Origin of the sequence: Plantactinospora mayteni (assembly GCF_016862935.1) — a bacterium.
Classification (GTDB): Bacteria; Actinomycetota; Actinomycetes; order Mycobacteriales; family Micromonosporaceae; genus Plantactinospora; species Plantactinospora mayteni.
The window spans coordinates 346,029-430,916 of record NZ_BONX01000002.1; the positions used below are offsets into that span (position 1 = coordinate 346,029).

General features: G+C 72.0%; 67 protein-coding genes and 1 riboswitch (1 of these 68 cut by a window edge). Of the genes, 25 read left to right on the forward strand and 42 right to left on the reverse strand.

Going from position 1 to position 84,888, the window contains the following annotated elements; all coding sequences use genetic code 11:
* From Pma05_RS01860 to Pma05_RS01895, 8 genes are all read right to left on the reverse strand, one after another.
* Positions 1–8,109, reverse strand: the 5' portion of a protein-coding gene (locus Pma05_RS01860) for a non-ribosomal peptide synthetase (RefSeq protein ID WP_203855456.1). Its footprint begins 2,940 nt before the window's first position; 8,109 of the gene's 11,049 nt are visible here — the first part of the coding sequence; its start codon is at positions 8,107–8,109; its stop codon lies off the left edge, out of view.
* Positions 8,106–13,232, reverse strand: a complete 5,127-nt coding sequence (locus Pma05_RS01865) for a non-ribosomal peptide synthetase (RefSeq protein ID WP_203855457.1) — start codon at positions 13,230–13,232, stop codon at positions 8,106–8,108. The genes Pma05_RS01860 and Pma05_RS01865 overlap by 4 nt, the downstream gene beginning before the upstream one ends.
* A gap of 29 nt (positions 13,233–13,261) precedes the next feature.
* On the reverse strand, positions 13,262–13,477 hold the full coding sequence (locus Pma05_RS01870) for an MbtH family protein (RefSeq protein WP_203855458.1): 216 nt from the start codon (positions 13,475–13,477) through the stop codon (positions 13,262–13,264).
* Positions 13,478–13,555: 78 nt separating this feature from the next.
* Positions 13,556–14,569: a 2,3-diaminopropionate biosynthesis protein SbnB gene (gene sbnB, locus Pma05_RS01875; RefSeq protein WP_203855459.1), complete on the reverse strand. Its 1,014-nt coding sequence runs from the start codon at positions 14,567–14,569 to the stop codon at positions 13,556–13,558.
* Entirely contained in the window at positions 14,569–15,552 is a 984-nt protein-coding gene (sbnA, locus tag Pma05_RS01880; RefSeq protein WP_239311533.1) for a 2,3-diaminopropionate biosynthesis protein SbnA, read from the reverse strand. Before sbnA ends, sbnB begins: the two co-directional genes overlap by 1 nt.
* A gap of 330 nt (positions 15,553–15,882) precedes the next feature.
* Entirely contained in the window at positions 15,883–18,375 is a 2,493-nt protein-coding gene (locus Pma05_RS01885) for an FtsX-like permease family protein (RefSeq protein WP_203855461.1), read from the reverse strand.
* Entirely contained in the window at positions 18,369–19,103 is a 735-nt protein-coding gene (locus Pma05_RS01890; RefSeq protein ID WP_239311535.1) for an ABC transporter ATP-binding protein, read from the reverse strand. Before Pma05_RS01890 ends, Pma05_RS01885 begins: the two co-directional genes overlap by 7 nt.
* Positions 19,104–19,286: 183 nt before the next feature.
* A complete protein-coding gene (locus Pma05_RS01895; protein WP_203855463.1) occupies positions 19,287–20,783 on the reverse strand; it encodes a condensation domain-containing protein in 1,497 nt (498 codons plus the stop codon).
* A 134-nt stretch (positions 20,784–20,917) separates the two neighbouring features.
* Here Pma05_RS01895 and Pma05_RS01900 point away from each other — a divergent pair, with 134 nt between their 5' ends.
* Positions 20,918–22,111 carry an RNA-guided endonuclease InsQ/TnpB family protein gene (locus Pma05_RS01900; RefSeq protein WP_203855464.1) on the forward strand — a complete coding sequence of 398 codons (1,194 nt, stop codon included), beginning with the start codon at positions 20,918–20,920 and terminating at the stop codon, positions 22,109–22,111.
* On the opposite strand, the gene Pma05_RS01905 is transcribed toward Pma05_RS01900, so the two are convergent.
* The 22 genes from Pma05_RS01905 to Pma05_RS02010 all read right to left on the reverse strand — a co-directional run bounded on the left by Pma05_RS01905 (position 22,108) and on the right by Pma05_RS02010 (position 44,177).
* Entirely contained in the window at positions 22,108–22,377 is a 270-nt protein-coding gene (locus tag Pma05_RS01905; protein WP_203855465.1) for an acyl carrier protein, read from the reverse strand. The two genes, Pma05_RS01900 and Pma05_RS01905, sit on opposite strands and share 4 nt — an antisense overlap.
* Positions 22,378–22,409: 32 nt before the next feature.
* Entirely contained in the window at positions 22,410–24,131 is a 1,722-nt protein-coding gene (locus Pma05_RS01910; protein ID WP_203855466.1) for an acyl-CoA dehydrogenase family protein, read from the reverse strand.
* Positions 24,128–25,987: an acyl-CoA dehydrogenase family protein gene (locus tag Pma05_RS01915; RefSeq protein WP_203855467.1), complete on the reverse strand. Its 1,860-nt coding sequence runs from the start codon at positions 25,985–25,987 to the stop codon at positions 24,128–24,130. The genes Pma05_RS01910 and Pma05_RS01915 overlap by 4 nt, the downstream gene beginning before the upstream one ends.
* 5 nt (positions 25,988–25,992) lie before the next feature.
* Entirely contained in the window at positions 25,993–27,834 is a 1,842-nt protein-coding gene (locus tag Pma05_RS01920) for a fatty acyl-AMP ligase (protein WP_203855468.1), read from the reverse strand.
* 101 nt (positions 27,835–27,935) lie between these two features.
* Positions 27,936–28,661 (reverse strand): 2-hydroxychromene-2-carboxylate isomerase, encoded by a 726-nt coding sequence (locus tag Pma05_RS01925; RefSeq protein WP_203855469.1) that lies wholly within the window; start codon positions 28,659–28,661, stop codon positions 27,936–27,938.
* A 32-nt stretch (positions 28,662–28,693) separates the two neighbouring features.
* Positions 28,694–29,449, reverse strand: coding sequence for a 3-oxoacyl-[acyl-carrier-protein] reductase (gene fabG / locus Pma05_RS01930; protein ID WP_203855470.1), 756 nt, complete (start codon positions 29,447–29,449; stop codon positions 28,694–28,696).
* Between the two features lie 11 nt (positions 29,450–29,460).
* A complete protein-coding gene (locus Pma05_RS01935; protein ID WP_203855471.1) occupies positions 29,461–29,952 on the reverse strand; it encodes a 3-hydroxyacyl-ACP dehydratase FabZ family protein in 492 nt (163 codons plus the stop codon).
* Positions 29,952–30,332, reverse strand: a complete 381-nt coding sequence (locus Pma05_RS01940; RefSeq protein ID WP_203855472.1) for a 3-hydroxyacyl-ACP dehydratase FabZ family protein — start codon at positions 30,330–30,332, stop codon at positions 29,952–29,954. The genes Pma05_RS01935 and Pma05_RS01940 overlap by 1 nt, the downstream gene beginning before the upstream one ends.
* On the reverse strand, positions 30,329–30,592 hold the full coding sequence (locus Pma05_RS01945) for an acyl carrier protein (RefSeq protein WP_203855473.1): 264 nt from the start codon (positions 30,590–30,592) through the stop codon (positions 30,329–30,331). Before Pma05_RS01945 ends, Pma05_RS01940 begins: the two co-directional genes overlap by 4 nt.
* Positions 30,585–31,997 carry an acetyl-CoA carboxylase biotin carboxylase subunit gene (locus Pma05_RS01950; protein WP_203855474.1) on the reverse strand — a complete coding sequence of 471 codons (1,413 nt, stop codon included), beginning with the start codon at positions 31,995–31,997 and terminating at the stop codon, positions 30,585–30,587. Before Pma05_RS01950 ends, Pma05_RS01945 begins: the two co-directional genes overlap by 8 nt.
* Positions 31,998–32,007: 10 nt before the next feature.
* Positions 32,008–32,715, reverse strand: coding sequence for an acetyl-CoA carboxylase biotin carboxyl carrier protein (locus Pma05_RS01955; RefSeq protein ID WP_203855475.1), 708 nt, complete (start codon positions 32,713–32,715; stop codon positions 32,008–32,010).
* Positions 32,708–34,450: an acetyl-CoA carboxylase, carboxyltransferase subunit beta gene (accD, locus tag Pma05_RS01960; RefSeq protein WP_239311512.1), complete on the reverse strand. Its 1,743-nt coding sequence runs from the start codon at positions 34,448–34,450 to the stop codon at positions 32,708–32,710. The genes Pma05_RS01955 and accD overlap by 8 nt, the downstream gene beginning before the upstream one ends.
* 3 nt (positions 34,451–34,453) lie before the next feature.
* Positions 34,454–35,566 (reverse strand): beta-ketoacyl synthase N-terminal-like domain-containing protein, encoded by a 1,113-nt coding sequence (locus Pma05_RS01965; protein WP_203855476.1) that lies wholly within the window; start codon positions 35,564–35,566, stop codon positions 34,454–34,456.
* A gap of 13 nt (positions 35,567–35,579) precedes the next feature.
* Positions 35,580–36,479 carry an SDR family oxidoreductase gene (locus Pma05_RS01970; protein WP_203855477.1) on the reverse strand — a complete coding sequence of 300 codons (900 nt, stop codon included), beginning with the start codon at positions 36,477–36,479 and terminating at the stop codon, positions 35,580–35,582.
* Complete coding sequence (locus Pma05_RS01975) at positions 36,473–37,429, reverse strand: beta-ketoacyl synthase N-terminal-like domain-containing protein (protein WP_203855478.1); 957 nt, start codon at positions 37,427–37,429, stop codon at positions 36,473–36,475. The genes Pma05_RS01970 and Pma05_RS01975 overlap by 7 nt, the downstream gene beginning before the upstream one ends.
* Positions 37,426–38,601, reverse strand: coding sequence for a beta-ketoacyl-[acyl-carrier-protein] synthase family protein (locus tag Pma05_RS01980; RefSeq protein ID WP_203855479.1), 1,176 nt, complete (start codon positions 38,599–38,601; stop codon positions 37,426–37,428). The genes Pma05_RS01975 and Pma05_RS01980 overlap by 4 nt, the downstream gene beginning before the upstream one ends.
* Entirely contained in the window at positions 38,598–39,587 is a 990-nt protein-coding gene (locus Pma05_RS01985) for an acyl-CoA thioesterase family protein (RefSeq protein WP_203855480.1), read from the reverse strand. Before Pma05_RS01985 ends, Pma05_RS01980 begins: the two co-directional genes overlap by 4 nt.
* Positions 39,584–40,498, reverse strand: a complete 915-nt coding sequence (locus Pma05_RS01990) for an alpha/beta fold hydrolase (protein ID WP_203855481.1) — start codon at positions 40,496–40,498, stop codon at positions 39,584–39,586. Before Pma05_RS01990 ends, Pma05_RS01985 begins: the two co-directional genes overlap by 4 nt.
* A complete protein-coding gene (locus Pma05_RS01995; RefSeq protein ID WP_203855482.1) occupies positions 40,498–41,466 on the reverse strand; it encodes a beta-ketoacyl synthase N-terminal-like domain-containing protein in 969 nt (322 codons plus the stop codon). The genes Pma05_RS01990 and Pma05_RS01995 overlap by 1 nt, the downstream gene beginning before the upstream one ends.
* A complete protein-coding gene (locus Pma05_RS02000) occupies positions 41,466–42,608 on the reverse strand; it encodes a beta-ketoacyl-[acyl-carrier-protein] synthase family protein (protein ID WP_203855483.1) in 1,143 nt (380 codons plus the stop codon). Before Pma05_RS02000 ends, Pma05_RS01995 begins: the two co-directional genes overlap by 1 nt.
* Complete coding sequence (locus Pma05_RS02005) at positions 42,605–43,852, reverse strand: beta-ketoacyl-[acyl-carrier-protein] synthase family protein (RefSeq protein ID WP_203855484.1); 1,248 nt, start codon at positions 43,850–43,852, stop codon at positions 42,605–42,607. Before Pma05_RS02005 ends, Pma05_RS02000 begins: the two co-directional genes overlap by 4 nt.
* 58 nt (positions 43,853–43,910) lie before the next feature.
* Entirely contained in the window at positions 43,911–44,177 is a 267-nt protein-coding gene (locus Pma05_RS02010; RefSeq protein WP_203855485.1) for an acyl carrier protein, read from the reverse strand.
* Between the two features lie 246 nt (positions 44,178–44,423).
* Between Pma05_RS02010 and Pma05_RS02015 the strand changes: the two genes are divergently transcribed.
* From Pma05_RS02015 to Pma05_RS02050, 8 genes are all read left to right on the forward strand, one after another.
* Positions 44,424–45,029 (forward strand): histidine phosphatase family protein, encoded by a 606-nt coding sequence (locus Pma05_RS02015; protein ID WP_203855486.1) that lies wholly within the window; start codon positions 44,424–44,426, stop codon positions 45,027–45,029.
* An 88-nt stretch (positions 45,030–45,117) separates the two neighbouring features.
* The gene (gene hrpA, locus Pma05_RS02020) at positions 45,118–49,194 is read left to right on the forward strand and encodes an ATP-dependent RNA helicase HrpA (RefSeq protein ID WP_203855487.1); all 4,077 of its coding nucleotides are present in this window, start codon (positions 45,118–45,120) and stop codon (positions 49,192–49,194) included.
* 120 nt (positions 49,195–49,314) lie between these two features.
* The gene (locus Pma05_RS02025; protein WP_203855488.1) at positions 49,315–52,761 is read left to right on the forward strand and encodes a ThuA domain-containing protein; all 3,447 of its coding nucleotides are present in this window, start codon (positions 49,315–49,317) and stop codon (positions 52,759–52,761) included.
* Positions 52,762–52,901: 140 nt separating this feature from the next.
* Positions 52,902–52,993, forward strand: a riboswitch (SAM riboswitch).
* A gap of 270 nt (positions 52,994–53,263) precedes the next feature.
* Entirely contained in the window at positions 53,264–54,148 is an 885-nt protein-coding gene (locus Pma05_RS02030; RefSeq protein WP_203855489.1) for an ABC transporter substrate-binding protein, read from the forward strand.
* 33 nt (positions 54,149–54,181) lie between these two features.
* Positions 54,182–54,982: an amino acid ABC transporter permease gene (locus tag Pma05_RS02035; RefSeq protein WP_203855490.1), complete on the forward strand. Its 801-nt coding sequence runs from the start codon at positions 54,182–54,184 to the stop codon at positions 54,980–54,982.
* 136 nt (positions 54,983–55,118) lie between these two features.
* Positions 55,119–55,838 (forward strand): amino acid ABC transporter ATP-binding protein, encoded by a 720-nt coding sequence (locus Pma05_RS02040; protein ID WP_239311515.1) that lies wholly within the window; start codon positions 55,119–55,121, stop codon positions 55,836–55,838.
* Positions 55,839–56,222: 384 nt separating this feature from the next.
* Positions 56,223–56,543 carry a hypothetical protein gene (locus tag Pma05_RS02045; protein WP_203855492.1) on the forward strand — a complete coding sequence of 107 codons (321 nt, stop codon included), beginning with the start codon at positions 56,223–56,225 and terminating at the stop codon, positions 56,541–56,543.
* The gene (locus tag Pma05_RS02050; protein ID WP_203855493.1) at positions 56,540–57,418 is read left to right on the forward strand and encodes a hypothetical protein; all 879 of its coding nucleotides are present in this window, start codon (positions 56,540–56,542) and stop codon (positions 57,416–57,418) included. Before Pma05_RS02045 ends, Pma05_RS02050 begins: the two co-directional genes overlap by 4 nt.
* 74 nt (positions 57,419–57,492) lie before the next feature.
* On the opposite strand, the gene Pma05_RS02055 is transcribed toward Pma05_RS02050, so the two are convergent.
* Positions 57,493–58,686: a cytochrome P450 family protein gene (locus tag Pma05_RS02055; protein ID WP_203855494.1), complete on the reverse strand. Its 1,194-nt coding sequence runs from the start codon at positions 58,684–58,686 to the stop codon at positions 57,493–57,495.
* A 283-nt stretch (positions 58,687–58,969) separates the two neighbouring features.
* On the opposite strand from Pma05_RS02055, the gene Pma05_RS02060 reads away from it, so the two are divergent.
* The 3 genes from Pma05_RS02060 to Pma05_RS02070 are packed head-to-tail and all read left to right on the forward strand — an operon-like array spanning position 58,970 to position 60,839.
* Entirely contained in the window at positions 58,970–59,608 is a 639-nt protein-coding gene (locus Pma05_RS02060) for a CG0192-related protein (RefSeq protein WP_203855495.1), read from the forward strand.
* A gap of 43 nt (positions 59,609–59,651) precedes the next feature.
* On the forward strand, positions 59,652–60,290 hold the full coding sequence (locus Pma05_RS02065) for a TetR/AcrR family transcriptional regulator (RefSeq protein ID WP_203855496.1): 639 nt from the start codon (positions 59,652–59,654) through the stop codon (positions 60,288–60,290).
* Positions 60,291–60,326: 36 nt separating this feature from the next.
* Entirely contained in the window at positions 60,327–60,839 is a 513-nt protein-coding gene (locus Pma05_RS02070; RefSeq protein WP_203855497.1) for a dihydrofolate reductase family protein, read from the forward strand.
* A 51-nt stretch (positions 60,840–60,890) separates the two neighbouring features.
* Here the strand turns inward: Pma05_RS02070 and Pma05_RS02075 are convergent, their stop codons facing one another.
* Both Pma05_RS02075 and Pma05_RS02080 read right to left on the reverse strand, forming a co-directional pair.
* The gene (locus Pma05_RS02075; RefSeq protein ID WP_203855498.1) at positions 60,891–61,310 is read right to left on the reverse strand and encodes a nuclear transport factor 2 family protein; all 420 of its coding nucleotides are present in this window, start codon (positions 61,308–61,310) and stop codon (positions 60,891–60,893) included.
* A gap of 95 nt (positions 61,311–61,405) precedes the next feature.
* Positions 61,406–62,293 (reverse strand): NAD(P)-dependent oxidoreductase, encoded by an 888-nt coding sequence (locus tag Pma05_RS02080; RefSeq protein WP_203855499.1) that lies wholly within the window; start codon positions 62,291–62,293, stop codon positions 61,406–61,408.
* 45 nt (positions 62,294–62,338) lie between these two features.
* Here Pma05_RS02080 and Pma05_RS02085 point away from each other — a divergent pair, with 45 nt between their 5' ends.
* On the forward strand, positions 62,339–62,680 hold the full coding sequence (locus Pma05_RS02085; RefSeq protein WP_203855500.1) for a winged helix-turn-helix transcriptional regulator: 342 nt from the start codon (positions 62,339–62,341) through the stop codon (positions 62,678–62,680).
* 282 nt (positions 62,681–62,962) lie between these two features.
* Here the strand turns inward: Pma05_RS02085 and Pma05_RS02090 are convergent, their stop codons facing one another.
* Both Pma05_RS02090 and Pma05_RS02095 read right to left on the reverse strand, forming a co-directional pair.
* Positions 62,963–63,166, reverse strand: a complete 204-nt coding sequence (locus tag Pma05_RS02090) for a DUF397 domain-containing protein (protein ID WP_203855501.1) — start codon at positions 63,164–63,166, stop codon at positions 62,963–62,965.
* A gap of 18 nt (positions 63,167–63,184) precedes the next feature.
* Entirely contained in the window at positions 63,185–64,051 is an 867-nt protein-coding gene (locus Pma05_RS02095) for a helix-turn-helix domain-containing protein (RefSeq protein WP_203855547.1), read from the reverse strand.
* 137 nt (positions 64,052–64,188) lie between these two features.
* Here Pma05_RS02095 and Pma05_RS02100 point away from each other — a divergent pair, with 137 nt between their 5' ends.
* From Pma05_RS02100 to Pma05_RS02115, 4 genes are all read left to right on the forward strand, one after another.
* The gene (locus tag Pma05_RS02100) at positions 64,189–64,509 is read left to right on the forward strand and encodes a hypothetical protein (RefSeq protein ID WP_203855502.1); all 321 of its coding nucleotides are present in this window, start codon (positions 64,189–64,191) and stop codon (positions 64,507–64,509) included.
* A gap of 47 nt (positions 64,510–64,556) precedes the next feature.
* Positions 64,557–64,745 carry a hypothetical protein gene (locus tag Pma05_RS02105; RefSeq protein ID WP_203855503.1) on the forward strand — a complete coding sequence of 63 codons (189 nt, stop codon included), beginning with the start codon at positions 64,557–64,559 and terminating at the stop codon, positions 64,743–64,745.
* A 47-nt stretch (positions 64,746–64,792) separates the two neighbouring features.
* Positions 64,793–65,377 (forward strand): DUF1707 SHOCT-like domain-containing protein, encoded by a 585-nt coding sequence (locus Pma05_RS02110; RefSeq protein ID WP_203855504.1) that lies wholly within the window; start codon positions 64,793–64,795, stop codon positions 65,375–65,377.
* 172 nt (positions 65,378–65,549) lie between these two features.
* On the forward strand, positions 65,550–66,074 hold the full coding sequence (locus tag Pma05_RS02115) for a tetratricopeptide repeat protein (protein ID WP_203855505.1): 525 nt from the start codon (positions 65,550–65,552) through the stop codon (positions 66,072–66,074).
* Between the two features lie 59 nt (positions 66,075–66,133).
* On the opposite strand, the gene Pma05_RS02120 is transcribed toward Pma05_RS02115, so the two are convergent.
* Positions 66,134–67,069 carry a LysR family transcriptional regulator gene (locus tag Pma05_RS02120; protein ID WP_203855548.1) on the reverse strand — a complete coding sequence of 312 codons (936 nt, stop codon included), beginning with the start codon at positions 67,067–67,069 and terminating at the stop codon, positions 66,134–66,136.
* Positions 67,070–67,140: 71 nt separating this feature from the next.
* Here Pma05_RS02120 and Pma05_RS02125 point away from each other — a divergent pair, with 71 nt between their 5' ends.
* The 4 genes from Pma05_RS02125 to Pma05_RS02140 all read left to right on the forward strand — a co-directional run bounded on the left by Pma05_RS02125 (position 67,141) and on the right by Pma05_RS02140 (position 71,825).
* Positions 67,141–67,830, forward strand: a complete 690-nt coding sequence (locus tag Pma05_RS02125) for a succinate dehydrogenase cytochrome b subunit (protein WP_372441419.1) — start codon at positions 67,141–67,143, stop codon at positions 67,828–67,830.
* A 20-nt stretch (positions 67,831–67,850) separates the two neighbouring features.
* A complete protein-coding gene (locus tag Pma05_RS02130) occupies positions 67,851–69,788 on the forward strand; it encodes a fumarate reductase/succinate dehydrogenase flavoprotein subunit (RefSeq protein WP_203855507.1) in 1,938 nt (645 codons plus the stop codon).
* Complete coding sequence (locus Pma05_RS02135; RefSeq protein ID WP_203855508.1) at positions 69,785–70,546, forward strand: succinate dehydrogenase/fumarate reductase iron-sulfur subunit; 762 nt, start codon at positions 69,785–69,787, stop codon at positions 70,544–70,546. The genes Pma05_RS02130 and Pma05_RS02135 overlap by 4 nt, the downstream gene beginning before the upstream one ends.
* A gap of 271 nt (positions 70,547–70,817) precedes the next feature.
* Complete coding sequence (locus Pma05_RS02140; protein WP_239311517.1) at positions 70,818–71,825, forward strand: serine hydrolase; 1,008 nt, start codon at positions 70,818–70,820, stop codon at positions 71,823–71,825.
* A 149-nt stretch (positions 71,826–71,974) separates the two neighbouring features.
* Here the strand turns inward: Pma05_RS02140 and Pma05_RS02145 are convergent, their stop codons facing one another.
* The gene (locus Pma05_RS02145) at positions 71,975–73,462 is read right to left on the reverse strand and encodes an APC family permease (RefSeq protein ID WP_203855510.1); all 1,488 of its coding nucleotides are present in this window, start codon (positions 73,460–73,462) and stop codon (positions 71,975–71,977) included.
* A gap of 312 nt (positions 73,463–73,774) precedes the next feature.
* Here Pma05_RS02145 and Pma05_RS02150 point away from each other — a divergent pair, with 312 nt between their 5' ends.
* Positions 73,775–74,434 carry a GOLPH3/VPS74 family protein gene (locus Pma05_RS02150; RefSeq protein WP_203855511.1) on the forward strand — a complete coding sequence of 220 codons (660 nt, stop codon included), beginning with the start codon at positions 73,775–73,777 and terminating at the stop codon, positions 74,432–74,434.
* A gap of 12 nt (positions 74,435–74,446) precedes the next feature.
* Here Pma05_RS02150 and Pma05_RS02155 read toward each other — a convergent pair whose 3' ends face one another.
* On the reverse strand, positions 74,447–76,432 hold the full coding sequence (locus Pma05_RS02155) for a primary-amine oxidase (protein WP_203855512.1): 1,986 nt from the start codon (positions 76,430–76,432) through the stop codon (positions 74,447–74,449).
* A gap of 225 nt (positions 76,433–76,657) precedes the next feature.
* Between Pma05_RS02155 and Pma05_RS02160 the strand changes: the two genes are divergently transcribed.
* Positions 76,658–79,066, forward strand: coding sequence for a Tex family protein (locus Pma05_RS02160; RefSeq protein ID WP_275414630.1), 2,409 nt, complete (start codon positions 76,658–76,660; stop codon positions 79,064–79,066).
* Between the two features lie 216 nt (positions 79,067–79,282).
* On the opposite strand, the gene Pma05_RS02165 is transcribed toward Pma05_RS02160, so the two are convergent.
* Together Pma05_RS02165 and Pma05_RS43360 are read right to left on the reverse strand one after the other, a co-directional pair.
* Entirely contained in the window at positions 79,283–80,311 is a 1,029-nt protein-coding gene (locus Pma05_RS02165) for a DUF389 domain-containing protein (protein ID WP_203855514.1), read from the reverse strand.
* Between the two features lie 118 nt (positions 80,312–80,429).
* The gene (locus Pma05_RS43360; protein ID WP_275414631.1) at positions 80,430–80,564 is read right to left on the reverse strand and encodes a hypothetical protein; all 135 of its coding nucleotides are present in this window, start codon (positions 80,562–80,564) and stop codon (positions 80,430–80,432) included.
* A 299-nt stretch (positions 80,565–80,863) separates the two neighbouring features.
* Between Pma05_RS43360 and Pma05_RS02170 the strand changes: the two genes are divergently transcribed.
* Positions 80,864–81,604 carry a response regulator transcription factor gene (locus tag Pma05_RS02170; RefSeq protein ID WP_203855515.1) on the forward strand — a complete coding sequence of 247 codons (741 nt, stop codon included), beginning with the start codon at positions 80,864–80,866 and terminating at the stop codon, positions 81,602–81,604.
* Entirely contained in the window at positions 81,601–83,244 is a 1,644-nt protein-coding gene (locus Pma05_RS02175; RefSeq protein WP_239311519.1) for a sensor histidine kinase, read from the forward strand. The genes Pma05_RS02170 and Pma05_RS02175 overlap by 4 nt, the downstream gene beginning before the upstream one ends.
* 77 nt (positions 83,245–83,321) lie before the next feature.
* Here the strand turns inward: Pma05_RS02175 and wecB are convergent, their stop codons facing one another.
* Both wecB and Pma05_RS02185 read right to left on the reverse strand, forming a co-directional pair.
* Positions 83,322–84,446, reverse strand: a complete 1,125-nt coding sequence (gene wecB / locus Pma05_RS02180) for a non-hydrolyzing UDP-N-acetylglucosamine 2-epimerase (RefSeq protein WP_203855516.1) — start codon at positions 84,444–84,446, stop codon at positions 83,322–83,324.
* Positions 84,443–84,888, reverse strand: a 446-nt coding sequence (locus tag Pma05_RS02185; RefSeq protein ID WP_203855517.1) for a glycosyltransferase, incomplete at its 5' end; no start/stop codon positions are given. The genes Pma05_RS02185 and wecB, both read right to left, overlap by 4 nt.

Consider the following 84,888-nt stretch of genomic DNA (forward strand, 5'->3'; position numbering starts at 1 on the left):
GGTCTTCCAGACCGCCAGGAAGGTGGCGATCAGGTCCGGGCTCCGGTCCAGCAGCACCCCGACGAGGGACTCCGGGCCCACTCCCCGGGACCGCAGGTGCCGGGCCAGCCGGTTCGCCCGGGCGTCCAGCTCCGCGTAGTCGAGTTCCAGCTCGCCGAGCGCCACCGCGGTCCGGTCCGGGTGCGCGGCGGCCACGTCGGCGACCAGCTCCGGCACGGTACGCGTCGGCGCCGCGGTGGGGTTGACGGCGTACTCGCCGAGCAGCCGCTCCCGCTCGTCCGCCGGCAGGTGGTTGTCCCGGGCGTCGCCGTCGGCTCCGGTCGCCGCCATCGCCGCCAGCACCGCCCGGTACATCGCGCCCAGTCGGGTCGCGTCCGGCCGGCTCAGCATGTGCGTGTCGGCGGTCAGCACCAGGCTGCCGGTCATCGCGGCGACGGCCAGGCCGAACTCGGTGGCTCCCTCGCCGAGGCCGGACTCCACGTCGACCAGTTCGGTGTCGACCGCGTCGAAGTCCTGGTAGCTGAACCGCACGTCGAGCAGGCGCTGGCCGTCGGCCAGGTCCCGCTGGATCGCCGGCATCGGGTAGCGCCGGTGCGGCCAGAGTTCGACCTCGCGGTCGAAGACCTGCCGGACCAGCTCACCCCAGGTCGCCGCGCCCCGCCGGTGGGCGAAGGGCAGGGTGTTGAGGTACATCCCGTAGACCCGGTCTGCGCCGTCGACCTCGGGCCGGGCGCTGCACACCAGGCCGGTGAAGAAGTCCGACTCGTCGGTGAGCTGGCTCATCACCTTCAGGTGCGCCGCGTGCAGCACCGCCTTCAGGGAGGTACGGGTCGACGTCGCCAGCGCCCGCAGCTCGGGCTCCAGGTCGCGGACCGGCACGGTGACCGAGTACGGCTCCCGGGGCGTCGACGGGTCGGCGGCCCAGCCGGTCGGCAGCGACAGCTTGGTGTAGCCGTCGACGATCCCGCGCCAGTAGTCGCGGTCCTCCGTCGACTCCAGCGAGTCGAGTTCGGCGGCGATGAAGTCCGCGTACCGGACCGCCGGGCGGGTCGCCGGAGTCGGGGTGCCGCCGGCCCGGAGCTGCTGGTACAGCTCCAGCAGCTCGGTCAGCATCGCGCGGTGGCTCCAGCCCTCGGTGATCGGGTGGGAGACCGTGACGGACATCCACCACGCCTCGTCGCTCTCCTCGTGCACGGTGAACCGCAGCAGCGGGGCCACCCCGAGGTCGAACAGCTCGGCCCGTTCCGCACCGGTGAACTCCCGGATCGCCTGCTTCCGCCCGGCCTCGTCGAGCTGCCGGATGTCGCGTACGCCGATCGGGATCTCGGCGGTGCCGTGCACGAGCTGCATCGGCACCGCGTACGTGGTCAGGTCGAACGAGGTACGCAGCAGTTCGTGCCGCTCGACCACGATCCGGGCCGCCTCGCGCAGCGCGTCCAGCCCGAACGGCTGCTCGGTACGCAGCCGGAACGAGGTGACGTTGTGGTAGGCGTGCAGGTCGGTGTCGGCCAGCATCTCGACGACCATGCCGAGCTGGACCTGCGACAGCGGGTACGCGTCGACCACCCCGGCCGGCACCTTGGCCCGGTCCTCGTCGGAGACCAGCGCGAACGGCGCGACGGTCGGCCCGTCGACGGTGGTTGCCCCGACGGTCGCCTCCGGCTCCGGGCCGGCCAGCCGCTCGGCGAGTTCGGCGACGGTGCGGTACTGGAACACGTCCCGAACCGCCACCTCGAACCCGGCCGCCCGCAACTTCCCGACCAACGCCACCGCCCGGATCGAATGCCCACCCAGATCGAAGAAACTCTCCGTCACCCCAACCCGGTCAAGCCCGAGCACCTCCCGCCACACCGCCGCAATCCGCTCCTCCACCTCGGTACGCGGCCCCACAAAAACAGGCCCGGCGTCCACGGCGGCGGTATCCGGATCCGGCAGCGCCCGACGATCCACCTTCCCGTTCGCGTTCAACGGCAGCGCATCCAGCGACACGAACGCCGCCGGCACCATGTACTCCGGCAACCGGACACCACAGTGCTCAACCAACACACCGACCGGAAGCTCACCGTCAGCCGGCACACAGTAGGCGACCAGGCGCTTGTCCGACGCCGCACCCACCGCGACCACCACCACATCGCGAACCGCATCGTGCTCCAGCAACACCGACCGGATCTCACCCAACTCGATCCGATACCCGTGCACCTTCACCTGGTCATCCACCCGACCGACGAACTCCACATCGCCACCGGGCAGCACCCGCACCTGGTCGCCGCTGCGGTAGAGCCGAGCACCCGGAACCGAGCCGAACGGGTCCGGCACGAACCGCTCCGCCGTCAACTCCGGCCGGTTCACATACCCCCGAGCAACCCCGACCCCACCGACGTACAACTCACCCAACACACCCACCGGGACCGGCGACAGGTCGGCGTCCAGGACGTACATCGACATCCCGGGCAGCGGGCGGCCGATCGGCAGCACGTCGGCGGTCTGCGCGCCCTGCACCGGGTAGATGCAGGTGCCGACGGACGCCTCGGTCGGGCCGTACTCGTTGACCAGTTCCGCGTCGGGGGCGCACTCCCGCCAGCGCTCCAGGGTGTGCCGGGTAAACGCCTCGCCGGCCACCACCGTGATCTCGGCGAGCCCGCTCGCCTCGCCCGGCGCGAGCTGGTGGGCGAGCACCTCCAGGTGGCCGGGGGTCAGCTTCAGGAAGCTGAACGGACCGGCGGCCAGCAGCTCAGGACCGAGGTCCGCCATGTCCAGATCCGGACCCGCCAACCACACCCGCTGACCCGACACCAACGGCGCCCACACATTCGGCACCACCAGATCGAACGCCACCGACGAGAACAACGCCGAACCACCCACACCACGACCAGCCAACTCCCGCGCCGCCCACGACACATGGTTGACCAACCCACGATGCGACACCGCCACACCCTTGGGCCGACCCGTCGACCCCGACGTGAAGATCACGTACGCCAACCGGTCCAACTCGACCGGGACGGTGAGCGGCGTCGCGGGCTGTTCCGCGATGGTCGCCGCGTCCCGGTCGACCAGGACCCGGACCGGGACGTCCGGGAACCGGTCGGCGTAGCCGGAGCCGGTCACCACCACCCGGGCACCGGCGTCGGCCAGCATGTCGGCGATCCGGTCGGCCGGGTGGGCCGGGTCCAGCGGCACGTACGCGCCACCGGCCTTCCAGACCGCCAGGAAGGTGGCGATCAGATCCGGACCCCGGTCCAGCAACACCCCGACGACCGACTCCGGCACCACCCCGCAGGCGCGCAGGTGCCGGGAGAGCCGGTTCGCCCGGGCGTCCAGCTCGGCGTACGTGAGATGCTGGCCGGTGGACTCGACCGCCGCCGCGTGCGGGTTGGCCATCATCTGCGCGACGAACCGCTCCAGCACGGCCGGGCCGGTCGGCTCGGCGGTGGTGCGGTTCCACTCGACCACCAGCCGCTGCCGCTCCTCGTCGGCGAGGAAGGTGCCCCGGGCGTCGCCGTGCGGGTCCGCCGCCATCGCCTCCAGCACGGCCCGGTACATCGCGCCCATCCGGTCACCGTTGGCCCGGCTCAGCACCCGGGGGTTGACCGCCATGGTCACGTAGCCGAGCCGGACCGCCACGGCGAGCGGGAACTCGGTCGGGCTGTCGTCGATGCTGGCCATGTAGTCGACCAGTTCCTTGTCGACCTGGTCGAAGTCGTGGTAGCTGAACCGGACGTCCATCAGCCGCTGGCCGTCGCCGAACTCGCGCTGGATCTCCGGCATCGGGAACCGGCGGCGCGGCCAGATCTCCATCTCCCGGGCGTACGTCCGCTGGACCAGTTCCAGCCAGGTCCGGGCGCCCCGGTCGTAGCCGAACGGCAGGCTGTTCAGGTACATCCCGTAGACCTGGTCGGCGCCGACCACCTCGGGGCGGCCGTGCAGCACCAGGCCGGTCAGGAACGACTCCTCGGCGGTGAGCTGGCTCATCACCTTCAGGTGCGCGGCGAGCAGCACCGTCTTCAGCGACGCCTTCGCCCGGCTGGCCAGCTTCCGCAGGTCGGACTCCAGGTCGTGGAACGGCACCCCGAGCATCAGCGACTCGCGCGGCGCGTCCTCGTCACCCCAGCCGGTCGGCAGGGAGAACCGGGCGTACCGGCCGACGATGTCCCGCCAGTAGTCCCGGTCCTCCGCCGAGTCCAGCGAGCGCAGCTCGGCGCCGATGAAGTCGGCGAACCGCAGCGGCGGTGCCTCGACCGTGGCCGGGGTGCCGCCGTCCCGGATCTCCCGGTAGAGGTCGAGCACCTCCATCAGCAGCGAGTGGTGGCTCCAGCCCTCGATGATCGCGTGGCACTCGGTGACCGACAGCCACCAGGTCTTGTCGTCGCAGACGTGCGCGTAGAGCCGCATCAGGGCCGGCTGGGCCAGGTCGAAGACGTCGGCCCGCTCCACCGCGGTGAACTCCCGCAGCGACCGGTCCAGCTCGGCGGCGTCCAGGTGCCGCAGGTCCCGCTCCCCGACCGGCATCTCGGCGGTCGGGTACACCACCTGCATCGGCACCGAGTACGTGGTCAGGTCGATCGCGGTACGCAGCACCTCGTGCCGGGCCACCACGATCCGGGCCGCCTCGCGGAGCGCGTCCAGCGCGAACGGCCGCTCGTCCCGGATCCGGAACGACGTCACGTTGTGGTACGCGTGCAGCTCCCCGTCGGAGAGCATCTCCACGACCATGCCGGCCTGGACCCGGGACAGCGGGTACGCGTCGCTCGCCCCGGCCGGCACCTTCGCCCGGTCCTCGGCGGAGATCAGCTCGAACGGCGCCACCGGGCGCTCCTGCTCAGCCGGTGCCGACCGGCCGTCGAGGATGCCGCACAGCTCGGCGACGGTACGGTGCGCGAAGACGTCCCGGACCGACACGTCCAGCCCGATCGCCCGCAGCTCGCCGACCAGGGCCACCGCCCGGATCGAGTGTCCACCGAGGTCGAAGAAGCTGTCGTGCACGCCGACCCGCTCCACCCCGAGCACGTCCCGCCAGATCGCCGCGACCCGCTCCTCGTCCGGGGTACGCGGGGCCACGTAGACCTGCTCCCCGGAGAGCGCGGCGCGGTCCGGTGCGGGCAGCGCGCGACGGTCGAGCTTGCCGTTGGCGGTCAGCGGGATCTTCTCCAGCGGCACGAACGCGGCCGGCACCATGTATTCCGGCAGGCTGCGGCCGAGGAACTCGCGCAGCTCGGCCGGGCTCGGCACCTGGTCGCCCTCGGCCACCAGGTAGCCGGCCAGCCGCTTGTCGCCGGGGATGTCCTCCCGGACCACCACCACGGCGTCCCGGACACCTGGGTACGCGGCGAGCACCGACTCGATCTCGCCCAGCTCGACCCGGTAGCCCCGGATCTGCACCTGGTCGTCGATCCGACCCAGGAAGTCCAACCCACCGTCGGGCCGACGCCTCGCCAGGTCACCACTGCGGTACATCCGAGCACCCGGCTCGACCGCGAACGGGTCCGGCACGAACCGCTGCGCGGTCAGCTCCGGCCGCTTGAGATAGCCCCGGGCCACGCCGGGACCACCCACGTGGATCTCCCCCGGCACCCCGACCGGGACCAGGTTGCCGTACTGGTCGAGGAGGTAGATCCGCAGGTCGCCGAGGGGGTAGCCGACCGGGTTGCCGGGGTCGGTGATGTCCTCCGGGCGTACCTGGTGGAAGCTGGAGTGCACCGTCGTCTCGGTGATGCCGTACATGTTGAGCAGGGCCGGGCGGTCCAGGCCGAACCGGTCGGTCCAGGGGGCCAGCTCGGCCATCTCCAGCTTCTCGCCGGCGAAGACCACCGCCCGCAACTCCAGGGCGGCGAGCCGGGGGTCCTCGTCCCGGGCGAACCCGACCAGGCTGCGGAACGCCGTCGGAGTCTGGTTGAGCACGGTGACCCGCTCCCGGACCAGCAGCTCCAGGAACTCGTCCGGTACCCGGGTCACCTCGCGCGGCACCACCACCAGCCGGCCGCCGTAGAGCAGCGCGCCCCAGAGTTCCCAGACGGAGACGTCGAAGGCGTACGAGTGGAACAGCGGCCACACGTCGTCGGCGGAGAACCGGTAGTGGGTCTCGCCGACGGTCAGCAGCCGGAGCACGTTGGCGTGGGTCAGGCAGACGCCCTTCGGCCGCCCCGTCGACCCCGACGTGTAGATGACGTAGATCAGGTTCTCCGGGCCGGAGAGCGGGGCCGGATCCTCGACCGGCTGCCCCGACAGGTCCTCCTCGTCCAGGTTGACCACGGCGCCGTCGGAGAAGCCGGCGACCATCCCGGCCAGCGACGACTGCGTCACGATCACCGCCGCGCCCGCGTCACCGACCATGAAGCCCAGCCGGTCCACCGGCTGGGCGGGATCCAGCGGCAGGTACGCCGCCCCGGACTTCAGTACGCCGAGCAGGGTCGGCACCAGGTCGATGCCCCGCTCCAGGCAGACCCCGACCAGGGACTCCGGCCCGGCACCGAGCGCCCGGAGCCGGTGCGCCAGCCGGTTCGCCCGGGCGTTCACCTCGGCGTACGTCAGCTCGGTGCCCTCGAAGACCACCGCGACGGCGTCCGGCGCGGTCGCCACCCGCTCCTCGAAGACCTGGTGCACGGTCCGGGCCGGCGGCACCGCGTCGACCCGGAACGGGTCGGCGACCCCGGTAACCTCGGCCCGCTCAGCGTCGTCGAGCAGGTCGACCGCGGAGAGCGCCCGGCCCGGGTCCGCGACGACGGCCTGGAGCAGCCGCACCAGGTGCCCGCCCATCCGCCGCATCGTGGACTCGTCGAAGAGCGCGGTCGCGTACTCCAGGTGGGCCCGCAGCCCGCCGTCGGCGGCCTCCTGGATCTGGAGCGTCAGGTCGAAGCGGGAGACCTGGGAGAGCGCGTCCAGCGCCGAGACCGCCAGCCCCGGCATCGCGTACCCGGCACCGCCCGCCTCGTGCATGGTGAAGGCGACCTGGAACAGCGGGGTACGGGACATGTCCCGCTCCGGCTGTAGCTCGTCGACGAGCTGCCCGAACGGCACCTCCTGGTGGTCGAAGGCGGCCAGTACGGTCTGCCGGTTGGCGGCCAGCAGCTCGTCGAAGGTGATGTCGGAATCCCAGCGGGCCCGCATCACCAGGCTGTTGATGCCGTAGCCGATCAGCCGGGACAGCTCGGGCCGGTTGCGCCCGGAGACCACCGTGCCGACCGGGATGTCGGTGCCGCCGGTGTACCGGGACAGCAGCGCCTGGTAGCCGGTGAGCAGCACCATGAACAGGGTCGCGTCGTGCCGCTGGGCGAGGTCGCGGAGCTGCCCGCCGAGCCCGGCCGGCAGCTCCAGCTCGACCACCGCACCGGCCCAGTCCCGGGTCGCCGGGCGCGGCCGGTCCGCCGGCAGGTCCAGCGGTGGCACCCCGGCGAGCTGCCGGCGCCAGTAGTCCAGGTGCCGCTGGTGCTCCGCCTGCGAGCGGTTCCGCTCCCAGGAGGCGTAGTCGGCGTACTGCACCGGCAGCGGGGCGAGGGTGCTGGTGCGGCCGGTGAGCGCGGCGGCGTACAGCTCGCTGAGTTCCTCGGCGAAGACCCCGACCGACCAGGCGTCGCAGGCGACGTGGTGGAAGACCACGACCAGCAGGTGGTCGTCGTCGGCCAGCCGGATCAGCCGGGCCCGGACCGGCCACTGGGTGGCCAGGTCGAACGGGATCGCGGGCTCCTCGGCGGCCCGCTCGAAGCCCCGCCGCTCCCGCTCCGACTCGGGCAGGTCGGTCAGGTCCGACACCGCCAGCCGTACCGGACCGGCCGGGTCGATCACCTGGATCGGCTCGCCGCCGACCAGCGCGTACCGGGTACGCAGGATCTCGTGCCGGCCGACCAGCTCGGTCAGCGCCCGGCGCAGCGCGACGGAGTCCAGCGTGCCGCGCAGCCGCAGCGCGAGCGGCACCAGGTATTCCCAGCTACCCGGGTCCAGCCGGCTCAGGAACCACATCTGCTGCTGCCCGAAGGAGAGCGGCAGCGGGCCGTTCCGGTCCACCCGGGTCAGCGCCGCGCGGCGAGCGCCGCGCACCCGCCCGGCGAGCCGGGCCCGCAGCAGTTCCTCCCGGGCCGCCTCGACGCTGCGCTCGATCGTGCCCTCGCCCGTGCTCATCCCTTTTGCTCCTTCAGCAACGCCAGGCCGGCCAGCAGGTCGGAATCGGAAAGCTCGTCGATCTCCGCGCGGATCCGCTCCTCGACCGCCTCGGCGATCCGCGCGATCGTGGGCCGCTCGAAGACGGTCCGGACCGGAAGGTCGATCTCGAACTCCTCCTGGATCCGGGAGGCCAGCCGGACCGCGAGGATCGAATGGCCGCCGACGGTGAAGAAGTTCGTCCGGGTACCGGCGTCGACGTCGAGCAGCTCGGCCCAGATCTCGGCGATCCGCTCCTCGACCGGGCCCTGCGGCGCGACGTACTCCGCGGCGTCCACCTCGGCGACCGTCCGGCCCGGTGCGGGCAGGGCGCGACGGTCGAGCTTGCCGTTGGCGGTCAGCGGGATCTTCTCCAGCGGCACGAAGACGCCCGGCACCATGTAGTCGGGCAACCGGCCGCCGCAGTGCCCGACCAGCTCGGCGACGCTCGGCGGGTTGTCGGCGTCGGACACGTAGTAGGCGACGATCCGCGGCTGGCCCGGCTCCGGCTCGTCGGTCAGCACCACCGCGTCCCGGATTCCCGGGTACTCGGCCAGCACCGACTCGATCTCGCCCAGCTCGACCCGGTAGCCCCGGATCTGCACCTGGTCGTCGATCCGGCCCAGGAAGTCCAACCCACCGTCGGGCCGACGCCTCGCCAGGTCACCACTGCGGTACATCCGAGCACCCGGCTCGACCGCGAACGGGTCCGGCACGAACCGCTGCGCGGTCAGCTCCGGCCGGTTCAGGTAGCCCCGGGCCACGCCGGGACCGCCGACGTGGATCTCGCCGGGTACCCCGATCGGCGCCAGGTTGCCGTAGCCGTCCAGGAGGTAGATCCGCAGATCGCTGAGCGGATAGCCGACCGGGTTGCCGGGTGCGGTGATGTCCTGCGACCGCACCAGGTGATAGCTGGAGTGCACCGTCGTCTCGGTGATGCCGTACATGTTCACCAGGGCGGGGCGGTCACCGAACCGGGCCACCCAGGGCGCCAGCTCGGCCATCTCCAGTTTCTCGCCGCCGAAGACCACCGTACGCAGCGCCAACCGGTCCAGCCGGGAGTCGCCGTCCCGGGCGAACCCGACCAGGGCGCGGAACGCCGACGGGGTCTGGTTGAGCACCGTCACCCGCTCCCGGACCAGCAGTTCCAGGAACTCGTCCGGCAGCCGGGTCACCTCGCGCGGCACCACCACCAGCCGACCGCCGTAGACCAGCGCGCCCCAGAACTCCCAGACCGAGAAGTCGAAGGCGTACGAGTGGAACAGCGTCCACACGTCGTCGGTGGTGAAGCCGAACCGCGGATGGGTGGTGCCGAACAGCCGCAGCACGTTGGCGTGGGTCAGGCAGACCCCCTTCGGCCGGCCCGTCGACCCCGACGTGTAGATCACGTAGATCAGGTCCTCGGGGTGCGACACCGACGCCGGGTTCTCCGCCGACTGCCCCGACAGGTCCTCCTGGTCCAGCACCAGCAGCTCACCGTCGAAGAACCCGGAGACCGTCCCGACCAGCGACGCCTGCGTGACGATCACCGGCGTACCCGCGTCGCCGACCATGAAGCCCAGCCGGTCCACCGGCTGCGCCGGATCCAGCGGCAGGTACGCCGCCCCGGACTTCAGCACGCCCACCAGGGCCGGGACGAGGTCGATGCCCCGCTCCAGGCAGACCCCGACCAGCGAGCCGGAGCCGATCCCGGAGGCGCGCAGCCGGTGCGCCAGCCGGTTCGCCCGGACGTTCACCTCGGCATACGTCAGCGAGACGCCCTCGAAGGTCACCGCCACCGCGTCCGGGGCGAGCAGTACCCGCTCCTCGAAGACCTGGTGCAGGCAGCGGTCCGGGGTACCGGTGCGGAACGGATCGGCCCGGCCGGTGCCGATCAGCTCGTCGACCGGGTCGAGGAAGTCGACCGTGCCGAGCCGCAGCTCCGGATCGGCGGTGACCGCCTGGAGCAGCCGGACCAGATGCCCGCCCATCCGGTCCACGGTGGAGCGGTCGAAGAGCGCGGTCGCGTACTCCAGGGCGCCGAGCATCGTGCCGTCTTCCTGGACCCGGACGAAGAGCGTCAGGTCGGTCTTGGCGATCTGCCACGCCTCGGTGAACGCGGCCAGGTCGTCCGCCTGTACCGCACCGCCGGTCAGTCCCTCGTCGTGCAGGTCGAAGGCGACCTGGAACAGCGGGGTCCGGGACAGGTCCCGGTCCGGCTGGAGGTCGTCGACGAGCTGCTCGAACGGCAGCGTCTGGTGGGCGAACGCGCCCCGGCAGACCTCCCGGGTCGCCTCCAGCGCCTCGCCGAAGCGCATTCCGGCGCTCAGGTTCGGCCGCAGCACCAGGGAGTTGAGGAAGAACCCGACCATGTCCTCCAGCTCGGGCCGGTTACGGCCGGCCACCGGAGTGCCGACGGCGACGTCCCAGCGGCCGGCGTACCGGGCGAGCAGGGTGCTGAACGCGGTCAGCATCGTCATGTACGGCGAGGCGCCGTACCGCCGGCCCAGGTCGCGGATCGCGCCGGCCAGCGCGGTCGGGATGGTGAACGGGGCGAGCGCACCCTTGGGGTCGCGGCGGGCCGGTCGGGGCCGGTCGGTCGGCAGGTCCAGCGGCCCGAGCCCGTCGAGGGTCTTCCGCCAGTACGCCAGCTCGGCCGCCAGCACCTCCTGGGTCAGCCAGCCCTGCTGCCAACTCGCGAAGTCCGGGTACTGGACCGGCTGCGCCGGCAGTTCCGGGGTACGTCCGGCCGCCACCGCCGCGCAGAGTTCCCGCAGCTCCCGCTCCAGCACCACCGACGACCAGCCGTCGCAGGCGATGTGGTGCAGGGTGAGCAGCAGTACCGACTCGCCCGCCGGGGCCCGGCCGGCGGTGGCCGGAATCCGCACCGAGGTCGGCGGGGTGGGCGTCGGCACGCCCGGGAAGCGGACCAGCAGCGCCCGCCAGACCGGGCCGGTGGCCAGGTTGAAGCCGCGCTCGAACTCGCCCCGGAACACCGTCTCCAGGTCGGCGGAGTCGGCCTCGACCACCCGCAGCTCGACCGGGCCCGGCGCGTCGATCACCTGGCGGGGCTCGCCGGCCTCCTCGACGTAGCGGGTGCGGAGGATCTCGTGCCGCTCGGCCAGCGCGTCCAACGCCTGCCGGACCGTGCGCTGGTCGACCTCCGGTCCGAGCCGGACGAAGAGCGGGGCGACCCACTCGGTGTTGCCCGGCTCCAGCCGGTCCAGGAACCAGAGCCGGCGCTGCCCGAAGGAGAGCGGCAGCGGCCCGGTCCGGGACACCGGGACCAACGGCGGGCCGTCGTCCTCCGGTACCGCGATCAGCTTCGCCTGCTGCTCCACGGTGGGCGCGGCGAAGAGGCCGCGCAGCGCGACCTTGCTGCCGGAGGCCGCCCGGAGCTGGTTGGCGAGCCGGGTGAGCAGCAACGAGGAGCCGCCGAGCGAGAAGAAGTCATCGTGCGCGCCGACCCGGTCCGCCTTGAGCAGTTCCGCCCAGGAACGGGCGACCATCCGCTCGGCGGCGGTACGCGGCGCCACGTACGGCGGGCGGCCGTCCTCGGCTGCGGACTCCGGCGCCGGCAGCGCGGCCCGGTCCACCTTGCCGCTGCTGTTCAGCGGGAACTCCGGCATCGCCACGAAGGCGGCCGGGATCATCGGGTCGGGCAGCCGGTCCCGGAGGAAGGTACGCAGCCGGTCGGCGCTCGGCACCCGCTCGCCGGTGACGTACCCGACGAGCCGCTTGCCGCCCTCGGCGGTCTCCACCGCGAGTACCACCGCGGCGCTGACGTCCGGGTGGGCGACCAGCGCGGACTCCACCTCGCCGGGCTCGATCCGGACGCCGTTCACCTTCACCTGGTGGTCGAGCCGCCCGATGTACTCCAGGGTCGCGTCGGCCCGCCACCGCACCAGGTCACCGGTGCGGTAGAGCCGGGACCCCGGCGGCCCGTACGGGTCCGGGACGAACTTCTCGGCGGTCAGGTCCGGCCGGCCGAGGTAGCCCCGGGCCACTCCGACCCCGCCGGCGTGCAGTTCACCGGCGACCCCGACCGGCACCGGGTCACCGTTCGGGTCGAGTACCAGCACCCGCAGGTTGGCCAGCGGCCGGCCGATCGGCACCGGGCCGGTCGGCAGCGCCGGGTCGTACGGGTGCGCGGTCACGTCGATGGCGCACTCGGTCGGCCCGTACGTGTTCCAGAGGCTGACCTTGAGCCCGTCGGTGAGCCGCCGGCACAGCTCGGCGTGCAGCGGCTCGCCGGCCGAGAAGAGCAGTCGCAGCGAGGTGCAGTCCCGCCAGCCCGGATCGTCGGCGACCAGCCGGAGCACCGACGGTACGCCCTGGAAGACGGTGACGCCGTACCGGCTGATCGCCCGGACCAGCGCCGCCGGGTCGTGCTCGGCGCCGACCGGGGCGAGTACCACCGCACCGCCGCTGACCAGCGGGGCGAAGAACTCCCAGCAGGCCGCGTCGAAGGTGAGCGCGGTCTTCTGCAACACCCGGTCGGCCGGGCCGAGGCCGTGCTGCCGGACCGCCCAGTCGACCCGGTTGGCGATCGCCGCGTGGCTGATCATGACGCCCTTGGGCCGGCCGGTGGAACCGGAGGTGTAGATCGCGTAGGCGAGGTCGTCCCCGGTCGCCGGGTTGACCGGCGCCTCGTCGGACAGCCCGGCGAGTTCGGCCGAGACGTCGTCGAGGCAGACCATCCGGGCGCCGGTACCGGCCACCAGCTCGGCGTGGGCCGATCCGGTGAGCACGATCCCGGCGCCGGTGTCGGTGAGTACCCAGGTCGCCCAGTCCCGCGGGTGGTCCGGGCTGAGCGGAACGTAGCCGGCACCCACCTTCCAGACGCCGAGCAGCGCGACGACCAGGTCCACGCCGCGCGGCAGGCAGACCCCGACCAGCGCGTCGGGCCCGGCACCGAGGCCGCGCAGGTACCGGGCCAGCCGGTTGGCCCGGCGGTCCAGTTCGGCGTACGTCACCTCGACGTCGCCGGCCAGCACGGCGACCGCGTCGGGCGTGGCCGCCACCTGGCGGGCGACCAGCGCCGGCAGGGTGTTGGCGGACCCGGCGACGCCGGCCGGCCCGCTGGAGTCGTCGACCAGGTCAGTCCGGCTTCGATCGGGGTTCATGGGTGCTCCTCACCTCGTCGCGGGGGCGGTCAGCTCTGCGCCGCCGCCATCCGCTGGCGCAGGCTCAGCGGGCGCATGTCGGTCCAGACCTCGCCGATCCGGGCGAGGCAGTCGGCACGCGGGCCCTCGGTGCCCTCGGCGTGCCAGCCCGCCGGCAGATCCCGGTCGGCGGGCCAGATGGAGTACTGCTCCTCGTCGTTGCGGACCACCCGGTACACCCGGTCGTCGTTCTGCTCGTCAGCCATCGGAACTCCTCATGATTGGTCTGGGCTCCGGCCGGGGCCGGATCACCTGGGACGCAGTGCCGCCCGGAGCGGGCCGGATCACCTGGGATTCGCGGTGCCGCCCGAAACGGGCAGGAACTCGTCGACGCGGATGCCGAGGCCACGCTCGACGGCGGCGGCCCGGACGAACTCCGCGAGGGCGATGTCCAGGGCGCCGAGGCCGAACGGCGAGTAGACCACCGTCCGGTCGGGATCGCGGCGGAAGCCGCCGGTGCCGCGCAGGATCTGGCCGATCGGCGCGTCGATGAAGTCCCGGTGCCCCACCTGCAACTCGGTGAGGTGCAGCGAGGTCCGCTCCCGGCACACGTGGTCGGCGTCGTCGACCACGTTCTGGCTGGCCAGGATCGTCGCCGGGGCCAGGTCGCGCAGCGAGACGTGCAGCACCGTGCCGGGCCGGGCCGGGCCGAGGTCGAGGTGCGGCTCGGCCGCCGTGGTGGCGATCGAGACCAGGTCATGCGCCGCGACGGCCCGGCCGACGTCGGCGGCCAGCGTCACGTGCAGGGTCGGCGAGAGGTCGGCGCAGTCCCGGGCGAACGCCGCCGCCCGGGTGCAGTCGCTGTCGAAGAGGGTCACCTCGGTCAGCGTGGGCAGCGCGGCGAGCAGGAAGCGCAGTACCTCCAGGTTGATCACGCCGCAGCCGATCAGCGTCACCCCGCTCGGGCCCGGCTCGCGGACCAGCAGCCGGGCCGCGAGCGCGGCACTGGCCGCGGTCCGCTTGGCCGAGATCACCGAGCCTTCGAGCAGTGCCGTCGGCTGCCCGGTCTCCAGATCGTTGATCACGATCGAGGCGCTGGCCCGGGCCAGCCCGGCGGTGATGTTCCCCGGCCAGGAGGCGATCCACTTCATCCCGGCGGCCGGCGACTTCCCGCCGACGTACGCGGGCAGCCCGATGATCCGGTTGCGGGGCTGGTCGGGAAAACGGAGGAACGTCGAGTGCGGCACCGCGGTGGCGCCCTCGTCGTGCAACTTGTACGCCTCGCCGACCAGCTCGATCAGCGCGAGTTCGCGCTCGGCGAGGATCTGTTGCACGTCGTCATGTCGAAGGATCAGCATCAGGCCTGATCACCACCGGCAGCTTCCTTCCAGAGGTGCGAAACTTCACCGAAGCGGCTCCGTACCCAGTCGTCGGAATAGATCGTGCCGAGGTAGCGGTCGCCACCGTCGGGGAAGATGAGCACGCATTTCGCGCCCTCGGGAATGGTCGGGCTGCGCCGTTCCAGGGCGGCGACGGTGGCCCCGGAGGAACCGCCGGCCAGGATCGCCTCCCGGGCGGTGAGCCGGCGGCAGGCGGCGACGCACTCGAGGTCGGTCACGTGGATGACCTCGTCGGCGGCGTCCGGGTCGAAGAGTCCCGGCCGCAGCGACGCACCGTGTCCGGGCAGTAGCCGCTCGATCGGCTGCTGCCCGTCGAAGATCATGCTGCCGACGGCGTCGACCGCGACGATCTTCGTCTTCAGCCCGTGCTCGCGGACGTAGTCCGCGCAGCCGCGCAGGGTGCCGCAGGAACTGACCGCACAGAACAGGTAGTCGACGGAACCGTCGAGCGCCTCGACGATCTCGCCCATGGTCTGCCGGTGCGCGATCGGGTTGAGCGGGTTCGCGTACTGGTTGGGCCAGAACGCGTGCGGGGTGTTCGCCACCAGTTCGCGGACCCGGCGTACCCGCACCGGCAGGTACTCGCCGCTGTCCGGGTCGGGCCGGTTCACCACCTCGACCGACGCCTGGTACGCCCGCAGTATCGCGATGTTCTGTTCGGTCGTCTTGGCGTCCACGACACAGACGAACCGGAGCCCGAAATACCGGCAGATCTGGGCGAGCCCGACCGCCAGGTTTCCCGAGCTGGACTCGACCACCACCGATCGGCCCGGCTGTAGCTCGCCGCTGCGGATTTTGTCCAGCAGCATGCTCAGTGCGGTCCGATCCTTGACGCTGCCGCCGGGATTGAACCGCTCCAGTTTCGCGAACACCTTAATTCGTGAATCCGGTATCAGACGTTCGAGTTCCACCAGAGGCGTGTTCCCGACGGCCGAGAGGATGCCCTTCAGCGCGTGCGGTGAACCTTTTTCAACCTCCCCTTGCGGTTGGTCGTGGCCGCCGGTGGAGGACGGCGTGCAGGCGCCGCGCTCTCCAGGTTGTAAGAGGTCCATTGGCACGGCTTTCCCTTCGCGGGTCAGTTACTGTCCCGGAAAACGTCACCGTCAGGTGGCGTTCCCACGGTTGGTGCCGGCCTGCTTTCTCGGCTCCTTGTCATCCTGCGACCCGCGGCTATACCAGCCCCATATCGAAACTATCTTCCAAAACGAACCGGGCTCCGCCACCGACGAAATGTCGGGATGGCGGAGCCCGGACAGGTCCGATGTGGGCGGTTACTCGCGTACGCCGGCCAGCTCGACCGCGCGGGACCGGAACGCCAGCCGGACCGGCACCACGGCACCGAGTACGGCCAGTCCGGCGCTGATCACCGTGATCACCGCGACGGTGCCCCACGGCACGCTGACCGGGGTGGCCCCGACGAGCTGCCCCAGGGCGAGCCGTACCCCGGCCAGGTTCACCGCCGACGCCCCCACCGCGAGCAGTACGCCGACGCCGGCCACCAGCAGCGACTCGGCGGCGAAGACCCGCAGCACCTGTGGCGGGGTGGCCCCGGCCAGCCGCAGGATCGCCAGGTCCCGGAGCCGGTCCGAGGTCGCCATCACCAGCGTGTTGACGATGGCGATGAAACAGAAGACGATCGCGATGCCGAGCACCAGCAGCATGCCCAGCGAGGTCGTCTCGCTGTTCTCGCTGCTCTCCTCGCCGAGCCAGTCCTCGGCCGCGATCGCCCGGGCACCCTGCCCGGCGGTGGCGGACTCCAGGGCGGCCCGGACGGTCGCCGGGTCGGTGCCGTCGCGCAGCGAGACGTAGACCCGGCGGGCCAGCCCGGTGAAGGCGTACTTGGCGGTGCCGGCGTACTTGGTGCTCAGGTAGGCGACGTCGTTGCTGCCGGAGGTGGTGTTCAGCACCGCCACCACTCGCAGCGGCACGGTACTGCCGTCGGCCATGAAGACCTCGACGGTCTCGCCGACCCCGACCCCCCAGTCGTCGTTGACGACGATGCTGTCGTCGCGCAGGTCGGCCGGGTTGCCCTCGTCGACCGGCAGGGTCAGGGTGCTGGACAGGGCCGCCGGGTCGACGGCCAGCGCCTCGTAGTCGGCGAGTCGGGCGTCGTCCCGGGCGTACACCATGGTCGGCAGCGCGGCGACCACGTCGACGCCGGGGATCGCCCGGACCCGTTCGGTGACCGCCTCGTTGACTCCGGGCGTACCGTCCGGGGTGACCACGAAGTCGGCGGTGACCTGGTTGCGCCGGCCGCTGTCCTTGGCCCGGTCGATGGTCGCGGCGGCACCGAGCAGCGAGATGGAGAGCCCGACGGTGAGCAGCACCGGCGCGGCGGTGGCCGCGGTACGCCGCACCGCGGTCAGCGCGCTCTCCCGGACCAGCATCCCGGCGGCACCGCCGAGCCGGCCGAGCGGCCAGGTGATCAGCCGGGCGATCGGCTTGACCACCACCGGGGCGAGCAGCGCGAAGGCGAGGATCGGGAACATCAGCACCCCGATGTACCGGGTCGGCACCATCACCATGCCCGGGTTCACCAGCGCCACCCAGCCGATGGTGACCAGGCCGAAGGCCAACGCCATCAGCCCGTAGAGCCACCGGCCGGAGGTCATGGTGCGGGTGTCCACGGCGGCGTCCCGGAGCGCCTCGATCGGGCGTACGTCGCCGGCCCGGCGGGACGCCGCCCAGACCCCGGCCAGCGCCACGCCCATTCCCATGCAGAACGCGATCAGCAGCGGCACCCAGACCGCCGGACCGGTGGAGAACTCGACGGTGAACCACGGCGGTGCGAGCCCCAGGTCGACCATCCAGCCGGCCAGCAGCGGCGCGGTACCCAGTCCGAGGGCGCAGCCGGCGACCGCGGAGCCGAGCCCGACCACGAACGCCTCGGTCAGCACCATCCGGCGTACCTGCCGGGGTGTCGCGCCGACCGTGCGAAGCAGCGCGATCTCCCGGCGCCGCTGGGCGACCGCGAAGGCGAACGTCGAGGCGACCAGGAAGATCGAGACGAAGCCGGCGACCACGGCGGTGATCGGCAGCAGCGTCTGGGTGTTGTCGATCGCCTCCCGGTCGGCGTTGTAGCTCGGGTCCAGCACGTTGCGCCGGTCTCCGGTGAGCACCTCGGCGTCGCCGCCGACGGCCTGCCGTACCGCCTCCGGCGCCCCGTAGGCGACCAGCGCCTCGACCCGGGGCGAGAGCCGGGCCGCCTCGGCCTCGGTGAAGAAGACCGCGGACTCGAAGTCGGCCGGCGCGGTCACCCCGGCGACGGTGTAGTCCTGTGGCCCGCCGGTGGTGAAGACGGTGACCCGCTCGCCCGGTCCGGCACCGCCGCTCGGCACCACGACCTCGGAGTCGGCCTGCGGTGCCCGGCCGGCGGCCAGCGCGTACGGCGCGAACTCGGCGCTGGACCAGCCGTGTCCGACCTGGTCGTCGGGGCCGCCGGAGAGCTGGGCGTAGAAGGAGCGGACCGGTACGGTGCGGCCCAACGCGCCCACCTCGGCGGCCAGCGTCTCCGAGATGCCCCGGGCCTGGATCAGCGAGCGGCTGCCCGGGTCGTGCCGGGCCGGATCCCACTCCGGGTCGAGCGCGGCGACCACCACCGGGGCGGCGGCGAACCGCTGCGGCGCCCGTTCCGGCAGCCCCAGGGTGGCGCCGATCTCCAGCCCCATGGCGGCGATCATCGCGGCGCCCAGGGTCAGCGCGACGAACGTACCGACGAAGGCGGCCCAGCGCACCCGCAGCGTCTGCAAGGCGATACTCAGCACGCGCCGACCTCCATGCGCGTCATCCGGGCGGCGATCGCCTCCGCCGTCGGGTTGACCAGTTCACCGGCGAGCACCCCGTCGGCGAGGAAGACCACCCGGTCCGCGTTGGCGGCGGTCACCGGGTCGTGCGTGACCATCACGATGGTCTGCCCGTGCCGGTCGACCAGGCCGCGCAGCAGCGCCAGCACCTCCCGGCTGGTGCTGGTGTCCAGCGCGCCGGTCGGCTCGTCCGCGAAGAGCACCGCCGGCTTCGTCACCAGGGCGCGGGCGATCGCGACCCGCTGCTGCTGGCCGCCGGAGAGCTGCGCCGGGCGATGCCCGCCCCGGTTGCCGAGGCCCACCTCGGCGAGTACCTCCGCCACCTGGGACCGGCTCGGCTTGCGGCCGGCCAGCCGCAGCGGCAGCGCCACGTTCTGCTCGGCGGTCAGCGACGGCAGCAGGTTGAACGCCTGGAAGACGAAGCCGATCTTGTCTCGCCGGAGCAGGGTCAGCGCGGTCTCGCTCAACCCGGTCAGGTCGGTGCCGCCGATCACCACCCGGCCACCGGTCGGCCGGTCCAGCCCTGCCGCGCACTGCAACAGGGTCGACTTGCCCGAGCCGGACGGCCCCATGATCGCGGTGAAGCTTCCGGCCCGGAGATCGAGCGACACGTCTCTCAGGGCGGTCACCGCGTTCTGACCCGAACCGTACGTCTTGCTCAGCGACTCCAGCCGCACAGCCTGCTCCATAGCGAGCATCCAATCACTGTTCGTTAGATCGACACATGAGATACCACCCTGAGAACCCCCGGACCGGCGACCCTGAGCTATCCCGGGTTTCGGACGGTTCCCTGCGTGTCACCGACCTTTCTCGACCTTCCCTTGCGGTCGGACGCGGTGTGCGAGCGCCACGCGGTTCAGGTTGAGAAAGGTTCACTGCCCGGGCGAGACCCCGCCGGTTCCCAAAGCGAGCAGTTGTTCCAGTTGTGCGCTGTCGACAAGGGAGACCCGGTCGATCCGGCGCGTCGGGTCGGCGGTGGCCGCCTCCAGCAGCCGGCGGTAGTGCCCGGTAAGCCGCTCTATGGTCGCACCGTCGAACAAATCCGTGTTGTACCGGAAGACTCCGGTGAGTGAATCCTCCGCCTGCCGCAGCTCCACGTTGAGGTCGAACTGCCCCTCCATCTGCGGGACGTCGAACGCGGCCAGCCGCAGCCCGGCGTAGGAGATCTCCGGGCCGACGACGGCGCCCTCCGGCAGCAGCGGCAGCGGCGGGTCGAGCCGGTCCGCCGCCACCATCGTGAAGGCGATCCGGAACAGCGGTGACCGGCTGGTGCCCCGGGCTCCGCCGAGCATCCGGTCCAGCAGCGGGAACGGGTAGCCGGCGTGGGCCAGTCCGGAGAGGAGTTCCCGGTGTGCCGCCGCCACCGCGTCGGCGAAGGTGGCCCCGGGGGCGAAGGACGAACGCAACACCAGCGTGTTGACCAGGTAGCCGACCACGTCCCGCAGCCCCCGGCCGTGCCGGGTCGCCACCGGGCAGCCGACCGCGAAGTCGTCCTGGCCGCCGTACCGGAACAGGGTGGCCTGGAAGACCCCGAGCATGAAGGCGAACGGGGTGACCCGGGCCGCCGTGGCCGCCGCCCGGACCCGGGCCGCCAGCTCGTCGGGCAGCCGCCAGTGCTGGGTCGCCCCGTCGAACGTCTGCCGCTCCGGCCGGGGCCGGTCGACCGGGATCGCCCCGGCCGCCACCCCGGTGCAGCGGTCCCGCCAGTACCGCTCCAGCCGGTCGCGGCGGGGCGAGTCGAGGAGTACCCGCTCCGCCTCGACGTGGTCCAGGAAGCTCGCGGTCAGCGGCGCCCAGTCCGGCTCGGCACCGGCCGCGATCCCCCGGTAGCCGGCCAGCAGGTCGCGCAGCAGCAGCCACTGCGACATGGCGTCGCTGATGATGTGGTGGGTGACCAGTACCAGGGCGGCGTCGTCGGCGGACCGGCGCAGCAGCACCACCCGGAAGACGTCTGCGGCACCGAGCCGGAACGGCACCTCGCCGACCGACCGGGCCAGCCCGAGCAGCGCCTCGTCGGTACGGCCGGGAACGTCCCGGATCTCCAGCCACCGGGAGGCGGTCGTCCCGGCCCCGGCCACCGGAGCGGCCGGCGGCAGGAACTGCCGGGGTACCCCGTCGACCTCGGCGAAGGCCGCGCCGAGCACCGGATGCCGGGCCACCAGCGCGTCGACCGCCCGGGCCAGCGCCGCCCCGTCCAGCGCGGTCCGGACCCGGACCGCGAGCGCGATGTTGTACGCCGGGCTCTCCGGCGCGAGCTGGTGGAGGAACCAGAGCGCCTCCTGCCCGACCGAGAGCGGATGGCCGGGGCCGGGCCGCGACTCCTCCGGCCCGGCCGACGGCTGGCCCGACCCGGTCGACTGAACCGCCATCAGCAGCCGCCTAAGAAACCGCTGGCTTGAGCCATGGGGAGGACAGGGCGGTCAGGCGTGGTGTTAGTTCTCGGCATGGCGGCGGCTCCTCTGTGGGGCAAAACCTGTCGGATGCGGCTGGGATGCTTCCGGGTGTGGACGAGACGGTGCGGTACACCTACCGGTTGCGCCCCGGCGCGACCGCGCGGGCCGCGCTGTTGGCCGAATGGGGACGCTGCCGCTGGCTGTGGAACGAGGCCGTCCACCAGTACAAGACCGGGCGTAGGCCAACCCTCGGCAAGCTGTCGAAGCTGCTGACCGAGGCGCGAGCCCGCTCGTCGTGGCTGCGGGACGGGTCCCAGGTCGCGCAGCAGCAGACGTTGCGTACCTACGCTCTCGCCCTTCAGCACTCCTTCAGGGTGAAGGGACGCGGCCGGCCGAGGGTCAAGCGGCTGAAAGGCACGCTGCCCAGCCTCGAATACACCAGGCGTGGGTTCTCGATCCGCGACCAGCGGCTTCGACTGCCCGGCGGCGTCACCATTCCGGTCGTCTGGTCCCGTGAGCTGCCGCCCGATCCGACCAGCGTCCGCGTCTACCAGGACAGCCTCGGGCACTGGTACGCCTCTTTCGTCGTCCGCCGCCAAGCCACACCCGCGCCCGATGTCGCGGGGGCGATCGGTATCGACTGGGGCGTCACCACGACCGCGACGACCACCGACCCCACCTACGACCTGCCGTACCTCGGCCACCGAAAACGGTGCGCCGCCGAACTCGCCAAACTCCAGCGCCGGATGGCCCGCCGCCGGCGCCTGAGGGGTGTCACACCGTCGAAGGGCTACCTGCGGGCCAAACGGCAGGCAGCGAAGGTCGCGAAGAAGGCGGCCCGGCAGAACACCCACGACGCCCGCGTCTGGGCGAAGAAGATCGTCGACAACCACGCGACGATCGCGATCGAGGACTTCAAGCCAAAGTTCCTCGCCAAGTCCCGGATGGCGCGTAAGGCCGCTGATGCGGCGATTGGGGCGGCGAAGCGGGAACTTGTCGACCGTGGCCGGCGGGCGGGCCGGAAGGTGGTGTTGGTGCCGCCCGCCTACACCACGATGACCTGCTCGCAGTGCGGTACGAGAGCCAAGCACCGCCTCGGGCTGGGTGTCAGAGTCTTCCGGTGCGACACCTGCGGGTACACCGCGGGTCGGGACCGGAACGCCGCGAGGACGATCCTCGCCACGGCAGAACGCGGCCGTGCTGGTGCCGACGACGTGAGACATGCGATCACCTCCTTCCGGAATGGTGGTCGGGTGCGGTCCGAGCCAGAAATCCCCCGGCTTCCAGCCATGGGGAGGCGTTAACCCCGGGACCCCAGGAGGCCGTGCAGGTAGCCGGCGAGGGCGTTCACGGTCGGGTGGTCCCAGGCCATCGTCGGCTCCACCTCGAGGTCGAACCGCTCCTCCACGTCCCCGCTCAGGGTCATCGCGTAGACCGAGTCGAGGCCGATCTCGACCAGCGGCGCGTCGGCGTCGATCTCCTCGGCCGACCGTTGCAGGTAGAAGGCGATCCGGCCGACCAGCCAGGTACGGATGGCCTCGACGGACGTGTCTTGGATGGTTCCGGACATGGTGCACTCCTTCGACGTACGGACGGGGTTGGTCAGCCGGCGAGGTGCCGGTTGACGAGATCGAAGCCGCGGTTCTCCTCGTGACGCTCCAGCAGCTCGATGAAGAGGTGTCGCTCCAGCCCGTCCGGTGCCGCGCCCGGGTCGAGGCCCAGCCGTCCGGCCAGCCGGGACAGCGCGGCGAGCAGCCACGGGGTGTCCCGCAGGAACGGGTCGTCCTGGTTGTGCCACCACACCCCGAGGCAGGCGGCGGCGGCCAGCACGGTCGCGTACCGGTCGGTCAGGTCGAAGCTGCGCCGGCCGGCGATCACCGTACGGTCCCGGGGCGGCAGCTCGGCGCAGACCTCGGCGAGCCGGTCGAGTTCGGCGGTGAAGAGCCCGCAGAGCCGGGCGACCGCCGGATCGTTGCCCGGTCCGGCGAGGTACTCCCGGAGCGTGGCGGTCAGGCTGTCCATCCCCCGGGCGGAGAGCCCAAGGCCGGCGAAGTCCAGCGGGGGCAACGGGTCGGCGAGCCGGAACAGTGCCGGCGGCGGAGGCGGGCTGGACCGCCAGCCCTGCTGGGCCAGCCGGGGCAGTTGCGGGATGATCGTCGCCTGGCAGACCGCCGCGCTGGCGTGGGTGAGCGTCGCGGCGAGCAGGTCCCGCAGGTTCTTCTGGAAGATCGCGTACGGGCCGTCCCGCAGGTACGACCGCGCGCCGAGTACCACCGAGAGCCGGTGCGCCGCCTCCTGCAACAGCTTCGGCACCAGGTATTTCACGGCCGCGCTGTACACACTGGTCTGCTCCGGCAGCACGTGCAGGGCCCGGGCGACCACGGTGGCCAGGCAGTCGCTGATCAGCAGGTCCAGGAAGCCGTCGACCAGGGTGGCCCGGGCGTGCGGCAGCTCGGCCACCGGCATCCCGTACAGCCGGCGGTCGAGGGCGAACCGCAGCACCGTACGCAGTTGGGTGTCGACGATCCCGACCGCCATCCCGGGCAGTACGCCCCGGGTCACCTGGAACGCCCGCAGCACCGTCTCCATCGCACTGCCGAGGTCGCCGACGACGGCGTCGGCCGGTACCGGGCAGTCGGTGAACTCCAGCCCGCCGAGCAGTACCCCGCGGACACCGGCGGTGTGGTAGCGGCGGAGGTGCCGGCGGTGCGCCGCCGGCAGCGCGGCCATGTCCAGTAACAGGTGTGAGTGGCTGCGGCTGCCCAGCCGGTCGTCGGTGCGGGCGAAGAGGGTCACCGCGTCCGCCCGGCTCAGGTTGCCGACCATCTCCTTGCGACCGGTCACCACGAAGTGGTCGCCGTCGAGCCGGGCCTGCAGCGCGGCCCGGCCGAAGTCGGTGCCGTGCGCCAGCTCGTTGTAGCCGGCCGACGCCTTGCCGTGCCGCAGCAGCAGGTCGGCCATCCAGCGCCGCTGCTCGGCGGTGCCACTGGTCCAGACCGGGGTGGCGGCGATGAAGGTGGTGACCCCGTAGCCGACCCCGAGGGTGGTGTCCCGGCGGAACACCGCGCGCAGCACCTGGGCCAGCCGGTCGGCCCGGTCGAACCGGCCGCCGAGGGCCCGGGGCACGAACTCGGCGTTCAGCCCGTACCCGTCGAGCGCCCGCTCGCCCTCGGCGAGCAGTTCGCCGCGCTCGTCGGCGGCGAGCACCGCCGGATAGCCGACCGGGTTCGCCGGGTCGTGCGGATCCCCGAGGTACGCCTCCAGGTCCGGCTCGGAGCCGAGGGCCGGGGCCGTGCCGGGCACGGGAGCGGTGTCGACGGTCATCGGGCCACCTCGGAAAGCTGTGCGGCCGTTCCGGCGGACCGCGCCGGAGACTCGGACGCCTGCGGGGCCGGTTCGGCGAGCCGGGACGGCGACTCGGAGTGCTGGGCGCCCGCCTCGGCGAGCCGGGCCGGCAGCAGGGAGAAGAGCCGACCCTCGTGGTGCTGGGCCCGCAGGTCCGGCAGCAGCCGGTCGTAGTCCTCGCCGTCGTCGGAGCCGGACCCGGTCGCGGTGGCCGGGCGGAGCTGCCCGATCAGCCGGTGCAGGCAGGCGCGCAGCCAGCGGGCGTCCGCCCAGAGCGGCGCGGTCGGCCCGTCGGAGAGCCAGTGCCGGTTGCGCAGCCACAGGTGCAGGCAGGCGGCGGCGGCGAAGGCGAGCGCGTACTCGCCGGCCATGCCGAACGCCTCGGCCGGCACCTGCCGGGGCTGCGGCCGGTACGCCGCCATCCGCTCGTGCAGCCCGTCAACCAGCCCGGCCAGCGTCTCGGCCTGTACGGCCAGGGCCGGCGGGGCGATGCCGGCGTCGACCAGCTCCAGTACCTCGGCGACGGCGGCCGGCAGGTGCTGGACCACGCTGCACCCGGTCCGGGAGAGCAGGGCGAGGCGGCTCCGGTCGAAGTCCGGCAGCGGCCGGGCCAACTCGACGGTGTCGACCAGCCCCGGGTCGACCACGCCCCGCCGGTAGCCCCGGACCAGGCCGGGGAACTGGTTGACCAGGGTGTTCAGGTTGACCAGGGTGTTGCCGTCGAAGATCCCGACGATCCGGTGGTCGCGTTCGATCTTCTGGAACAGCCCGTCGGCGTGGTCCTCGGTGAGCAGGGCGCGGGCCCCGAGCACCTGGCCGAGCCGCGGGATGGTCCGGTCCATCATCGTCGGCACCAGGTATTTGGCGACCGCCGAGGTGACGCTCAGCTCGCCGGGCGTGGCGTGGATGCCGCGCGCGGTCAGCACGCTGGTCGCCTCGCCGATCAGCAGGTCGACGTACGCCTCGGTCAGGGTGCGGTTCGCGTGCGGCAGGTCGACCAGCGGTCGGTCGTACAGCCGGTGCCCGGTGGCGAAGTCGAGGACCAGCCGCAGCGCCTGGTCGGCCAGGCCCAGCGACATCGCCGCGCACATGGTGCGGGTGAGCTGGACACTCTTCAGCACGATCTCCGGGCCGGCGCCGGTCGCACCGAGCAGCGCCTCGGCCGGCACCTCGGCGCCGGTGAAGGCGATCCCGCTGATGTCGGCGCCGCGTACCCCGTGGGTCCGCTCCTTCGGCAGACAGCGGAAGGTACCGGGGGCGAGCCGTCGCTTGTCCACCAGCAGCAGGCTGAAGCCCCGGGTGCCGCCGGCCGGTTCGGTCCGGGCCAGTACGCAGACCAGGTCACCCCGGCTGGCGTTGTTGATCAGCCACTTCTCGCCGTCGACCCGGTAGCCGTCCCCGGTCGGCACCGCCGACACCTCACCGGCGAGCAGATCGCTGCCGTGCTCCCGCTCGGTCAGCGCCAGCGAGATGACGCTGCCGGCCAGCACCTCGGCACCGACCCTCCGAGCCTGCTCCGGAGTGGCGCCCACCCAGGCGGAGACCGCGCCGAGGTACGTCTTGCCGTGTCCGATCGCGACGGTCAGGTCCCGGCGGGCCAGGATCCGTACCGCGTGCAGCAGTTCCTCGTAGCTGCGCAGCTCGCCACCGTACTCGGCCGGTACGTAGAAGCGGGGCAGCCCGAGCCGGTCCAGTTCGGCGCAGATCTCCGCCGGGAACTCCTCCCGGCTGTCCAGCGCGACGCAGCGGGCGAACGAGGCCGGCCGGGCCGGGTCGCGCGGGTCGCCGAGGCCGTGGTCGAGGTGTTCGGCGAGGGCGAAGGCGGGATAGCGCATCCCGGTCACCCCCGCCCGGCCGGCACCGGCAGCGCGGCACGCTCGGCCCGGTAGCGGTTCCGGACCTCCAGATCGAGATCCTCGTACGTCGCGTCCAACACACCGGAGACGAAGAGTTCCCGCATCATGGTCCGCTGGATCTTCCCGCTGGTGGTCCGCCGGACCTGCCCGACCCGGACGAAGACGACGTTCGCCACCCGGACCCCGAGGATCCGGCTCAGCGTCGACTTGACCGCACCGGCCAGCCCGGCGATCTCGGCGGCGTCCCGGCTCCGGGTCCGGAGTTCCTGGACGACCACGATCTCCTCCCGGGGCGCCGGCACCGCGAAGACCGCGCAGGGCAGCCCGGCGAACGCCTCGGCCACCTCCCGGACCTCGCGCTCCACGTCGTGCGGGTAGAGGTTGCGGCCGTGCACGATCATCATTTCCTTGATCCGGCCGGTGACGTACAGCTCGCCGTCGTCGAAGATGCCGAGGTCACCGGTACGCAGGAAACCGCCGTCGCCGTCCGCGGTCACCGCGCCGAAGGCCCGCCGGGTCGCCTCCGGGTCCCCCCAGTAGCCCCGGGTCACGCTGCCGCCCCGGATCCACACCTCGCCGACCCGACCGTCCGGCAGCACCGTGGAGGTGCCCGGGTCGATGATCCGTACGTCCAGCGCGTTGACCCGGCCGCTGCCGACCAGGGCCAGCCCGGCCGGCGTACCGTCCGGGAGCGGGGCGAAGACGTCCCGGGCCAGTTCCACGGGGTCGACGTGCGCGGTGACGGGGCGGCCGGCCGGGCGGGCCCCGGTGACGCAGAGGGTCGCCTCGGCCAGCCCGTACGTCGGCAGGAACGACTCGTAGCGGAAACCGGCCGGGGCGAACCGGGCGGCGAACCGCTCCAGGGTGGCCGGGTCGACCGGCTCGGCACCGTTGCAGGCGTACCGCCAGCGGGACAGGTCCAGCCCGGCGACCTGCTCGTCGGTGAGCAGCCGGGCGCAGAGGTCGTACGCGAAGTTCGGCGCGCAGGCCACCTCGGCGCCGTACCGGTCGATCGCCTCCAGCCACAGGTGCGGGCGCTTGAGGAAGTCGTTCGGCCGGATCAGCACCGCCGTGCTGCCGAGCAGCAGCGGCGCGATCAGCATCGCGATCAGGCCCATGTCGTGATAGAGCGGCAGCCAGCTACAGAACCGGGTCTGGTCGGTCCAGCCGAGGGTGCGGTGCACCGAGCCGATGTTGTGCAGCACGTTGCCGTGGGTGACCATCACGCCCTTCGGGTCGCTGGTCGACCCCGAGGTGTACTGCAGGAACGCGATGTCGTCCGGGCGGGCCGGATAGGGCCGCCACTGCCCGTCCGCCGCCGGCCCGGCGGTGTCGGTCGGCTGCGCCGGCCCGGTCGGGTCGCCCGTGCCGGTGACCACGGCCGGGGCGCCGATATCGGTCGCCGCGAAGGCCAGGTGGTCCAGTCCCTCCTGGAGCATCCAGTCGTCGACGGCCCGCAGGTTCTCCGGATCGGTCAGTACCACCGCCACGTCGGCGTTCCGGGCGATCGCGCTGGTCCGGTCGGCGTGGTGCCGGTAGTTCGCCGGCAGCGGCACCGGTACCGGGATCACGCCCGCGTACAGGCAGCCGAGGAAGCCGGCCACGAACTCCAGCCCGGTCGGATAGAGCAGCAGGGCCCGGTCACCCGGCCGGCACCGCTGGCCCAGCCAGGCCGCCGTCGCCCGGGCCACCCGGTCGAGTTCGGCGTACGTCAGGGACGTCTCGACGAACCGCTCCCCCGCACCACGGCAGAACACCACCGCCTGCCGTTCCGGCGATCCGACGACGTTCTGCCGGACCGCCTCGACGATGCTTCCCTTGGACACGTTTACTTCCCCGGCTTCTCCGGTACGGCATCCACCGCCCCATCGGCGTTTCCGTGGCAGACCGTACGATCGACGTCCATATTCGGGCTATATCGGCAAGCTCAGCCGCAGCCGCCGGCATGCCCCTCGTCGGTCCGGCCCAGCGCGCCCGCCAGCACCGGTTCCGGCGCCGAACCGTTCCCCGGCACCTGCGCCGGGACCGCCGGGGCGCGCTTCGCGGCCACCGAGGCGGCGAACGCGGCCAGCCGGTCCACTCCCCAGAACCGGTCGAAGCCGTGTACGAAGAACGGCACCCCGAAGACGCCGTCCCGGTAGATGTCGAGCAGCGCGTCGACGCCCTGGCGGCGTACCTCGGGATCGTCCGCCGCCCCGGACAGCTCGGCCGGGTCGAGCCCCAGCTCGGCGGCGATCTCGGCGACCCACTCCCGGTCGCAGATGTTCCGCCCCTCCTCCCACCTGGCCCGGTACGCCCGCTCCAGATAGGCCGGACCGGCGCCGTGCCGGGCCGCCACCAGGTAGCCCAGGTGCGGGATCTCCCAGACCGGCTCCCGGTCGACCGGCCAGCTGAACGTCAGCCCGCGCTCGGCGGTGAGCCGCCGGACGTCCTGGAGCACGTAGAGGTGCTTGGCCCGGGACATCGCGGTGTAGACGAACTCGCCGCCGGCCTCGGCGAGCAGCCGCGAACTCTGCTCGTCCGGCTCCCAGAACGGCACCCAGTCCAGCTCGGACACCAGCTCCGGATACCGCTGGTGCAGGTCCCGGTAGGCGAGCCAGGAGTACGGGCTGCGCAGGCTGAAGTAGAACCGTGGGGTGCGGCGCACCGCCATGGGAAACTCCTCGGGTGCTTCGGGGCGGCGCGCTACAGCGCGATACCGCCGTCGACTTGGAAGACCTGGCCGGTGACGTAGGAGGCCCGGTCCGAGACGAGGAAGCCGACCAGGTCGGCGGTCTCCTCCGCCCGGCCGAACCGGCCCAGCGGGATCCGGCCCAGCATCTCCTTGGTGACCGCCGGGGGCAGCCCGGAGGTCATGTCGGTCTCGATGAAGCCCGGCGCCACCACGTTGGCCCGGATGCCGTACCGGCCCATCTCCTTGGCGAGTGCCTTGGTGAAGCCGATGATCCCGGCCTTGGACGCCGAGTAGTTGGTCTGCCCGGCGTTGCCGGCCACCCCGGCCACCGAGGAGAGCGTCACCACCGAGCCGCGCCGCCGCTTCATCATCGCGAAGACCGCGGAGCGGCACACCGTGTAGGTGCCGTCCAGGTTGGTCCGCAGTACGCCGTGCCACTCGTCGTCGCCCATCAGCACCAGCGGCCGGTCCCGGGTCACCCCGGCGACGGTCACCACCGCGTCGATCGGGCCCAGCTCGTCCTCGGTGGCGGCGACGAAGTCGCGTACCTGGGCCAGGTCCACCACGTCGACCTGCCGGGTCAGCACCCGGGCGCCGGCCTCCCGGGCCGCCTTGGCCGACAGCTCGGCCGCCTCCGCGTTGGCCTGGTAGCAGAAGGCCACGTCGAAGCCGTCGGCGGCCAGCCGGGCCACCACGGCCCGGCCGATACCGCGCGATCCGCCGCTGACCAGCGCGACCCGTCGTCCGTTCTCGCTACGCTCGCTCATCAAGTCACTCCTCATCCCACCGGGGCCGGTTCCGCCGGGCGCAGCGCGCTCACCGGGCGCTGCGCCTCGACGAACTGCCCGACCCGCATCACCGTCCGGTCGCCGACCACGGTCTCGCCTTCGAGGATCACCGTGTCGCCGAGCACCTTGACCAGCCGCACCCGGTGCTCCAGGACGTCCCCCGGATACACCGGGTCGCCGAAGCTGACGTTGTTGATCGCACCGGCCAGCCCGACCGCTCCGACCAGTACGTCCGGGTTGGGCTTCTCCCAGGTGGCCAGCAGTACGCCCGCCTGCGCCCAGGACTCGACGATCAGCGTCGCCGGGTACGCGTAGTCGCGGTCGACGGACTCGTCGCCGAGCCCCGCGTAGCACGACTCGGTGCAGCTCACCGCCTTCACCGCGGTCAGCCGCTCCCCCGGTACCAACTCGACCACCCGGTCGACCAGCAGGATCGGGTACCGGTGCGGCACCACCTTCCTGATCTCGGCCACCCCGAACATCAGTCCTCCTCCGGGCGGTACCGCAGCTTCAGCTCGGCGGCCCGCCCCCGCTCGGTGTTGACGGTGGCCGTGCAGCGCAGCTCCGGGCCGGTGACGGTGAACGCCACCTCGATCCGGAGTTCGTCGCCGGGCGCGACCGGGCTGAGGAACCGGCACCGGTCCAGCGCCTCCAGCTCCGGCCGGTAGCGCCCGCGCAGCGCGGCCCGGACGGTCTGGCCGACCAGTTCGACCAGGTAGACCCCGGGCAGCAGCGGAAAGCCCGGGAAGTGCCCGGCGAAGACCGGGTCACCGGGATCCACCTTGGCGGTCGACACCGCCGAGGTCTCGTCGGCCTGGACCAGGTCGACCTGGTCGGCCAGGGGTGCGGCGCGCAGCGTCACGACCCGCCCCGCAGCTTGCCGTCGAGGAGCTGGTAGGTGCTGTCCAGCGTGCTGACCGCGATCAGCTCGCTCTCCTCCATCTTGATCCCGTACCGCTTCTCCAGCCGGACGGTGATCTCCAGGGCCATCAGGGAGTCCACCTCCAGGTCGTTGACGAAGTGCGCGTCGTCGGTGACCTCGGAGAGGTCGACGTCGATGGTGTCGGCGATGAGCTGCCGGAGGTCTTCCTTGTCGAGCCCGGAGGTGAGCTGGTCAGACATGACTTTCCGTCCTTTCGGTGTGGATCTCGTGGTCCTCCCCGTGGGCGTCGTCGCCCGGGGATGGCTCGGCGAGCACGGACTCGACGAGGCCGAGCTGGTAGTCGCCGGAGCGGAAGCCGGGATGGCGCAGCAGCCGGCGGTGGAAGTCGACGTTGGTGGTCACCCCGGCCGACCGGTACTCGGCCAGCGCCCGGTCCAGCCGGCGCAGCGCCTCCGCCCGGGTCGCGCCGTGCGTGACGACCTTGGCCAGCAGCGAGTCGTAGAACGGCGGTACGACGTAGCCGTCGTAGAGGTGGCTGTCCACCCGTACGCCGGGGCCGGCCGGCATCCGCAGCCCGTGCACCCGGCCGGTCGACCCGGCCCAGTCCCGGTCGACGTCCTCGGCGTTGATCCGCGCCTCGATCGAGTGCCCCTCGAACCGGACGTCGGACTGGGTCAGGTCCAGCTTCTCCCCGCCGGCGATCCGGATCATCCAGCCGACGATGTCGATCCCGGTACGCGCCTCGGTGATCGGGTGCTCGACCTGGAGCCGGGTGTTCATCTCCATGAAGTACGCCGCCCCGTCCGGGGCGACCAGGAACTCGAAGGTGCCGGCGCTGACGTAGCCGATGTCCCGGGACCCGGCGACCGCCGCCGCGCAGAGCCGTTCCCGCAGCTCCGGGTGCAGCGCCGGGGACGGGGACTCCTCGACGAGCTTCTGGTGCCGGCGCTGGACCGAGCAGTCCCGCTCGCCCAGGTGCAGTACGGTGCCGTGGCTGTCGGCGAGTATCTGCACCTCGATGTGCCGGGCGGCCGCCAGGTAGCGCTCCAGGTAGACCCGGTCGTCGGCGAAGAGGGTACGCGCGGCGGAGCGGGTCGTCTCGTACGCCAGCGGCAGGTCCTCGGCCTGGTGCACCACCGCGATGCCCCGGCCACCACCACCGGCGACCGACTTGATGATCAGCGGGAAGCCGATCTCGCCGGAGACCGTCACCGCGTCGCCGAGGGAGTCGACGGTGCCGTCCGAGCCGGGCAGTACCGGCACGCCGGCGGCCCGCATCGCCGCCCGGGCCGCCACCTTGTCGCCCATCAGCGCGATGTGCTCGGCGGCCGGGCCGACGAAGGTGAGGCCCACGTTGCGGCAGGAGGCGGCGAAGACCGGGTCCTCGGAGAGGAAGCCGCAGCCCGGGTGCACCGCGTCGGCGCCGGACTTGGCGGCGGCGTAGAGGATGGCCGGGATGTTGGTGTAGCTGCGGGCGACCGGGCCGGGTCCGATCTGCACGGCCTGGTCGGCGAGCTGCACCGCCAGGCTGTCCCGGTCGGCGGAGGAGTAGACCTGCACCGTCTCCAGGCCGAGGTCGCGGCAGGCGCGGAGGATCCGGACGGCGATCTCGCCCCGGTTGCAGATGAGTACCCGGTTGACCATGTCCGGCACCTCAGCCCGGCTCGACGCTGAGCAGCGGCTGCTCGTACTCGACGACCTCGCCGTCGGTGACGTGGACGGCCCGGACGATTCCGCCCCGGTCGGTGAGGACCGGGTTCATCATCTTCATCGCCTCCACGATCGCGACCTGGTCGCCCGCCTCGACCCGCTGGCCGACCTCGGCAAAGGGCGGCTGGTCCGGGCCGGGACTGCGGTAGAAGACCCCCATCAGTGGCGCGGTCACCGACACGGTGCCGGCCGGCGGGGCGACCGCCGCGACGACTGCCGCATCCGGTACCGCCGACCCGGCCGCACCGGGCCCGGCGGTCGGCGCCACGCCGGGCACCGCCGCCGGCTCGCCGGTGACGGCGCGGACCGCCTCCCGGCCGCCCTCGGCCCCCTCGACCTCGATCCGGACGTCGGCCACGGTCACCCGGACCCGCCGGATCGCCGGGTCGCGGACCAGCTCCGCCAGCTCGGCGGCGGCCCGCACCGCGCTGCGCAACGCGGTGTCGGTCGGCCCGTCGACGGCCTCCGCTCCGGTGCCGTTCGCGACCGCCGGCCCGCTGCCGTCGGCCGCCGGCCGGACACCGTTCGAGACCGCCGGTCGGGTGCCGTTGCCGGCCTCCGGTGCGGGCGGGGTGCCGTTGGCCGCGACCGGCTCGGGTGCCGCGCCGTTGGCCGCCCGGGTGGCGGCCGGCTCGCGGACGATCTCAGACATGCGCGCCTTCCTTCCAGGGTGCCGTCGCCGGCAGTGCGGCGGCGGCGCCGTCCTGGGCCAGCACGCCGTATCCGCGCAGCCGGCGGTAGCGGGCGGCCAGCAGTTCCTCGACCGGTACCCCGGCGAGCTGGCGCAGCAGCCGGCCCACCGCCTCGGCGACGAGTCCGGCGGCCCGGTCCGGGTCACCGGGCGGCTCCGGCAGGATCTCGTCGACCACACCGAGCCGGCCGAGGTCCTCGGCGCGCAGCCGCAGCGCACGGGCGGCCACCGGGGCCTGCCCGGCGTCGCCGAACAGGATCGCGGCACAGCCCTCGGGGCTGATCACCGAGAAGACGCCGTTCTCCTGGATCAGCAGCCGGTCCGCGACCGCCAGCGCCAGCGCGCCGCCGCTGCCGCCCTCGCCGGTGATCACCGCGACCACCGGGGTACGCAGCCCGGCCGCCAGGGCCAGCGTCTCGGCGATGGCGCCGCTCTGGTTGCCCTCCTCGGCGGCCAGCCCCGGGTACGCCCCCGGGGTGTCCACCAGGGTCACCACCGGTACGCCCCAGCGCTGCGCCAGCTCGAACAGCCGCATCACCTTGCGGTAGCCCGCCGGGTGCGGCATGCCGAAGTTGTTCGCCACGTTCTCCTTGGTGTCCCGGCCCTTGGCGTGCCCGACCACCACCACCGGCGCCCCGTCGAGCCGGGCCAGCCCGCCGACGATCGCCGAGTCGTCCCGTTCCCACCGGTCGCCGTGCAGCTCGACGAAGTCACCGAAGATCCGGTCGATCTGCTGCCGCACCGTCGGCCGGTCGGTCGCCCGGGCCCGGCCCACCGCCGTCCAGGCGTCCACCGACCGCTCGGGCCGGTCGTCGTGCCCGGGGCCCCGGGACGGCCGGCGACCGGCGACCCCGATCGGGCTGCCGGCGGAGGTGCCGGCCGCCGCGCAGAAGCCGATCACCCGGGCCAGTACCCCGCGCAGCTCCGCTCGGCGTACCACCAGGTCGACGTGGCCGTGTTCGTGCAGGAAGCGCGCGGTCTGGAAGCCCGCCGGCAGCGGCTGCCGGATCGTCTGCTCGATCACCCGAGGACCGGCGAACCCGGCCCGGGTGCCCTCCTCGGCGATGATCACGTCACCGAGGCTGGCGAAGGAGGCGGCCACCCCGCCGTACACCGGATCGGTGAGCACGCTGACGTACGGCACCCCGGCGTCCCGGAGCAGCCGGATCGCGGCGGCGGTCTTGGCCATCTGCAACAGCGAGAGCACGCCCTCCTGCATCCGCGCCCCGCCGGAGGCGCTGACCGCGACCAGCGGCACCCCGTGGTCCAGCGCGGTCTCGGCGGCCCGGGCCACCTTCTCGCCGACCACCGAGCCCATGCTGCCGCCGAGGAACGCGAAGTCGAGTACGACCAGGGCGACCCGGTGGCCGCCGATGGTCGCCAGCCCCAGCACCGCGCCGTCGGCCCGGCCGGTCTTGGCCCGGGCCCGGGCCAGCCGCTGCGGGTACGGCATCCGGTCGGTGAACTCCAGCGGGTCGGCGGCGGCGAGGTCGGCGTCGTGCTCGACGAAGCTGTCCGGGTCGACCAGCAGCGCGATCCGGTCGTCGGCGCGCAGCGGCAGGTGGTGGCCACACTCCGGGCAGGTGTGCAGGGCCCGGGCCAGCCGGTCCCGGTGCAGCAGCGCCGCGCAGCGCGGGCACGGCCGCCAGTCGCCGTCCGGCAGCCCGTTGATCAGGTCGAGTGTGGAGGCACCCACGACTCAGCCCACCGCGCCGAGCAGTGTGCAGCCGACCTGGCCGTCCCGGTCCACTCCGGTCACCAGCGCGATCCCGTCGGGGCGGTCGGCCAGCTCGCCGAGCGCACCGGCGAGTTGGAACGCGGACGACGCCGCCGAGGTGTCGCCGAGCAGGGCCCGGCAGTGCACCCGGGTCGGCCGGGCCGCGCCGAGCACGTCGGCCAGGGCGGCCTCCTCCTGCGCGCCGAACTCGTCGCCGCTGTCCGAGGCGGCCAGCACGGTCACGTCGGCGGGGCTCAGGCCGGCTCCGGCGAGCGCCTCCGCGACGGCCCGGGCCAGCACCGTGCGGACCGCCGCCGGGTCGGCGAAGGCGAGGAACCGGGAACCCCGGACCGCCGCCAGCGGCCGGCGCTGCTGCCGGACCGCGCTGGAGTACGACTCCAGCAGGAAGATCGCGCAGCCCTCGCCGAGCGGTGCCGCGTCGGCCGGGGCGACGCCGTCCCGGGACCGGGCGTGCCACTCCAGCCAGCCGCGCGGCACCGAGTACTCCTCGACCGCGCCGCAGAGCACCGGCTCGCTGTGCCCGCACCGGTGCAGCCGTACGGCGTAGTTCAGCGCCAGCAGGCCGGTCAGGGAGCCGCCCGCGATGGTGGTGTTCGGGCCCTTCAGCCCGTACCAGATCGCGCTCTGCCCGGCGGCGCGGTTCATCACCGTGTTCGGGAAGCGCGCCGGGTCGACGTGGTACGGCTTCGCCCCGGTCAGCGACTCCCGGGTGAAGTCCATGATGCTCTGCACGCTGCCGGAGTTGGTGCCGAGCACCAGGCCGAGCCGCTCCGGCTCGCCGAGCCGCTCCCGGCCGTACTGGTCGAGCAGCATCCCGACGGTGGCGACGGCGATCCCGGTGGCCCGGTCCATCGACCGGGTGCCCTTCTTGCCGAGCACCCCGGCGATGTCGAAGCCGGGGATCAGCCCGGCCCGGTCGTACGGTCCGGGCCAGACGTCCCGGTCCAGCGCGGTCACCGCACCGGTCCCGGCCCGCAGCCCGGCGGTGAACCGGTCGGCACCGAGCCCGAACGCCGACGCGGCCGACCAGCCGGAGAGCACCAGCTCGTCCGCGGCGATGGTGGTGACGGTCATGTCTCTCTCCCCTTCAGACCGCGGCCGGCGCCGCGACCGGGGCCGTTGGGACCCCGTCCAGCTCGGGCGCCACGTCCGGCTCGACGGCCTCGGCGTGGCGCGGGCTCCAGGCCGGAATTCCGGCGATGTTCTCGGCCCCGTCGACCCCGATCGTGTTGCCGGTGATCCAGGACGAGTCGGTACGGGACAGCAGCAGGATCGCCTCGGCGACGTCCTCCGGCTGCGTCAGCCGGCCGTGCGGGTTGGTGGCGCTGGCCTGGGCGACGAACTGGGTGTGCTCCGGGATCCGCTCCAGCGCCGGGGTGACGGTGACTCCGGCGCAGAGCGCGTTAACCGCCACGCCGTACCGGGCGAGTTCGCAGGCGAGCTGCCGGACGTGCGACTCCAGCGCGCACTTGGCGGCCGACACCGCGCCGTAGCTCGGCATCACCGAGGTGGCCCCGGAGCTGGTCATCGCGTACACCTTGGCGCCCCGGTGCAGCAGTTTCGCCGCCATCAGCTCCTGCACCCAGTAGACGAGGCTGTGCGCCATCACGTCGACGGTCATCTCCATCTGCCGCTGGCCCAGCGTCTTGTCCCAGCCGGCCCGCGGCAGGTACGGCAGCAGCGACCCGAACGCCAGCGAGTGCAGTACGACGTGCAGCCCGCGCTCCCCGGTCAGCTCGGCGATGGTGGGCAGCAACTGCGCCCGGGTGGACCGGCTGGACGCGTTGACGTTGAAGAAGTGCGCCTGTACGCCGTACCCGCGCAGCTCCGCCTCCAGCTCCCTGGCCGCCTGGGCCCGCTCGCCCATGTCCAGGTGCACCCCGATGACGTTGCCGCCCTCCCGGGCCAGCGCCAGCGCGGTCGCCCGCCCCATGCCGCTGGACGCGCCCAGCAGCAGACTCCACGTGCCTTCCAGGGGAATCAGCATCCCGCGCTCCTTCGAGGTGTCGATCCGGCCGTCCGCCAGATCCGGACCATCGCCACGTTTCCGGTGCCGGCCGCCGTGACCAGCAGGCTGTCCCCGTCGTCGGCGCGCAGCCGGTCGGCCAGCCGGAGCATCGGGGTGAGGCTGCCGGCGGCGGGCGGGCCGGCGTCCCGGATCGGGCCGACGGCGGCCGGGACCGCCCCGGCCACCAGCTCGCTGACCGGCGAGTCGTCCAGCAGCGCGTACACCGGGACCTGGTCGGCGCCGAGGCTCAGCGCCGCCTCCCGGAGCACGGCCTCGGCCCGCTCCCGGGCCGTGCCGGTGAGCCCGTGCGGCAGCAGCAGGGTGCGGACCGCGCACCGGCCGTAACCGGTGGCGCCGCGCGCCTCCGCCTGCTCCGGCGGCTCCAGCACCAGCACCACCGCGCCCTCCTCCGGTGCCGCCGCCTCCGGCGCCGGCACCGCCTGTTCCATCGCCCCGGCGAGCAGCAGGGTGGAGCGGCCGGCCGCGAAGGCCCGCGCCCCGACCTGCACCGACTCCAGGCCGGCGACCAGCGGCGAGGTCAGGGTCAGGCTGATCCCCTTGAACCCGTGCTCCATCGACAGCCGGCTGGTCAGCACGTTGACCGCACCGAACGGCGCGGTGACCGGGCTCAGCTCGTTGGCGTGCTCGGCGATGACGGTGCGGTCCTGCTCGTCGTGCAGCGCCGCCACCCCGTTGTTGGTGCCGACCACCACGCCCCGGTCCTCCTCGGCGGCACCGTCGAGGCAGTCGACCGCGTCGTCCAGCGCGTGCCGCCCGGCCACCAGCAGGTACTGGCAGGCGGCCGGCAGGTACTTGTAGCCGCGCCGGCCGAGCTGGGTGCGGACGTCGAACCAGGCCCCGTCGGCCGCCGGCCCCTCCGCCGGGGGCGCGCAGACGCCGATCCCGGTGACCACGACCTGGCTACTCATCCGCCGGCCCCCGCGAGCACCAGCGACACGTTGTTGCCGCCGAAGGCGTACCCGTTGACCATGATCCGGTCGAACCCGAGCGGGGTGGTCCGGCCCTGCGGCAGCCAGACCCGGCACTCCGGGTCCTGCTCGACGATCGGCACGTTCGGCGGCACGGTGCCGTGCCGCAGGATCAGCGCCGCCGCCACCGCCGCCACCGAGGCCGCCGCCCCGCCGGTGTGCCCGATCAGCGCCTTGAGGCTGTAGAGCGGCACCTCGGCGCCGAACACCTCGTTCAGGGCCCGGCTCTCCACCACGTCGTTGAGCTGGGTACCGGTGCCGTGCGGCAGGACGCAACCGATCCTGTCCCGGTCCGCGCCGGTGGAGTCCAGCGCGGCCCGCATCGCCCGGACGATCTGGGTACCCTCCGGCTCCGGTGCGGTCAGGTGGTGGGCGTCGCAGGTCCAGCCGGAGCCCTCCACCAGGGCGTGCACGGTCGCACCCCGGGCCCGGGCGTGCTCCGCCGACTCGACCACCATGGCGCCGGCGGCCTCGCCGAACGAGGTACCCCGGCGGTGCAGGTCGAAGGGGCGGCACCGGACCGGGTCCACCGCGCCCATCCGGTTGAAGCAGGCCAGCATCACCCGGCTGTACGCGTCCGCCCCGACCGCCAGCACCACGTCCGCCTCGCCGGACCGGATCAGGTCGGCCGCGGCGCCGAGCGCGAAGCCGCCAGCCGCGCAGGCGTTGCTGATCGTGGTGGTGACGCTCAGCGGCCCGAGCCGCTCGGCGACCTCCGAGGCGACGCCGAGCGCCGAGGTGAACCGGGCGACCGGCTTGCCGCCGTCCGACCGCCACTGCTCGTGCAGGCTCGCGTCGCCCATGCAGGTGCCCAGGGCCAGGCCGATCCGGGAGCCCGCCGTCGCCGGGCCGCCCAGCGGCAGGCCGGCGTCGGCGATGGCCTCGTCGACCGCGGTCAGCGCCAGCCGGGAGGTCTTGGCCAGCGCCTGCGACTCGGCCGGCAGGTCGGCGTCGGAGACGCCCTGCACCACCGGCACGTCCATGTTCGCGTACGGGTCCGGCACGGGACCCGGGTCGGTAACCGGTGCCGCCATCATCGCGTCCCAGAGGGCGCGCGTACCACTGCCGTGGCACGTGACGACACCGAGGCCGGTGATGGCGACGCCGGTCATCGACGCGTACTCGGAGCAGCCGGCGCACCTTCCAGCGCGCCGGCGAGACGGTCGTCGAAGTCCACCAGGCTCCAGTCGCGGCGGTTCTCGATCACCGCGTACCCGTGGGTGATCTTGCCGGTGGCGGTCGGCACCAGGATGCCGTCGCGGAGCACGTAGCAGTCCATCCGCGAGGTGTAGGTGAGCCGCTTGAAGACGTTCTCGACGGTGAAGACCGTGTAGAGGTCCTCCTCCATCCGCGCCTCGTCCAGGATGGTGATCCGGGAGTGCGGCACCACCGGGATCCAGTCCTGCTCGTCCAGCAGCCGCTTGATCGAGACGCCCCGGTCGGCCAGGAAGAGGTCGACGACCTCCTCCATCTGCCGCAGGTAGCCGGACATCTGCATCCGCTCGGTGAAGTGGCAGTAGAAGTACGGGATCCGCCACTTCCAGGCGTACGCGTTGCGTCCGGCGGTGAGCCCGGCCAGCACGTCGCCCTCGGGGGCGGGGCCGGCGGCGGCTGGCCGGGTCACCTTGACCGGCGCCTGGCCCAGCCGCGCCACCGTGTACGGGGCCAACTCGGCCGGCACCTGCTCGGCCGGGTGGCCGTGCGGGTCGAGCCGCAGTTCCACCCGGACCTTGGCGCTGACCGCCTTGATCGGCGGTGCGCCGTTGACCGAGATCTCCACCGCGAAGGCGAGCGCGTCCCCGGGCAGCGGCCGGACCTCGGCCGTCGCCACGTCGTCGATGTGGAAGGCGTGCGTGATCCGGCTGTCGATGTCGACGATGTCGACGCAGAGGCCGTGCCGCTCGTAGAGCTTTCCGGGGGCGAAGCCGCGCTGCCGCAGGTGGTCGAGGACGGCCTCCTCGACCAGGTAGTTGACGTGCTTGAAGCCGATCCAGGTGCAGATGTTGGACCCCTCGTACCGGGGCCGCAGCTCCACACGGGTCACGCCGTCCGCGGCTGGTTCGGAGACGGGACGGGGTGCCAGGGTCGTCGAGTTCACGTGCGCTCCAGGTGTGTGTCGAGGATCGGGTCCGGGATTGCGTCGGGGGGCGACAGCGGGTGGGCGAAGTCCGCCACCAGGGCGGCGAACCGGTCGGGGTGCTCGGCCATCGCGAAGTGGCCGCAGTCGGCGAGCAGGGCGTACCGGCCGGCGGGTGCGGCGTCGGCCAGCGCCCGACCGTCACCGGGTCGGGCGGCGAAGTCGCCGTCGCCGGAGATCACCAGCAGCGGCAGCGCCAGGTCGGCGACGGGCAGGAACGGGGTACGCAGGTACGCGTCGAAGAAGCGCATCCAGCCGTACGGGCCGATCCGCTCCCGGACCCGCTCGCCCATCGCGGCGCGTACCTCGGCGGGCAGCCCGGCCGGGGCGCTGACCCGGATGCCCTCTTCGAGGATCCGGTGGAAGTCGTTGAGGTAGAAGTCGATGGCCGCCCAGTCGAAGTCGTCGGCGGCCGGCCGGTAGAACGGCGAGACCAGCACCACCGCCCGGGGCAGCGTTACGCCGGCCGGGGTCGCCGGAGCCATCGCCGGCCGGACGCTCTCCGGCTCCGTCGCCGCGCCGGCCCGGCCGAGCAGCTCCAGCAGGGTGTTCGCGGCGAACGAGTGCGCCACCACCAGGTCGGCGCCGCCGTCGACCCCGGCCAGCGCCTGCGCCGCCCAGCCGGTGGCGTCGGCCTGGTGGCTCCAGCCGTTGTCGCCGACGCTCGCCCAGGGCAGCTCGGCGTCCCACAGCTCCAGCCACTCCGGCGCCCGCGACTCGAAGCGGTCCCAGATGGCCCGGCTGCTGCCGAGGCCGTGCAGCAGCAGGGTACGCACCGGTCGCGCGCCGGCACCGGGTCGGCGGCATCGGACCGGTACCCCGGTCCGTCGCGTCCCGGCGCGGTCCGCCCTCGGCGGCGCGGAGGTGCTCATCACCGGCCTCCGCCGACGGTGAGCAGCAGCGCCGCCGCCGCGTCCGAGCCGTCGCCGTCGGAGGTGGCGAGTACGGCACCCCGGTCGTGCCCGCTCAGCCAGGCAGTGCCGGCGACGCACTGGAGCACGCCGAGCGCCCCGGAGCAGTGCCCGTGATAGGTGGTCAGGTCGTGACTGGTCTGCTCGGTCATCCCGTCCGGTCCACCCGCCCCGGCCCCGAACCACATGTCCACCGGTCGCGGATCGGTACGCCGGATCGCCGCCACCGCCGCCGGCTGGTCCGCCTTGCGGGCGTACGGGCCGAGTTCGGCGAGCGCCTCGACGCCCCGGTCCCGGACCGCGCTCGCCGACTCCAGCACCAGCGCGGCGGCACCGTCGAAGAGCCGCAGGTCGTCCTCGCCGTTGCTCCGACCGCCGCTGACCAGGTGCCGGACCGGCGCGTTCGCCGGCTCGACCCCGACCACCAGCACCCGGTCCACCCGGCCGGCCAGCAGCAGCAGCCGGCCCCAGTTGACCGCGTCCAGCCCGGAGGTCGACCCGTTGCACATGGTCAGGTTGGCGCCGCGCAGCCGGAACCAGATCGCCAGCCAGGACGCGATCACGTTGCTGGCGGTGGCCGGCAGGGCCATCGGGCTCAGCCCGACGTACGTCTCCTCGGCGATGGTCGACACCGTGTCGCAGATCGTGTCGACGTTGCCGTAGTTGGAGCTGACCACCACGCCGACGGTCTCGCCCGGCACGGTCAGGCCCGGGTCGCCGAGCAGCCCGGCGTCGGCCAGCGCGTCCCGGCCGGCGCAGAGCGCGAGCCGGGTGGCCCGGTCCTTGTAGCGCAGCCCCTTGCCGGTGAGCCGGCGGGCCGGGTCGTCCCCGTCGGCGCCGGCCGGGGTACGCCGGAGCAGGTCGTCGGGGCCGGCGATCCCGGAGACCGCCACACCCACCCCGCTGACCACCACGTCGACCGGAGCCATCAGGACACCTTCTCCACGATCGCGACGGCGTTCAGCCCGCCGAAGCCGAACGAGTCCACCTGGGCGACCCGCAGGGTGGCCAGCTCGGCGTGCTCGCGTACCAGTCGGAAGCCGTCGACCTCGTCGATCGGGTTCTCCAGGTTGAGGATCGGCGGCACCACCCCGGAGCGCAGCGCCTCGACCGCCACCACCAGGCTGTGCAGCCCGGAGGCGCCGGCGGTGTGCCCGGTCATCGACTTGATCGCGGTCATGTACGGCGAGGGCGCCACCCCGGAGAAGACCTCCCGGACGGCCTGCGCCTCGGCCTCGTCGTTGAGCGCGGTACCGGTGCCGTGCAGCATCAGCAGGTCGACGTCGGCCGGCTCCACCCCGGCGCGGCGGTGCGCCTCCCGGGTGACCAGCGCGATGCTCTTGGCGTCCGGCGCCGACGGGTGGTAGGCGTCGCAGTTCATCGCCACCCCTCGGACCCGGGCGTGCCGGTGCCCGGGGCCGGGTCCGTCCGCCTCCCGGCGCAGCACCACGGCGACCGCACCCTCGCCCTGGAGCATGCCCCGGCGGTCCCGGTCGAACGGCCGCACCTGCTCGGGCGCCTCCGGATAGCAGCGGTCCAGCAGCCCGTAGGTGCTCTCGGTGATGGTGTCGACCCCGGCCACCACCACCGTGTCGGCGGCGCCGATCTCGAGCAGGTCCATGCCGAGCCCGAGGGTGTAGAGCGAGGCCGAGCAGGCGTTCGCCACGGTGTGCGTGTCGGTGGCGCCGAACCGCTTCCGCAGCGCGGTGCCGAAGTGCAGGTCGCGTACGTCGAACGGGACGCCGTCGCGCCAGCTCAGCTCGACCGAGCGCAGCTCGCGCAGGGTGGTGCCGATCAGCACCGGGGTGTCGCCGAGGTCCTCGTCGAGGCCGGCGTCGGCGAGCGCGGCGGCGACCGCCTGCTCCAGCCACCGGCTGGCCCGCAGGGTCTCGTCACAGCCGGGCGCCGGCCGGTCGTCGATCTCGTACGCGTGCTGCGCCCGGTACCGGCTGCGGTCGAAGCCGCGCAGTTCGGCCAGCCCGCTGTAGCCGGCGCAGAGCGAGTCGAAGAACTCGACGGTGTTGCCGCCGATGCTGGCGACCGCACCCATCCCCACCACCAGCGCGGTCACGACGCCACCTCGTCGTACCTGCCGAGGATCAGCACCGCGTTGTTGCCACCGAAGGCGAGCGCGTTGTTCTGCACCACCCGCAGGTCGGCTTCCTGCGCCACGTTCGGCACGCAGTCGAGCCCGCACTCGGGGTCGGTCTCGACGTGGTTGATGGTCGGCGGGATGAACTTGTGGGTGATGGCCAGCGCACAGGCCGCCGAGGCGAGGGCGCTCGCCGCCCCCATGGTGTGCCCGATCATCCCCTTGATCGAGACCGTCCGCGGCGGGCGCTGCCCGAAGACCTGCCGGATGGCGCCGGCCTCGGTCACGTCGTTCGCCTTGGTCCCGGTGCCGTGCGCGGAGATGAAGTCGATGTCGCCCGGCTTCACCCCGGCGTTGCGGTGGGCCAGCTCGATGCAGCGGGCGATGCTGTTCCGGTCCGGCGCGACGGGGTGGTACGCGTCGCAGTTGAGCCCGTAGCCGAGCACCTCCGCGTAGATCCGGGCGCCCCGGGCCCGCGCCGAGTCCAGGCTCTCCATCAGCAGGATGCCGGCGCCCTCACCGGTGAGGATGCCCTTGCGGTTGAGGTCGAACGGCTGGCACGCCTCCGGGGCGATGGTGCCGAGCCGGTAGAAGCCGGTGAAGGTCTTCCGGCACAGCGCGTCGGCGCCGCCGCAGAGCGCCACCTCCACGTCGCCGCTGCGGATCGCGTCGAAGCCGTACCCGACCGCGTAGTTGCCGGCCGCGCAGGCGGTCGGGATCGTCACCGCCTCGACGTCGGTCAGCCCGAGTTCGGCCACGATGCTCGACGAGAGCCGGCCGGCGGGGACCCGACGCGTCACGACCGGGTCGAAGTGCTCCGCTCCCCGGTCGACCTGCACCCCGACCAGTTGGTCGAGGTCGTGGGACTCGCCGTCCGTGGTCCCCACCGACACCAGCGCGCGGCGGGACCGCAGCGCCTCGACGGACATGCCCGCGTCCGCGACCGCCATCCCGGCGGCGGCGGCCGAGAGCTGGCTCGCCCGGCCGAGCTGCGCCGGGTCGACGTGGTGCAGCCAGCGGGCCGGGTCGAAGTCGGTGATCTCGCACCCGTTGGCGTGCGCGAACCCGGTCGTGTCGAACGCGGTGATCGGCTTGACCCCGCTCCGACCGGCCCGCAGTCCGGCGAGAAACTTCTCGACCCCGATCCCGATGCTGGTCACCACGCCGAGCCCGGTGACGACCACCCGGCGGGGCGATCGAGCATCGCCTGGCAGAACGCTCATCATCGCGCCTCACTCACCTGTAGTCCTCCGACCCGACTCCGCCGTCCGCGCGACGCGCTCAGGCGTTCGACGCCTCGCCGACGACGGCGTAAACGCCCTGGAGATTCACCATTCGGCTCAGTTCCGCCTGGTCGATGGTGACGTGCAGATTCCGCTCGAGCGCGGCGAGAATTTCGATCGCCAGCAGCGAGTCCGCACCGTGGTCCTCTTTGAAGAGACTGGTCTCGGTAACCTCGTCGGCGTCGATTTCCAGAATCTCGCAGACGATCTCCTTGACCTGCTCGCGGTCGATGTCGGTGCTGGTGCTCGGGGTCGTGCTGGTCATGTCGCCTCCAGAAACGGATCGGAAGAGTCAATACCTCGATGGCTACCCCTGGCATGCGCCTCGTCGCCCGATACCGTTTGCCGGTCGGCCGACCTCGCGGCACCATCGGATCGCGGTACGGTCCCGAGTCTGTGAGCCGCGACTATATTTCTCCTATATGGCGACGGGCGGTCCGCCATATCCGGTCCGACCGCCGGATTTCCGACTAGCGCGATCCGGGAGCCACCCGGATGACAGGGTGGGGGCATGGCGGTCGACATCGTCTACGAGACGCCCGCGATGACCACCGACAACGAGGCCGGACTGGCCACCGGGTGGCAGCCCGGCCAGCTCTCCGAGTACGGCCGGCGCGGCGCCCGGGAGCTGGGTGAGCGGCGCTGCGGCGACGGGCTGCACATCGTCTTCTGCTCCGACCTGGCCCGGGCGGTGGAGACCGTCGAGATCGCGTTCGGGCTCCGACAACTCCCGGTGCACCGCGACAGCCGGCTGCGCGAGTGCGACTACGGCGACCTGACCGGCCGTCCGGTGGCCGAGCTGGCCCCGCTGCGCGCCCGGCACCTGGACGAGCCCTTTCCGGGCGGGCAGAGCTACCGGCAGGTGGTGGAGCAGACCCGGAACTTCCTCCGGGACCTGGCCGCCGCCTGGGACGGTTCCCGGGTGCTGATCGTGGCGCACGAGGCGAACCGGTGGGCCCTCGACCACCTGCTGCACGGGGCTCCGCTCGCCGACCTGGTCGCCGCGCCGTTCGAGTGGCGCCCGGGGTGGACCTACCAGCTTCCGTCCAGGTGGGGCACCGACGGACCCCCACCGGCCCGGCTGCAACCCGGGCAGCCCGCCCCGGAGCACGGGTAGCCGGTGCCGGGACGGGCGGTGAAGCGCGGCGCAACGTCGGTAACTCGCGGGCGGTCACCGTCGGGGCCTGCCTATTCTTGGCGACGACATGCAGACGCCACCGCCCGCCCCTGCCGTACCCGCCGCCGACCTTCCCGCGCTCCGGGCCCGGCTGCCGGAGTTGATGTTCCGTGACCAGCGCCGGATCCAGCGTCGGCTGGACGGCCTGGCCAAGATCCGTGATCTCGGGCGGCGACAGGCGGCCACCGCCGAGATCGCCGCCGAGGTCGACACGGCGGAGCAGCGACTCGCCCGCCGCCGGGCCGCCGTACCGGTGATCACCTATCCGGCCGGGTTACCGGTCAGCGAGCGCAAGGACGACCTGCTCGCCGCGATCCGGGACCACCAGGTGGTGATCGTGGCCGGCGAGACCGGCTCCGGCAAGACCACCCAGCTACCCAAGATCTGCCTGGAGCTGGGGCGGGGCGTCCGGGGGCTGATCGGGCACACCCAGCCGCGCCGGCTGGCCGCGCGTACGGTGGCGGACCGGATCGCCGACGAACTCGGTACCGAGCTGGGCGGGGTGGTCGGCTACAAGGTCCGCTTCACCGACCAGGTCGGGGACGGCACGCTGGTCAAGCTGATGACCGACGGCATCCTGCTCGCCGAACTCCAGCAGGACCGGATGCTCCGGCAGTACGACACGCTGATCATCGACGAGGCGCACGAGCGCAGCCTCAACATCGACTTCATCCTCGGCTACCTGGCGCAACTCCTGCCCCGCCGCCCCGACCTCAAGGTGGTCATCACTTCGGCGACCATCGACCCGGAGCGGTTCGCCCGGCACTTCGCCCGGGACGACGAGCCGGCGCCGGTGCTGGAGGTCTCCGGCCGGACCTATCCGGTCGAGACCCGCTACCGGCCGCTGGTCGAGTTGGGCGACAGCGAGGACCCGGACGACGACGGGGACACCGTCCGGGACCAGATCCAGGCGATCGGCGACGCGGTGCAGGAGTTGGCCGCCGAGGGGCCCGGGGACGTGCTGGTCTTCCTCAGCGGCGAACGGGAGATCCGGGACACCGCCGACGCGCTGGGGAAACTGGTGCAGAACCGCCCGGCCCTGCGGGACACCGAGATCCTGCCGCTGTACGCCCGGCTCTCCACCGCCGAGCAGCACCGGGTCTTCCAGCCGCACCGGGGCCGTCGGGTCGTACTCGCCACCAACGTCGCCGAGACCTCGCTGACGGTGCCCGGCATCAAGTACGTGGTGGATCCCGGCACCGCCCGGATCTCCCGGTACAGCCACCGGCTGAAGGTGCAGCGGCTGCCGATCGAGCCGGTCTCCCAGGCGTCGGCGAACCAGCGCAAGGGGCGCTGTGGGCGTACCTCGGACGGGATCTGCATCCGGCTCTACGACGAGCCGGACTTCCTCGGCCGGCCCGAGTTCACCGATCCGGAGATCCTGCGTACCAACCTCGCCTCGGTCATCCTCCAGATGACCGCGATCGGGCTGGGCGACATCGCCGCGTTCCCGTTCATCGACCCGCCGGACAAGCGCAACATCGCCGACGGGGTCAACCTGCTGCGCGAACTGGGCGCGCTGGAGGAGACCGGCGAGGAGACCGGGCACCGGCTGACCCCGCTGGGCCGCCGGCTGGCGCAACTCCCGGTCGACCCCCGGCTGGCCCGGATGGTGCTGGAGGGCGAGCGCAACGGCTGCGCGACCGAGGTGTCGGTGATCGCCGCCGCGCTGTCCATCCAGGATCCCCGGGAGCGGCCGGCGGACAAGCAGGCCCAGGCCGACCAGGCGCACGCCCGGTTCACCGACAAGGAGTCGGACTTCGCCGCGCTGCTCAACCTGTGGCGATATCTCCAGGAGCAGCAGCGGGCGCTGTCGTCCAGCGGGTTCCGCCGGATGTGCAGGGCCGAATACCTCAACTACCTGCGGGTCCGGGAGTGGCAGGACATCAACTCCCAGCTCCGCCAGGTGCTCCGGACCACCGGCGGCGCGGCGTCCGAGGGCCGTCCGGGCCGTGGCCGACGCGACGGTGATCCCGCCCCCGACGACCCCGGCACGGGTACGACGGCAGCGGCCACGACGACAGCGGCCGGCGACGCGACACCGGAGAGCATCGACACCGACCGGATCCACCAGTCGCTGCTGGCCGGGCTGCTCTCGCACGTGGGGCTGAAGGAGGCGCAGAAGAACGAGTACCTCGGCGCCCGGGGTGCCAAGTTCGGGCTGTTCCCCGGCTCGGCGCTGTTCCGGAAGCCGCCGCGCTGGGTGATGGCCGCCGAGCTGGTCGAGACGTCCCGGCTCTGGGGCCGGGTGGCGGCCCGGATCGAGCCGGAGTGGGTCGAGACGCTCGCCCCGCACCTGGTGAAACGCAGCTACAGCGAGCCGCACTGGGAGAAGAAGCAGGGCGCCGTGATGGCCTTCGAGAAGGTCACCCTCTACGGCATCCCGCTGGTCAGTGGCCGGAAGGTCAACTTCGGCCGGATCGACCCGGTGCTGAGTCGGGACCTGTTCATCCGGCACGCGCTGGTGGAGGGCGACTGGCAGACCCACCACAAGTTCTTCACCGACAACCGGGCTCTGCTCGACGAGGTCGAGGAGTTGGAGCACCGGGCCCGGCGCCGGGACATCCTGGTCGACGACGAGACGCTCTACTCCTTCTACGACCAGCGCATCCCCGCCGACGTGGTCTCCGGCCGGCACTTCGACATCTGGTGGAAGCGGACCCGCCGGGACCGGCCCGACCTGCTCACCTTCGACCGGCAGATGCTGGTCAACGAGGGCCGGGGCGGGGTCGACGCGGCGGACTACCCCGACGAGTGGCACTCGGACGGGGTGGCGCTGCCGTTGACGTACCGGTTCGAGCCGGGGACGGAGACCGACGGGGTGACGGTGGACATCCCGCTGCCGATGCTCAACCAGGTCGACGCGGAGAGCTTCGACTGGCAGGTACCGGGACTGCGCGAGGAGCTGGTGGTGGCGCTGATCCGGTCGCTGCCGAAGGCCGTACGCCGGAATTTCGTCCCGGTGCCGGACTACGCCCGGGCGGTGCTGGCCACGATCACGCCGGGCCGGGAGCCGCTGCTCGACGCGCTGACCCGGGAGCTGCGCCGGATGACCGGGGTGACCGTGCCGCGCGACGCCTGGGACACCGACCGGCTGCCGGCACACCTGCGCCCGACCTACCGGGTGGTCGGCGAGGAGCGGCAGACCGTCGCGGAGGGCAAGGACCTGCCGGCGTTGCAACGGCAGCTCACCACCCAGATACGCCGGATGGTGGCCGCCGCCGCCCCGGACGTCGAACGCTCCGGGCTGCGGGAGTGGAGCATCGGCACGCTGCCGAGGTCGATCGAGCAGGACCGGGCCGGCTACCTGGTGACCGCCTATCCGGCGCTGACCGACGAGGGCGACAGTGTCGGGGTACGGGTCTTCGAGACCGAGGCGGAGCAGCGCCGGCAGATGTGGGCCGGTACCCGACGGCTGCTCCGGCTGACCCTCGGCTCGCCGCAGAAGTTCGTCTCCGGGCGGCTCTCCAACGAGGCGAAGTTGGCGCTGAGCCGCAACCCGCACCGCAACGTGCAGGACCTGCTCGACGACGCGGCCGACGCGGCGGTGGACAAGCTGGTGGCCGATGCCGGCGGGCCGGCCTGGGACGCCGACGGTTTCGCCGTGCTGCGCGACCGGGTCCGGGCGGAGCTGGTCGACACCACCGTCGAGGTCGTCGACCGGGTACGCCGGGTGCTCGCCACCGCCTACACGGTGGAGCAGCGGCTGACCCGGACCAACAGCCTGACCCTGGTGGCGGCGCTGGCCGACATCCGGGCCCAGCTCTCCGCTCTGGTGCACCGGGGCTTCGTCACCGAGGCCGGTTACGCCCGGCTCGGCGACCTGCCGCGCTATCTGACCGCGATCGAGCGCCGCCTCGACCGGCTGCCGCAGAACCCGCAGCGGGACCGCGACCAGCAGGCCCGGATCACCCAGGTGCAGAACGAATACCGGGAGATGGTCGACGCGCTGCCGCCGGCCCGCCGGGGCGACGACGCGGTACGGCAGATCCGCTGGATGATCGAGGAGCTCCGGGTGAACGTCTTCGCCCAGGCCCTCGGTACGCCGTACCCGATCTCGGAGCAGCGGATCTACCGGGCGATGGACGTCGCCGAGGCCGGCTGAGCCGGGAACGGTAAGTAACACGTAGAGATTGACGGGTTCGAATAGGTTCGCGTAGGCTGACCAGGTCGGCGGCGGTAAGCGCTTTCCATTTCCCGTTTTCTCAAGTCCGGGAGCGCCCGTATGAGACGCCACCGCACGACCACTCTCGCCCTGCTCACGATCGTGACCCTGCTGCTGGGCATGGCACCCGTCCCCGCCTCGGCCGCGGCCCGGTTCCGGGTCCTGGTCTTCTCCAAGACGACGAACTACTACCACGACTCGATCCCGGCCGGCATCGCCGCGATCGAGCGGCTCGGCGCCGCACACGACTTCGAGGTCGAGGCGACCACCGACGCCGGGGCGTTCACCGACGCCAACCTCGGCCGGTTCGACGCGCTGGTCTTCAACAACACCAACTCCACGCCGGAGTCCGGTGACCTGCTCGACGCGGCACAGCGGGCCGCGTTGCAGAACTTCGTCCGGGCCGGTGGCGGCTGGGTCGGCCTGCACGCCGCCTCGGCCAGCGAACGCGACTGGACCTGGTACGAGGGCCTGGTCGGCACCATCTTCGACTTCCATCCCGACTTCTCCGCCACCGGCGGCACCTACCCGGGCCGGATCAAGGTGCTGGACGGGGCACATCCGTCCACGAAGGACCTGCCGGAGCTGTGGGAGCGTGGCGAGGAGTGGTACAACTGGCGTACCAACCCGACCGGCAAGGTGCACACGCTGGCCCAGATCAAGGTCCGGGACGGCATCCCCGGGATGGACGAGGGGCACGACCACGCGTACTCGTGGTGCCAGAACTACGACGGCGGCCGGTCCTGGTTCACCGCTGGCGGGCATGCCGGCTCCGCCTTTTCCGAGCCGGCCTTCCTGGCCCACCTGCGCGGCGGCATCGAGTGGGCGGCCGGCGCGGTCCCCGGCGACTGCGGCGCCACCCGGACCGGCAACTTCCAGCGGGTACCGCTGGTCAGCGAGGACCTGGCCGACCCGTTCGAGCTGGCCGTGGCGCCGGACCGGCGGGTCTTCTACATCCAGCGGACCGGCGCGGTGAAGGTGATCGACCAGGAGACGCTGAACGTCCGCACCCTGATCGACTTCGCCTACACCCCGGCCCAGACCAGCCAGTCCGACGGGCTGCTCGGGATGACCCTGGACAACGACTTCGGCACCAACAACTGGATCTACCTGCTCTGGTCGGACAAGACCGCCAACCAGCTCAACTTGTCCCGGTTCACCGTCACCGGCGACACCATCGCGCTGAGCAGCGAGAAGCGGCTGCTGACCATCCCCACCTACCGGGGCGAGGGGCGGGCCAACTCGCACATGGGCGGCTCGCTGACCATGGACCGGCACGGCAACCTCTATGCCGGGATCGGCGACAACACCGACCCCTTCGAGTCCAGCGGCTACGCCCCGATCGACGAGCGGGCCGGTCGGCGGGCCTGGGACGCGCAGGCGACCGCCGGGAACACCAACGACCTGCGGGGCAAGATCCTCCGGATCACCCCCCGCCCCGATGGCACGTACGCGGTGCCGAGCGGCAACCTCTTCGCGCCCGGGACGGCCCGGACCCGGCCGGAGGTCTACGCGATGGGGATGCGCAACCCGTTCCGGATCACCGTCGACCCGTTGACCGACGCGCTGCTGGTCGCCGACTACGGGCCGGACGCGCGGGCCGCCGACCCGAACCGGGGTCCGGAGGGGACGGTGGAGTTCAACCGGATCACCAGCGCCGGCAACTACGGCTGGCCGTACTGCACCGGCGACAATGTGCCGTTCAACGACTACAACTTCGCCACCTCGACGCCGGGGCCGAAGTTCAACTGCGGTGCGCTGGTCAACAACTCCCCCAACAACACCGGGCTGACCACCCTGCCGGCGGCCCGCTCGGCCCTGGTCTGGTACGCCTACTCCGCCTCGGCCGGCTTCCCCGAGCTGGGTACCGGCGGCGGTGGCCCGATGAGCGGCCCGGTCTACGACTACGACCCGGCCAACCCGAGACCGACCAAGTTCCCGGAGTACTACGAGGGCAAGTGGATCGTCTACGAGCTGACCCGGCAGTGGTGGAAGACCCTCTCGACGCACGAGACGGCGCAGACCTTCACCGACCCGAGGTTCGGGCCGACCCGGGTCGGCGACCTCCAGTCGATCAACGGGATCTTCGGCGACATGAGCTGGATCCAGCCCTTCGAGGCGGAGTTCGGCCCGGACGGCTCGCTCTACGTGATCGATTTCGGGGTCGGCAGTGGCAGTGGCCGGGGCGGCAGCAACGAGGGCGCCGGGATCTACCGGATCGACTACGTCGCCAACGGCCGCCCGCCGGTGGCGAAGCTGACCGTGGACCGGGACAACGGCCCGGGACCGCTGACGGTCCGGTTCTCCAGCGCCGGCTCCGCCTCGGGTGACGGCACGCCGATCGCGTACGCCTGGGACCTCGACGGCGACGGTGACACCGACTCGACGGCGGCGAACCCGACGCACACGTACCCGGATCGGGGCCGGTTCACCGCCCGGCTGACGGTCAGCACCGCCCGGGGACTCAGCTCGGTGGCGACCGCGCAGATCACGGTCGGCAACACCCGGCCGACGGTCGCACTGAACGTGCCGAACGGCGGCTTCTTCGACTTCGGCGACCAGATCCCGTACGCGGTCACGGTCACCGACCCGGAGGAGAGCACCGTCGACTGTGCCCGGGTGGTCACCCAGACCCAGCTCGGGCACGACAGCCACAGCCATCCGATGGACAACTACGTCGGCTGCTCCGGAACGGTCGACACCGAGGCGACCGGCGGGGACGGGCACGGTCCGGGCCAGAACCTCTACACGGTGCTGACCGCCCAGTACACCGACGGTGGCGGCCCCGGCGGGGTACCGGCGCTGGTCGGCTCGGTTCGGCACGAGTTGCAGACCAAGAGCAAGGAGGCGGAGCACTTCGACGCCGCCAACGGGATCCAGGTGCTGGACCGGGCCACGGCCAGGGCCGGCCGGCGGATCGGCGACGTCGACCACGGCGAGTGGATCAGCTTCGCCCCGGTCAACCTGACCGGGATCAGCACGGTCACCGCCGGGGTCAGCTCGGGCAGCACCGGCGGCACCATCGAGTTCCGGGCCGGCTCGCCGACCGGGCAACTGCTCGGCACGATGCCGGTCGGCAGCACCGGCGGCTGGGACAACGTGGTCTCGCCGACGGTCAACCTGGCCAATCCCGGCGGGACGTTCTCCCTCTACCTGGTCTTCGTCAACCCGGCGCAGACCGGTGGCACGCCCGACCTGCTCTCACTGGACTGGCTGCGGTTCAACGGCGCGGGCGTGAAGCGGGAGACCGGTGGCAGTGTCTCGGTCACCGCCACCCCACGGACCGGGACCGCGCCGCTGTCGGTGGCGTTCGGCGCCACCGTCACCCCGGCGGCCGGGCGGACGATCACCGACCGGGCCTGGGACTTCGGCGACAACACCCCGGTCGTGCACGCGGCGTCGACGACCCACGCGTACGCCCGGCCGGGCACCTACACCGCCCGGCTGACCGTCACCGACAGCGCCGGAGCAACCATGTCGAGTCACCTCGCGATCACCGTACGTTGACAAACTGCCGGGTGGGGCCGTGCGGCGGCGGCCCACCCGGGTTCGGATCTCCCCCTCGACGGCGGCGGGTGGTGAGCGACACAGCCATCCCGGCCCTGACCAGTTGGAACGTCGGGGCCTTCGGTGAGTAGGCTGACCGTCGGCCATCCAGAGCGACCGAGAGACCTGGCTCGTCGACGTCGCAGCAACCCCCCACCGTGGGTGCGGGTGCTACCGCCAGGATCGATGGAGGTTTCGCAGTGCGCAGCATCCGAGCCGAGCGGACAAGCCGGCTCCATGTCACCTGGCACCGGTGGCGTCGACACGTCGACCTCTGCCGGACCAGCACCATGCTCTGTCGCGGTCACGCCTGACCCCGACCGCCGGTCGGCGGAGTTCCGACCATCTGATTGATCCCCTTCGAGGCGGCTGACCTCGGCGCTGTGGCACGCCCACGACCGGTATCCGGTCCCGGGCATTGTCGGCGTCGCTGCCGCCGGATATTTCCTGGAGTTTCGTCACAATGCGCTTCAACACCCTCGTCACCCGCCTGCTCTCCGGGGCCGCCGCCGTCGCGCTGCTCGGCGCGGTCGCCGCGTGCGGCGGCGGCTCGTCGGCCGGCGACGCCGCCGACAATCCTTACGGCCTGCTGCAACCCGGCACGCTGCGGGTCGGCACCCTGACCGACGCCCCGCCGAACGTGTATCTGAAGGACGGCAAGTTCACCGGCTTCGACAACGACCTGATGACCGCCGTCGCCGGCAAGCTCGGGCTGAAGGTCGAGTTCGTCGGCACCGAGTTCTCCGCGCTGCTCGCCCAGGTCAACAACCACAGGTTCGATGCCGGCTCGTCGTCGATCACCATCACCGAGGCGCGGAAGAAGACCGTCGACTTCACCAACGGGTACGACTTCGGCTACTTCGGACTCGACGTACCGGCCGGCTCGCCGATCAGGAGCTTCGGCGAGCTGAAGGGCAAGCGGGTGGTCGTGGTGCAGGGCACCGTGCAGGACGACTACGCCACCAAGGAGGGCCTCGACCCCGTCCGGGTACCCGACTACAACGGCGCGATCAACCAGCTCAAGGCGAAGACCGCCGACGCCTGGATCTCGCCCGCCGAGATCGGCGAGAAGTCCGCACAGGACAGTGGCGGAAAGATCGTACTGGCCGAGAAGCAGCTCAGCTCGGCGCCGACCGCGTTCGCGGTGGCCAAGGGCGCCGACCCGCTGCGCGAGGCGCTGGACAAGGCCCTCGACCAGGTGATCGAGGACGGCACCTGGACCCGCCTCCAGGAGCAGTACTACCCGGGGCGGCCGGTACCGGAGAGCTTCAGGCCGGGCAGCGGCACGGTGACGTACCCGCCGGTCAAGGCCGGTCCGACGAGCCCGGCCGCCACTCCGGCGAACTGATCCGGCAACTCCGGACCCGAGACAGGTGAGTTGATGGAGACCCTGGCGACGTTGTGGGAGACGTTCTTCGACCTGGAGTCGATGCGCGAGGCGCTGCCCGAGATGCTCACCGTCGGGCTGCCCAACACGCTGCTGCTGGCGCTGCTCTCCGCCATCCTGGGGACGCTGCTCGGCATGCTGCTGGCGATGGCCGGGCTGGCCCGGACCCGCTGGCTGCGCTGGCCGGCCCGGCTCTACACCGACGTGTTCCGGGGACTGCCGGCCGCCGTCACGATCCTGCTGATCGGGGTCGGGCTGGCCCCGCTCGGGCTCGCCTGGTGGGGACCGAACCCGTATCCGCTGGGCATCCTGGCGCTGTCGCTGATCGCGGCGGCGTACATCGGGGAGATCTTCCGGTCCGGCATCCAGAGCGTGGAGGCCAGTCAACTGGAGGCGACCCGGGCCCTGGGCCTGTCGCACGGTGCCGCCATGCGTTTGGTGATCATCCCGCAGGGCGTACGCCGGGTCCTGCCGGCCTGGGTCAACCAGCTCATCGCCCTGATCAAGGACTCCAGCCTGGTCTACTTCCTCGGCCTCGTGGCCAGCCAGCGGGAGCTGTTCCGGATCGGCCAGGACTACGCGGCGAACACCGGCAACGAGTCCGCGCTGCTGCTCGCCGGGCTGTTCTACCTGGTCATCACCGTCCCGCTGACCCACCTGGTCAACTGGGTCGACCGACGGCTGCGGGACGGCCGGGCCGGTGGTCCGGAACCCGACTCCGACGATCCGGTGGCACTGGCCGGCGAGGCCGCGCCATCGACGGGTGGAAGTGGAAGGGAAACCCGGCATGCCTGAGTCTGTCCGTCCGCCGGCATCGGCCCGGTCGGTGTCATCCGTCGAGCCCGCGTCGGCCGCAGGTTCGACGGCTTCCGACGGCTCGACGGCCTCCGTTGACTCGGCCGGGGCTGGGGCCGGTCCCGGATACGAGTCGGTGAGTGTCGCGACGCGGGACGTACACCTTTCGTTCGGCCGGCACCAGGTGCTGCGCGGCATCGACCTGGCGGTCGGCCGGGGCGAGACGGCGTGCGTCATCGGCCCTTCCGGCTCCGGGAAGTCCACCCTGCTGCGGGTCGTCAACCGGCTGCTGGAACCGGACCGGGGCGACGTACTGCTGGACGGCGTGAGCGTGCTCGACCAGGACCCGGACGCGCTGCGCCAGCGGATCGGCATGGTCTTCCAGCAGTTCAACCTGTTTCCGCACATGACGGTGCTGCGCAACGTCACGCTCGCGCTCCGGCAGCTCAAGAAGCTCTCCCGGGACGAGGCCACCGAGCTGGCGCTGCGCCAGCTCGACCTGGTCGGACTACGGCACAAGGCCGACGTCCGGCCCGGCAGGCTCTCCGGCGGCCAGCAGCAGCGGGTGGCCATCGCCCGCGCGCTGGCGATGTCGCCCCGGGTGATGCTCTTCGACGAGGCGACCTCGGCGCTCGACCCCGAACTCGTCAAGGGCGTGCTCTCGCTGATGGCGGAGCTGGCCGGCCAGGGCATGACGATGCTGGTCGTCACCCACGAGATGGGCTTCGCCCGGCAGGTCGCCGACCAGGTCGTCTTCCTCGACCGGGGTCGGGTGGTCGAGGCCGGCCCACCCGCGCAGGTCTTCGAGGACCCGCGCAGCGAGCGGCTCGCACAGTTCCTCTCCCAGGTCCTTTGACGGGTTCCCGTCCGGTGACCCGTTCCGTCCGGTCGAGCAGGCCGCCGCGCGGGAGATGCTCGAAGAGACCGGCTGGCGGCCGTGACAGCAGGGGACCGAGACTCGAAGAGCTCGGCCACGAGAACGAGATGCCGTGAGTTCACCGCGACGCAACCGGTACATCGTTCGTTCGTGGTTTCCGCTGTTATGTTGACCCTCAGCTATTAAGGGGCCACGACGCCCTCTCTCCTCGCGCCATCCTCTGTAGGATCGCCGGCACCGAGTTGCTGGGCGGAACCGATTCGCTGATCTGACCCGCTTGTGCCCCACTTGCAACGCCGGAAGGGACACTGATTCATGTCATCGGGGAATGACCGCATCGCGATCAGCGCGGAGCGGGTGGCGATGCATGCCAAGGTCTGGGAAACCCAGTCCGGAAACCTTGCCGACGTGGCCAGAATGCTGGACGGTCTGCAGTTTCGACACGTGACCGCGCCTACATTCGGTCCGGCGGTGACCGCACACGAAGGGCTCGTCACGGCGATGAGGGCCAAGTGCGCGGAGGGTGCGGCGGTCTGGTCGGCGCTGGCCCAGTTCCTCGGGATCACCTACCAGGTATATGACGACAACCAGCAGGAAGCGGTGCGGGCGCTGCACAGACTGCGGCAGGATGCCGCCGATCAGCAGTCCCATCCGGCCCGCAGGATGTTGGGTGTGGCGCCGTGACCACGCTGACCGGCGTGCCCGTGGTCGGAGGGCCGTTCGACGCGGAGGCCGCGCGCACGCAGGCAAAGGACCTGCTCCAGAAGCTAAGCACCTGGATCGACCAACTCGCAACGGCGATCGCCGCACTCAAGGATTCGGTGTGGACGCAGGTTGCTGGCATCGGTAGCTGGCTGACGGAGGTGGTAAAGCTCGGCGAAGAACTCCTGCGCGGTGCCCGGGGACTCCTCGAAGAGGCGTGGGTCGTCCCATTCGCGCTGGTCAACGATATCGGCCTGTGGATGCAGATCCAGCACCGCGCCCAGAACATCCAGAACCACACGACCGAACGCGCGATCGACCGGAACGTGGCGCGCAGGGGCGAGGCCACGGACAAGCCGTGGGCGGGCCATCTCTACGACGCTTACACGTCCGAGATCCCGATCCAGAACGGAGCTATCCGGAACGTGTCCACGTTGGCGGAGAAGGCCGCGAACTCCCTCGCCGTCTGCTTCGCGGCAGGGATCACGATGTACGCGACGTGGCTGTCCGCCGTCTACCAGGCGGCCACGTTCCTGATCCGGCTACGGCTCAACCCCACGCTGATCACGAGCGGCAGCGATTACTCGACCTTCGGCCGGCTAATAGTGACCGCGACAGCGGCCACGTACGCGGCCAACCAGGCCATCGCGGCCCAGGCGAGCCGGCTGGCGACGCTGGCGGCTGACCGAGACGGGCTGACCCAGCCGGACCAGCCGCAACCCGGCCACCTGGGTGCGGACGCCAACTGGCCGAACCCGTTCAACGACCGGTCGTTCGTGCGGGTAAAACTCGACCCGAGCGGCCGTCGGGTCCGGGTCGAGGGTGGGCCGGAGTACTCGATCAACAAGATCCCTTAGCCGCGCGCCGCATTTTGTTGTGCTTGAGTTCTTGGGATCGTTACAGCTCCGGTCAACCTGCGTAGGTTGACCGGTCAGCCGCGCAGGTCGACCGGAAGTGCCGACAGGCCACGCAGCAGCAGGCTGGACCGCCAGGAGACCTTCTCCGGCGGCACCGCCAGCCGCATGTCGGGGAACCGGCGGGCCAGTGCGCCGAAGGCGATCTGCCCCTCCAGCCGGGCCAGCGGTGCGCCGAGGCAGTAGTGGATGCCGTGTCCGAAGGCGAGGTTGGGGGTGGCCGGGCGCTCCAGGTCCAGCCGGTCCGGGTCGGCGAACCGCTCCGCGTCCCGGTTCGCCGAGAGCAGGGCCACCAGCACCGACGCGCCCTCGGGAATGATCCGGCCGCCCAGCTCGACCGGCTCCATCGCGGTCCGGAACGAGGCGTTCTGCACCGGGCCCTCGTAGCGCAGTACCTCCTCGATCGTCCTGGGCAGCAGCTCCGGTTCGGCCACCACCCGGGCCCACCGCTCCGGCTCGGCCAACAGCAGCAGCATGCCGTTGCCGATCAGGTTGACGGTGGTCTCGTGCCCGGCGATCAGGAACAGGTAGACCATCGAGACGAGTTCGTCGTCGGTGAGCCGGTCGCCCTGCTCGTGTACGGCGATCAGCGCGGAGAGCAGGTCGTCGGCCGGGCGCTCGCGCTTGGCCGCCAGCAGCGTACGGATGTAGTCGACGATCGCGGTCAGCGCGGGCGGCAGTCCGGCCGGGTTCATCGGGCCGGTGACGATCGCATCCGTCCAGCCACGGAAGTCGGCCTGGTCCTCGGCCGGCACCCCGAGCAGTTCGCAGATCACCTGGATCGGCAGCGGAAAGGCGAAGCGGTCGATCAGGTCCACCTGCTCGGCGTCGGCGATGCCGTCCAGCAACCGCTCGGCCAGCTCCTCGATCCGGGGGCGCAGCGCGGCCACCCGACGCGCGGTGAACGCGCCGGAGACCAGCCTCCGCAGCCGGGTGTGGTCGGGCGGGTTCAGCGCCAGCATGTGCCGGCCGACCGCCCGGGCCACGTCGTCCGGGATCATGCCCCGATAGCTGAACCCGCCGGCCGAGGTGGTCTTGGCCAGCCGCGGGTCGCTCAGGGCCCGCTGGGCGTCCTCGTAGCGGGTCACGACCCAGGCGGTGGCGCCGGTCGGCAGCGCGACCTCCACGACCGGGCTGTCCCGGCGCAGTTGGGCGAGCACCCGGTGCAGATCGGCGGTGGACCCGAACGGATTGGCAACGGTGGTCGACATCGTCTCCCCCACACGACGACGGGATGGCCCGGCGGCCGGGAGCGGATCCGGGCTCCCTCCTATGTTGCCACCGTCGGCAGCGGCCCGGCGCCCCGCCGCCGACCGGCCCCGGACCACCCGGGCCCCGGACCACCCGGGCCGTGGTCACCCGGGCCGTGGTCACCCGGGCCGTGGTCACCCGGGCCTTCGTCACCTGGGCCTCGGTCACCCGGCGCCGAAGAAGCCGCAACCCGCCCCTTGCGGAACTGGATGGTCGTCACCGGTGCCGGCTACGATCTCGCGCATGGCGCTGCTGCACCGGGCCCAAATACACCCCGGCAAACTCGAACTCCTGGCGGACTGGCTGCCCGGCCGGCGCTGGTACCAGGGTCCGGCACCGGCCGACGTCGTCCGCGTCGCGAGCTCCCGGTTCGACGACCCGGACGGAGCGGTCGGGATCGAGACGATGCTGGTCAGGTCCGCTGACGGGCCGATACTCCAGGTCCCGCTCACCTATCGCGACGCACCCCTGCCCGGTGGCGACGACTGGCTGGTCGGCACCACCGAGCACTCGGTACTCGGCCGCCGCTGGGTGTACGACGCCTGCGGCGACCCGGTGTACGCCTGCGCACTGGCCGGCGCGATCGTCACCGGTGGCTGCCAGGCGGAGGAGTTCTTCGAGGTCGACGGCGTACGCCAGATCCGCGAGCCGAGCATGACCGTGGCCGGCAGCGGCACCCCGGGCAGTACCGTGCTGCCGGTGCAGGTGATCCGGCGGGTCGTCGAGGACGACGAGCGCACCACCATCGTCACGGACGCGGTAGAACTCGCCGTCGTCCGCCGCCCCGGTGCCGGGGCCGAGGGGCCGAGCACCGCCACGCTCTCCGGCACCTGGCCCGGCCAGCCGACCCCGCTGCCGCTGGCGTACGCCGTCCCGCGCTGAAGCCGGGGCCTCCCGTCCGCCGATCCGGCACTACCCTCCGGCTGTGAGCCCTGCACGCAAGGACGGCATCCGGCGCCGGACGGAACTCCTCGACGCCGCACTGCGCTGTTTCGACGAGCGCGGACTGCTGGCGACCGGGATCGAGGACATCCGCCGGGCCGCCGGCGCCAGCCCGTCCAGCGTCTACCACCTCTTCGGCGGCCTCCAGGATCTCACCGCCGCGCTGCTGGTCCGGACCTTCGAGCGGCTGTGCCGGCAGTTGACCGCCGACGTGACCGCGACCGCCACGGCCGGGGAGGCGGTACGCGCGCTGGTCGGCTCGCATCTGGGTTGGGTCGCGGAGCATCGCGCCGAGGCCCGGTTCCTCTACCAGGCGACGGCGCTGGAGTTGGCCGCCGGGCACTCCGCAGAGCTGGCCGCCGTGAAGGCGGAGTTGCGAGCACCGATCATGGCGCACCTGGCCGCCTTCGGCGACCGCGGCGAGTTGCCGGACTGGACCGCCCAGCAGTTCGAGACGGTGGTGCTCGGGCCTAGCCACGAGGTGAGCCGCCGCGTCCTCGCCACCGGCGTCGGTGACCTGGACTGGGCCCGGGCGGTACTGCCGGAGCTGGCCTGGCGGACCATCCGGGCGGCCATCGAGGTCGATGCCGACGCCGACACCGACACCGACACCGAGAGCTAAGTGGAATGTTCTTCCAATTGGTCGTATCGTCGAGGGATGAAAACGATCCTGTATGCCTCGCTGACCGCGAACGGCCACGTCGTACGCTCCGGCCCTGACCACGAGATCCCGCCAGAGGTGCTCACCGACTTCATCGGGCAGGTCCGGCAGCACCGCAACCTCGTCGTCGGGCGCCGGACCTTCGACCTCGTCTCGGCCGGTGGCGGTGGCGGTGGCGGCGCGTTCGCGGGCGTCGAGGTCGTCGTGCTCTCCCGGCACGCGCCGGCACCACGCGGCGGGTACGTCGTCGTCGCCTCCCCCGCCGACGCGCTACGACACCTGGCCGACCGGGGGCATCACACGGCACTGCTGGGCGGCGGCGCGACGACGAACAACGCCTTCCTCGCCGAGGATCTCGTCGACGAGTGCTACCTGAACGTCGCCCCGGCCCTGACCGGGAACGGCGGCGGCATGGCGCTGCCCGCCGGGCGGCACGCCGCCCTGCACCTGCTCGACGTACGCCGACTGGGCGGGGACATCGTGCAACTGCACCACCGGGTGGCCCGGTAGCCGGCGAAGGTTGACGTCAGGGCGCGTCAATCCACATCGGACTGATCCTCGTCAGGTGTCTGCGGGCCGCTCGGCGGGGAGCGGGAAGTAGTCGCGGAGCCTCGCGATCCGGCCGGCACGGACCCGGAAGATCTGCACCAGGGACATGGTCGCGCGTTGCCCGGTCGGCGTGACGAGGACGCTGTCGATCTCGACCACGAAGACGTCGGGATCGGCGGTCTCGTGCAGCACGTACCCGGACTCCGCCGCGTCGACCGTGCCCTGGAAGGCCGGCTCCCGGTGGTACGCGCCGATGCCGGCCCGGATCGCCTCCCGGCCGACCAGCCGGCGCGGCAGCGGATGACCGTCCGGCACCAGCGGTGCCTCGTATTCACCGTCGTCGGTGAACAGGCCGGCCATCGCCTCGGGGTCGCGGCTGATCGCACCGGCGTAGACGTACCGTTCGAAGATTTCTCTGTGGGTGAGGGTCACTTTCTCCAGCCTACCGACCGCCGGCCACCCCGCCCCGACAGTCCAGGACGGTCGGGGCAGGGTGGCTACCGGAGGTCCGAACCGGCCGTACCCGCTCAGCGGCGGCCGAGGAGTTCGGCGACCCGGAGGAAGCCGTCGGTGCCGTGGCCGAGCCCGATCACCCGGCGGGCCAGCCCCTCGACCGCCCGCATCACGCTCGCGTCGATCCCGTGCGCCTCCGACGTGTGCACGATGTGTGCCATGGTCGAGGCCGCCGAGGTGATCGGATTGTCCTCACCGGAGTAGCTGCCGTCCGCCACCTGCGCCGCCGTGCCTTCGAAGATCGGCGGCAGGATCGCACCGATGCCCTTGGCGAACGGCGCGAGTTCCCGCGCGGTGACCCCCTCCGCCCTGGCCACCGCCAACGCGTGGGCCCAACCCGCCATCGAGGTCCAGAAGATGTCCAGCAGCGCGATGTCGTACGCCGCCGCCCGGCCGATCTCCTCGCCGACGTGGGTGTGGGTGCCACCCAGGCGCTCCAGCACCGGACGGTGCCGCTGGTAGAGATCGCCCGGCCCGCTGTGGATGAAGACCCCGTGCGGGGTACCGATGGTCGTGGTCGGCGTCATGATCGCACCGTCCAGGTAGCCGATGCCGTGCTCGGCGGCCCAGGCCGCGACCTCCCGGGCCCGGCCCGGAGTGTCCGCGCTGAGGTTCGCCACCGTACGACCCTTGAGCGCGTCGGCGACGGCGTCGGTCCGGAGGATGGCGTCCGCCGCGTCGTTGTTCACCACGCAGACAACGGTCAGGTCGCTGGCGGCGACCGCCTCCGCCGCCGAGCCGGCACCGACCGCGCCCCGCTCGACCAGGGCCGTCTCCCGGCCGGGAGTCCGGTTCCAGACCGTCGTGCGCAGGCCGGCGTCCAGGAACGCGCCGGTCAGGGCCCGGCCCATCGGTCCCAGACCGAGTACCGTGACAGCGGACTGTTCGGGGTGCGAGGACATACGTGTACTCCTGAACTGGTGTGGACTGGCATGAAGAGGACGTAGATGACGCGCAGCCGGGCCCGGGATCTGAACGTCTGCGGGGTGACCGCCGCGATCGCCGTGATCGACGGCAAGTGGAAGACTGCCCTGCTCTGGCTGCTGGAATCCGGCCCGCACCGCCCCGCCGAGCTGCGCCGACGGCTGCCGGGCCTCACCGAGAAGGTGCTGACCCAGGCGCTACGCGAGATGGAGGGCGACGGGCTGGTGCACCGGGAGGTGCACGACGTACTGCCGCTGAAGACCGTCTATTCGTTGACCCCGTTCGGCCGCGACCTCGCCGAGGCGGTGGCGCCGCTCTCCGAGTGGGGGCACCGCCGCCTGGACAAGCTCGGCGCCGCCCAGTGAACCTTTTTCAACCTCCCCTTGCGGTCCGTCGTGGTCGCAGCTGGAAGTCGGGGCGCACCCACCGGGCGGTTCAGGTTGAAAAAGGTTCAGTCGTCGGCGTCCTGACGCACGCGTCGACCTCCCGTCGATCCGGTTCCGGGCGACCGTCCGACCGCCCACCACCAGACTCGTCCGGCGTGCCAGGACCGACAAGTACGCACTAAAAAGTGGCTATCCGCAGTGGCGCGGACGGCGGCCCCGCCTACCGTTCCGGAGGGGCCGCCGTACCGCGCTCTGGATCGGTTACGCCGAAGGCATCCCGTTCTTCAGCGACGCCGCGAAGCTCGCCCAGGCGATCGGGCGGAACGCCAGCACCGGACCGGAACGGTCCTTGCTGTCCCGTACCGCGACGATGGCCCCGTTGTCGGCCACCTCGACACAGTTCCCGTTGGCACCCGAACGACTGCTCGTACGCCACCTGGCGTCGGTCGAATCGAAGTCGTACATCTTCTTCACCTCCTTCCGTCAATCCTGCTCGGCGGCACGGATGATCAAGCGAACCGAGGCCGCCGGGCTGAGCGCCGCCGCGCGAAGATGCTCGAATAGATCCGTGTAACTGGTGATGTCCGTGTCGCGTTCAAGGAACAGAGCGTTGACGCGGTTCTCTATGTAGACCAGATCCGAATCCGCCGGATCCGGAAAGGCCATGATCGCGAATGCCCCGTACATCCCCGGATGCGCACCGACCTCGTAGGGCAGTACCTGCACGGTGATGTTGGGGAGCTTCGTGAGCTTGGCAAGGTGCTGCAACTGGTCGCGCATCACATCCCCGCCGCCGACTTTGCGGTGCACGACGCTCTCGTCGAGGATCGCCCACACCTTCAGCGGCTCGGCCCTGGTGATCGAATCCTGGCGCTTGAGTCGCGCTTCAACTCGCCGTTCGACCTCCTGGTCGGTGCCGTCCGGCAACAGGCCGGAGGTAACGGCTCGGGCGTACGCCTCGGTCTGGAGTAGGCCGGGGACGAAGAGCGACTCGTAGTTGCGGACCGACTGGGCCTCGGACTCGAACGAGATGTAGGTGCTGTACTCGTCGGGCAACTGGTCCTCGTACGCCTGCAACCAGCCCAGTTGTCCGGCGTCCTTGGCAAGATCGACCAGCTCGGCCCGACGCTCCGGGTCGGTGACGCCGTAAAGGTCGAGCAACCCGAGCAGGGTTCGGCGCTGGGGACGGGCCCGCGCGGTTTCCAGGCGCCAGAGGGTCGCGGGGTTCATGTGGGTCCGCTCGGCGACGTCCTCCCGGGTGAGTGCGGCACCGTGTCGCAGTGCGCGGATTTCCGCCGCCAGTCGGCGCAGTCTGACGGTCGGCGGTTGCTTTCGTGCCGCCACGTTCATGCTCCTTCGCTCCTCTCCAGTCTCATGTGGCTTGCGTTTGCAAGGCAACGGAAAAGCCGCGCGATATGAACAGAACGTCTCTTCGCAAGCCTTGCGTTCGTGCATGACGCTCCAGCAACATGACCCACGGTACGGCCTTGGTCACGCTTTGGTTGGCCCGTACCGGCCACGGCGCGCCGCGCACCTTCCCCCGCTGGGGTGCGTCGTGGCCACCCCCGCCCCTCGGGCGGATGTCCCGCACCCGGGATGCCGGGCAGGTCTTCTGGCGGCAACCAGCTGCTCGGCATCCCTCCATCCTGGAGGTCGCCATGCTGCTGCGCCTGTTCTTCACGGTCGTCGGCTGCACCCTGCTCGGCTTCCTCGCCGGGCTCTTCGCGTTCAAGGTCAAGTCCCGCTGGTGTCCACGCTGCGGTACGACCACGTCCGAACTGGCCGGCCAGCATCGCGCCCGGCCGTGACCGTGGCCGCCACTCGTGTCGCGCGCTTCAGCAGAGAGGAACGGCTCGTGAGCCTGGAGGAACTGACCCAAAGGAAGCCCTTCTACGCGACGATGCGTCTGCTGACCGAGGCGGCCTGGCGGCGCAACCTGACCGTCGAGGCCCTGCTGGCCCTGACCGACCTGCTCGATCCGCCGCAGGACGCGGAGGCCGCACACCCGGCCGGCGAGACGTCGACACCGGGTACGCCCGGCTGAGCCGGCCGGGCTTCTATAGGTGTCGACCGAAACGTAGTGTTGGTCGGGTGAGTGGTGACGTGGTCCCGTCGAAGCGGGAGGTACGGATTTCCGACGCCGAGCGGGAGGCCGTCGTCGCCCGGTTGAGCGCTGCGGTCTCGGAGGGCCGGCTGACCCTGCCCGAGTTCGAGGAGCGCGTCGACGGCGTGCTGCGCGCCCGGACCGACGGCGAGGTGCAGCCCTTCGTCGCCGACCTGCCGGCCGTGGCCCCGGCCGTCGCGCCCGACGAGGTCGTCGAGTTGAGCAGCCATGCCGGGCAGATCAAGCGCTCCGGCCGGTGGGCGGTACCCCGGCGGTTGGTGATACGCAGCATGGCCGGCACGGTCAAGCTCGATCTGCGGCACGCCGTGATCAGTCACCGGGTGGTCGAGATCGACCTCGCCACCCAGGCCGGCTCGACGACCATTGTGCTGCCAGTCGGCGCAACCGCCAACATCGACGGGATCAACACGAGCGCCGGCACGGCGAGGGCCAAGGTGCCGTCCACACCCGAACCCGGCTCGACCGCCCCGCACGTCGTGGTCACCGGCAGCACCGCCGCCGGCTCCCTGGTGGTGCGCTACGAGCGCCGGTTCTGGCGCTGGCGCTGGTAGCCCGACGACGGCCTACCCGGACACGATGGTGCGGAAGCGGGGGACGACGACCCCGACGCGCCCGTCGGCGACAACCCCCGCAGATCCCGACGACAACCCCGCGAAATGTGGCTCGGATAACGGAAGACAGGGCCGACGGCGGCTCCGACGACGGCTCTGCGAGTCTGCACGGATGCAGGACTGGGAGACGCGGGTCGCCGAGGCGTGGGCGTCGATCGACGACTACGAGGACCGGGAAGCCGATTTCCGTACCGTGATCGACAGCTTGGCGGCGGAACTGCCCGACGACGATCCCGTTGCCGCGTTCGAGCGCGCCTGCGCGTGGGACTCGACCGGACACTCCGACCGGGCCGTGCCGCTCTATCGGTGGGCGCTCGACCACGGGCTCTCCGGTTACCGGCGGCGCCGGGCAGTGATCCAGATGTCCAGCTCGCTGCGGAACATCGGGCAGGCCGAATTCGCGGTCACCCTGCTGGAGGCGGAGCGCGACATCGACCCGGCGACGTTGGACGAGCCGACCCGGACCCTCACCGACGCGATCAGCGCCACCCTGGCGCTCTGCCTGGCCGACAGTGGTCGCGAGCGGGAAGCGGTGTCGGTCGCGGTCGCCGCGCTCGCCCCACACCTGCCCCGTTACCAGCGCTCGATGGCGAACTACGCGCGACTGCTGCTCGCCCCCGACACCAAACCCGAATAGCTCGCCCCGACCCCTAACCGGAACACCTGGCGCCCGACGCCGAACCGGGATGGCTGGCGTCAGTACGGCGTGACTCCCGCCGGCAGGGTCGAGTTCTCGGCGGCCGTACCGATGAATCGCAGCAGGATCCGCCGGAACGCCCTCGCCGCGTGCGTCGGTTCCGGCTCCCGCCGCCGGGCCAGCGCGATCGTCCGGTGCACTCCGGGCGGGGCCAGCGGGGTGACCCAGAGCCTGGGCCGCCGGGCGACCACGATGCCCGGCACCAGGGCCACGCCGAGTCCCGCCTCCACGAAGCTCAGCACCGCGTCCATCTCGCCGCCGTCGACCGCGAGCGACGGCTCGAAGCCGGCCTCCCGGCAGGCCCGCAGGGTGGCGTCCCGCAGGTCGTAGCCCTGCCGGAACATCAGCAGCGGCTGGTGCCGCAGGTCGGTCAGATGCATGGTGCCGGCCGAGTCGGTCATCGGCAGCGGGTTGAGCGACGCGACCACCAGGTTGTCCCGGAGGATCGGCTCGGCGGTCAGGGCCGGGTCGGCGCCGGTCGCCGGCAGGATGATCAGCGCGAGATCCAGCTCGCCCCGGAGCAGGTCGCGGACGAGATCCTGCGAACCGCTCTCCTCCACCCGCAGGTCGACGCCGGGGTGGGCGTCCCGGAACCGACGCAGCACGGCCGGGGCGAGCGAGGTGGCCAGGCTGGGGGTGGCGCCGAGGCGTACCCGGCCGCGCCGGACCCCGACGAGTTCCTGCACCTCGCGGCGGGCGGTGTCGACGTCGGCCAGGATGCGCTCGGCGAGCGGCAGCAGCACCTCGCCGGCCGCCGTCAGGCCGATGTTGCCCCGGACGCGCTCGAAGAGCGGGGCGCCGAGATCCGACTCCAGGGCGTGAATCTGCTTACTCAGCGAGGGCTGGGTGATCCCGACATTGTCGGCGGCATGAGTGAAATGCCGGGTTTCCGCCACTGCCACGAAGTATCTCAACTGGTGGAGCTGCACTCGGATAGCCTACAGCTATCGTCACTGAGCCTTCGATGCATTGGACGACTAATCGGAGGTCTCCTAGCGTTCAGGTGGTGACAGCTGTATCGACGCGGTCGCCGATCCGGTCCAGCATCGGCCTGAAGGCCGTGATGGCGGTGACGGGCATCCTGCTGGTGCTCTTCCTGATCGCGCACATGCTCGGCAACCTCAAGATCTTCTTCGGTCCCGCGTCCTTCGACCACTACGCGCACTGGCTGCGGACCATCGGCTCCCCCGTGCTGCCCGACACCTGGTACCTGTGGATCCAGCGCGCCGTGCTCGGCACCGCCCTGGTCGCGCACATCTGGTCGGCCACCGTGCTGGCCCGGCGGGCCCGGGTGGCCCGACCCGTCCGGTACGCGCACCGCCCCAAGGTGCACGGCAGCTACGCGGCCCGGACCATGCGTTGGGGCGGGGTGATCATCGCGCTCTTCGTCGTCTACCACCTGCTGGACCTGACCACCGGTGACCTGAACCCGGTCGGCGACCCGCGCCGGCCGTACGCGAACGTGGCCGCCGGGTTCGCGCCGGAACGCTGGTACGTGACCCTGGTCTACACCGTCGCGATCGTGACGCTCGGCTTCCACCTGCGGCACGGGATGTTCAGCGCGTTCCGCAGCCTCGGTCAGCAGACTCCCCGGGGCGAGGCCCGGGCCCGGGCCGCCGCGCTCGGCTTCTCCGTCGCGCTCTGCGCCGGATTCCTGGTCGTCCCCTTCGCCGTGATCGCGGGATTGGTGCGTTGAGAATGAACGCCTCTGGTGGCTTGGACCTTTTCACGCTGGGCGAGCCGATCGCCGACGCCAAGGCCCCGGACGGGCCGATCGAGACCCGCTGGCAGCGCCGCCGGTTCGCCGCCAAGCTGGTCAACCCGGCCAACCGGCGCAAGCTGACGGTGATCGTGGTCGGTACCGGGCTGGCCGGCGGCTCGGCCGCCGCGACGCTGGGCGAGCAGGGCTATCAGGTCAGGTCCTACTGCTATCAGGACAGCCCGCGCCGGGCGCACTCGATCGCGGCTCAGGGCGGCATCAACGCCGCCAAGAACTACCGCAACGACGGCGACTCGATCCAGCGGCTCTTCTACGACACGGTCAAGGGCGGTGACTTCCGGTCCCGGGAGTCGAACGTACGACGGCTCGCCGAGGTCTCGGTGGAGATCATCGACCAGGCGGTGGCCCAGGGCGTACCGTTCGCCCGGGAGTACGGCGGGCTGCTCGACACCCGCTCGTTCGGCGGTGCGCAGGTGCAGCGCACCTTCTACGCCCGGGGCCAGACGGGCCAGCAGTTGCTGCTCGGGGCGTACCAGGCGTTGGAGCGGCAGATCGGGCTGGGCCGGGTCGAGATGCACAGTCGGCACGAGATGCTGGAACTGATCGTGGTCGACGGCCGGGCCCGGGGCATCGTGGTCCGGGACCTGGTCACCGGCGAGATCACGACCGACTTCGCCGACGCGGTGGTGCTGGCCTCCGGCGGCTACGGCAACGTCTTCTACCTCTCCACCAACGCCAAGGGCTGCAACGTCACCGCCACCTGGCGGGCGCACCGCAAGGGCGCGCTCTTCGCCAACCCCTGCTACACGCAGATCCACCCGACCTGCATCCCGGTCTCCGGCGACCATCAGTCGAAGTTGACCCTGATGAGCGAGTCGCTGCGCAACGACGGCCGGGTCTGGGTGCCGGAGGCGGCCGGCGACGACCGCCCACCCCGGCAGATCCCGGAGGAGGAGCGGGACTACTTCCTGGAGCGGCTGTACCCGTCCTTCGGCAACCTGGTCCCCCGGGACATCGCCTCCCGAGCGGCCAAGAACGTCTGCGACTCCGGGCGGGGCGTCGGGCAGTCCGGGCTCGGCGTCTATCTCGACTTCGCCGACGCGATCGACCGGCTCGGCCGGCCCACCATCGCCGAGCGGTACGGCAACCTCTTCGAGATGTACCAGCGGATCACCGGCGAGGACCCGTACGAGGTGCCGATGCGGATCTATCCGGCGGTGCACTACACGATGGGCGGGCTCTGGGTCGACTACGACCTCCAGTCGACCATCCCCGGCCTGTTCGTGATCGGCGAGGCGAACTTCTCCGACCACGGCGCCAACCGGCTCGGCGCCTCCGCGCTGATGCAGGGCCTGGCCGACGGCTATTTCGTGCTGCCCAGCACCATCGCCGACTATCTCGCGGCCGGGCCGTTCGACGCGCTCACCGACGACCACCCGGAGGTGGTGGCGGCCCGGGACGACGTCACCGACCGACTCGACCGGCTGCTCGCCTGCCAGGGGGACCGCACCGTCGACTCGTTCCACCGCGAACTGGGCCAGATCATGTGGGACCACTGTGGAATGGAGCGGAGCGACGCCGGGCTGCGCAAGGCGCTCGGCGAGATCCGCGGCCTGCGCGAGCAGTTCTGGCAGCGGGTGAAGGTGCCCGGCGACGGCGAAGGGCTCAACCAGGCGCTGGAGAAGGCCGGCCGGGTCGCCGACTTCTTCGAGCTGGCCGAGCTGATGTGCGTGGACGCGCTGCACCGGACAGAGTCGGCCGGCGGGCACTTCCGGGCCGAGAGCCAGACCCCGGAGGGCGAGGCGCAACGCGACGACGAGCACTTCAGCTATGTGGCGGCCTGGGAGTTCACCGGCGCCGACCGCCCGCCGGTGCTGCACCGGGAAGACCTGCGATTCGAGTACGTCCACCCGAGCCAGCGGAGTTACAAGTGAATCTGACCCTGCGGATCTGGCGGCAGACGGGACCGGACGATCCCGGCCGGATGGTCAGCTACCAGGTCCCGGACGTCTCCCCCGACATGTCGTTCCTGGAGATGCTGGACGTACTCAACGACCGGCTGACCCTCGACGGCGAGGACCCTGTCGCCTTCGACCACGACTGCCGGGAAGGCATCTGCGGCGCCTGCGGCATGGTGATCAACGGCGTCGCGCACGGCCCGGAGCGGGCCACCACCGCCTGCCAGCTCCACATGCGACACTTCCGGGACGGCCAGACCATCGACATCGAGCCGTGGCGGGCCAAGGCGTTCCCGGTGATCAAGGACCTGGTGGTGGACCGGAGCGCGTTCGACCGGATCATCGCGGCCGGCGGATACGTCACCGCGCCGACCGGTGCCGCCCCGGAGGCGCACGCCCAACTGGTCCGCAAGTCCGATGCGGACGCCGCGTTCGAGTCGGCCGCCTGCATCGGCTGCGGTGCCTGCGTCGCGGCCTGCCCGAACGGCTCGGCGATGCTCTTCACCGCCGCCAAGGTGAGCCACCTGAGCCTGCTGCCGCAGGGCCAGCCGGAACGCACCACCCGGGTCGTCGGGATGGTCGACGCGCACGACGAGGCGGGCTTCGGCGGCTGCACCAACATCGGGGAGTGCACGGCCGTCTGTCCGAAGGGGATTCCGCTGACCAGCATCGGCCGGCTCAACCGGGACTATCTGCGAGCCACCCGGGAGCGGGACGGCGTACCCGGCACCTGATCGCCGGCAGCACCGCCGCTGGCCGGCGCGAACCGGCGATACACCGCTGATACCACACGTCGTGTGCGAGTCGTGCGAGTCGTGCGAACCGCATACACCGCCATACACCGCACGGTGTGCGAGTCGTGCCCTACAGCGGTGCGGGCCGCGGTCGCCTATTGTTACCGGTCGGCAAGCCGCGAATCCGGCAGTCCCTCGCGCGGGCCCGTTCGTGTCGGGCGGCCGTCGGGCGGCGACATCGACTCCGATGGGAGACCACGTGGTAAGCAGGGTGAATCGCAGGACCGCTCTGGGCATCGGCACCGCCGCCACCGCCGGCGTCGTGCTCGGAACCGCCACCCCGGCGATGGCCGCCCCGAACAGAGGCCAGGGAGTCGAGAGCCCCGACCGGGCCCGGGCCGACCAGGTCGCCGCGATCTACCGGCGGGAGAAGACCAAGGCCGGCGGCAACTGGTACGCGTACCTGAGCGTGGCCAGCGGGACCGGCCCGGCACCGCTGCCGGCGGTACGGGAGAACCCGGACACCGTGGTCGAGGCGTACAGCGTCAACAAGATCGCGGTGGCCACGGCGGTACTGGACAAGGTCGACCGGGGACTGCTCACTCTGGACCAGCGGGTCGACGTCACCGCGTCGATCGTGGTGCCGGGCGGCGACGGCATCTTCAGCCTGGACGGCGCGTACCCCAGCTCGGTGACCCTGGGGCACGTGCTCGCCGCCCTGCTGACCGTCTCCGACGACACCGCCGTCCGGCTCTGCGGCCTGGTCTGCCCGGCCGCCGAACTCAACCAGATCCTGGTCGCCAAGGGCTTCCCGAAGACCCAGGTCGAGCCGGTCGCCAACCCGAACCGGTTCTTCCTCGGCACCAGCACCGCCCGGGAGACCCACGACCTGCTCCAGGCACTGGTCCGGGGCACGCTGCTCTCCGCCACCTCGACCACCTTCCTGCTCAACCAGCTCCGCGCGCCGATCGCGTTCACCGACGGCATCCGCCGGAACATGTCGTCGGCCGACCGGGCCCGGATCGCCACCAAGGCGGGCTGGTTCAGCAACGCCCGGCACGAGGCCGGACTGATCTTCGACCCGGCCGGTACGCCGGTGCTGACGTATGTGCTCTTCGCCGACGGCCAAGCCGGCTCGGACAACTTCGGCTCGACCCATCCGGCCGTGCAGGCTCGGGCGGCGATGGGCCCGGCCTTCCTCAGCACGGTCGACGGGCTGACCAACCTGTCCGTGCCGGCCCGCCGACCGAGGATGTACCGGCCGAGCAACGGCGGCTGACTCCCGCCGTACGCCGGCCGGTGGTACGCCGGCCCAGGCCGCCGAGCCGACCACCTTCACCAACACCGTGCCGGACTCCCGTCCGGAGTGGGTGCCGGCCGCCGGTGCCCCTCGCTCGTGGGAACGAGGGGCACCGGCGGAGGTGGCAGTCAGCGGGTCAGGGTGAGTTCCGGGTCCTCGGCCGGCGGCAGTGGCGCGGCCACGCCCCGGCCGACGGCCTCGTAGACGGCCGGCCGCCTGCTCCGGAGCAGCAGCCCCCAGCCGAGCCCGACCAGCGCGGCGATCAGGGTGACCGCGGGCAGCAGCCAGGCCAGGTAGCTCGGGTTGCCCGGTGCGAGCAGCGCGTCGAAGTTCACCAGCAGCACCACCAGGACGGCCAGCAGCAGCACGGTGGCCAGCGCCGGGGCGACCAGCCGCTGCCAGGCGCTCACCCCGACCTCCGGGCGGCGGCGGAAGAAGCCCACCACCGAGGCGGAGGTGAGGGTCATCAGCAGCACCACCCCGACCGCCGAGACACCGCTGAGCCAGGTGAACAGGTCGACCACCGGATCCCGGTCGGCCAGCACGAAGGCCAGCACCACGCCGAGGGCCAGTACGGTCTGGGCCAGCGAGCCGGCCACCGGCGCCCCGGTGCGGATCCCGGTCTGGCTGAGGAAGGCCGGCAGGACCCGCTCCCGGCCCAGCGCGAAGAGGTAGCGGGCCACGCCGTTGTGGAACGACAGCAGGGCGGCCAGCACCGAGGTGATGAAGAGCAGGTTCGCCACGTCCGCCACCGTGCTGCCGGCATGGTCGGCCAGGGTGCCGAAGACCACCCCCGGACCGGCCTCGACCGAGGCGGCCTGGGCGTTCTCCGGGCCGGTGACCACGGTCAGCGCCCAGGCGGAGAGCGCGTAGAAGGCGCCGGTGAAGGCCACCGCGACGTAGGTGGCCCGGGCCACGGTACGCCGGGGGTCCCGCACCTCCTCGCTGTAGATCGCCCCGGACTCGAACCCGGTGAAGCTCGCGATGCCCAGCGCGAGTACCGCACCGAGCCCGGCCGCGAAGAGGTTGCCGGGGTCGAGCCCGGCGAGGCTGATGCTGCCGCCGGCCGGGTTGCCGAACGAGACCACGTCGAAGATGACCACCGCGAGGCATTCGAGCAGCAGCAGCACCGCGAGGACCGTGGCGTTCAGGTCGACCTGGAGCACCCCGAGCACCCCGACCAGCGCGAGGCCGACCAGCGCCCAGATCCACCACTGCTGCTCGACACCGAACTTCGTCGACATGAAGTCGCCGAGGATCGCGCCGAAGAGTCCGTACAGTCCGATCTGGATGGCGTTGTAGGAGGCCAGCGCGATGAACGAGCCGGAAACTCCGCCGGCCCGGCCCAGCCCGTTCGCGATGTAGGAGTAGAACGCGCCGGCGTTGCTGACGAATCGGCTCATCGCGGCGTAGCCGACGGCGAACACGCCGAGGATGGCGGCGAGCAGCACATAGGACAGCGCTGCCCCGACGTTGCCGCTGACGGCGTACATCGTCGTGACGCCACCGCCGAGCACGGTCAGCGGTGCCGATGCCGCGACGGTGAAGAAGACGAGATGCACGGTGCCCAGACGTCCCCGGCGCAGGCCGGTTTCCAGGGCGGAACTGGATGACATATGTCGGTCTCTCTCGGAGTGGGATGACGAGAAAGGGGCTCTCGAACGACACCGGAGAGGGTATGGGTGATCACGCCCCGCGACAAGAGATCGACGCGTCGCATTATCGAACACGCAGGGCCAGGACGGGTTGAACGGACAGTGCACATGCCGTACCGTCCTGCATCGACATTGAACCTGCTTCAACCTGAACGGCGCGGCGCGCACGCACCGCGTCCGGCCCTGTGGTCCGCCGGACCGCAAGGGGAGGTGGGAAAGGTTCATTGAGGAGTGACCGCCCCGGCATGTCGGCCGGCCGGCCGAGGATGACGGATGACGAATTTGCCTGGCCCACCTACCGAGCGGCTGGCCGACGAACTGTTCCTCATCGCACACGATGACTACAGCGGCAAGCCCCTCGCCGCGGCGATCCTGGTGGATGCCGCCCTCTCCGGCGCACTCCTCGCCGAACTGCTCTTCGACGGGCGGATCACCCTGGTCCGGTCCGCCGTGTACGTCGCCGACGACCGGGCCTGGCGGGAGCCGGTGACCGACCGGGTGCTGGCCGAGATCGTACGCCGGGGCGACGGTCATCCCGCGCGCTCCTGGCTGGAGTTCCTCGCTCCCCGGGTGCGGGACCACGTCGGCGACCGCCTGGTCAGCGCGGGCGCGGTACGCCGGATGACCACGCGTGGGTTGAACCTCCGCGTGACCGTCCGGTTTCCCGGGCTCGACCCGAACCGGGTCGCCCGGCCCCGGGTCCGGCTCAACGCCATCCTGGAGCGTTCCGACCAGCCGCTGGACGCCCGCACCGCGACGCTGGCCGGGCTGGTCCGGGCCGGCGGGCTGGTCCGGGCGTTGATCCCGACCAACCGGTCGATCGTGGCCGAGCGGATCGCCGCCAGCCGACGGCTGCTCCCGACGGAACTCGGCGACCTGCTCGACGCCGTCGACGCGGCCGTCGCCGCCACCGCGCTCACCGTACGCCGCTGAACTCCCCGGTGCTCAGCCCCCGTGGCAGCTCGCGGAGCCGTCGTCGCCGGGCGCCGCGCAGTGCGTCGCCGTACTCGCCGGCACGTCCAGGGTGGGATTGCGGTCGAAGAAGCCGTCCGGCCGCAGCGTGAAGCCGCACCGGTCCACCGGCATCACCGGCCACTCCTCCGGGCGGGGAAAGTGCGTGGTGCCGAAGGTGTGCCACAGCACGATGTCCTCGCCGTCGATCGGCCGGTCGGCGGCGACGTACTCCGGCAGTCCGGCTCCGCCCGGGTGCTGGTTGACCAGGTCACCGGCGGGGTAGCGCTGCGCCGGGTCGTACCGGGTGACCCAGAGCGAGCGGGTGGCGAAGGCGGCCCGGCGGGCCACCGAGGAGGTGGGGGCGGCCAGCAGCACCGTCTGGCCCTCGGGGCGGAGCTGGTAGCCGACCGGCCGGCCGAGCCGACCCAGCCGCTCCGGGTGGGAGATCCGCCAGGTCCGGCCGACCGAGGCGTCGGCGTCCCGGGCGCCGTCCGACTCCGTCGACAGCCGGGTCACCACCCGGGTGAAGGCGTTGCCGTACGGGTTCTCCGGGCCGACCGGCAGCGCCCGGACGTCCACCTCGTCGACGGCGTTGCGGACCCCGTCGACCGTCATGTCGAGCCGGGCGCTGAACAGGTGCTGGTGGTACGGCGCACCGAGCCCGGGCGCCACCTCGGTCGCGTATCCGCTGCCCTCCTGATAGGCCGAGGTGAAGAGCACCCCGGTCGCCTTCACCTCCAGTTGGATGGTGCCGTCGAGGTAGAGGTACCAGTAGAAGCCGTAGTCGTAGTTGCCGACGGTGGCGAAGTAGGAGATGACGAGGCGGCGCTGCCGGCGGGTCTCCGCCGACTCGGTGAAGAGGTCGGAGTGCTTCCACAGCACCCCGTGGTCCTCCTCGTGCAGGCAGATCGCGTTGCGCACCTCGCGCGGCTCGCCGGCACCGTCGGCGAGTACGGCGTCGAAGTAGTAGATCTCGCCGAGGCAGTCGCAGCCCAGGACCAGCGAGTTCACCTGCTGGCCGAGCAGGTATTCCCCGGCGTCGAAGTAGTTCTGCCAGAACCGCACCGGGCTCGGGTCGGCGTACGGGACGACCATCTCGGCGACCGAGGCGCGGTAGAGCACCGGGCGCTCCCGCCCGCCGTCGGTGAAGCCGAGCTGGTGCAGTACCAGACCCTCCCGGGGGTCGAAGCCGACCCGGAAACTCCAGTTCTCCCAGCGCACCACGTCACCGTCGACCGAGAAGCTGGGACCCTCCGGCTGGGTGATCTCGATCGGCTTCAGGCTGGTCCGGGCCGGCCCGGTGTAGGCGGGGTCGTCGAAGTTGCCCTCCTCGGCCGGTACCGGCAGCAGTTCGTGGTCGATCAGCTCGACGACCCGGCGCTCGATCAGGTCGACGTACGCCACCACGCCGTCGATCGGGTGCGCCCAGCAGTGGTCCTCCGGCCGGTGGGCCAGGAAGGAGAGCACCCGGAGCAGCCGCTTGCCCCGCTCCCCCGGCAGGTCGAAGTCGCCGGCCGTGAGCGGGCAGGGCCGGACCAGGTCGAGTTCGGTGATGCCCCGGCGTTCCATCGCCGCCCGCCAGCCCGGATCGGCCTTGACGATCTCGTCGACCGCGACGAACTCCTCCAGCATGATCGGCGGTTGGCCGTCCCGGGTCGCGTCGTGCTCGCGTACCGACTCGACGGTGCCGGCGGTCACCGAGGCCAGTACGGTCCGGGCGGCGCCGGTGGCGACGTCGAGGAGTACCGCCCGGACCCGGCGGTCCACCGGATCGCCCGGCCGGTACGCCAGCACCACGTCCTTGGCCGGCTCCTCCAGGCCCAGCAGGGCGAACCGGACGGTCGGGCCGAGCAGTCCGTGCCGGTCCAGCAGGGACCGGGCGGCCCGGATCTCGTCGGCGGTGAGCCGGGCCAGCGGATGTCCGTCGGTGAGGCCGGCCCCGGTGCCGGCGGGCTGGTCGTCGGCCAGCAGAGTCATCTGGTGTCCCTCGTCGATTCGCGGATCGTTCCGAGCCGACCTAACCCGAATCACTCTCGGTTGTCCATAGCCGACGGCGCGTGAACCTCTGCCGCCCACGCATCGCCGCCGCCTGCCACGGCGAGCGCCGCCGGGTGCGGCACAATGCTTCCCGGCACCCAGAAGCCCTGCGCCGGTCCCGGCGACGGGCGCGGGCGGAACCGAGTGGATAAGGCGGAACAGGACGTGACAACCTCTGCGCAGCCGCGCTCTGTGCACCAGCGGATCGCCGAGGAGCTCGGCGTACACGAGCGGCAGGTACGGGCCGCGGTGGACCTGCTCGACGGCGGGTCGACCGTGCCGTTCATCGCGCGTTACCGCAAGGAGGCCACCGAGTCGCTCGACGACACCCAGTTGCGCACCCTGGAGGAACGGCTGCGCTACCTGCGGGAACTGGAGGAGCGCCGGGCGGCGGTGCTGGAGTCGATCAAGAGTCAGGGCAAGCTGGACGACGCGCTGGAAGCGCAGATCATGGCCGCCGACTCGAAGGCCCGGCTGGAGGACATCTACCTGCCCTACAAGCCGAAGCGGCGGACCAAGGCACAGATCGCCCGGGAGGCCGGGCTGGAGCCGCTGGCCGACACGCTGCTGGCCGACCCGACCCAGGACCCGCGCACGGTGGCGACCGGCTTCGTCAACCCGGACGCCGGGGTGGCCGACCCGACCGGCGCGCTGGACGGTGCCCGGGCCATCCTGGTGGAGCGGTTCGCCGAGGACGCCGACCTGATCGGCGGGCTGCGCGAGCGGATGTGGTCGCGGGGCCGGCTGGTTTCCCGGGTACGCGACGGCCAGCAGGAGACCGGCGCCAAGTTCGCCGACTACTTCGACTTCGCCGAGCCGTACACCAAACTGCCCTCGCACCGGATCCTGGCGATGTTCCGGGGCGAGAAGGAGGGCATGCTCGACCTGACCATGGACCCGGAGGAGGCGCCCGCGCCGGACGACGCCCCGGTCGGGCCGACCCGTTACGAGCAGGAGATCGCCGCCCGGTTCGACGTCGCCGACCGGGGACGGCCGGCGGATCGCTGGCTCGCCGACACGGTGCGCTGGGCGTGGCGGACCCGGATCCTCATCCACCTCGGTGCGGACCTGCGGATGCGACTCTGGCAGGCGGCCGAGGAGGAGGCGGTACGGGTCTTCGCCACCAACCTGCGCGACCTGCTGCTCGCCGCGCCGGCCGGTACCCGCCCGACGATGGGGCTGGACCCGGGGCTGCGTACCGGGGTGAAGGTGGCGGTGGTGGACGCGACCGGCAAGGTGGTGGCGACCGACACGATCTATCCGCACGAGCCGCGTCGACAGTGGGACGCCTCGATCGAGACGCTGGCCAAGCTGGCCCGGGCACACCGGGTCGAGCTGGTGGCGATCGGCAACGGCACCGCCTCCCGGGAGACGGACAAGCTCGCCGCCGACCTGATCAAGCGGTACGCCGACCTGAACCTGACCAAGATCGTGGTCTCCGAGGCCGGCGCCTCGGTCTACTCCGCCTCCGAGTACGCCTCCCAGGAGCTGCCCGGGATGGACGTCTCGCTGCGCGGCGCGGTCTCGATCGCCCGCCGGCTCCAGGACCCGCTGGCCGAGTTGGTCAAGATCGACCCACGCTCGATCGGCGTCGGGCAGTACCAGCACGACCTCTCCGAGGTGAAGCTCTCCCGATCGCTGGACGCGGTGGTGGAGGACTGCGTGAACGGCGTCGGCGTCGACGTCAACACCGCCTCCGCGCCGCTGCTGACCCGGGTCTCGGGGATCGGCGCCGGGCTGGCCGAGAACATCGTGCTGCACCGGGACGCCAACGGCCCGTTCCGGACCCGGCAGGCGCTGAAGCAGGTGGCCCGGCTCGGCCCGAAGGCGTTCGAGCAGTGTGCCGGCTTCCTGCGCATCCCCGGCGGGGACGACCCGCTGGACGCATCCAGCGTGCACCCGGAGGCGTACCCGGTGGTCCGGCGGATCCTCTCCACCACCGGCGGCGACCTCTCCGCGCTGATCGGCAGGACCGCCGTGCTGCACAAGCTCAAGCCCGCCGAGTACGTCGACGACACCTTCGGGCTGCCGACCGTCACCGACATCCTGAAGGAGCTGGAGAAGCCGGGCCGGGACCCTCGACCGGCGTTCCGGACCGCCACCTTCGCCGACGGCGTGGAGAAGATCGGCGACCTCAAGCCGGGGATGCTGCTGGAGGGTGTGGTCACCAACGTGGCCGCGTTCGGCGCGTTCGTGGACGTCGGGGTGCACCAGGACGGGCTGGTACACGTCTCGGCGATGTCCCGGACCTTCGTCAAGGACCCGCGCGACGTGGTCAAGTCCGGTGACGTGGTCCGGGTGAAGGTGCTGGACGTGGACGTACCCCGGAAGCGGATCTCACTCACCCTGCGGCTGGAGGACGAGGCCGAGCCCCGCCCCGCGCGGGACCGGGGCGGCGACCGGACCGGCCAGCCGCGCCAGGGGCGCGGTGGTTCCGGCGGCGCCGGCCGGTCCGGTGGCGGCAACCGCTCCGGTGGCGGCCAGGGTGGCTCGTTCGGCGGCGGTGCGCTGGCCGACGCGCTGCGCCGAGCCGGGCTGGACAAGGGACTGGACGGGAAACGCCCCGGGCGGTAGCTCCCGGCGCCCGCCGCGACCGGCCCTCGGCTGGTCGCGGCGGACCCGGTCGGCCTGGTGCTGGGCGGGGCCGGCCGCACGTGCCCGGCCCGACCGGCATCCTCTTGCTCGCGAGGTCCAACGGTCAGCCGCCGTCGGTACGGTCCGGTCAGCCTGGTGTCGGGCGGGGCCGGCCGCGCGGACCGACCGGCATGGTCCTGGTGGCGGGGCCGGCGGTCAGCCGCCGCCGGTACGGTCCGGGACCGAACGGGGTGGGCCGGGCACGTCGGGGCCGCCCCGGGGAGCCGGCGCGGGACGGCGCCGGCGGATCCAGGCCGGCCTGGCGGCGGCGACCCGCTCCCACCACAGCCGCTGCACCAGCAGCGTCAGCACGCCGGCCACGACGATCGCGCAGAGGTTGATCAGCAACTGGACGAGCGATCCGAGCGCCTCGTCGAAGACGCCGTAGCCGAGCGCGACCGCTACGTTCGCCGCCGCCGGGACCGTGGTGACCGAGATCAGCACCCCGACCAGCGAGCCGGCCCGGTTCGAGGTGACCGAGAGCATCCCGGCCACCCCGGCCAGGAAGCCGACCACCCAGGAGAGCGCGTCGGGCCGCCAGATGAAGTCGGTCATCGGTCGGTCGGCGAGCAGCATCGACCGGTCGACCAGGCCGGCGGCGGTCAGCGCCCAGGTGCTGAGTACGGTCACCGCCATCGCGGCGAGGAAGCCGATGCCGAGCGCCAGCAGCGAGCGCCGGACGATCGACCCGCGCCAGCGCAGCAGCGCCACGGAGAGCGCCGCGAGCGGCCCGAACTCCGGGCCGACCACCATCGCACCGACGATCAGGATCGGCTGGTCGAGCAGCACCCCGATGCCGGCGATGACGGTGGCCAGGGTGATCAGCAACAGGTACGTCACCGAGAGCCGGGTCTCCTCGCCGGTCTTCTGGGCGATCTCGTCCCAGACCACCGCGTCGGCACCCAGCCCTGGCGCCGCCCGGGCGGCCCGGTCGGCGGCGGCCGAGAGGGTGACGTCCACCCCGTCGCCGACCACTCCGCCGGCCCGGTCCACGCCGAGCATCCGCAACGCCGCCAGCACCTCGTCGGCACCCTCCCGGACGACGTCGCAGAGCAGCACGTCCCCCGGCGGCGTACGGGCGGCGCCGGGCAGCACGATGAGGTGCGCCACGGCGGGGTCGGCGGAGAGCATCTCCTGCACGGCGGCGGACCGGTCGGTCGGCACGATGATCCTCAAATGCAGCACGCCGCCATCCTCCACCCACCCCACCCCCAACATCGTGGGAGGCCGGTCGAATTGTGGTCTCCTACTACCCGTGCAGGGGTAGTAGGAGACCACGCAGCAACGACCCGACCAACCTCGATCAGGTTTCCGTGGCCGGGCCGGTGGGAGCGGCGCCGGGGGTGGCGCGCAGTCCGGCGGCGGCGTCGGCCCGGCGCAGGGCCAGGGTCTCCCGGATCCGGCGGCGGACGGCCGAGCGCCGGGCCCGGTCGGCCACCCCGGACCGACCGCCCGCACCGAACGAACCTCTTTCAACCTCCCCTTGCGGTCCGACGAGCCGCAAGGCCGGAGGCGGCGCGTGAGCGCCGCGCGGTTCAGGTTGACAAAGGTTCGATGCGAATGCACTCCCTTTCGACATGCCCGCACGGTAGGAGCGCGGATATGCGAAAGCTGTCAAGAACGTGTGCCCACCCGGTGCGGGCCGCCGTCTGACCGTTTCCGGATCGCGACTTCATCACTTCTTCACCGTTCCGGCGCTCTAATCGATGCCGCCAGGAGCAGGCAGAATGGGGAAACATGAGCGCGCGGATACTGGTCGCCGAGGACGATCCGAAGCAGGCCAACCTGGTCCGGGTCTATCTCGAACGGGAGGGCCACAGCGTGCTGGTCGTCGGCGACGGCCGGGCCGCCCTGGAGCAGGTCCGGGCCCGCCGCCCCGACCTGGTGGTGCTGGACGTGATGATGCCGGTGGTGGACGGGCTCGACGTGTGCCGGATCCTGCGGGCCGAGTCCAACCTGCCGATCCTGCTGCTGACCGCCCGGACCACCGAGGACGACGTGCTGCTCGGGCTGGACATCGGTGCCGACGACTACCTGACCAAGCCGTACAGCCCACGGGAGCTGGCCGCCCGGGTGCGCGCCCTGCTGCGCCGCTCCGGTGTGCTCAGCGCGGGCAACCAGGCGGTGCTCCGGGTCGGTGACCTGGAGGTCGATCCGGGCCGGTTCGAGGTACGGATCGGCGGACGGCTGGTCACGCTCACCGCCAAGGAGTTCGGCATCCTGGAGGTGCTGGCCGGCGAGCCGGGCCGGGCGTTCACCCGGGCCCAGATCATCGACCGGGCCTTCGGCTTCGACCACTACGTGCTGGAACGGACCGTGGACGCGCACGTGATGAACCTGCGCCGCAAGATCGAGGTCGATCCGGCCGAGCCACGCTACGTGCAGACCGTCTTCGGCCGGGGCTACCGGCTGGCCGAGCGGTCCGACGCCGAGCGGAGCCCGGAGGACGCCGCCGCCGGAACGGACCCGTCGGCGTGAGCTTCCGGTTACGCGTACTCGGGCTGGTGATGCTCGTCGCGGTCAGCGCGACCGCCGCGACGCTCTGGCTGGTACTCCGGCAGGCGTCCCAGCAGATCGACGAGTCCGGCGCCGACGCTGCCTCGGTGGACCAGGTCTCCGCCGCGCTGACCGACTACGGCCGCCAGCACGGCACCTGGGAGGGGGTCCGGGATCTGGTCGTACGGCTCGGCGCGCAGACCGGGCAGCGCATCCACCTGGTCACCGAGTCCGGCTGGGTACTCGTGGACACCGACCGGGAGAACAACCCGGACCAGGCGGTACGCGCACTCGGCACAGTGGACGGATATGTCAACCCCCGCCCCACGCTCAACCTCTCCGGGGCGGGCGCCGATCCGGCGGAGATCGCCGCCAAGGAGCTGTACCAGTACCGCACCGGGGTCCGGTACGCCGCCTGCCTGACCCGCAGCGGTGTGCAGCCGACCCAGACGCCGGGCCGGTTCGGCGTGCCCGTGTACGACGTGAACTCGGCCGTCTCGACCGACCCCGAGCTGAATCGACACTGCCGCGACCAGGCGACCCAGTCCGAGCAGGCGAGCAGGGCCGTCCTGGCGGAATTCTCGGCCGAGTGCGACACGACAGACCCGAGCGAGCCGACGGACTACTGCCTGGCCGAGGCGTTCAACGTCCGGATCGCGGAGGTGGCGCCCGAGCCGGCCCGGGTCATCCTCGGTGTCGGTGACGAGGGCGGTCGCGCGCTGGTGGTCGGCCCGCTGCTGGCCGCCGCGGCCGGGGTGGCGGCGGTGGCGATCGTCGCGACAGCCCTGCTCAGCCACCGGGTACTGCGCCCGATCGCGATCCTGACCGCCGCCTCCCAGCGACTCGGCCGGGGCGACCTGACCAGCCGGGTGCCGGTGAAGGGTAACGACGAGATCGCCGTACTGGCCCGGTCGTTCAACCGGATGGCGGACTCGTTGCAGCGCGGCGAGGAACGCCAGCGACGGCTGGTCGCCGACGTGGCGCACGAGCTGCGTACGCCGCTGGCCAACCTGCGCGGCTATCTGGAGGCGCTCTCCGACGGGGTGATCGAGCCCGATCCGGAGCTGTTCGCCTCGCTGCACGAGGAGGCGGTGTTGCAGCAGCGGATCGTCGACGACCTCCAGGATCTGGCGCTGGCCGAGGCGGGCAGCCTGGCGTACCACCGGGCCGACGTCGACCTGGCCGAACTGCTGGAGACGTGTCGTACCGCGCACGGGGCCAGTGCCGACGCGGCCGGGGTGACCCTGGCGGTCACCACCGAACCGGTCACCGTGCACGCCGACCCGGACCGGCTGCGCCAGGTGGTCGGCAACCTGATCACCAACGCGCTGCGGGCCACCGGCCAGGGTGGCCAGGTGACGCTCACGCTCCGCCGCGAGGGCGAGTCGGCCCTGGTCCAGGTCGCCGACACGGGTTCGGGGATCGCGCCGGAGGCGCTGCCGTACGTCTTCGACCGGTTCTGGCGGGCCGACTCGGCGCGTGGTCGGAAGACCGGCGGGAGCGGGCTGGGCCTCTCCATCGTCCGGCAGATCGTCACCGACCACGGCGGGAGCATCCGGGTCGCCAGCGAGCCGCAGGTCGGCACCACCTTCACCATCACCCTGCCGGTCCGGCCGGCCTGACGGCGTGCCCTCGGCGCGGGCCACCGTGCTGTGACACCGCGTCGAGGCCGGCTGTGGGGCCACCGGCGCAGACGCCGCTACCGGCGGATGCCCGCCCAGTCGTGGTGCCGGCGGACGGTGGAGAGGATGAAGTCGACGACCCGGCGCGAGGTGTCGGTGACCTGGTAGTCCGCCGGGCAGGGCACCCCGGCCGCGCCGACCTGGTCGACGGTGACCGTCACCGCCTCCAGTACGCCGGCCGGGTCGAGGCCGGTCATCACGATGCCGCCCGCGTCCAGCGCCTCGGGCCGTTCGATCGACTCCCGCAGGGTCACCGCCGGGAAGCCGAGAATCGCCGCCTCCTCGCTGATCGTCCCGCTGTCGGACAGCGTGCAGCGGGCCTGCGACTGGAGGCGTACGTAGTCGAAGAGCCCGAACGGCTCGTGGAACGCGATACCGTCCAGTGTGGACGCGTCGGCGGCGAGCGCCTCCAGCCGTTTGCGGGTACGCGGATGCGTGGAGACCAGCACCGGCAGCCGCCAGGCGTCCCGGACGGCGCGCAGGCAGTCGAGCAGCCGGCCCAGCCGGGCGGGGTCGTCGACGTTCTCCTCCCGGTGCGCGCTGACCAGGAAGTAGCCGCCCGGCTCCAGTTCGAGCTGCCGCAGGATCGTCGAGGCGGCCACCTCCGGCCGGTAGTGCTCCAGTACCTCGCGCATCGGCGAGCCGGTGTGCAGGATGCGGCGCGGGTGCAGCCCCTCGGCCAGCAGGTTGCGCCGGGCGTGTTCGGTGTAGACCAGGTTGAAGTCGGCCACGTGGTCGACCAGCCGCCGGTTGGTCTCCTCCGGCACGTTCAGGTCGAAGCACCGGTTGCCGGCCTCCATGTGGTAGACCGGCACCCGCATCCGCCGGGCCATCAGCGCCGCGATACAACTGTTGGTGTCGCCGAGCACCAGCAGCGCGTCCGGGCGCAGCTCGGTGATGGCCTGCTCGACGCCGGTCAGCACCCCGCCGAGCACCCGGCCCAGCGAGGTGGTGTCGACCCGGAGGAAGCGGTCCGGCTCGCGCAGCCGCAGCTCGGTGAAGAAGACCTCGGAGAGGTTCCGGTCCCAGTTCTGCCCGGTGTGCACCAGCAGGTGCTCCACCGTACGGTCCAGCCGGTCCAGTACCCGGGAGAGCCGGATGATCTCCGGCCGGGTACCCACCACCGTCATCACCCGGGTCATCCGGACCTCACCCTCGCTGCTCCACGTTGGACGGTCTTGGTCAACATGTCCTCGATCTGGTCGATGCCGGCCCGCAGCGACATCCGGTCCCGGTAGACCTCCCGGGCCCGCCGGCCCAGCGCGGTACGGGCCGCCAGGGGCAGGGCAGCGGCCTCGGCGAACCGTCCCGCCAGCGCGGCACAGTCCTCCGGCGGACAGACCAGGCCCACCCGGGCCGACTCGACCAGCCGGGCCGCGTCCCCCGCCGCCGAGACGATGACCGGGGCACCGCAGGCGAGCGCGGCCTGGAGCTTGGACGGCACGGTTCCGCGCAGCCCGGGCAGGTCGCGCAGGCAGACCAGTTGGAAGTCGGCCGCCGCGTACAGCTCGGCCATCTCCTCCGGTCGCCGCCGGCCGAGGAAGCGTACGTTGTCGGCACCGAGGTCGGCGGCGAGCCGGCGGG

Coding starts and splice junctions, on each gene's coding strand:
- Pma05_RS02145 (WP_203855510.1), bottom strand. CDS start 73,462: ATGTCATCCAGTTCCGCCCTGGAAACCGGCCTGCGCCGGGGACGTCTG.
- Pma05_RS02080 (WP_203855499.1), bottom strand. CDS start 62,293: ATGTCCTCGCACCCCGAACAGTCCGCTGTCACGGTACTCGGTCTGGGA.
- Pma05_RS01915 (WP_203855467.1), bottom strand. CDS start 25,987: ATGCGCTATCCCGCCTTCGCCCTCGCCGAACACCTCGACCACGGCCTC.
- Pma05_RS01890 (WP_239311535.1), bottom strand. CDS start 19,103: ATGGAGCAGGCTGTGCGGCTGGAGTCGCTGAGCAAGACGTACGGTTCG.
- Pma05_RS02035 (WP_203855490.1), top strand. CDS start 54,182: ATGGAGACCCTGGCGACGTTGTGGGAGACGTTCTTCGACCTGGAGTCG.
- Pma05_RS02060 (WP_203855495.1), top strand. CDS start 58,970: ATGGCGCTGCTGCACCGGGCCCAAATACACCCCGGCAAACTCGAACTC.
- Pma05_RS01990 (WP_203855481.1), bottom strand. CDS start 40,498: ATGAGCACCTCCGCGCCGCCGAGGGCGGACCGCGCCGGGACGCGACGG.
- Pma05_RS02085 (WP_203855500.1), top strand. CDS start 62,339: ATGACGCGCAGCCGGGCCCGGGATCTGAACGTCTGCGGGGTGACCGCC.
- Pma05_RS02030 (WP_203855489.1), top strand. CDS start 53,264: ATGCGCTTCAACACCCTCGTCACCCGCCTGCTCTCCGGGGCCGCCGCC.
- Pma05_RS01935 (WP_203855471.1), bottom strand. CDS start 29,952: ATGTTCGGGGTGGCCGAGATCAGGAAGGTGGTGCCGCACCGGTACCCG.
- Pma05_RS01995 (WP_203855482.1), bottom strand. CDS start 41,466: ATGGCTCCGGTCGACGTGGTGGTCAGCGGGGTGGGTGTGGCGGTCTCC.
- Pma05_RS02155 (WP_203855512.1), bottom strand. CDS start 76,432: ATGACTCTGCTGGCCGACGACCAGCCCGCCGGCACCGGGGCCGGCCTC.
- fabG (WP_203855470.1), bottom strand. CDS start 29,449: ATGAGCGAGCGTAGCGAGAACGGACGACGGGTCGCGCTGGTCAGCGGC.
- Pma05_RS01905 (WP_203855465.1), bottom strand. CDS start 22,377: ATGTCCGGAACCATCCAAGACACGTCCGTCGAGGCCATCCGTACCTGG.
- Pma05_RS02095 (WP_203855547.1), bottom strand. CDS start 64,051: ATGAACGTGGCGGCACGAAAGCAACCGCCGACCGTCAGACTGCGCCGA.
- Pma05_RS02150 (WP_203855511.1), top strand. CDS start 73,775: ATGACGAATTTGCCTGGCCCACCTACCGAGCGGCTGGCCGACGAACTG.
- wecB (WP_203855516.1), bottom strand. CDS start 84,446: ATGACCCGGGTGATGACGGTGGTGGGTACCCGGCCGGAGATCATCCGG.
- Pma05_RS02045 (WP_203855492.1), top strand. CDS start 56,223: ATGCATGCCAAGGTCTGGGAAACCCAGTCCGGAAACCTTGCCGACGTG.
- Pma05_RS02115 (WP_203855505.1), top strand. CDS start 65,550: ATGCAGGACTGGGAGACGCGGGTCGCCGAGGCGTGGGCGTCGATCGAC.
- Pma05_RS02015 (WP_203855486.1), top strand. CDS start 44,424: ATGGCGGTCGACATCGTCTACGAGACGCCCGCGATGACCACCGACAAC.
- Pma05_RS01955 (WP_203855475.1), bottom strand. CDS start 32,715: ATGTCTGAGATCGTCCGCGAGCCGGCCGCCACCCGGGCGGCCAACGGC.
- Pma05_RS02010 (WP_203855485.1), bottom strand. CDS start 44,177: ATGACCAGCACGACCCCGAGCACCAGCACCGACATCGACCGCGAGCAG.
- Pma05_RS01870 (WP_203855458.1), bottom strand. CDS start 13,477: ATGGCTGACGAGCAGAACGACGACCGGGTGTACCGGGTGGTCCGCAAC.
- Pma05_RS02005 (WP_203855484.1), bottom strand. CDS start 43,852: ATGAGCGTTCTGCCAGGCGATGCTCGATCGCCCCGCCGGGTGGTCGTC.
- Pma05_RS02090 (WP_203855501.1), bottom strand. CDS start 63,166: ATGTACGACTTCGATTCGACCGACGCCAGGTGGCGTACGAGCAGTCGT.
- Pma05_RS01865 (WP_203855457.1), bottom strand. CDS start 13,232: ATGAACCCCGATCGAAGCCGGACTGACCTGGTCGACGACTCCAGCGGG.
- Pma05_RS01895 (WP_203855463.1), bottom strand. CDS start 20,783: ATGGCGGTTCAGTCGACCGGGTCGGGCCAGCCGTCGGCCGGGCCGGAG.
- Pma05_RS01965 (WP_203855476.1), bottom strand. CDS start 35,566: ATGACCGTCACCACCATCGCCGCGGACGAGCTGGTGCTCTCCGGCTGG.
- Pma05_RS01975 (WP_203855478.1), bottom strand. CDS start 37,429: ATGAGTAGCCAGGTCGTGGTCACCGGGATCGGCGTCTGCGCGCCCCCG.
- Pma05_RS01970 (WP_203855477.1), bottom strand. CDS start 36,479: ATGCTGATTCCCCTGGAAGGCACGTGGAGTCTGCTGCTGGGCGCGTCC.
- Pma05_RS02025 (WP_203855488.1), top strand. CDS start 49,315: ATGAGACGCCACCGCACGACCACTCTCGCCCTGCTCACGATCGTGACC.
- Pma05_RS02055 (WP_203855494.1), bottom strand. CDS start 58,686: ATGTCGACCACCGTTGCCAATCCGTTCGGGTCCACCGCCGATCTGCAC.
- Pma05_RS02070 (WP_203855497.1), top strand. CDS start 60,327: ATGAAAACGATCCTGTATGCCTCGCTGACCGCGAACGGCCACGTCGTA.
- Pma05_RS01910 (WP_203855466.1), bottom strand. CDS start 24,131: ATGACCGTCGACACCGCTCCCGTGCCCGGCACGGCCCCGGCCCTCGGC.
- Pma05_RS01925 (WP_203855469.1), bottom strand. CDS start 28,661: ATGGCGGTGCGCCGCACCCCACGGTTCTACTTCAGCCTGCGCAGCCCG.
- Pma05_RS01980 (WP_203855479.1), bottom strand. CDS start 38,601: ATGACCGGCGTCGCCATCACCGGCCTCGGTGTCGTCACGTGCCACGGC.
- Pma05_RS01945 (WP_203855473.1), bottom strand. CDS start 30,592: ATGTCTGACCAGCTCACCTCCGGGCTCGACAAGGAAGACCTCCGGCAG.
- Pma05_RS02170 (WP_203855515.1), top strand. CDS start 80,864: ATGAGCGCGCGGATACTGGTCGCCGAGGACGATCCGAAGCAGGCCAAC.
- hrpA (WP_203855487.1), top strand. CDS start 45,118: ATGCAGACGCCACCGCCCGCCCCTGCCGTACCCGCCGCCGACCTTCCC.
- Pma05_RS01950 (WP_203855474.1), bottom strand. CDS start 31,997: ATGGTCAACCGGGTACTCATCTGCAACCGGGGCGAGATCGCCGTCCGG.
- sbnB (WP_203855459.1), bottom strand. CDS start 14,569: ATGCTGATCCTTCGACATGACGACGTGCAACAGATCCTCGCCGAGCGC.